The organism is Sphingopyxis terrae subsp. terrae NBRC 15098 (assembly GCF_001610975.1).
GTDB lineage: Bacteria > Pseudomonadota > Alphaproteobacteria > Sphingomonadales > Sphingomonadaceae > Sphingopyxis > Sphingopyxis terrae_A.
Genome location: NZ_CP013342.1, coordinates 837,559 through 952,901 on the forward strand (window position 1 = coordinate 837,559; position 115,343 = coordinate 952,901).

Below are 115,343 nucleotides of genomic sequence, written 5' to 3' on the forward strand. Positions count from 1 at the left end.
CGAACGGCTGGTGTCGCGTGCGTTGCTTCGCCGTCCGCTGCTCGGCTGATACATGCCGGCATCGCTCGGCGGTGCCTGCCGGTTCGCAACGGGCGGCGTCGGCCTGGCGGCCGCAGCCGAGCGGCGCTGGCTGTTGCCCAACCGCACGGCATAGACATCGGCATTGATGCAGGCGCGCGAATCGCCCCGGCCGCAGGCCTTGCGCGCCAATTCCATCGCGAACGCATTGTTCCCCGCCTCGCCCTCGAAATCGGCGGCAAGCGAACAATCCGCCGGCTTTCCGACTTGGCACAGCTTGCGATAGACGGTCGCGCGTTCCGCCGCGCCATAGGAATTGGGCTTCTTCGACATCGTGTAGGCAAGGCCGCAACTCATGCTGTCGCCGCCCATACAGCCGCGTTTCGCATAACGAGCGACCGTCGCGGTATCATTTTTCGGATAGCCCGGCTTGCTCAGCCACACCTTGCCTGCATAGCGCCCGCATTGCGCGGCATCGCCCAGATCGCACATTCGCAGATGATAGGACGCCGCCTTCACCGGATCGGCGGCAACCACGCGCCCGAAATAGTACCGCCAATACAGTTCTTCGCAGCTCGGCACCGCGCCGCCCGAACATTCGCCTTCGAGCGCTTGAACACTGCGCTTGGCGACCGGCACGCTCTCGGCCGACGTCGCTGCGGACGCCAGACCCGCCGCTGCGCACAGCGACAGAATGGATCGAAACATGATTCCCCCTTCTCGACCCACGCCAAGCATAGGGGACTCGCCAGGCAATTCAACCGCTGCGGCTTTTCGGTGCGGCGCTGCCGTTACGCAGCCTTTTTCGCCAGCCGGTATTTGTGCAGCAGCGGCTCGGTATAGCCCGACGGCTGCGTCACGCCTTCGAAGATCAGCGCCCGCGCGGCCTGATAGGCGATGCCCTCTGGCGTCAGCTTTTCGTACAGCGGATCACCCGCATTCTGCGCATCGACCTTCGCCGCCATCCGCGCGAGCGCCGCATCGACCTGTTCGGCGGTGCAGACACCGTGGAGCAGCCAGTTGGCGAGCGCCTGGCTCGAAATGCGCAAGGTCGCGCGGTCTTCCATCAGGCCGACGTCGTCGATGTCGGGCACCTTCGAACAGCCGACGCCCTGGTCGATCCAGCGCACGACATAGCCCAGAATGCCTTGGCAATTATTGTCGAGTTCGCGCGCGACCTCGGCCTCGCTCCAGTTGCGCCCGGTCGCGACCGGGATCGCCAGCAGCCGGTCGAGCGACGGCACGGCCTCGCCCGCAATGTCCTTCTGCCGCGCGAACACGTCGACCATATGATAATGCAGCGCATGCAGCGTCGCGGCGGTCGGCGACGGCACCCAGGCGGTGTTCGCGCCCGATTTCGGATGGCCGATCTTCGCGTCGAGCATGCCGCGCATCAGGTCGGGCATCGCCCACATGCCCTTGCCGATCTGCGCCTTGCCCGAAAGCCCACAGGCCAGCCCGATGCGGACGTTGCGGTCCTCATAAGCGGCGATCCAGTCCGAGGCCTTCATCTCGCCCTTCGGGATCATCGGCCCCGCGCGCATGCTGGTATGGATCTCGTCGCCGGTGCGGTCGAGGAAGCCGGTGTTGATGAAGACGATCCGGTCCTTCACCGCCGCGATGCAGGCGGCAAGGTTCGCGCTGGTGCGGCGCTCCTCGTCCATCACGCCGACCTTGATCGTGTGACGCGCGAGGCCGAGCATATCCTCGACCGCGTCGAACAGCCGGTCGGTGAAGCCGCATTCCTCTGGCCCATGCTGCTTGGGCTTGACGATATAGATGCTGCCCGCCCGGCTGTTGGTCCGGCTGCCGAGCCCCTTCAGATCGTGCAGCGAGCACAGGCTCGTGATGACCGCGTCGCACAGCCCCTCGGGCGCTTCCGATCCATCGGGGAGACGGATCATCGGCGTCGTCATCAGATGGCCGACATTGCGCACGAACATCACGCTGCGCCCGTGCAGCGTGAAGGGCGTGCCGTCGGGCGCGGTCCATTCGCGGTCGTCCGCCATGCGGCGCGTCATCGTCTTGCCGCCCTTGTCGAAGCTTTCGGTGAGGTCGCCGCGCATCAGGCCGAGCCAGTTGGTGTAGCCCAGCGTCTTGTCCTCGCCATCGACCGCCGCGACGCTGTCTTCAAGATCGATGATCGTCGTCAGCGCGGCCTCGAGCACGACGTCGGCGATGCCGGCGGGGTCGCCGCCGCCGATCGGACTCTTCGAATCGATCACGAGTTCGATGTGCAGCCCGTTGTGGCGGAGCAGCAGCCCGCCCGGCCGGCGCCCGACAAGCTGCGACGGATCGCCCAGCACCGGATCGCCGCCCTGCCAGTCGGCCCAGCTTCCCGACGCCAAGGGCGCGGCTTCGTCGAGAAACGCCTTTGCCCGCGCGATCACCGCCGCGCCGCGTTCAGGGTCGTAGCCGCCGGGCTTGGCCGGCGGCGCATCGAGCGCGTCGGTGCCGTACAGCGCATCGTAAAGGCTTCCCCAGCGCGCGTTGGCGGCGTTCAATGCGAAGCGCGCATTGAGCGCCGGCACGACGAGCTGCGGCCCCGCCATCGTCGCGATTTCGGGATCGACATTGACAGTGCCGACCGCGAACGGCGCGGGTTCGGGGACGAGATAGCCGATTTCGCGCAGAAAATCCTGATAGGCTGCGGCGTCATGCGCCTGCCCCTCGCGAGCCCGATGCCAAGCGTCGATCTGTGCCTGCAAATCCTCACGCTTCGCGAGCAGCGCGGCATTTTCGGGCGCGAAGGTGCCGAGCAACGTTGCTAAATCCGACCAGAATTTGGCGGTATCGACGCCGGTTCCCGGAATCGCCTTTTCCTCGAGGAAGGAGACGAGACGCGAATCGACGGACAGGCCGCTGCGGTCGAGGAAATCAATCATTCAAGCACCCTTTGGTCAGCGCGATTGCGCGGATGGACCCGGGGAGGAAAGGGCCGCCGCCCTATGGCGCGATTGGGGCGCGATGGCAACCGCCCTTCGCGCCCCAATCGCGCCATAGGGCCGCGTCAGGCAGCGCCTATGGCGGGCAGCGGCGGCAATTCGCCGAGCGCCACACGCACAAGGTTCCGTCCCCCGGCCTTGGCGCTGTAAAGCGCGGCGTCGGCGCGGTGGAGCAGGTCATGCAGCGTGTCGCCGCGCCCCGCCTGCGCGACGCCGAACGACGCGGTGAAACAGCGATCGACGCCGAGCACCGGAAGCCGCTGCGCCGCAAAGCGGCCGCGCACCGTTTCGGCATAGAGCCGACCGTCGGACAGCAGCGCATCGGGCAGCAGCACCGCAAATTCCTCGCCGCCGACGCGTCCGACGATAGCCCCCTCGGGCGCCGCGTCCTGCAACAGAGCGGCAAAATGGGCGATCACGCCGTCGCCCGCCGCATGGCCGTAATTGTCGTTGATCTGCTTGAAATGATCGAGGTCCGCGGCGACGAGAACGCCGCGTGTACCGCCCGCCAGCGCCGATTCCCCATGCAGTTCGAAGCCGCGCCGGTTGAGCGCGCTCGACAGTGGGTCGGTTTCGGACCGCGCGGTCATCTCGGCGGTCGCATCGCGGATCATCACGAGCAGCAGCACCATTGCCACCGCGACCAGCGTCACCGCGCCCATCGACTGCGAAATCGCGGCATAGGTTGTCGCCATATAGGCCTGCGGCGCCGCGGCGGTTCCAACCAGCATGCCGATTGCGGGTTTCACCAGGTACAGCAGCGCCGCGACGAACTGCATCCCCATCAGCAGCAGGTCGAGCGCCTGGCGCCGTCCCGACCGCAGGATGACGACCCCCGCCAGCCCCTGCATCAGGCAATAGGAAAATTGATAGATCATGCCGCGCGCGGGTGACCCGTAAGGCAGCGAAAAGGCAAAGGGCGCCAACAGCAGCGCACTCGCCCAGATCGCGATCATCGCGCCGCGCGGCGTCGGCACGCGATAGTGGCGCGAGATGCCGATGAGGCAGAAACTGAGCGCGAGCAGGAATACGACAAAGATGCTGACCGCCACCGGCGTGGGATCGGTCTGGAAGGGCAGCAGGAATTCCAGCGCGACATCGACGATGCCCAGCGCATAGCCCGCCGCCATGAAGGCGGCGCCGCGCGCCATTCGGTTGGTCGCCGCGATCACGCCGAATGCCACCGCGAAAATCCCGGCGATGCACATGTTGATGACGAGGACGAAGGCGGCTGTCATGGACCCACTCGTTGGCGCGATGCCAAGGCCCTATGCCCCGGCAGACGAAGTTTCGGTTAACGCGTTGCGATTCGGACGCTTTCGCGCGCGACATCGCCTGCCTCGTCCAGCGATGTCAGTGATTTACCGTATCGCGTGAAAGATTGTTTCGCGCCGGGGGTGCCAAAGCCGGGCGCGGGCGGCTATAGGCTGCGCATGACCATCCTGAAGCCAAGCGAAACCGCCACGCTGGAGCGTGCGGCCGATGCGCCGATGCTGGCGCAGGTCGAACGCTGGGCCGCGGTCAACAGCGGCACCGGTAATCTTGCCGGGCTGAAGACCGTCGCCGGCCTGCTCGCCGACGCCTTTTCGGCGCTCCCCGGCACCCTGTGTCTCGTCGCGCCAGATCCTGTCGAAAGCGTCGATGCCGCGGGCCGCGTCCAGACGATCGAGCGCGGCGCGCATCTCCATCTTCGCGTGCGCCCCGAGGCGCCGGTCCAGCTGCTGCTGACCGGCCATATGGACACGGTGTTCGCCGCCGATCACCCTTTCCAGTCGCTCAAATGGCTGGAGCCGGGCGTGCTCAACGGCCCCGGCACCGCCGACATGAAGGGTGGCATCGCCGTCATCCTTGCCGCGCTGTCGGCGCTCGAGGCGTCGCCGTTGGCCGAGCGCGTCGGCTATGACGTGATGATCAACAGCGACGAGGAAACGGGCAGCCACGCCTCCGCCGCGCTGATCGCCGAACTGGCGCGCGGCAAGACCGCGGCGCTTACCTACGAACCCGCACTGCCCGACGGCACGCTCGCCGGCGCGCGCCCGGGCAGTGGCAATTTCTCCGTGCTGATCCACGGCCGCTCGGCGCACGCCGGACGCAACCCGGAGGACGGCCGCAACGCGCTCGTCGCCGCCGCCGACCTCGCACTCCGCCTCAATGCGCTGAAATCTCCCGACCTCAAGGTCAATCCCGCGAAGATCGACGGGGGCGGCCCCAATAATGTTGTCCCAGATCAGGCGATCCTGCGCGTCAACATGCGGCCGATGACCCCCGACGCGATGGCCGCCGCCGAAGCGGCGCTGCGCGACGCCATCGCCGCGATCCAGCGCGACCACGACGTCCATTGCCATCTCTACGGCGGCTTCAACCGTCCGCCCAAGCCGCTCGATGCCGCGGCGACGCGTCTCTTCGAACTGGTCCGCGACTGCGGCGCGGCGCTGGGCCTGTCGATCGGCTGGAACGCGACCGGCGGCGTGTGCGACGGCAACAATATCGCCGCCTGCGGCATTCCCGTCGTCGACACGATGGGCCCGCGCGGCGGCGCCATCCATTCGTCGGACGAATTTCTGATCGTCGACAGTCTCGCTGAACGCGCGCAGCTGTCAGCGCTGACCCTAACGAAAATAGCGGAACGGGGGACTGTGTGAGCTATGTGATCCGCTCGGCGAAACCGAGCGACCTGCAAAGCATCTACGAAATGGCGAAACTGACGGGGGGCGGCTTCACCAATCTGCCGCCCGACCGCAAGGCGCTGCGCGCCAAGCTCGATCGCGCCGAGGCCAGCTTCGCCAGCGACCGCGAGTATCCGTCCGACGAGCTTTACCTGATGATGCTCGAGGACACCGAAACGGGCGAGGTGCGCGGCACCTGCCAGATTTTCGGCCAGGTCGGCCAGCGCTGGCCCTTCTACAGCTATCGCATCGGCACCGACAGCAAGCACAGCGAGCAATTGGGGCGGACCTTCCACGCGCAGGTGCTCATGCTCAGCAACGATCTCAACGGGTCGAGCGAGGTCGGCGGCCTGTTCCTCCATCCCGCGGCGCGCGCCGGCGGGCTTGGCCTGTTGCTCGCACGCTCGCGCTATCTGTTCATCGCGCGGCACCGCGCGCGCTTCGGCGACCGCATCCTGGCCGAGTTGCGCGGGGTGATCGACGAAGCGGGCGGATCGCCCTTCTGGGACGGCGTCGCCGGCAAATTCTTCGGCATGAGCTTTCAGGAAGCCGACCAGTTCAATGCCGTTCACGGCAACCAGTTCATTGCCGACCTGATGCCCAAGCATCCGGTCTATATCGCAATGCTGCCCGAAACCGCGCGCAGCGTGATCGGCGTTCCCCATCCCACTGGCCGCGCCGCCATGCGGATGCTCGAGAATGAGGGCTTCGCCTTCGAAAATTACATCGACATCTTCGACGGCGGCCCGACGATGACCGCGCGCACCGATCAGGTGTCGAGCATCCGCGACGCGCAGCATGTCGAGGTGACGCGGGTCGCCGACCGGTTGGACGATGGCGCGGACGCGCTGATCGCGACGGGCCGCCTTGCCGATTTCCGCTGCTGCTTCGGCAAGGTCGGCGAGGGCGGCAGCATCGATGCCGAGACGGCGCGGCTGCTGCAGATCGGCACCGGCGATACCATCAGTTGGATCGGGCGCTGAGCCATGATCACCGAAATCAACTTCGACGGCATCATCGGCCCGACGCATAATTATGCTGGCCTCAGCCGCGGCAACATGGCTTCCGCCAGCAATGCCGGCGACGTGTCGCAACCGCGCGCCGCGGCGCTGCAGGGCATCGACAAGATGCGCCACAACCTCGCGCTCGGGCTGCCGCAGGGCTTTTTCGCGCCGCTCGACCGCCCCGATGCGGCGTGGCTCGCGGCGCTGGCGACCGATCTCGACAGCGCCGAGGCGCATCTGCGCGCGCAGGCCTGGTCGGCCTCGTCGATGTGGGCCGCCAATGCCGCCACCGTCTCGCCCGCGCCCGACAGCGGCGACGGCAAATGCCATCTGACCGTCGCCAATCTCGTCACCATGCCGCACCGCAGCCATGAGTGGCAGGGCACGCTCGCCCAGCTCCGGCTCGCCTTCGCGCACTCGGCCTTCGCCGTCCACGGTCCGGTCCCCGTGCCGTTCGGCGACGAGGGCGCCGCCAATCACATGCGGCTGTGCGCCGGCCATGACCAGCCGGGGGTCGAGATTTTCGTCTATGGCGTCGGCGGCGGACGCTTCCCGGCGCGCCAGCATCTCGACGCCTCGAAAGCGATCGCGCGCCACCACCGGCTCGATCCCGACCGGACGCTGTTCATCCGGCAATCGGACACCGCGATCCAGGGCGGCGCCTTTCACAACGACGTGGTCGCCGTCGCCAACGAGCGCGTGCTGTTCACGCACGAAACCGCTTTCGAGGACCGCGCGGCGGCGCATGCCCAGATCCGCGCGGCCTTTCCCGAGGTCGAGATCGTCGAAGTCCCAGCGAGCGCAGTCAGCCTGCCCGATGCGATCAAATCCTATCTGTTCAACGCGCAGCTCGTCAGCCTGCCGAACGACGGCGGCATGGGGCTGATCCTCCCCACCGAAGCGCGCGAAACGCCGAGCGTGTGGACCTGGCTCGAGGCGCATGTCGCGGGCAACGGTCCGATCCGGCGGCTGTTTCCGGTCGACGTGCGCCAGTCGATGGCCAATGGCGGCGGCCCCGCCTGCCTGCGCCTGCGCGTCGTCGCCGATCCGGCGACCGTCGATCCGCGGTTCATGGCCGACGAAGCCAAGCTCGACCGGATCGCCGCCGTCGTCGCGGCGCACTGGCCCGAAGCGATCGCACCCGGCGACCTCGCTTCACCCGCGCTCACCGCCGACGTCCGCCGCGCCCGTGGCCAGCTGCTCGCGGCGCTCGACCTTACCGAACTCGAGTAGGGAGTCTCCACGCCCCTTGCCAAGCCTGCCGCATGGCGCAACAAAGGGACGACAGAAAATTCCAAAGGACATCGCCATGCGCCGTCGCACGCTTCTTGCTGCCGCCCCCGCCGTCGCCCTGTTACCGACCGCCGGGCTTGCCCAGTCCGCGAAGCCGGCGCCAAAAGGCGATCCGGCGCTGCCTCCCGCGTGGGACAAGGACAGCGAACGCTTCCTGCGACCCGACGTGCATGCCGGCGACCGGCCGGTCGGTGCGAGCTTCGCCTCGCGTACCGCCGCTTACGGCCTCAGCGGCGCGGTCGGCACCGCGCATCCCCTCGCGACGCAGGCGGGGATCGACATGCTGAAACGCGGCGGGTCGGCGGTCGACGCCGCCATCGCGACCAACGCCTGCCTCGGCTTGCTCGAACCCACCGCCAATGGCATCGGCGGCGACGCCTATGCGATGATCTGGGATCCGAAGGCAAAGAAGGTCGTCGGGCTGGCGGGGTCGGGCAAAAGCCCCCGCGCGCTTGACCTCGCCACCGTGCGGTCGCGCGCGACGGGCGGCGCGATCCCGGCTTATGGCGCGATCGCGGTGTCGGTGCCGGGGACGGTCGACGCCTGGTGGACGATGCACCAGCGCTACGGCAAGCTGCCGTGGAAGGAGCTTTTCGAACCGGTCATCGCCCATGCCGAGGCGGGCGCGCCGGTCCCCGACATGATCGCTTATTATATCCGCCGCAGCCTCGCCGGTTTTCGCCAGCCGGGGCGCGGGATCGAAGAGGTCGACAATGCGCTGCGCACCTATGGCATGGCCGACGGCAAGGGGCCGCAAGCGGGACAGGTGTTCCGCAACCCCGACCTTGCGCGCACCTTCCGCCTGATCGCCGAGGGCGGCCGCGACGTCTTTTACGATGGCGAGATTGCGCGGACGATCGACGCCTATTTCCGGCGCATCGGGGGCTGGCTGCGCCGCGAGGATCTGGCCGCGCACCGCTCCGAATGGATCGAGCCGCACCGCACATCCTACCGCGGCACCGACGTCTATGCACTCGGCGCCAACACGCAGGGCATCGCGACGCTGCAGATGCTCAACATCCTCGAAAATTTCGACCTGAAGGGCGCGGGGTTCCAGTCGGCGCTGTCGATCCATCTTCAGGCCGAGGCAAAGCGCCTCGCCTATGAGGATCGCGCGCGCTACTACGCCGACCCGCATTTTTCGAACGTGCCGGTCGAATGGCTGATCTCGAAGGACTATGCGGCCGAGCGCGCCCGGCTGATCCGCCCCGACCGCATCCTGACCCCGGTCCATCCGGGGCAGGCGCCGAGCCATGGCGACACCACCTATTTCAGCGTCGCCGACAAGGACGGCATGATGGTGTCGATGATCCAGTCGAACTTCCGCGGCATGGGGTCGGGGCTTGTCGCCGACGGGCTGGGCTTCATGTTCCAGGATCGCGGCCAGTTGTTCAGCCTGCAAGACGGCCACCCGAATATCTATGCCCCCGGCAAGCGCCCGTTCCAGACGATCATCCCCGGTTTCGCCGCGCATGGCGACACGCCGTGGATGAGCTTCGGGGTGATGGGCGGCGACATGCAACCGCAGGGGCAGACGCAGATCATGGTCAACCGCATCGACTACGGCCTTGAAATCCAGGCCGCCGGCGATTCGCCGCGCTGGCATCATGAAGGATCGTCGCAATCGATGGGCGAGGATGCGTCGGGGCTCGGCCCCAAGGGACTTCTGCGGCTCGAAAGCGGCGTTCCCGCCGCGACGCGGGCCCAGCTTGCGGCGCTCGGCTGGACGATCGGCAATCCCGACGGCGGCTTCGGCCGCTACCAGTGCGTCGAACATCGCATGGACGGCGACACGCGCGTCTATGCCGCGGCGAGCGAGATGCGCGCCGACGGCTGCGCCCTCGCCTACTGACCGCGCGGTAACGCCGGGCGCCTCACCGGTCGGCCTGAAAGGGGGCGACGATCGCGTCGGTGACGCGCAGCGGGCGGCCGCTCGCCTTGTCGAGCAGGGCCCAGACGGTGCGCGCGCGGACATGCACCGTGCCATCCGCGCCGGTGAATTCCATGAAGCGGTCGAACTTCGCGCCCTGCGGCTTGTCGGCGACCCAGGTCCGCGCGGTCACCGTCTCGCCGGGGCCGAGCGCGCGCAGATAGTCGATCTCGTGCCGCACCACGACCCAGATATAGGCATCCTTGTGGCTCTGCGGCGCCGCGGCGTCCCAATGCCCCGTCGCAACCTGCTGGATCCACTGGACCCAGACCGCATTGTTGACATGGCCCAGCTCGTCGATGGCGTCGGGCGTGGCGATAAGGGCGAGGGTGAATTCTTTCATCGCGGCACCATAGCAATCCCCTCCCGCAAGCGGGAGGGGCAGTGAGACTTGCGAACTTGTCCGCTAGTCGCAACGGGGTGGGCAAGAACGCGGTGTGGCTGGCCCACCTCGCTGCGGCTAGGCAGCAAGCTGCCAAGCCTCGCCGCCCCTCCCGCTTGCGAGAGGGGAAAAATCAGGCCAGCTCCACCGTCGTGACCATATAGCCCGCATCGCGCAGCGCCGAGACGAGGCTGTCGAGATGCTCCTTGTCGCGCGCCTCGCATTCGATGTCGGTGATCAGGCCCTTGGCGGGCAGCGTCGTGAAGATGCGCTGGTGATAGATTTCGATGATGTTCACCTGCTTTTCGTTGAACACCTCCATCACCTTGAACAGTGCGCCGGGGCGGTCCTGCAACCGGATGCGCAGCCGCGCGATCCGGCCCGATCGCGCAAGGTCGCGCAGCAGCACATTCGCGAGCAGGCGCGTGTCGATATTGCCGCCCGTCAGCACCAGGCCGACCTTGCGCCCGGCGAATTCCTCGGGATGCGCGAGCATCGCCGCGAGGCCCGCGGCGCCCGCGCCTTCGACCACCGTCTTCTCGATCTGGAGCAGCAGGCTGACCGCGCGCTCCAGATGGCGTTCGGCGACGAGCACGATATCGTCGTTGAGTGCGGCGACCAGCTTGCGCGTATAGCTTCCCGGCTCCTTGACCGCGATGCCCTCGGCGAGCGTATCGCCCTCGCACGCCATGTCGACGCCGTTCAGCTCGGCATACATCGACGGGTAAAGTTCGGCCTGCACGCCGACGAGCCGCATGTCATTCTTGATCCCGCGCGCCGCGGTGCCCATGCCGGCGAGCAGACCGCCGCCGCCGATCGGCACGATCAGCGTGTCGAGTTCGGGCACATCCTCGAGCATTTCGAGCGCGACCGTCCCCTGCCCCGCCGCGACGTGCGGATGGTCGAAGGGGTGAACGAAGGTCAGCCCGCGTTCCGCCTCGAGCTCGCGTGCATGGGCGTAGGCATCGTCGAATTTTTCGCCGAACAACACGATCTGCGCGCCGTGACTCGCGGTCTGCGACACTTTCACCTGCGGCGTCGTGCTCGGCATGACGATGGTGACGGGCACGCCGAGCCGCTTGCCATGATAGGCAAGTCCCTGTGCATGATTGCCCGCCGACGCCGCGATCACGCCGCGCGCCTTCGCCTCTTCGCTGAGCAGCAGCAGGGCGTTGAGCGCACCGCGTTCCTTGTAGGCTGCGGTGAATTGAAGATTTTCGAATTTCAGCCACACCTCGGCACCGACCAGCTCGGACAGCGTCTGCGACTTCAGCGTCGGGGTGCGGACAACCGCGCCATCAATTCGTCCCGCCGCCGCCCGCACATCGTCGAGGTTTATCGCCGGAAAATCGGCGGCGGCGGTCAGGATGGATTGATCGGTCATAGCGGCAAGCCCCTTACCCTATCTGGCGCCGCGCGCAAACCATGGTTATGGACCGCGGCATGAGCGAAGAAAAATTGCGCATCGCCTTCATCGGCACCGGCATCATGGGCGGCCCGATGGCCGGCCATCTCGTCAAGGCCGGTCATGCCGTCACCGTCTATAACCGCACCCGCGCCAAGGCGGACGCCTGGGCGGCGGATTATGGCGGTCAGGCAGCGGACAGCCCCGCCGCCGCCGCCGCGGGCGCCGATGCGGTGTTCGCCTGCGTCGGCAACGACGACGATCTCGCGGCGGTGACGCTCGGCGACGACGGGGCTTTCGGCGCGATGAAGTCCGGCGCGGTCTTCGTCGATCACACGACCGTCTCCGCCCGAATCGCCCGGCGCCTGGCCGAAGAGGCCGATGCGCGCGGCCTGCGGTGCGTCGATGCGCCGGTCTCGGGCGGTCAGGCGGGTGCGCAAAATGGGGCGCTGTCGATCATGTGCGGCGCCAGCGTCGCCGCCTTCGCCGCCGCCGAGCCCCTGATGCGCGCCTATGCCGCGCGCATCGTGCATATTGGCGGACCGGGCGCGGGCCAGACGACCAAGATGGTCAACCAGATCGCGATCGCCGGCGTTCTTCAGGGCCTCTCCGAAGCGCTGCGCTTCGCCCAGGCGTCGGACCTCGACACCGACAAGGTGTTCGAGGCAGTGTCGGGCGGAGCCGCGGCAAGCTGGCAGATGCTCAACCGCTGGGGCACGATGGCGAAGGACGAATATGATTTCGGCTTTGCGGTCGACTGGATGCGCAAGGATCTGGGCCTCGCGCTCGACGAAGCCCGCGTCAACGGGGCGACGCTTCCCGTCGCGGCGCTGGTTGATCAATTTTATGCCGAGGTGCAGGGCGCAGGCGGCGGCCGCCTGGACACCAGCTCGCTCGTGACGAGGTTGCCGAAATGAAGCGCCTAGCCCTAACCGTCATCGCCTTACTCCTCGCTGCACCCGCGCAGGCCGATACGCTCGTCGACAATGTCAACGGCATCACGCTCGACAAGGACGGCAAGGTCGTGCGATTCACCGGCATGGTGATCGGCACCGACGGCAAGGTGAAGCAGCTCCTCGACCGCAAGGACAAGCGCCCCGAACGCCCCGATTTCAAGGAAGACGGCAAGGGCCGGACGCTGATCCCCGGCATGATCGACGCGCACGGCCATCTGATGGGCCTGGGTCTGTCGCTCATGCTGCTCGACCTCTCGGACACGCGCTCGCTGGCCGAGGCGCAGGCGGCGATCAAGAAATATGCCGACGAAAACCCCGAACTGCCGTGGATTATCGGGCGCGGGTGGAATCAGGAAAAATGGGGATTGGGCCGCTTCCCGACCGCCGCCGATCTCGACGCGGTTGTCCCCGACCGGCCGGTCTGGCTCGAACGCGTCGACGGCCATGCCGGATGGGCCAACAGCGCTGCGATGACGGCAGCAAAGATCACCGCCGCGACCAAGGCGCCCGAGGGCGGCCGGATCGAGATGACGGACGGCAAGCCCGCCGGCGTCTTCGTCGATGCCGCGGTCGCACTGATCGACAGCGCCAAGCCCAAGCCGCTGGCGCGCGATCTCGACCGCGCCTTCCTCGCCGCGCAGCAGCAATTGCTCGCCCAGGGGATCACCGCGATCGCCGACATGGGCACGACGATCCAGGAATGGCAGGCCTATCGCCGCGCGGGCGACAAGCACCAGCTCGCGATCCGTATCCTCAGCTACGGCGGCGACATTGACAATATGGCGTTGATCGCGGGTCCGGGGCCGACCCCGTGGCTCTATGACGACAAGCTGCGCATGGTGGGGGTGAAGCTCTATCTCGACGGCGCGCTCGGGTCTCGCGGCGCGTGGCTTAAGGCGCCCTATGCCGACGCGCCGGGCCAGAAGGGCCTGCCGCTGCTGACCCCGGCGCAATTGCGCAACAAGATGGTCCGCGCCTCGATGGACAAGTTTCAGGTCGCGATCCACGCCATCGGCGATGCCGCAAATGCCGAGGCGCTCGACGCAATCACCGATCTCACTGCCGATCTGCCCGGCGAACGGCGCTGGCGGATCGAACATGCGCAGATCGTCGATCCCGCCGACATCCCGCGTTTCGCCAAGCTCGGCGTCATCGCGTCGATGCAGCCGATCCACCAGCCGTCGGACCGGCTGATGGCCGAAGCCCGCCTCGGGCCCGACCGGCTGAAGGGCGCTTATGCGTGGCGCAGCATGGAAAATGCCGGCGTCCGCCTCGCCTTCGGGTCGGACGTGCCGGTCGAAAGCGCCAACCCCTTCCCCGGCATCGCCGCCGCCATCTCGCGCACCGATGCACAGGGTCAGCCGTTCGGCGGCTGGCATCCCGAAGAAGCGGTATCGCGCGAGACCGCGCTCGACGGCTTCACGCGCAGCGCCGCCTATGCCGCCTTCGCCGAGGACCGGCTCGGCACGCTGATGCCCGGCATGCGCGCCGACTTCCTGATTGTCGACACCGATCTGCTGCTCGCCAGCCCCGAGGACATCCGCAAGATGGTGCCGCTCGAAACCTGGATCGGCGGCTACCGCTACTACAAAAAGGGCGGCTGATGGATCGGCGGCGTCTGCTCGGCGCGCTCGCCGCGGCGCCCGCCGCGCTGGCGCTCGGCGCGGCGACGAAAGAACCGAAGCGCAAGGATCCGCCGCAGCCGCGCGCATCGAAACGGCGCAAGGGCGTCAAATCGCCCGACAAGCATGTCGATGTCGCGGTCGTCGGCGCCGGCGCGGTCGGGGCATGGACCGCGTGGCATCTCGTCCGTCAGGGCCTCGATGTCCGGCTGTTCGATGCCTATGGCGCCGGTAACGGCCGCGCTGCTTCGAACCTCCCGACCATGCTGTACGATCCCGCACAGGGAGGCGACGCGCTCTACGCCGACCTCGCGCACGACAGCCTGCCGCTGTGGCAGCGCCTGTCTGACAGCGCCAGCCTGCCGATCGTGACGCCGTGCGCCGCGATCACCACACTGCTGACGACCGACGGCGCCGACGAGCCGCCGGGGACCGACCGCGCGACCGGGCACAAGCTGCGCAGCCGCTTCGGCGCGATCGGCTGGCGCGACGAGGAAGCGGCTCTTGTCGCCGACAAGGCCGCGCTTATCGCCGGCCGCCGCTCCATTCTCGAAACCATCCTCGACGCACAGGTCGATGTAGAAGACGTCGTCATGCCCGCGCCGCTGTTCGACAAGAAGCGCGACCTTTATATCCTGCCCGACGGCGGTACCGCCCGCAGCATCGTCTATGCGACCGGCGCGTGGCTGACCGAGCTTTTTCCGCAGATATTGACGCCCGCACGGCTGTCGGCGGTGCGCTACCAGCTTTTTCACGTCGGCCCCGGTCAGGGCGATGTCCAGTATCGCCCGCCCGCGATGCCCGCGCTGGTCGACCGCGCCTACGGCTTCACCCTGCTCCCCGACATCGAGGGGCGCGGGGTGCGCGTGTGGAAAACCGCCCCCGATGCAACGGTCGATCCCGACAGCTTCGACCGCCGCGCCGACGATGCCGCGCTGGCCGCGGTGCGCCAGTGGCTCGCGGGCCGCGTCCCGCATCTGGCCGAGGCTCCGGTCGTCGCGAGCGCCGCCGCGCACGACTGCCGCACGATCAGCGGCGAATTGCTGCTCGACCGCCTGCCCAGCCACGCACGCGCCTGGCTCGCCGGCGGCGCGACGGGGCGTGCCTTCGCGCTCGCCCCGGCCATCGGCGCGCGTATCGCGGCGCACATCGCCGACCCCGCGCGCGCGATCGAACCGCGCTGGGCGCTCGCCCGCCTGACTGGAGCGACCACGACATGAAGCTGACCGACTGCCACAATATCGACGATTTCCGCGCGCTGGCGAAGCGGCGGCTGCCCTGGCCGGTATTCGACTATATCGACGGCGCCGCGGATGATGAGGTGACGCGCCGCCGCAACCGCGCCGCCTTCGACCGGTGCGACCTCATCCCGCGCGTGCTGGCCGGCGTCGAATCGATCGACATGAAGACGACGCTCTTCGGCCGCGAGGTCGCGATGCCGCTTTTCCTGTCACCCACCGCGCTCCAGCGCCTGTTCCACTGGCAGGGCGAGCGCGCGGTGTTGCGCGCTGCCGCCGATGCGGGGACCGTCGCCGGCATATCGAGCCTCGCGACGATCGGCCTCGCCGAAGCGGGCGCGCTGACCGACGGCCCCAAGCTGTTCCAGCTCTATGTCCACAAGGACGAAGGGCTCAACCATGCGATGCTCGAGGCCGCGCGCGCGGCGAAGTTCGATGCCGTCGCGCTCACCGTCGATACGATCGTCGGCGGCAACCGCGAACGCTGCCTGCGCTCGGGCTTTACCTCGCCGCCGCGCTTCACCGCATCGAACATGCTGAGCTATGCGATCAAGCCCGGCTGGGGTCTCAACTATGTCTTGCGCGAAAAATTCAGCCTGCCCAACCTTGCGACCCACGTGTCCGAAGGGTCGAGCGTGCCCAAGTCGGTCGCCGAATATTTCACCACCATGCTCGACCAGAGCCTCGACTGGAAACGCGCCGAGGCGATCCGCAAGGCGTGGGACGGTCCCTTCTGCCTGAAGGGCATCGTCGCGGTCGAGGATGCGCGGCGCGCCGCCGACATCGGCGCGACCGCGATCATGGTGTCGAACCATGGCGGGCGGCAGCTCGACGGCAGCATCGCGCCCTTCGACGCGCTGGCGGCGATCGTCGATGCGGTCGGCGACCGGGTGGAGGTCATCTGCGACGGCGGCATCACCCGCGGGACGCATGTGCTCAAGGCGCTGTCGGTCGGGGCGAAAGCCTGCTCGGGCGGCCGGCTCTATCTCTATGCGCTCGCCGCGGCGGGCGAAGTAGGGGTGGCGCGCGCGGTGGCGCTGCTCCGCGCCGAGATGGAGCGCGGCATGAAGCTGATGGGCGCGAAAAGCCTCGCCGACCTTGGGCGCGGCAATCTGCGCCGGCATTCCGAATAGAAGAAGAAGGAGGGGGCGGCCTCCCCCCGAAGGCCGCCCCTGCCCGGCATCAGAAAGACGCGCCGAGCGAAAAGACCACCGCGCCGTCGGCGCCGATCGCATCCTTGTAACCGCCGGCCTTGGGCTCGTCGGTATTCACATAGCTGACGCCGAAGGTCAGCATCTTGTACGAAGCCGTCGCACCGACCGACCAGTCGAATACCTTGCCGTCGAAACCGCCGGGGAAGGCGTCGCTCCATGCTTGGCCCGCATGGGCGTTCAGCGCCAGGGGCGTGCCCGGAATGTCGGCGGCGAGTTCGCCGTGCAGATAGAAGGCCGACGATTTGGCACCGGGCGCGCGGCTTGGGTCCTGCAGATTGCCGAGCGCCGACTGCTTCCACGCATAGTTGACGCCGACCTTCGCATTCACCGGCCCGACATCGGTCGACAGGTTCAGATAGGGTTCGAAGAAGTCGGCGCCCGATCCGCCGTGCTGCGGACAGAGATAGTACAGCAGACCGCCGTCGACCGTCACACCGCCGACATCCTTGCTGTAACCCGCGAACAGGTCGACCTCGGTGTTACCGGCAAAGCTGACGCTCGATCCCCAGGTGCCGACGTAAAAGCCGCTTTCGTGGGTCACGGTGATGCCGCCCTGGATGGCCGGGTCTTCGCTGTTCTGGGTGAAACCGCGGAAGCGATAGTCGGATACCAGCGTCACGCTGCCCGAAATGGTGATCGGATCGGAGGGTGCTTCGTTCTGGGCGAAAGCGGTGGCGGGAAGAGCGGAAGCCGCAAGGGCAAGGCCCAGGCACGCGCGGGAGAGAGTCTTCATGGGTTGATCCCCTTAACAAGGTAAAATGGATCGTCCCTGCCTGCCGCAAGACAGCCGAAGTCTTTGCTCCGGTCGGCCGTACGTGGCGCCTCTCTCCGACAATTTGCTGCGGCGCACAAACAAAAAAGCCGCATCGGGCACAATAAGGCGCGGATTGCGACTTTTATGCAACAGGTCGTTGCGCATATCCGGTTTCAACGGAAACAATATTACGCAAACGGGCGCCAACCCTCGGTCGGCGCCCGCGCTTTATCGTCGGCTCGATCTGGCCGCGCTATCAGAAGGCGACGCCGACCTTGAAGACGACGGTCGGGTCATACAGCGTATCGACTTCCTTGATCCCGGTCTTCTTGATGTCGGTATCGACATAATGGACGCCCAGGTTGAAGATGCCCGCCGTAACCGTGGCGCCGACCGTCCAGTCGAGATAGTCGCCGCCGGGCGCCAACGCGCCGAGCGAACCGCTGGTGTAGCCGAGCGACGCGTCGACCGTGACCGGCGTATTCGGAATCCCCGACGACAGGCCGAAGTTCAGATAAATATTGTCATCGCTGCCGAGCGACTTCTGGCTGGGCGCATAGGCAACGGTCCCCGTAGCGGACACGGGTCCGATGTCGTGCGACATCTTGCCGATGATTTCGACATAGTCGACCGGACCGAAGGCATCCTTGCCATCGGGATACCAGTAATAGGTCGCGCCGATATCCACCGACGTGCCGGGCGCGACTTCGCCGCCCCAGCCCGCATAGAGGTCGACCTCGACCTTGCCATATTCATCGGTCTTCGGCAGGCCAGACCCCCAGACGCCTGCATAAAATCCGCTCTCGTGGGTCAGTGTGATCGTCGGCTGGACCTCGACCTTTTCGTTCGACAGCGAAATGCCGCGGAAACGATAGTCGGACACCAGATCGACCCCGCCCGACACGGTGATCGGACCGCTCGGCGCGTCGGTCGCGTCCTGCGCCATGGCTGGCGTCGCCATCGCCGATGTCGCGAGCAGCATGCAAAAGCACGCCTTGGTAAGAAATTTCATTGGGTGAGCCCCCCCCTCTCATCGATATTGAACCGAAACCGTCCATCCTGCGGTCCCCGCCCGATCCTCTCCCGATGCTCTTGCGGCCGGCGCGTGGTCAGGAACGCGCCGAAAATCGCGCAATATGCGGCAGCGCACAATTGAAAACTGCACAAATGTTACATTCGCCGCCACGCTGTGTCTTTCCCGCCACAAGCGCGGCCACCGCCCACAGGCTTTGCCAAGGCGGGCGCGGGCGGCTAAAGGAGGCCATCCTCCCTCTCCTCACCGGACCCGATTCATGAGCGATCACAATCCCGGCCTGCGCCCTTGGCGCGACATTGCGCGGCGCGACTGCCGTCAGATCATGGTCGGCAACGTCCCTGTCGGCGGCGGCGCCCCGATCACGGTGCAGACGATGACCAACTCGCCGACGAGCGATCCCGTCGCGACCATCGACCAGATCCGCCGCTGCGAGGATGCAGGCGCCGACCTGATCCGCGTCTCCTGCCCCGATACCGACAGCACCGCCGCGCTCGGCAAGATCGTCCGCGCCGCGCGCGTGCCCGTAATCGCCGACATTCATTTCCACTATAAGCGTGCGCTTGAGGCCGCCGACGCGGGTGCCGCCTGCCTACGCATCAACCCCGGCAATATCGGTTCGTCGGAGCGCGTCGGGGAGGTCGTCCGCGCCGCCAAGGCGAACGGCTGCGCCATCCGCATCGGCGTCAACGCAGGCAGTCTCGAAAAGGATCTGCTCGAAAAATATGGCGAACCCTGCCCCGAGGCGCTGGTCGAAAGCGCGCTCGACCATATCAAGCTGCTTCAGGACCATGACTTCCACGAATATAAGGTCGCGGTAAAGGCGAGCGACGTCTTCCTCGCCGTAGCCTCCTATATGCAGCTCGCCGAAGCGGTCGACTGTCCGCTCCACCTTGGCATCACCGAAGCCGGCGGGCTGATCGGCGGCACCGTCAAATCGGCGCTTGGCATCGGCAACCTCCTCTGGGCGGGGATCGGCGACACGATCCGCGTCAGCCTGTCGGCCGAACCCGAAGAGGAAGTGCGCGTCGGCTATGAAATCCTGAAATCGCTCGGCCTACGAACCCGCGGCGTCCGCGTCGTCTCCTGCCCCAGCTGCGCGCGCCAGGGCTTCGACGTCATCCGCACGGTGCAGGCGCTCGAAGACGCGCTCCAGCACATCAAGACCCCGATGTCGCTCTCAGTATTGGGCTGCGTCGTCAACGGCCCCGGCGAGGCGCGCGAAACCGACATCGGCATCACCGGCGGCGGCAACGGCAAGCATATGGTCTATCTCTCGGGCGTCACCGACCACCATGTCGAAGACGCCGACATGATCGCGCACATCGTCAAGCTGGTCGAAGCCAAAGCCGCCGCGATCGACGCCGGCAGCGCGGTGAGCATGGACGTGACTCACGGCAAGGCGGCGTAACCTGGGCGACAAGCACGCAGTGGTTTCAGAATGAGAGAGGACCGGCGGCCTTTTCTTCTTTCGTCATCGACCAGGGACCGCTTTGGGGTGGGAGCGGACGTTAGTTTATGAGATACAGCACGATTGAAACGGGTACGCTAATCAGGACCGAAATGCTTAAAATTGCGACGATCCAAGCTGCCGCGCGGCCATGGCAGTCGTCCACATGCTCAATGGCCGTTTGCGCAAGATCTACGATCAAGATTTCCATATCGACATTACCGGGGCCAAACATGTCTGCAATCGGTCGTCAGGCGCCGCTCCGAAGCCAAGGCCTCGTTGCAGTAATCTCCGCCATCGCGGCGCCTTCTGTGCCGAACATCCCGGATTGATATCCGGACGACCAGTAGGTCCCGGCGATCTGATCGAACGCTTCAAAACCTCTTCATACTCGAAAAAGCCATCCGTCCGTTTGTAGACGCGCACCTTCCTCTCACCGTTCGGACTGATCATTTCGTGAATTAGGTCCATGCGGACCCTCTTCGCATTGGGGTGTAAGTTCCGCAATCGGTCGTTGGCAGTCATTCGATCCACACCGGCGGTGAACGATTGCCTCATCCGTCCGCTCGTGCGACTTGCTCGCGATGAACAGTTCGCCAGCCATCAGCGCCGCCAAACACTTCTTAAGTGTCGTATGGGATGGCGATCGGCCAGGCGACAAAACGCTCCTCGCTGCGCTGGACGGCTTAGTCGCAGCTTATCACGTGACCCCAGTTGGAGATGTGTCAGATGCTGACGTGGACGCGCCGAGGCAAAACGGCGCATCTCTCTACGCCGATGTAGCGGCACGTTTTCCAACTTATGGCGCTTATCCGGTAGTGGACCCGACTGGATCTTTAGACGACGCGCTGATGGTCGCTGACGCAATCGATGACTTGGCTGACCTTACGTTAGATATGCGCGAGGTCTTATGGCTTGCTGACCATGTCAGTCTCAATGACGCGCATTTCGCCTTCCGGCTTCAATTCTTCCATTGGGGACAGCATGCTCGCGAACTGTCGCTGTATCTGTGCGGCCGGTTGTTTGGCTGAACGCCCACAATCGGTCGTTAGCTGCCAACCTCCCGTCTACCCCGACACCCTCACCGCTCGCGATACGCCGGGGGCCGCTTGCCGAGGAAGGCGGCGAACGCTTCCTTATGGTCTTCGGTTGCGGAGAGGATGACCTGCTGACGATCCTCGATTGCCATGGCGGCGTCGAGGCTCTGGGCGTCGATGTTGAGGTTGAGTGCCTGCTTCGACAGGCGCAGTCCCCAGGGGCTGGTCGCGAGCATTTCTTCGGCGAGCGCCAGGCCGCGGTCCAGCAATTCGTCCTCGGCGACGATCTCGCTCACCAGTCCCGCCGACAGCGCGCGCTCGGCTTCGATGAAGCGGCCGGTCAGGATCATCTCCGACGCCAGGCTGGCGCCGATGAGACGCGGCAGGAAATAGCTCGATGCCATGTCGCAGCCGCCGAGCCCGATGCGGATGTAGGCGGCGTTGCACCGGAAGCCGGGCGCCGCATAGCGCACGTCGGCGGCAAGCATCAGCGACAGCCCGCCTCCCGCCGCGGCGCCGTGCCCCAGCGCGATGATCGGCTGCGGACAGGCGCGCATCTTGCGATAGATATTGCCGATGCTCGTCTGGGTGCGCAGTGTGCGCAGCACCGGCGTCTCGTCGCTCGACCGGTCCTCCTGAATATCGAGCCCGGCGCAAAATCCGCGCCCCGCCCCGCGCAGGATGACGACGCGTACGTCGGGCCGCGCCGCCAGCCCGCCGAAATAATCGTTCAGCTCCTCGACGAGCCCCTCGCTCAGCGCGTTGAGCCGCGCGGGCCGGTTGAGCGTTGCGATCTCGATCTGGCCGCGCGCCTCGATCAGCAGTTCGCCGCTCACAGCGTCTGGCCGTCGTCGATGGTGATCACCGAACCGGTGATGCCGCGCGCCGCGTCGGAGCACAGCATCAGCAGCGGCGTGTGCAGGTCGCTCGGCGGACGCAGCCGCTGGCGCGGGAAGCTCGCGACGAATTTGGTACCCGCCTCGCTCGCGAACAGTTCGGCGGTCATTTCGGATTCGAAATAGCCCGGCTGGATGACATTGACGCTGATCCCGCGCCGCGCCCATTCGCGGGCAAGCGCCTTGCCCATGTGGCGAACCGCGGCCTTGGTGGCGCCATAGACCGAGGTCGCCGGAAAGATCTTTTCCGCCGTTATCGACCCGATGATGACGATGCGGCCATTTTCCTTGTCGCGACTGCCCGCCGCCTCGAGCCGGCGCGCGCCTTCGGTTGCGGTCAGGAAGACCCCGCGGACATTGGCGGCGAGGAGGAAATCGACATCCTCGACCGACAGGCCGAGCGCCACCTTCTCGGTCGCGACGCCGGCGTTGGCGACGATCGTATCGACGGTGCCGAACGCAGCCTCGGCGGCGTCATAGGCGGCCTTGGTCGATGCTTCGTCAGTAACGTCCATACTGACCGCGACCGCTTCGCCTCCCGCTGCGCGGATCGTCTCGACCTGTTCGGCAAGCTTGTCGGCGCGGCGTGCCGCGAGCACCACCTTCGCGCCTGCTGCGGCGAGCGCTTTTGCAAAGCCCGCGCCCAGCCCCGACGACGCCCCGGTCACCAGTGCGACGCGCCCGCTGAGGTCGAATTTCGGTTCGCTAGCCATATTTCTCTCCCTTGTTCTGGCCGCCGGACGGGCGATGCGCGGGCGGCGGCAGGGCCGCACCGTCAGTTAAGTTGACGCTTACGTCAACGGCGAGCGATGGCAAGCCCTTCCGCCCCTGGCTGACGGAAAAACGCCGCTCGGGGGGTTGACCGACCATATTCGTTCTCTTATTGTTCTTTTTGTGCACACACAACCTGTTCCCCCGTCGCGGCCGCCAAGCGTGGCGGACGGGGGAAAAAGGGCCTCTGCTCCCCACCCTTAATTAGCATACCAAATCCGCAACTTTACAATGAGGCGCCCCCCACCACTATCGCATCAGCTTTTGCGAATGGGGAACGGGAAATGACGCGCGCCTTGGCGGTGATGAAGGATCAGCATTGGGACGAATATCCGGATGCGGCCATACCGGCGGACTGCAAAGGCGAATTGAAGCTGAAGAACTGGGCGTTCGCAATTGCCGCGCGCTCGACCATGCGCATGGCGCGGATCGCGCTCGCCCGGCGCCTCGCCATCATCATGCACGCCATGCTCCGAAATGGCACTGAGTTCCAGCCGGCCTGACCTTCGGCCCCAATACAAAGACAGGAGGCCGCACCGAGCTCCCGAGCGGGAGCGAACGCCCGAGGGAGGGAGCAGATGATGGCGCCTATGCTGTAGCATGCGGCCGACTCGTCGACCGACTGCGGTTTCAACCAAGCCACGCTCGCACCCAGCTGACCCCATCAAGTGCCGATATTGAGCACGCAGAGAACGCAGGCACCCAAAGGCATCATCCGCTCAGGACCGAGTAGCCAGACCTTGACCCATTAGAGAACAGCATAGGATGAGCGATGGCGACCGCGCGCCTTGATGCGATCATTCGGTATCGGAAATGGTCGCGATCAAGGCGGACGGGAAGGTCAGCGTAAATGCTGCGCCCCCGTCCGGATGATTGCTCGCCGAAACGGCGATGCCGAGCGCGTCGGCAAAGCCCTTGACGATCGCAAGCCCCAGCCCGCTGCCGCCGTGCCGGTCGCCGCCCTTCCCTTGCTCGAATGTGTCGAAGATTGTGCCTTCCGATCCCGGTTCCAGACCGCCGCCATGGTCGCGCACGGTCAGGGCTACGGCATCGGGCGTTCGGCGGCCAATGATGGCGATGGGCCCGGCGCTGCCGCCATGCTGGATCGCATTGGCGAGCAGATTGAGCAGAATGTGATGGAGCAGCCGCTCATCGACCCGGACAAGCGGAAGACCCGCGGGAACCTGGAAATCGACATGATGTCCGCGCAGCAGATCTTTCAGATCGTGGACCACAGCCGCCACGGCGTCGGTCAGATCGACGGGCGCCACATCCAGGTTGAGACCGCCTGAATCGAGGCGGACCAACTCGACGAGATTGTCGAGAAAACGCCGCAATCGCGACACCTCCGCGCGCGCGAGCGGCAGCGCGGACGCGCCGGGGTGCTCGCTCGCCAGCGCCTCGATCGCGGCGGTCACGCCGGTCAGCGGGGTGCGCAGGTCGTGCCCGATCGACGAGAGCAGCGCGGCGCGGAGGCGGTCGCGTTCCTCGAGGACCGACAGGCTGCGCATCTCGTCCTCCAGATGCAAGCGTTCGTGCGCGAGCGCCGCCTGGCCCACGAGCGTGGCGAGCAGCGCGGCGCGGTCGGGCGAAATCGGGTCGCGGCCGTCCTCGCTCGCGATGCCGAGGATCGCAAGAACCCCGAGCCCGGTCTTGAGCGGATGAAACTGCCAGTCGGACGCAACGAGCGTATTCGTCCCGCGTCCCGCAGGTTCGCCGCTCGTCCAGGCCCACTCGGCCGCCGCCTGATCGATCGGCGAGATCGCCGCATCGACGGGCCGCGCGACCAGCGGTCGCAACAGCCCGCCCTGCTCGGCCAGAATGATGCTGCGTACGCCCAGCAAGCGCGCCACTTCCTCGCAGGTTACCGCAGCGGTGGTTTCGCGATCGGAGGCGCGCGCAAGCATCTGCGCGAAGGCGGCAAGCGACGCATTTTCCTGCGCGCTGCGAACCCCGATCCGCGCGCGCGTCCGCAGCCGGCCGGCAAGATTGCTGACCACCGCGGCGACGCCGGTAAGGATCAACATGGTGAGGACGCTCTGCGGATCGGCGATCGTGAAGGTATGCCGCGGCTCGAGGAAGAAGAAGTTGAACGCCAGCGCCGCAACGAGGCTCGCGAACAGCCCCGGACGCAAGCCGTAAAGCGTCGCGGCGACAATCACCGGAACGAGATACAGCAGGTCGACCGCCCCGGTCCCGATCCATGGTTCGGCCAGACGCGCGGCGCCCGTCATCAGCGCGATGAGCCCCAGTCCGACCGCATAGCTCGACGGGCGCCCCCAGCCGCGTGTCCAGTCGAGACCCCGGCGCGTGGCAGGAGATTCGCGGGGTGACGGGATGACGTGGATGGCAAGGTCGCCCGCGTCGTGGATCAGCGCCTCGACGACCGAACCGTGGCGAAGTTCGAACCACCAGCTACGCTGCGACCTGCCGATGATAAGCTGGGTCGCGCGCATCACCTCGATCTGGCCGCGCAGTCCGGCAATAACGCTCTCCGCAGGAACGGTAGCGATCGTCGCGCCGAGGGTAGCGGCCAGTGCGAGCGACGCGGCTATCCGCCGCCGGGCATCGTCGTCGAAGGCCGCGCTTCGTGCCGTCTCGATATGCACCGCCGTCCATGGGGCGTTCAGCCCGTCGGCAAGGCGCTTTGCGGTGCGCACGAGCATATCGCTGCCTGGCTGTTCGCTGATCGCGACGAGGATCCGCTCGCCGGCCGCGAAGGTGCCCGCTTCGCCCGTCGCATCGAGATCGTGCAACATTTGCCGGTCGACGCTCAAAGCAGCTCGCCGGAGCGCCATTTCGCGCAGCGCCGAAAGGTTCGCCTTCGAAAAGAAATGGCCGAGGGCACGGCTTGCCTCGTGCGGCACATAGACCTTGCCATCGCGCAGCCGGTCGATCAGTTCGTCGGGCGGTAGGTCGACGAGCTTGATTTCGGCTCCTTCGAACACGCTGTCGGGTACCGTCTCGCGAACGCGCACCCGGGTAAAGCTTGCGACGACGTCATTCAGGCTTTCGACATGCTGGACGTTGAGCGTCGTATAGACGTCGATCCCGGCGTTCAGCAGTTCCTCGACATCCTGCCAGCGTTTGGGATGCCGGCTGCCGTCCATATTGGTATGGGCATATTCGTCCACCAGCGCGAGTGTCGGGGCGCGGCGGAGCACGGCATCGATGTCCATCTCGGTCAGTTGGTGGCCGCGATAGGCGACTTCGCGGCGCGGCACGACCTCCATCCCGTCGAGCAGTGCTTCGGTCTCGGCCCGACCGTGCGTTTCCACCACGGCGACGACGACGTCCTGTCCGTCGCGCCGCAACGCGGCACCTTCGCTGAGCATCGCATAGGTTTTGCCCACGCCCGGCGCCGCACCGAGAAAAATCTTCAGCCGCCCGCGCGCCTCGCGCTTTGCCTGCCGCAACAGGGCTTCGGGTGAGGGTCTCTTGGTGGCCGATACCATGCGCCCGCTTACCCCGGTCGCGGACACAGGGCCAAGCGACAATCGGCGATCTTTATGGAATCCTTATGCGCCCGGCGAAAATCGACCGCGAAACTTTACGGCGAAGGGGCGTAGCGGCGTCGCATTCAGTCCGGCTCCCTCGGGAGTCGCCCTTTGCCGGAGACCTATGATGACCGATCTGATGTGGCTCGCCCTTACCGCGCTGCTGTTCGCAGCCACGCTCGGCTACGCGCGCATCTGCGACAAGGCCTGACCATGAGCGCTTCGTCGATGCTCGCTGGCGCCGTCGCTGCGGCGCTGTTCGTCTATCTCGTGGTGGCGCTGCTGCGCCCCGAACGTTTCTGACCGGAGGCAATCCCATGACCTTGTCCGGATGGATGCTCATTTTCACCTTCGTCGCGATCCTTGCCCGTCCTTGCCAAACCGATGGGCCTCTGGCTCTTTGCCCTTTACGAAGGGCGCACGACCCCGCTTCATCGCATCCTGGGGCCAGTCGAGCGGGGCTTCTACCGGATGGCCGGGATCGACCCGACCGAAGAGCAGGGCTGGCGGCGCTACGCGCTTCACATGCTGCTGTTCAACCTCGCGCTGCTGCTTTTCACCTATGCGGTGCTGCGATTGCAGGGGGTACTTCCCGTTAATCCGCAAGGCTTCGGCGCGGTCGGCGCCGACGGCGCTTTTAATACGGCGGTCAGCTTTACGACGAACACCAACTGGCAATGGTATTCGGGCGAGACGACGCTGTCGAACCTGTCGCAGATGCTCGGGCTTACGATCCAGAACTTCCTCTCCGCCGCCACCGGTATCGCGATTGCCTTCGCGCTGTTTCGCGGATTCGCAAGGCGCGAAACGGGAACGATCGGTAATTTCTGGGCCGATACGACGCGCATCACGCTCTATCTGCTGCTTCCCATCTGCACGGTCTACGCGCTGTTCCTGATCGCGAGCGGCGTGCCGCAGACGCTGGCGGGATCGGTCCACGCAACGACGCTCGAAGGCGTGCGACAGACGATCGCGCTCGGTCCGGTCGCAAGCCAGGAAGCGATCAAGATGCTGGGGACCAATGGCGGCGGCTTCTTCAACGCCAACAGCGCGCACCCTTTCGAAAATCCGACCGCGCTCACCAATCTGATCCAGATGGTCTCGATCTTCCTGATCGGCGCCGGGTTGACGTGGTGCTTCGGCAAGGCGGTTGGCGACACGCGCCAAGGTTGGGCAATCCTCGCGGCGATGGGACTTATTTTCATCGCCGGCGCCAGCATTGCCTATTGGCAGGAGGCTGCCGGCAACCCCGCACTTCATTACCTCGGCGTTGGCGGCGGCAATATGGAGGGGAAGGAAGTTCGCTTCGGCATCGCCGCCTCTTCGCTCTTCGCCGTTGTCACCACGGCGGCGTCCTGCGGGGCCGTCAATGCCATGCACGACAGCTTCACCGCAATCGGCGGCCTGATCCCGCTACTCAACATCCAGCTCGGCGAGGTTGTGGTCGGCGGTGTCGGCGCGGGCATCTATGGCTTTTTGCTTTTTGCCATCCTCGCGGTGTTCGTCGCGGGCCTCATGGTGGGGCGCACACCCGAATATGTCGGCAAGAAGATCGAGGCGCGCGAGGTCAAGCTCGCCGTCCTAGCCATTGCGATCCTGCCGCTGGTCATCCTCGGCTTCACCGCCATTGCCAGCGTGCTCCCCGCCGGGCTTGCCGGGCCGCTCAACAAGGGGCCGCACGGCTTCTCGGAGATTCTCTACGCGTTCAGCTCTGGGGCCGGTAACAATGGCTCGGCCTTTGCGGGCCTGAGCGCGGGCACTCCCTTCTACAATGCCATGATCGGGATCGCGATGTGGCTTGGCCGGTTCTTCGTGATCGTGCCGGTGCTCGCGATCGCCGGTAGCCTCGCCGCAAAGCGCCACACCCCCGCTACCAGCGGCTCTTTCCCCACCACCGGAGGGCTGTGGATCGGCCTGCTGATCGGGATCATCCTGATCATAGGCGGCCTCACCTTCCTTCCCAGCCTCGCGCTAGGTCCCGTCGCCGATCATCTCTCGATGATGGCTGGCCAGCGCTTCTGAGGGATCAGCGACATGACGACTCCAACCTCGATGTTCAGCCCCGCACTGGTCGTTCCGGCGATGCGTGATGCGATAAGGAAGCTCAATCCGCGCGAGCTGATGCGCAACCCCGTGATGTTCACCACCGCCTGCGTTGCCCTGCTCATGACGGTGCTGCTCGCGCTCGGCGACCCCGGCCTGTCGCTGGGTTTCGAAACCCAGCTCGTCGCCTGGCTCTGGCTCACCGTGCTTTTCGGCACCTTTGCCGAAGCCCTCGCCGAGGGACGCGGGCGCGCCCAGGCGGCCTCGCTTCGCGCGACGAAGGCCGAGTTGCGCGCCAAACTGATGCTCGGCGTCGGCGAGACTTATGAAATCGTCGCCGCAAGCCAGCTCGAAAAGGGCGAGATCGTGCTGGTCGAAACGGGCGACCTCATCCCCGCCGACGGCGAGGTGATCGAAGGCGTCGCATCGGTCAACGAAGCGGCGATCACCGGCGAAAGCGCCCCTGTGATCCGCGAGGCCGGCGGCGATCGTAGCGCCGTGACAGCCGGCACGCGCGTCATCTCCGACCGCGTCAAGGTGCGCGTCACTGCCGAGCCGGGCCAGGGTTTTCTCGACCGCATGATCGCACTCGTCGAAGGCGCCGAGCGGCGCAAGACGCCCAACGAGATTGCGTTGACGATCCTGCTCGTCGGGCTGACCATCATCTTCCTGATCGCCGTCGCGACCATTCCGGGCTTCGCGTCCTATGCCGGCGGATCGATCCCGGTCGCATTGCTCGCGGCCCTGCTCATCACGCTGATCCCGACGACCATTGCGGCGCTGCTCTCCGCCATCGGGATTGCCGGAATGGACCGCCTCGTGCGCTTCAACGTGCTGGCCAAGTCGGGCCGGGCCGTCGAGGCCGCGGGCGATGTTGATGTTCTCCTGCTCGACAAGACCGGCACGATCACGATCGGCGACCGCCAGGCCAGCGAGTTCCGCGCGCTGGCGGGCGTCGATGACGAGACTCTGGCCGAGGCCGCACTACTCGCCAGCCTGGCCGACGAAACCCCCGAGGGCCGTTCGATCGTGACACTTGCGCGCGAACGCTATGCGATCCGCGTGGCGGCGCTTCCGGCCGGGTCCGACGTCATCCCCTTCACCGCGCAAACGCGCCTTTCGGGGGTCACGGTCGCCGGGGTGACGATCCACAAGGGCGCGGTCGATTCGATCTTCAAGGCCCACCCCGACACCGTATCCTCGCCTGCCGCGCAGGAGTTGCGCCGCATAACGGACGAAGTTGCGCGCGCCGGCGGCACGCCGCTCGCGGTGGTCAGGGACGGGCGTCTGCTCGGCGCCATCCACCTGAAGGACGTCGTGAAGGCGGGCGTTCGCGAACGCTTCGGCGAATTGCGCAAGATGGGCATCCGCACCGTTATGATTACGGGCGACAACCCGCTGACGGCCGCGGCGATCGCCGCCGAAGCCGGGGTGGACGATTTCCTGGCCGAAGCGACGCCCGAGGACAAGCTTGCCCTCATTCGCCGCGAGCAGGCCGAGGGACGGCTCGTTGCCATGTGCGGCGACGGCACCAACGACGCCCCCGCGCTGGCGCAGGCCGATGTCGGCGTCGCGATGAACACCGGCACGCAGGCGGCGCGCGAGGCGGGCAATATGGTCGATCTCGACAGTGATCCGACCAAGCTGATCGAGGTTGTGGGTCTGGGCAAGCAATTGCTGATGACGCGCGGCGCGCTGACGACCTTTTCGGTCGCTAACGATGTCGCCAAATATTTTGCGATCATCCCGGCGATTTTCGTCTTTCTCTATCCTGAGCTCGGCGTTCTCAACGTCATGCGCCTTGCCACGCCCGAAAGCGCGGTGCTGTCGGCGATCATCTTCAACGCCTTGATCATTCCGTGCCTCGTCCCGCTTGCCCTCAAGGGCGTGCGCTACCGGCCGATGCCTGCCGGCCCGTTGCTCGCGCGCAATCTATCGATCTTCGGCCTCGGCGGACTGGTGGCGCCATTCGTCGGCATCAAGCTGATCGACCTCGCCGTGTCCGGCCTCCAGCTTGCGTAAGGACAATTCCATGCTTTCCGAACTCAAATCCGCCCTTCGTCCCGCGCTCGTGCTGACCGCGCTTTTCGCTCTCCTCCTCGGTCTGGTCTATCCGCTCGCGCTGACGGCTATGGGCCAGCTCGTCTTTCCGGAGCAAGCCAATGGCAGCCTCGTCCGCGACGGTTCAAAGATCGTGGGATCGAAGCTGATCGGCCAGAGGTTCCTGGCCGACGCCTATTTCCACGGGCGCCCCTCGGCCGCCGGCGCCGATGGTTATGATGCCGCCGCTTCCTCGGGGTCGAACCTCGGTCCGGCGAGCAAAGCGCTCGCCGATCGCGTCGCCGCCGACGTCAAGGCCCTCACTGCAACGGCACCGGGCCGCCCTGTCCCGCCCGACCTGGTGACGACCTCCGCCTCGGGGCTGGACCCCCACATCAGCCCCGAGGCGGCTTTTTTCCAGATTGCCCGCGTGGCGAAAGCGCGCGGCATCGACGACGCCAGCCTCCGAGCACTGGTCGAGGCATCTGTCGAACACCCGTTGGCAGGGATCCTTGGCGACAGGCGCGTCAACGTGCTGATGCTCAATCGGGCACTCGACGCGCGCTTCCCGACGAAATAGGCTGGCCGGATGGTGCCACCGGCAAAAATCCTGATCATCGAGGACGATGCCCATATCCGGCGGCTGCTGCAGGCCACGCTGCAGCGCGCCGGTCATCAGGTGATCGAAGCTGACAGCGCCAGGCAGGCGATGGCCCTGTTCGACATCGAGCGGCCCGATGTCGTGCTGCTCGATCTCGGCCTGCCCGATCGTGACGGGCTGGAATTGATCGAGCCGCTGCGGCTGCGCTCGAACGCCACGCTGATCGTCGTATCGGCGCGCGAAAACAGTGTCGAGAAGGTGACGGCGCTGGATCTGGGCGCCGACGACTATGTCACCAAGCCCTTCGATACCGAGGAATTGCTCGCCCGGATCCGCACGGCGCTGCGCCACCAGCGCGCGTTCGCGTCCGGCGAGGAACCCACCGTTGTCGAGGCGGGCGCGCTGCGAATAGACCTTGCGCACCGCCGCGTCTTTCGCGGCGCCGAGGAGGTTCATCTGACCCCGAAGGAATATGGCGTCCTGGCCGAACTTGCGCGCCGTCCCGACCGCGTCCTGAGCCACACCCAATTGCTGACCTCGGTGTGGGGTCCGGCCCAGGCCGATCGCGTGGAATATCTGCGGATCGTCGTCCGCGGACTGCGCCAGAAACTGGAAGAAGATCCGTCGCAACCGAAGCGGATCGTCAACGAACTGGCCGTGGGGTACCGGCTGCGGACCTAGTTTGGCCGATTTCGGACAGTCAGCTTTTGCCCCGGCAAATGCGATGCCGTCATGCCGGCCGCCGAGCATAGTGGCCGAAGGCAGCGATGACGGCATAGCAAGCGGCGGGAAGGAGCAGCGCGAGCCCAAGATGCCCGGTGAGGTCCGCGATTGCACCGGTCGCGAGCGGGACCACGGCACCTCCAAAGATCGCGATATTGATGATCCCTGACCCGTCGGCAGCGCGGGGACCGAGCTTTTCGGACGCGAGGCTGAAGATCGTCGGGAACATGATCGCGTTCATCAGGCCTATGGCAAGCAGGCTGTAGCCCGACAGAGCACCGGTCGTGCTGGTGGAGACAAGGATCAGCGCGATCGCGCCGACCGCGACCCAGGCGAGCAGCTTGCCCGGACTGATGACGCGCATCACTGCCGATCCGATGAAACGCCCAGCCATCGCGCCGCCCCAATAGAGTCCGATGAGCTTGCCCGCCGCCTGTTCCTGCAGGGCCAGGACGTGCCCCTGCATCAGGTAGCTGACGATCAACGACCCGATCGACACTTCAGCGCCAACATATAGGAAGATGCAGAGAGCGCCGAAGCCGAAACGCGGACGCCTTAGCAGGTCAAAACCCGCAAACGCGGCACTCGCCTCATGCCGCTCGCCCTTCAGGCGCTTGCGGAACATCCACACGGTCGCCGCCACGACCGCAAGCGCGACCGCAATGCCGAGATAGCCATGCACAATCGCGAGGCTTTCGGAAGTGCGATAGGCGTCGAGCTCGGCGCCCGATAGCTGATCGGCGCTCACTTTTGCCAGACCGCCGAGGATAAGCGTCGACCCTGCGACCGGGAACAGCGTGGTACCCAGCGAGTTGAACGCCTGTGCGAAGGTCAGGCGGCTGTGCGCTGTCTCAGGCTTACCAAGCAGCGAGATCAGCGGATTGGCAACGACCTGCACGATAACCACCCCGCTCGCGAGGACAAATAGCGCAAGCAGGAACAGGCCATAGGTCGCATTCTGCGATGCCGGAATGAACAGGAGACAGCCTACCATCATCGTAAGCAGGCCCGCGACCGCACCGCGCATATAGCCGATCTTCTTGACAAGCTTCGCCCCCGGTATCCCGATGAGCAAATAGGCGGTGAAGAAGCAGAACTGTACGAGCATTGCCTGCGTGTAGTTGAGAGTGAATAGCTCCTTCAGCTTCGGAATGATCACGTCGTTCAGAGACGTGATCCCCCCGAAGATGAAGAACAGCCCCATCACGAACAGCCGCAGCTCCGGTGCGTCGACATAAGCTTCCGTTCCTGCATCCCCGGCGCTGGTCGGGGCGGGCGTATGGGCCATCCTGCTTCTCCAAAATAGTCCTATCGACGATAGGTGATGTCGTTATCGCGATCCGTAGGGTCGGCCATAATCAGGACGCGTATCATTTACCCGCGGCAAGGCGCATGGCGGCGCCGCCGCCGGGCGCGAGCCACAGGGTATAGCTATCACCCTTTTTCACCTTGATCCTGTCGTATGCGATGCTGTGCCGCGCTTCGGTCAGATAAGTGGCGCCGTCGCCGTCCTTATAAATCGTCGCGACGTAGGTTCTGCCCGGTTCCAGAAAGTCGAAGCGCAGCGTCAACGTCCGCGCCGTCGCATCGTTGACGCCGCCAACATACCAGTCAGCACTGTTGCGGTCCTTGCGCGCGAAAATAGCATAATCCCCGACCTCGCCCGCGATCAGGTGGCTTTCCGACCAGTCGGCCGGCACTGTCGAGATGAAATCGAGCTCGCGCGGAAACTTCTCCAGCGTTTCGGGGAAATCGGCCGCCATCTGGATCGGCGAATAGATGGCGAGATAGAGGCCGAGCTGCTTCGCCAGCGTCGAAGCCAGCGGCGCATGGTTCGCACCCTCGAGACTGAGGACCCCTGGCGTGAAGTCCATCGGCCCCGACAGCATCCGCGTATAGACGAGCGTCGGTTCGTGATCGGGGCCGTTTGCGAAGGCGCCCCAGGCATTATATTCCATGCCCCGGGCGCCTTCGCGTGCGACCCAGTTGGGATAGGTGCGGCGAAGACCGGTGTCCTTCACCGGCTCGTGCGGATCGACCGCCACATGATATTTGGCGGCGGTCTGGACGACCTTCAGATGATGCTGCACTTGGCGCTGGCCGTCGTGCCACTCCATCGCAACGCTGTCGGCGGTGTCGCCCGGCGCGATGATGCCGCCCGCGTCGGCGACATAGCCGGTCTTGACCGTCCCGACGCCGAGCCGGCCGTACAGCTTCATCGCATCGTCGAGCTGCGCCTCGTAAACCTTGATATTCCCGCCGGTTTCATGGTGTCCGATCAGCTGGACATGCTTAGCGCGGGCATAGTCGGTAACCGCCTTCAGGTCGAAATCGGGAGTCGCCTCGGTAAAGCTGAACTCGTCGCCGTGGCCGAACCAGTTGCCGTTCCAGCCCTTGTTCCAGCCCTCGACCAGCACGCCGCCGAAGCCGTGCTTGGCTGCGAAATCGATCGTCGCTTTCGTGCGCTCGGTTGTCGCGCCATGCTTCGGCCCCTCGGCCCAGGTCCAATCGCCGCGGATCATGCCCCACCAGATGCCGACATATTTCATCGGCTTGAACCAGCTGACATCGCCCAGCTTGTTCGGTTCGTTGAGATTGAGCTCGAGGTCGCTTTCGACCAGCCCCGCCGCGCTGTCCGCAATGCGGATCGTGCGCCATGGCGTCGCGAACGGCAGGTCGCGCACGACGCGCGGCCCCTTCGACGAGGGTGCCAGCGTGGCGCGGAATTTCTGCCCTTCGGCGCGCTTCAGCCACATCCCCGAATAGTCGACGAGCGCTGCCTCGTGGAACGACAGATGCGTCCCGTCGTCGAGCCGCACGGTCATCGGGGTGTGCGCGGTGGCGACGGCATCGACCGGCGTCTTTTGATAGATTTGCTCGTACCGGTTCCACTCGCCGGCGGTGATCCACCACGCCTTGCCCTTGGGCACCAGGTCGAACTCGGTGATTTCCTCGGCAATCTTCGCGGTCTTGAGCCCCGCCTGCTCGGGGAGCTCGTAGCGAAAGCCGATGCCGTCGTCGAACAGGCGGAAGCGGACGTTCATCGCATGGCCGCCCCAGCTTTCGTTCTGGCGCAGGCGAACGAGCAGTTCGTTGTGGTGGTCGCGCACGAAGCGGCGTTCGCCCCAAGGCTGTTCCCAGCGGCTGTCAGCGCTCGCGCGCTCGATGCCATCGATCGCGAAGCCGCGCTGGAGGCCGATCCCGTCGGTGAGCAGGAAGCCGAGCTTCGACGGCGCGAACAGCAATTGCCCCTTGCGCGACAGCGACCAGGTCGGCCGCTGATCGTTGTCGGTCGCGACGGTCAGCACCAGGCTACCGTCGGGCGAGGTTGCGGTGACCGACGCGGGCGCCTCCTGCGCGACGGCGGGTGACGCGGCGAGAAGCGCGAGCGGGGCAAGGCGAAGCATGGACATCAATGTTCGATCCGGATCCAGAGGGCACCGCAAGGCGGCAAGGTGTCGGCGTCGGCCCCATTGATCGCCACGATCGGCGTTCCGCCGCGATGCTGCGCGGCAATGTCAATGGACTCCCCGCCGAGGTTGAAGAGGCAGCGGATCGTTTCGCCTCCGGTCACGCGGTCGAAGACCAGCAGGTCGCCTTCGGCCACCCAGCCGCCGTCGCGGCCGTGACGGAGCGCGGGATGCGCTGCCCGCAGCGCGACGAGCCGCCGCGTCAGGTTGAGCAGCGACGCGGGGTCGCTATCCTGCCGGTCCACCGCGAGGCCGGCGTGCGCGTCACCCAGCGGCAGCCACGGACTGGCGGACGAAAATCCGGCATGCGCCGCATCCCCCGCCCACGGCAACGGCGTCCGCGCGCCGTCGCGCGACAGGGTCAGCGGCCAGTTCTTCAGCGCTTCGGGATCCTTGACCATCTCGAACGGGATATCGACCTGATCGAGCCCCAGTTCCTCGCCATTATAGATGATGATGTTGCCGCGCAGCGCACACAGCAGCGCCATCTTCATGCGCGAATAGGCGGCGGCATCGACGCCGGCGGGCGTCCAGCGCGACACCGCGCGCGGCGCGTCGTGGTTTTCAAAGGCCCAGCTCGGCCAGCCGATACCCGGCGCGTCGGGCCATTGCTCGGCAGCTTCGCGAACGAGCTTCGGCGTCAGCCGGTCGGCGTAGAGGAAGTCGAAACCATAGGCGCTGTTCAGGCGCCGGTCGCCCGCGGTGAACAGCTTCATCTCGCGCACCGCATCGTCGCCGCCAACCTCGGCGACGGTGAAGCTGCCGCCATATTCGTCGGTCAGCGCGCGAATGCGTTCGAGGAACAGCGGGATGTCGGGATGCGACTGGTTGTAGATTTTCAGCTGAAAATCGAACGGCCGGGTGCGGACCTTGTTCGACGGCGGCGCCGGCGGATTGTCGCGCAATTCGGGATCGTGCATCGCAAAATTGATCGCGTCGATGCGGAACCCGTTGACGCCGCGGTCGAGCCAGAAGCGGACCACGTTCAGCAACGCATCCTGCACCGCGCGGTTGTGGACGTTGAGCTGCGGCTGGGTCCCCAGGAAATTGTGCATATAATATTGGCCGCGCCGCGCGTCCCACGTCCATGCCGGACCGCCGAACACCGACTGCCAATTAGTCGGCGGCGAGCCGTCGGGCTTCGCATCGGCCCAGACATACCAGTCGGCCATCGCATTATCCCTGCTCGCGCGGCTGGTCGCGAACCAGTCGTGCCGATCCGACGTGTGTGCAAAGACAAGGTCGGTCGTCACCTTCAGACCCAGCGCGTGCGCGCGCGCGACGAGCGCGTCGAAATCGTCGAGCGTCCCGAAGATCGGATCGACGCCGTAATAATCGGCAATGTCGTATCCGAAATCGTCCATTGGCGAGGGATAGAAGGGCGACAGCCAGATTGCATCGACACCCAGCGAGGCAACATAATCGAGCCGCGCGGTGATGCCGGCCAGATCGCCGATCCCGTCGCCGTTTGAATCGGCAAAGCTGCGCGGATAAATCTGGTAGATCGCCGCGCCCTTCCACCACGGCAGGTCGGCGTCGGCGACGGCGTGCGGTTGTTTGGCAAGGCTATGGTTCGTCGTCACGCGTCGTTTTTCCGCTTATTCGTTGGCCTGGCATATGGCGGTGCCGAAGGCGGGGAGAGTGAGGGACAGGCTGCCCGGTGCGGCGGCGTGCGCCGGGCAGTCGCCAAGGAGCGACGTAAAGGCCGCGCTTTTCATGTCGATGGCAATATTGGCCGAGACGGGCGTTGCAGACGTATTGAACGCCAGTAGCACTTCGCGGCCGGAGTCGGGATCGAACCGCGAGACCGCGAGCAAGCCCGGCTTTTCCGAAATGGCGCGCAGCTTCGTCGTCCCGTGCAGCAGCGCGGGCGTCTTGCGGCGGATAGCCGAAAGCGCCGCGATCTCGCGGTAGAGCGGATGCGCCGGGTCGAAATTGGCCGACGCCGTGGTCGCATCGGTGCCGATCAGATCGTTGTCGTTATAGACGTCGACCGTCGAGGCGAACATGTCCTCGCGCGCGAGCTGGTCGCCCCCGTCGGACACGAAGCCCTGCTCGTCGCCAAAATAGATCGTCGGGACACCGCGCAGCGTCAGCAGCATGGCATGGCCCAGCATCACGCGCTTCAGCAGGTCGTCGGCGCTCGCACCGGGGTTTGCCTGCTTCACGAACATCGCGAAGCGGCCCATGTCGTGGTTGCCGAGGAAGGTCGGGAGTTGCAGCGCCGCGGCCGGCCCGCCCTTGTACAGCACATCGCCATCGAACAGCCGTTCGAACACGGCGGTTCCGGTTGTTCCGCCGACCGCATCGATCACCGCGCGCGCAAAGCTGAAGTCGAGCACCGCTGGCAATCCGGCGACGCGCGTGTGGCGCGCCAGCGATCCGGGGTCGACCGCGTCGTTATAGACTTCCCCGAAGATGTGGAAATTCGGAATCCCCCGCGCTTTCGCCCGCGCCAGCATCGCGGGCACGAAGGCCTGCCAGAATTCGGGGTTCACATGCTTCGCGGTGTCGATGCGGAATCCGTCGATCCCGAACGCGTCGATCCAGCGGCCATAGATGTCGATGAAGCCCTGCACGACCTTCGGATCCTCGGTCGCGAGATCGTCTAGCCCTGCAAAATCGCCATAGAGCGCAGACTCGCCAACCCAGTCGCTGTTGCCGCGATTATGATAATAGATCGGGTCGTTCAGCCACGCCGGCACCTTGGCCTTTTCCTCGCCCTGCGGCACGACGGGCGTATAGGCGAACGATGGATCGGTCAGCTTTGCCCAGTTTTCGGGCGAGCGATCACCGTCGCCGACGAAACCCCGATTGATCGCCGCGCCGCCGGCACCGCCGCGCCGTGAAAAGGGATAATCGGCAAGGCTGCGATAGCGATACCCCGTCCCGTCGCCTTCGGTGTAGCGAATGACGTCGGCGGTGTGGTTGGTGATGATGTCCATATAGACCTTCATCCCGCGCGCGTGCGCCGCGTCGACGAAGGCCCGGAATTCGTCATTGGTCCCGAAGTGCGGATCGACGCGCGTGAAATCGGTCACCCAATAGCCGTGATAACCAGCGCTTTCGTCGCCCTTGGGTCCCTGCACCGGCTTGTTCTTGAAGATGGGGGCGAACCAGATCGCGGTCGCGCCCATCCCCTGGATATAGTCGAGCCGCTTCGTCAGCCCGGCAAGATCGCCACCGTGATAGAAGCCCTTGGCCGACGGATCGTAACCGGTTGCGAGCCGGTCGCCCGTCAGTCCGCCGCGATCGTTGCGCGGGTCGCCATTCTCGAACCGGTCGGGCAGGACGAAATAGATCACTTCTTCGGTCGCGGGACGCGCGCGGACGTCGGCGAGGCCGGCCTGCGCCAGCACCGGAAGCGGCGCCAACATCAGCGCAAGCGCGGCGAGCCCGCGGATCACGCCGCCACCGCCGCGCGCGAGGTCGCCGCAAGGAAATCGTCATAGCTCGCCATTTGCGCGACCTCCGCTTCGACCATCGCCGCGACGCCGGCCATATAGCGCGCGAGGTCGTCGGCGCCGATCCCATCGGCGAGCGGATGCCACGCGCGCGGCGCAATCCCCTGCCCCACCAGCACTTGCAGCCAGCCCGATTCGGTGAACAGCTCCTCATGCTCGCGGAAGATGAGCCCCTGCGCGCGGAACAGCTCGATCTTCGCCGCGAGCGTGTCGGGAACCGGCATCTCTGCCCGGTCGCGCCAATAGGCCGTGTCGCGGCGTTCGGTCGCCTTGAAATGCAGGATGATGAAGTCGCGGATACGCTCCCACTCGAAGTCGCTCTGCCGGTTGAACTCGGCGGCGACGGCGGGGTCGGCAGCGCCCGATGGCAACATCTTGAGCAGCCGCGATATGCCGGCCTGCACCAGATGGATGCTCGTCGATTCGAGCGGCTCCATGAAGCCGCTGGCCAGGCCAAGCGCGACGACATTGCGGTTCCACATCCGGCGCCGCTTGCCGCTGACGAAGCGCAGCCGGTTCGGTTCCGCCTGCGCGGGTCCGTCGAGATTGGCAAGCAGGGTCGCGACGGCCTCGTCGTCCGTTACATGGTCCGAAGAATAGACATAACCATTGCCGATCCGGTGCTGCAGCGGGATACGCCACTGCCAACCCGCGTCGCGCGTCGTCGCGCCGGTCCACGGCAGCTGCGGCGTGGCGCCGTGCGCGCACGGCACCGCCACCGCGCGATTGTTGAGAAGCCAGTGCGACCAGTCCTCATATCCGGTTTCGAGCGCGTCCTCGATCAGCAAGCCCCGGAAACCCGAACAGTCGATGAAGAAATCGCCCTCGACAGACCGCCCGTCATCGCACGCGACGCCGGTGACATCGCCGGTCTCGCCATTCAGACGGACATCGACAACTTTCCCCTCGATCCGCTCGACACCGCTCACTTCAGCGCGGCGGCGCAGAAAGGCAGCGTAGAGCGCGGCGTCGAAATGGAATGCATAGGGCATCTCGAGCAGATGCGGCGATGTGCGCGGCGCGCCGCGCTGCATTCGCCGCGCGTACGCGGCCCGCTCGTTGAGAGAATAATGGTCGAGCGTTTCGGCCACCCCGGCCGCCCGCGCGCGCAACCAATAGTGATGGAACTCAAGCAGGCCGAGCCCGCGCCCGACCGCGCCGAAGGCGTGCATGTAGCGATGACCGGGCCGCGTCCAGCCGTTGAATTCGATGCCGAGCTTGATCGTGCCCTGCGTCGCGGCAAGAAACTCATCCTCGTCGATGCCGAGTGCGTCGTTGAACAGACGGATCTGCGGGATCGTCGCCTCGCCGACGCCGACGGCGCCGATCGCGTCCGATTCGACGAGCGACACCGACCAGCCCGCCGGCAAAAAGCGGCGCAAGCAGGCGGCCGCCATCCAGCCTGCCGTGCCTCCGCCGATGATAACTAGCCGCATGGGGGACATAAGATCAGCCTCTGCCCTGTAGCGCAACAAGAGGACGGGGGCGGCGCGACCCGGCCGCCCCCGTCAGGGAGGGTTCAGAATTTGAACGAAGCGCCCGCGAGGTAGCGGCTGCCATAGACCTGATAGTCGATCACCGCCCGGCTATCGCGCGGATCGTCGGTGACGAAGGGCTCGTTCGTCAGATTCTGGCCCTGAATGAAGAGCGACAGCCCCTCGAGCGCGCTGCCCGGCTGGAAGTCATAGCCGATTTGGGCATCGACGATCGTCTCGGCGCGGGCGCGGCGACGGACACGATTGCCGCCGAAGCCCGACAGCTCGCCGATGAAGCTCGACCGGTAGCGCGCGCTGACGCGAGCGTTGAAGCCCCATTTCTCGAAATACGCTGTGCCGTTGGCGACCCATTTCGAATAGCCGGGAATATCCTGGGCCGGCGCACCCGGCGTCGGCTGGATCTTGGTCTTCGTATAGGACGCACCGCCCGTCACGCCGAAACCGTCGAGCGCCGATACCAGCTCACCAAGGGGCAAGGTACCCGCCAGTTCGACGCCGTAAAGCTTGCCGCCCTTGCCGTTGATCGGGACGTTCGCGGTGCCCAGATAGTTCACGATGATCGGATTGCCGTTCACGTCGAGGCCCGGATCCTGGATCGGATAGCCGGTGAAATCGAAAGCGACGTCCTGATTGTAGATATAGCTCTTCAGATCCTTGTAGAAGAGCTGCACCGCCAGATAACCCTTCGACCCGAAATATTTCTCGAACGTCAGGTCGGCGGCATTGGCGCGCCACGGACGCAGGTCCGGGTTGCCCGCGTCGCCGCGGACGACGGCGCACTGGCGGCCGACGGGGCAGACGCCGTTGCCGACGTCGCCGATCGTCGTGCCATATTTCAGCGACGCGCGCATGTCGTCGAGGCGCGGACGGATGATCTCGCGCGCCAGGCTGAAGCGGACCACGAAATCGCTGGCGGTGCGCAGCGACAGGTTCAGGCTGGGCAGCACATCGACATAGTCGGTGCTCGCACGCTGCGGGATGCCCTGGATGTTCGGCGAACCGTTCGCATTCTGGCCGATATAGGCGGCGCTCGCACCGTTCGAGTTCTGGTCGGTGAAAATCGCCTGCACGCCGACATTCCCGGTCAGCACCGACGAACCCATTTCCTGGTCGATGTTGGCCTGGAGATAGGTGGTCATCAACTTTTCGGACACGTCGTAGGATTTGACCACGACGTCGCCATAGGGATTGGCGACCAGCTGGTAGATGCCGGCCGCGAGCAGGTCGCGCGGGTCGTAGCTGACGACGGGGCCCAGCCCGAGGTAGGACAGGTTGGTCGTGCCGAGGCGATATTGTTCGGGGATCGGCACGCTGGTCAGGCCGTCGGTGTTGGCGACGAGACCGACAAAGGCTTCGTCGGGAACCAGGCTCTTGCTGCGATCGGTATAGTTCACGCCGAACTGCACCGATTTCAGGAAGCCGTCGAGCTCGCGTTCGACTTCGACGCGATATTGCCAGAGTTCGTCCTTGATGATGCGGTTGTTGTAATAGCCGTCCTGGCCGCCGCGGATGCGCGTACCGTCGACACCGGTCTGGTCGCCGCCCCAGCCGAGCGGGCTGGTGAGCTGGATCAGATCATAGTCGCCATAGTTCAGGCCGGGGCTGAACACGGTGCCGTTGCGGTCGCTGCTGAAGCCGATCGTATCGGTCGCGCCGACGCCCGCGCCGCGCCCGGTGCCGGCATTGCTTTCGAGGATCAGTTCGTTGCGGTCGGTCTTCGACAGGCTGATATCGGCGGTGACGTTCCAGCCGTTGTCGCCTTCCCAGCGGTTGTTCCAGCCGAAGCTGTAGAGCTTTGCCTGCCGTTCGAAGACGTCGTTGCGCACGACCCCCTCGACATTGGTGAAGGTGCCCGACCGCGCGAAGACATATTGGCCGCTGCTGTCGACGTCGGTGACATTGACCCCGGCGCCGCCGAAGGCGAGGGGCAGCTCGATGCCGCGCTTGATCTGGTCGTCCTTGAAGTCCGAATAGAAGGCATCGATCGTCGAGGTGAAATTGGGGCTCGGCCGCCACTGCACCGTGCCCTGCAGGCCAAGCCGCGTCAGCTGGGTCGAGGTCGCGTAGCTTTTCGACCCGCCGATGACGACCGGGTTCGCCGCGGTACCGTCGCCGGCATAGCCCCAAGCGTTGAATTCCTGGATCTGATAGGGTTCGTCGACATAGCTCGCCGACAATGCGATCCCCAGCGTGTCGTTCGCGAACTGGTCGACGTACACCCCGTTGACGCGGTAGCCATATTTCTTCGACCCGGCGTTCAGCTTGCCGATTTCGGCCCAGCTGCCGCGCCCGCCGACCGAGATGACGCGCTTGCCATAGTCGAGCGGACGGATCGTGCGCAGGTCGACGGTACCCGAAAGCCCCTGCCCGACGATCGACGCCATCGGGGTCTTGTAGACGAGCACCTGATTGATGACTTCGCTCGGATACTGGTCATATTCGACCGCGCGGTTGTCGCCGGTCGAGGTCTGTTCGCGGCCGTTGAGCAGCGTGGTCGAGAAGTCGGGAGCGAAACCGCGGATCGAGATCGCGTTCGAGCGCCCCGATACGCGCTGCGATGTCAGGCCCGGCAAACGAGCGATCGATTCGGCGATCGAGGCGTCGGGCAGCTTGCCGATATCCTCGGCCGAAATCGATTCGACCACCTGGTCGCGGTTCTTCTTGGCATTGACGGCGCTTTGCAGGCTGGCGCTGAAGCCGGTGACCACGATCTCGCCCTCGCCGCTCGAATCGTCCGCAGACGAAGCGCCGGCATCCTGTGCCAAGGCGACGCCCGGCGCGAAGACAATCGAGGCGAGGCCAAGTGCGAGGGCACTGCCGCCGCGGCGAAGGCTTTTGTTGTTTGTCATCTATGCTCCCCTGGCTTCGACGGGTTCGCGCGCCCAGCATCAGGGGAAGCGGCTGCCAGCCGCGACCATCCTCTCCGATGCGTGGGATGATCCCATCTTTCGCCCTCGCAATTGAGGCCAATCGGCTGCGAGGGCCATAGGGTATACGTATACGCATAATATGCGCATTCCCGACGTGTCGCCCAAATGCCACAGCGGCTGTTCGAAGCGCGATGGGACTTGCAAAATCTTGGCAGGACCGCGGTCGCCGGTTACTTTGTACGCGCTGAGCGACCAACGATAAGGGCGCCGCGACCGGGAGAACAGCATGGGCCGACCACCCTCCGTCAAGCCGACGAGTTTCGACATCGCCTATCTTGCCGGCGTCTCGCAGCCGACGGTCTCGCGCGCACTGCGCGGCAGCAAATCGGTCAGCGCTGCGACCCGGGCCAATATCGAACGCATCGCACGCGAACTGAATTACATGGTCGACAAGAATGCGTCGAGCCTGCGCTCGCAACGCACCCACACGCTCGCGCTGCTCTTCTTTGAAGATCCGACGCCTGACGAATCGATGATCAACCCCTTCTTCCTGTCGATGCTGGGATCCATCACCCGCGAATGTGCGCTGCGCGGATATGACTTGCTCATCAGTTTTCAGCAGATGCACAACGACTGGCACGTCGCCTATCAGGACAGCCACCGGTCGGACGGGATCATCCTGCTCGGCTATGGCGACTATCAGCTATATCTCAGCAAGCTCGAGCATCTGGTCGAGATGGGCACTAATTTCGTTCGCTGGGGCTCGGTGTCGAGCGATGGGATCGGGTTGACGGTCGGGTCGGACAATGTCGGCGCGGGCGAACAGGCGGGAGCACACTTGGTGGAAATAGGCCGCCGGGCGATCGCCTTCCTCGGCGATGCGTCGGACCATGCGCCCGAATTCCAGGACCGCTACACCGGTCTGTGCCGTGCGCTTCGTGCCGCCGACATCGTGCCAGATGCCGCGCTTCAACGCGACGCGATATCCTCGGAGGCATCGGGCTATGCCGCGGCGCAGTCGTTGCTCGCTGGCAGAAAGCGATTCGACGCGATCTTCGCGGCAAGCGACCTGATCGCGATCGGCGCAATGCGCGCACTCTCCGAAGCAGGGCTGAAACTCCCGCAGGATGTCGCGATCATCGGCTTCGACGACATTCCCGCCGCTGGCCTGACTTCACCGACGCTCACGACGGTCATGCAGGACATGAAGGGCGCAGGGACGCTCCTTGTCGATGCTCTTCTCGCCAGCATCGACGGGCGACCGGTCGAGCAACGCATGTTGCCCGCCCGGTTGATCAGGCGACAAAGCACAGCAGTTTAGTCAACGTATTCGTATACGTGGTTGCCGCGCGCTTGCCCCGCACGCCACCCGCTGCAACACGTCTTGCCGACAACAGCCGTCAGCGGCCATGGGAGAGAGATGATGGAAAAGCCGCGGCAGGGTTTCGCCGGCATGTGGAACGTCAGTTTCGGCTTTTTCGGCATCCAGATTGGTTTCGCGCTGCAAAATGCGAACATGAGTCGCATTTTCCAATCGTTGGGCGAGGATATCGAGAAATTGCCCGGACTGTGGGTCGCGGCACCGCTGACCGGGTTGCTCGTCCAGCCGATCATCGGCCACATGAGCGACCGTACCTGGCTCGGCCGCCTTGGTCGGCGGCGCCCCTATTTCCTTGCCGGCGCCCTGCTCGCGACGATCGCGCTGTTCCTCATGCCCGAAAGCCCGTCCATCTGGTTTGCGGCAATGATGCTGTGGGTTCTCGACGCATCGCTCAACATTTCGATGGAGCCCTTCCGGGCGTTCGTCGGCGATATGCTGCGCAAGGATCAGCACAGCATCGGTTATGCGGTGCAGACCGCCTTCATCGGTGCCGGTGCGGTCGTCGGCTCGTTGTTCCCGGCGCTGATGGAGGCGGCAGGCGTCGCCAATGTCGCGCCACCGGGGCAGATTCCCGATACGGTTCGCTATGCTTTCTGGTTTGGCGGACTGGCCCTGTTCCTCGCTGTGTTGTGGACCGTCGTTTCGACCAGCGAATATACCCCTGCGCAGATGGCTGTGTTCGAACCCGCGAATGCAGACGATGCTCCGACCGGGCCCGCGCTGGCGTCGCGCAGCCACATCGGCAACGTTGGCTGGATTGCCGCCGGGCTGGCAGTCATCCTGATTCAGCTCGAATTTGCGCTGCTGCGCGAGGTGCTGCTGCTCGGCACGCTGTTGATCGGTTATGGCCTGGCCAGCATGATTGCCATCGCGCTCGCGCGCCGCGGCTATGAAAAGAACATGCTGTCAAGCATCGTCGGCGACTTTGCAGGAATGCCGCCGCTCATGAAGCGGCTCGCGGCGGTACAGTTCTTCAGCTGGTCTGCGCTGTTCATCATGTGGATCAATACCACGCCGATCGTCGCCCAATATCATTTCGGCACGACCGACGCGGCCAGTGCGGTTTATCAGGCGGCGGGCAACTGGGTAGGCGAGCTGTTCGCGATCTATAACGGTGTCGCGGCCGTTGCCGCTCTGACGCTGCTGCCGTGGTTGTCGCGCCATCTGGGACAGGCGCGGACGCACATGGTGGGGCTGGCCTGCGGCGCGATCGGTTTTGCGAGTTTCTTTTTGCTGCGAGATCCGACGCAGCTGATCTTCAGCGAAATTTTCATCGGTATCTTCTGGGCCTCGGTCCTTGCCATGCCCTATGCGATCCTTGCGTCGAGCCTGCCACAGGCAAAGCTCGGCATCTACATGGGTCTCTTCAACATATTCGTCGTCATCCCGCAGCTTCTGGTCGCCACAGTCATGGGGTCGATCATGCAAGCGCTTTTTCCTGGCGAGCCAATCTATACGATGGCCTTTGCGGCGCTCGCCCTGATGATGGCGCTCGCCGCCATGGCGCGTGTCGACACGGCATCGATCACCCAATAACCGCCGCCCTGCTGCGGGTCGCGGCCGAATGTTCCGGCCCTCATCAGGCTTTTTGGGAAGGCAGGTGGTGGTCGTTACGTGATGACGTGGACAGCCTCTGCACTAGCGTATCCGTGCAACGATGCGGCCGTTGTCCTCTATGTTTCTCGAACTGCCCCGCGGCGACTTCCGGACAAGCCGGGCTGCCGACGAACTGCCCGATTTCAGATGCAACTGCGAGGGTCGGCCTTGATCAGCTTAGGGAGAAAACTGGGGTTTTCCGTCCCTTGGCTGAGGCACAGCACCGGCTGGCTGGGGCGGCAGGCCCAACTGGGAATTCACAAAGCATTGATAAGAAATCGTTTTCAGGTAAGCCTCTTAAAGAATACCCGCCTTTAGCCCGGAGTTTGAGTGAGCTTGTGCGAGCTCTTTTGGCACGCCGCGCGTAAAATCGATGAAGCGTTCATCTCCTGCGGCAGGATGAGTTGACAGCATTCCGCGCAATGCAGCGGGCAAGATCCTGCGCCGGACGCTGCGCGAACCCTTGGAACCGGCACGAAAGAAGAGCCGGCTGAGCCGGCAGCGCCGCGAATTGAGGAGAGAGAGATGACGATCCAGACCTATCGCCAGCCGATGGCGCGGCGGCATTTGCTGCGCCTTGCCGCGACGCTGGCGGTCGCCGCCGCGGCTTTCTCGCCTGCCGTTCGCGCGATGACGCAGCCCGGAACCGGCGATGCCGCCATGCAAGCAGCCTTCAACTATGCCTTTCCTTTGTTCGAATTTGCGCGGATGGAACAGACGCTAACCGAATCCGTCGGCGGCCCGGGAACGCTCAACCGCATCAAGCAGCGCTCGCAGCTCTCCGATTATCGCTCGCGCAACGTCACCGCCCCCAACAACGACACCATTTATTCCTCCCTGTTTCTCGAGCTTTCGGGTGGGCCGGTCGAGGCGTCGATCCCGACGATGCGCGATCGCTATTTCTCGGTCGCGTTCATGGACGCGTTCACCGACAATTTCGCCTATCTGGAAACGCGTACGACGGGCGGCGAAGGCGGGCGGGTCTGGGTCGTCAGCCCCGATTGGAATGGCAAGGTGCCCGATGGCGTTCGGCTTGTGCAATCGACCACCAACGATGCCTGGATGCTCGCGCGCATTCTCGTCGATGGACCGGACGACCTTCCTGCCGCGGAAGCGTTGCAGCAACAGATCAGCGCGACTGTTGCCGCCGACCGGCCGCCGGCGCGGGGCTTCAACGTGCGCGCGGAACGCGAAGCGAGCGATGCCGCCAATTTCCTCGCGGTGGTCAATGAAATGCTCAAACGGTCGAAAGGCGGCGCGGGACAGCTGGTGCGCGCCGAACGCTTCGCGGCGCTCGGCATCGGCGCCGAAGCGCCGCCGCCCTCGCCCGCCCTCCTCGCCGCTTGGGCAGCCTATCTGCCATCGGGTATCGCTGACCTGCGGCAGGGCTTTCTGTTCCGTGACCTGGTCGTCAACGGCTGGAGCTATCAGCCGCGGGGCGTCGGCGATTTCGGCACCAACGACCATCTGCGCGCGATGATCGCGCTCGGAGGCATCGCCGCGCTGGGCGAGCAGGAGGCGATGTATTTCCATGCGAACTTCGATGCCAGCGGCGAGCGGCTGAACGGCGCCAACAACTACCGCTGGCGCTTGCCGCCCGGCGGCGTTCCGGCCGACGCCTTCTGGTCGCTGACCATGTATGATGCGCAGGCGGACGGGCGCTATTATCTCGTCGAAAATCCCCTCGCTCGCTATTCGATCGGGGACCGGACACCAGGGCTGGTACGCGAAGCCGACGGCAGTATCGTCATCTTGATCCAACGCGATCGACCCGAAGGCGCAATGGCTGCCAACTGGCTGCCCGCCCCTGGCGGAACGATGCGCCTCGCGCTGCGCGCCTATATGCCGCGAGCCGAACTCATCGAACGCAATTGGCGCGTTCCGCCGCTGGAACAGGTCGTCGCCAAACCAGCGCCGGTTCCTGACGCGATGCGCGAGGCGCATCGTTCTGCTCAATGCTTCGGCCATGGTCACTTTCTCATCAACGCCGCACTGGAAGCAAGCGTTTCGATCACGCGGACCGAATATGCCCGCCGCAATCCTACCATCGCGGCGCCTCGCCCTTCGAACGTTGATCGGCCCATTCGCAATAATGGGGCGCGAGCTCTGCGGGCAGGCCAGCCTCGAACCGGTCATCGAGGGGATAATGCAGCATAGCCTCGGCGATGGCATCGAGAAGGAGCAACCCCTGTTTGCGGTCCTTGCCGCGCTTCAGCGGGTTGCGCTTCGCCTGTCTCGACATCCACAGCTTCTGAAGCGCGAACCAGCGCGGATCGGGAGCGACAATGCGCGCGGGGCTACCGTCGCGGCAGATAAGAACCTGGTCGACGGGTCGTCCCTCAAGCAGCCATTCCTGTTCGGGAAGTGGTATGGGTTGCGGCCTGTCGATCCGCGCCATGGTTCTCGCTCGCGAGGGCGCTGCCAATATTTCCACCTCATAGGCTTTGGCGTTGCGCGCCTGAAAGCTGCGCTCGGTATTGACCGTGAAGGTCGGGTCGACCGCTTTCAACAGGTCCCAGACGACCTGCGCATTGTGCTGTGGATCGGTCTCGGCCCACGCAAGATCGAAATCAGCGGTCTCGTCCGGAAGTTCGGGAATGAAGCCACCGGCCTCGAGCGCATAGGCGGCGACCGCATTGGTGCCGACGACGAGCAGGGCGCCGCCGAGAAGACCGCGCCGGTCGGCCTCGCGCAAAATCGGCCCGGCCTCGTTGGCGATCATTGGCACCCGCACCGCGCGGGCGATCGCGGCGCTCTCGCCAAGCGCAGTCCGGCTTGTCGCGCTGCGCGCCTTCAGCGTCTCCTTCTCATATTTATAAGCGTCAAGGCGCGCGGCCTGCTCATCGGACCAGGGACCAAGGCTCTTCGCATTGCCCCGGCGGTCGAGCAACTGGTACAGATAGGCGCGCCCTGCCACCTCCTTGCGCGCAAGATTATAGGGGAGCTTCGCGAGCCCGCGTTCGGCTTCGACCCAGACCTCGTACTTTTGACGCAAATTGACTAGTGCGCGCGCTTGCTCGTCGGAGAAGATCCTAATTGCCATCGCAAAATTATCCTGCAATTTTTGGATTGTGTCAATCGCAGGATAACTGTCCTATTTTCAACTGTTTAAATGACGTATCCAAAGTGTGAACTCGCCATTTGTCCTGCATAATACCCCCCGTATCGCAGGACAAGCAGCGCGCGAAAGATAGCCGCGCAGGTGCAGCGGGCCTTGATACCGACTAGGCACCGGCAGCTCCGCGAAGGACGCACTCACTCGCGTTCGGTGCGCTCCGGCAATATGGCAGTTTCGTCAACGGCGCGTGCAAACGCACCACCGTCCCGGGCGCGGATCTCGCGGCGTTCGTCCGGCAAAGAGCGCTCGGCGAAACGGGTGAGACGAGCGTCGTGAATCTCTCGGGCGTCGAGCGCGGCATCTCCGACGCAACACGGGCGAATAATAGTCGACAGCAATCCAGGGGGAGAAAGTAGGGCACGGCTCTTGCTGTCAGGGCCGACGTAACCAGCCCACGCGGGCCGATATGGATGGAGCTTAATTCAGGAAATGGGGGCACGGTGCTGGTCGCAGAGCATAATGCGGCCATGTTCGGCTTGCAGGCGGATGCAGAAGGGCCGCAGTCGGGAGATTTCCAAGTTACCCCAAGGCGTTGACATCCAGTCGACCATCTGTTCACCGCGGACATGATTATGGACGGTGATCTCGGAATTCTTTTTTTTCACGACTCGCTCATCCCGCTCGACTTTCGCAACGGTCACCGCCGGATCGTGCGAAATCCAGATGCCGGCCTCGCGCCGAGAGCGGCTCTGTCGACCAAGGGTTCACCATAAATCAGCATGCCAAGCTTTACGGGAGAATTTCGATGCTGGCCAGCCGCTGAATGGTCGCTTCCGTCTCGCGCATGAAGCGAACGTACAAGTGAGACTGGCAACCCCGAGCGAGCGGTCCGACAGCGTCCGACGACGATCACCGGCGCCTTGCTTTGCGCTAGGCGGGGCGGTTGGCGAGGATTGCATCCAAAAGGCCGGGAAAGCGTTGCTCGAATTCTTTGCGGCGCAGCCTGTTGATCATCTCGCGGCCGACCTGCGTCGTCTCAATCAGTCCTGCGGCGCGCAGCAACTTGAGGTGGTTTGACAGCGTGCTCTTGGGAATCGAGTCGCACGGCGCTGCGTTGGTGCAGCTCAGCTGCTCGGTGCCGGCCAGGCGCGCGACCATGGCCAGACGGTTGGGATCGGCGAGCGCATGGAGCGCCAGCTCGAGCGGCACGTCTTCCAGCCTGGGATGGGTGAAGCGGGGCATAGATGCAATATAGGCCCGCGACGCAATTTTAATAGTTCGGGAATATTGAACTATAGAATTGGCGATCCATCTTGTGCCTTGCCGGCAGCGCACGACGCCGTGATCGCGGGCAAAATTGGAGAATTCACATGTCACTTCTGGGCAAAAAAGCGCTCGTCACCGGCGGATCGCGCGGTATCGGTTCGGCGATCGCCAGGCGCCTCGCGGCCGATGGCGCGGCGGTCGCGATCACCTATTCGGGAAACAAGGCGGCGGCCGACGAGACAGTAGCGGCGATCGAGCGCGCGGGCGGCACCGCCTTTGCCGTTCAGGCCGATGCCTCCCAGCCCGAGCCGCAGCGGGCGGGCGTCGAACAAGCAGCGGCCGCGCTAGGCGGGATCGATATCCTTGTCCACAATGCCGGCGTCGCCGAATTCTCTACCATCGCCGATGACACTGACGAGAGCTATGACCGTCAATTCGGGGTCAATGTGAAGGGCCTGCACGTCGGCACGCGCGCGGCGCTGCCGCACCTGCGCGACGGGGGGCGGATCATCCTCATCGGCAGCATCTCGGGCGAGATGGCGTTCCCCGCGACCGCGATCTACAGCGCGACCAAAGCGGCAGTGGCGGCGCTGGCGCGCGGCTGGGCAAAGGATCTCGCCTCGCGCAATATCCTCGTCAACACCGTGCAGCCGGGCCCCATCGACACCGATATGAACCCCGCTGACGGCGAGTTCGCGAAGCAGATGATCGGTTCCATTCCGCTCGGTCGCTACGGCCGGGTCGAGGAGATCGCCGGCGCGGTGTCGTTTCTGGCCGGCCCAGATGCGACCTACATCACCGGAACAACGCTGAACATCGATGGCGGTGCGTCGGCCTAGTCGCGGGAGCGGCCCCTCCGCCCGGCGGAGGGGTCGTCGCCTAGCTTTACCGCACGCGGCCGCGAACCATTGCCGGTCCGCCTCCATCCGGTCCGGTACCAAGCCGGCTCCGGCACCTGTCGCTTACATGCTCAGGTGGCCGGCCATAGCTGCCCGCCCGCTTTCAGAGGCAGAAATTCGGAAACGGTCAGACTTGGCTGGAATGGTCCCGCCCGGAAGCGGAAAAGCCGCTTCTCGGGCATCGGATCAGGAAAGCGGTCGTTCGACGACTAGCGGAACTTGAAGCCGACGTTAACGCCGTAGGTGACAGGCATTCCGGTAAAGCGGATCACGGCATCGCCGCGCCGCGCCGCGGTATTCCAGTAATATTCGTTTGTGACATTCTGCGCATAGAGACTTGCCGTCCACGCGCCGTCGGCGTCGCCGATTCCGGCGCGCAGGTCGAGCAAGCCATAGTCGTCGATGAACAGCCGAGCGTCGGGTTTGAAATCGCCATAGGTCGAGCTGCGGTAGGTATAGTTGGCGCCGATGAACGCTTCCTTCGATCCGCCTACATCCCAGCGATATTCCAAGTCGGCGTTGACCTGCCACTTTGGCGTGTAGGGGAAGCGGAAGCCGTTGAAGTCGGTGACCGCGCCGAATGCGGTGTAGTTGGAGAAGGATCGCGTGACCTTGCTGTCGATATAGGTCGCGCCCAGATTGGCACGCAGGCCCTCCACCGGTGAGACGACGAGCTGCAATTCCGCCCCCTTGATCCGCGACTTTGGTACGTTGACCAGCGCCTCGAGCGGGCCGAACACCGGCACGATCGTGCGGCCCTTCAACTGCTTGTCGAGATAATCATAGTAGAAGAGGGCGCCGTTGATCTGCACGCGGCGGTCGAGCAGCGCCGATTTGAACCCAAGCTCGTAGGCCGTTACCTGCTCCTGCCGCACCGGCTTGTATTGCGAGAAGCGATTGCCCGCGAGCGTAGCGAAGGAGCCGCTCTTGTAGCCGCGGCTGACGCTGGCATAGAAGAGCTGGCCCTCTGCGGGCTTCCATTGCAACACGCCGCGCCAGGACAGATTGTCTTCCGGCAGGCTGCCGGCAAATTTGCCGGGACGCCCCGCGTCGTCGAACGTCACGCAGCCGCCGAGCGGGATCGTTCCCGACGGAAGGCCGAAGATCAGCTCGAAGCCGCGCGCATAGGTGCCGTTGCCGGCGTTGAGCGTGCACCCCGAAAAATCGACCTTGGTATCGGTGTAGCGCACGCCGCCGATCAGGGTCAGCGTGTCGGCGATCGGCACGCTCACATCGGCGAAGGCCGCGATGCTGCGATATTTTGTGTCGCCGAGCTGCGGCACCAGCTCGATCGACGGGAAGCCGAAGCGATCGAACACATGCGCCGACGATTGGTCGTTGAGCCGCTGGGTGAGCAGCTCGTGCGTCTTGCCCCATTCATAATTGCCGCCGAAGATCCATGAACCGTCACCCATCAACGAACCGGCAAGCCGCAATTCCTGACTGAAGGACTTGATGTCGCCTTCGAGGAAGACGTCGGTAAGCCGCAACGTGGTGCCGTCCGATTCCTGCCCATAGGCTTCCTTGAAGCGCGTATAGGCCGAGATCGAGGTGAGCGTGATGTCGTCGCTGACGTCGATCTCGCCGCGCAGCGCGGCCTGCACCTGCCAATTGTCCTTCTTCAGCGGGAAGCTGGTGCCCCAATCAGCCGCGCGATTATCCTCGGGAGCGACCGGATAGGTCGGCAGACGCGGATCGAAAAAGCCGGCGGATTGCTGGAAGGGCGCAGTAAACTGCGGCGCCTGCGTATCGCCATGATCCTGGTAGGCGTTGACCATCAGGTTGAGACGCACCGTGTCGACGGGCCGGAAAGCAAGCTGGACGCGCCCCTGCGTGAACGCACGCTGGCCGAGGCTGGCATCGCGCGTGTAGCTTTTCTGCCAGTCACCGCCACCTTCATGGCGCAACGAAATTCGGACTGCCAGCGTGTCAGACAGCGGTCCGCTCGCATAGCCTTCGACGCTGAACCTATTGAAGCGTCCATAGGACAGCGCCAGCCCCGCCTCCGGCGTCCAGGTTGGCTTGGCCGAAATATAGTTGATCGCGCCGCCGGTTGCGTTCGATCCGAAAAGGGTGCCCTGCGGCCCCTTGAGCACTTCGACCCGCTCGAGATCGAAGGAGGCGCCCGCCGTCATCACCGAATAGGGAATGGGCACTTCGTCTGTATAGACCGTGACCGTCGGCTTTGCGGCAAGGCTGCTGTCGAAGAAGCCGATCCCGCGCAGAAAATAGACCGGTGTGCCAAAGCCGCTGTTGATCGCGTTGAAGCCCGGGGTCACTTTCACCAGTCCCGCGACGTCAGTTACGCCCTGCGCCTGCAGATCGTCGCCCGACACCGCCGTGATCGACAGCGGCACACTGTTGATGTTCTCGCTGCGCTTTTGCGCGGTCACGATGATTTCGTTGGTACCGACCGCTTCCTCATCGCCAGCAGGCGCAGCCTCTTGCGCCGCTGCCTGATTCGCGAGCAACGCCAGCAGCAGGGCCGCGACCGACGACGAACTATGCATCTTTGAAAGCGCCATAATTTCCCTCCCGATGACCATCTGTAACGCTATGTTCCGATCAGGAAAGAGCGCTCAGATCTTTGTTACCGTCCGGTCGGTAATATTGATTGCAATCATTGTCAAATCGGCAATGAAGGCGACACCTATTGACCAGCGGGTCGTGAACGACCTATGCCTCACGCGCAGGGGCAGGCAGGATAGCCGCAGCGAGCGGGCGTCCGGCAAATGGGAAAGCAATGGCGGAAGCATCCAAGAAGACAGGGGCGGCGTCGACGCCCACCCAGAAACGACCGGGTTCGACCGCGAGGCCGGGGCGCAAGCGCGGCAGCGTCAACAAGGAAGTGATCATGGGGGTCGCCTCCACCATGTTCCGCGAGCGGGGCTATGATCGCACGAGCCTCGACGATATCGCCGCGGGTCTGTCGATCACCAAGCCCAGCCTTTATTATCATTTCGCGAGCAAGGAGGAGATCCTGCTCGAATGCATCGCACGCGGCTATATCCTGTTTCAGCAGAAAATAGCCGATCGCGACGATATCCGCCTCCCCGGCCGCGAACGCGTCCGCATCTTCATCGAATGCTATGTCGATCTGTTGCAGGATAATGTCCTGTCGATGATCGTCGCCGACGAACGCGTGATGAGCGACGCCGGCAAGGCCAAATCGCGCAACTACAAGCGGATGCTGAACCGCGACCTGCTCGATCGGCTCGAAGTCGGACGCAAGGACGGATCGCTAGCCTTCGACGACGCGCGCATCATTTCGTTCGGCATCTTCGGCATGGTCAACTGGATGACGCACTGGCAATCTGCGGCGCTGCTGATCGAGCCCCGCACGGTCTCCAACCAGTTCGTCGCCATGATTCTCGACGGCATCGGCAAGCCCTGAGCTGATCCAAAAATCTGCATTCCCGTGCACCTCGCGGCCATTCAAACCGCGAGTTGACAGCCCGTTTCGACGCGCTTATGACAATGTTACCGACTAGTAGGTAATAAAAGGATAAGCGATGGCCGACTTCCGTTATCTGAATACCAGCGTCCAGGACGGCGTCGGCATCCTCCAACTCAATCATCCCGAGGTACGCAACGCGCTCGGCTGGGAGTTGCACGAGGACATCATCGCCGCGCTGCGCGCCTGGGAAGAGGATGACGCGGTGTCGTGCGTGCTGTTTATCGGCAATGAGGAATATTTCTGTGCCGGCTGGCGCGTCGACATCCTGAACACGGCGAGCGACGACGATCGCCGCCGTTTCAACGATCTCGCGCTCGCGCTGATGAAAGCGATTTACGACTTCGGCAAACCGTCGGTCGCGGCCGTCGCCGGCGTCGCGCCCGGCTACGGTATGGACGTCGCCAATATGTGCGACATCACCGTTGCGTCCGAAAATGCCCTCTTCGGATCGACGCAGGTCAAATATGCGATGAACGGCTTTTATCACGGCATTATGGCGCGCGTCGGCAAACAGCATGCCCGCCGCCTCTATTACACCGGCGACCCGATCGACGCGCACGAAGCGCTGCGGATCGGCCTCGTCAGCGAAGTGACGCCGGTTGGTGAACTTCGGTCGCGGTCGCTGACGCTCGCCAAGCAAATCGCCGAGATGGGCCCCGAACTGGCAAAGATCTTCAAGGGCGTCGCGCTGCGCGCGTCGAACATGGATCATCTCGGCGCGCTGCAATATGAGCTGACCGTAACCCATGACCTGCTCCAGCGCGGCATTTTCCGCGAGCGCATCGCGCGCGGCTTCGACCGGCTCAAGGCCGGTAAAAGCGTCGCTATCGAACGCGCCGGAAAGCCATGACCCTCGACGTCATCGCCTCCGACATTTTTGCATCCGAGGAGTGCGAGCAGTTCGCGCGCTCGGTCGACGGTTTTCTCGCGGCGCACACCGCGCCCGAGGCGATCGACCGCTGGCGCGCCGGCAAATGCGTCGACCGCGCAACATGGACCGCCGCAGCCGAGGCCGGCCTGCTCGGCATTTCGGTCGACGAAGCCTATGGCGGCGCGGGCGCCGATTTCCGGTTCGAGGCGATCATCACCAAGGCGATCGGACATCGCGGCGCCGACGCGCTGACGATCAGCCTGCACAATGCGGTGATCCTCCCCTATTTTTCGAGCTTCGGGACCGAAGCTCAGAAGCGCCGCTGGCTACCCAAATTCTGTTCGGGCGAATGCCTGACCGCGATCGCGATGACCGAACCGGCGGCAGGGTCGGACCTGCAGGGCATGAAGATGACCGCGCGCAAATGCGATGGCGGCTGGCGGTTAAGCGGTCAAAAGACCTTCATCTCGAACGGTCAGATCGCCGACGTCATCCTTGTCGCGGTCAAGACCGACCCTGCGGGCGGAAGCCGGTCGATCTCGCTGTTCATTGTCGATGTGCGCAGTGAGCCTGAGGGGTTCCGGCGCGGACGCAACCTAGACAAGGTAGGTCAGGAGGGGCAGGATACGTCCGAACTCTTCTTCGACGATCTGTTCGTGCCCGACGACGCCCTGCTCGGCGGCGCCGAGGGGCGCGGGCTGCCGCAGCTCATGGAAAAGCTGCCGCAGGAGCGGCTGATTATCGCCTGGCAGGCAATGGCTATGATCGAGCGCGCGCTCGACGAGACGATCCGCTACACACGCGAACGACCGATGTTCGGCCAGACGCTCGCCGATTTCCAGAATACCCAGTTCAAGCTCGCCGAATATAAGACGCAGGCGGTCGTTTGCCGGGTCTTCGTCGATCATTGCACCGACCTGCACGTGCGCGGCGAACTCACCGCCGAACTCGCCTCGATGGCCAAATATTGGGCGTCAGAGGAGCTGACGAAGATCGTGGACGGCTGCCTCCAGCTCTTCGGCGGCTATGGCTATATGCTCGAATATCCGATCGCGCGCATGTTCCGCGATAGCCGCATCCACCGCATCTACGGCGGCGCGAGCGAAGTGATGAAACTGCTCATCGCCCGAAATCTCTGATCCGAAATCCCGAAATCCAGGAGTGAAGAATATGGCAAAGCACGGTACGATGCGCAGCGAGGTGAAAGGCGGGGTCGCCACCATCTTCCTCGACCGCCCCGACAAGAAGAATGCGCTCAGCACCGAATTGTTCGAGGATCTTGTCGAAACGCTTCAACAATGGCGGCGTGACGACAGCGTCGCGGCGGTCGTCATCACGGGAACCGAGGAATATTTCTCCGCCGGACTCGATCTCGATACGATGAACTGGAAGAGCGAGGAAGAGCGGCTGCGCTGGTATGACGCCACTTATTATGGCTATCTCGAACTGCTCGAATACCCCAAGCCGACGATCGCGGCGGTCGCGGGACCGACCTTCGGCGGCGGTTGCGACATCGCGGTTTTCTGCGACATCCGCATTTCCAGCCCCAACGCCAAATTCGGCTTTCCGCAGATCCGCTTCGGCCTGACCCCCTTCGTCGATCCGCTGCAGCGCATCGTCGGGCAGAGCCAGGCGAAACTGCTCGTGCTGACGGGGCGCCGCATCGACGCGCAGGAAGCGCTGCGCATCGGCCTGATCGACGAGATCGCGCCCGAAGGAAAATTGCTCGACACGGCACAGGCGATGGCCGGCGAGATCGCCTCGACGACCGTGCCGACCGTCGTGCGCACCACCGAAATGCTGCGTCGCAGCTGGGCGATGGATCCGATGGGAGCTTATGTATACGGACATGTCCAGTATCGCGATGTCCACTGGAACCCGGCGATTTCGGACCGCATGCTGGCCGCGCGCGCCAAGGTCGGGTCGGGAACGCGCTGACGGGCGAACGATGACCGGCTCTCCTCCCCTCCCCTCCGCCGCTTTAGAAGGATCGGCCATCGTGGTCGTCGGCGCGAGTCGCGGGCTCGGCCGGCAATATGCCGCCGACCTCGCGCGCGCCGGCGCCCGCCTTGTCCTCACAGGGCGCGGCAACGAAGTTGATGCTGTCGCGTCCGCCATCCGGCGAAGTCGCGGAAGCGCCATAGCGGTGCGATGCGACATCCGCGATCCTGCCCCTTTCGTCGAAGCGGCGCTCGCCGAATATGGCGCAATCGACGGGCTGGTGGTCAACGCGGGCGTGGTCCGCGACCGCAGCTTCGCAAAGATGACGGCAGATGAATGGTCGGAGGTGATCGACGTCCATCTCGGCGGCAGCTTCGCCTGCGCCAAGGCGGTGTGGGAGCCGATGACGGCCCGGGGACGGGGTTCGATCATATTCACCACCTCGGGCGCGGGCATGCACGGAGCCTTCGGGCAGGCGAATTATTCGGCAGCCAAAGCCGGTATCATCGGCCTGATGAAGACGCTGGCAATCGAAGGCGAACGGGTCGGAATTCGCGCCAACGCCATCGCGCCAATGGCTCTGACCGAAATGACTGACGGCGTCTTTTCCGACCGCATGAAGCATGGCTTGCGTCCCGAACAGATTTCGCCCTTTCTGATCGCACTGCTCGATCCCCTGTCGACGCGCACCGGCGAAATCGTCGAATGTGGCGGCGGCTGGGGCGCGCAGGTGCGTTGGCAGCGAGCAGCGGGCGATCGGGTGGCGGCGGCACCGTTCGGTCCCGAATTCGATCTGCCGGAGACGACCGCCGATTCGCTGAGCGCCGCACTTGGCGACCCGCGGACGATGTACAGGATGGCCTGAATGGAGTTTGCGAGTCCCCCTGCCCCGAGCGTGACGCTCGACCGCCGCGACGATGGCAGCATCATCCTGCGCTCGGGCCTGCCGCTCGGCCCGGTCCCCAAGTCACTCGCGCATGTCTTCGACGAACAGGCCGTACGCACGCCAGATGCGATCTTCATGCGCCAGCGCGGCGCGAACGGCGCATGGCGCAGCATATCCTACGGCGACGCGCGCCGTGCCGCCGATGGCCTCGCCCAATGGCTGATTGATCGGGGGATCGGTGTCGGCGACATTATATCCTTTCTGTCCGAGCCTTCGATCGAACATGGCATTGCCGCCATCGGCGTCCAGCGGAGCGGCGCAGCGATCGCGCCCGTCAGCGTCGCCTATTCGCTGATGTCGAAGGACCATGCCCAGCTCCGCCAATGCGTCTCGGTGGTCGGCGCGAAGGTCGTCATCGTAGACGACGCGGTACGTTACGCCGCTGCGCTGCGCGCGCTCGCGCCGCTCGGGGTGACGATTGTCGCAGCGTCGGGTACGGTCGAGGGGCTCGCCATCACACCCTGGGCCGAAGTCGTCGCGACACCGCCAAGCCCCGATGTGGCCGAGCGCATGGACGCGATTCGGCCCGACCAGATCGCGCGCATCATCTATACGTCGGGTTCGACCGGATCCCCCAAGGCGACGCCGCAGCCGCACGCCAATCTCAACATCACCATCGCGCAGAATCGCGCGCTCGGCCTGCTCGAGTTCGGCGACGAATCGCCACAGATCCTCGAAGCAATGCCGTTCAGCCACATCATGGCGGGCAACTTCAACTTCAACAACACGATCGCCGCCGGCGGCACGATATGGATCGACGATGGCAAGCCGACCCCCGAGCTGTTCGCCAGGACGCTGGCGAATCTGCGCGACGTCGCGCCATCCTATTTCATCACCGTGCCGCTGGGCTACACGATGCTGTGTCAAGCGCTCGAGGCAGATACCGACCTCAGCCGCCACTTCTTCTCGCGCCTCAAATTCCTGGGTTTCGGAGGGGCCGTGCTCGCCGAAGATGTCCGTGACCGGCTAACTGCGCTGTCGATCGCCGCGCGCGGGAAGGCGGTACCGATCTTCTCCTTCTACGGCGCGACCGAGTATCTGTTCGGGACGCTCAAATACTGGACCGAAGGCGGGACCGACGTGATCGGGCTTCCCCTTCCCGCCACGGACCTCAAGCTCGTTCCGTTCGACGGGCGGTACGAGATGCGCGTCAAGGGACCGACAATGATGCCGCAAAGCGGCTATATCGGCGCGCCCGAAGCCTCCGCATTGCTGTTCGACGAGGAGGGCTATTTCCATACCGGCGACGCCGTCCGCTTCGCCGACCCCGACGAGCCGCGGGCCGGGCTGGTCTTCGCGGGCCGGTTATCGGAAGATTTCAAGCTTGATTCGGGCACCTATGTCACGGTCGAGGCGCTCCGGGTGGCCCTGCTGGCGGCTTGCGGCCCGCATGTTGCGGAGGCCGTAATCTGCGGCCTCAACCGCCCCTATCCGTCGGCGCTGCTGTGGCTCCGGGCGGGCGAGAACGGCACCGAAACGCGTGCTGCGATCGCGTCAGCGATCGCCACCTTCAACGCGTCACAGAGCGGCGCCGCGCGCCGGATCGGCGCGGCCCTGATCCTCAACGAGCCGCCGTCGTTCGAAACCGGCGAAGTGACTGTGAAAGGGAATGTGGCGCAGCGTGTCGTACGCGAACGACGATCCGCCGATGTCGATCGGCTTTACGCAGCTCGCCCCGACGCGGACGTGATGATCTTCGCCGACAGGGCTCGCAAGCTGGTCGGGGCCGGCTGATGCTCTGGAGCCTACCCCCGTCGGTTGCGGCTTTTCAGGCCTTGTTCGAGCGGCTCGCGCCCGACGTCGACATCTGGCTGCGCGACGACGTCGAACTTCGTCCACCCACTTATGGCAAGTCGTGGACCGGCAAGGAGCTGGTTGGCCGCTTGCTCAACTTTGCATCGCGGGAATTCGGCGGGCTTGTTTACACTGATAGCTGGTGCAACGGCGACCGCTATGCGCTGCGCTTCGAGGGAGAAATCGAAGGCAGACATTTTTCGGGGGTCGACATCGTCAGCCTCGACCGCGAGGGGCTAATTGCGCGCATCGAAATTTTCGCGAGGCCGCCCGCTGCGATGCTGGCCCTACGCGACCGGATGGGAGCCCAGGTGCAGGCCGATCCGGTCGCTGCGCGCCTGATGGGTCTAGCCGCGTGACGATGGACCGCACGCAAGGCGAATGGCGTCCGCTCAATTTCGATGATCCATTTTGCGCGCATGTCGGCGGGATGCAGATGCTCCATACGGGCGACAGAGCCGAACCGGTCCGCTTCGGGCTCGAGGTGCAGCCGCATCAGTGCAACCGCTTGGGTTTCTGTCACGGCGGGCTGCTCTCGACCTTTCTCGATATCGCGCTCGGCGTTTGCGCGATCGAGATTTGCGGCCACGACTGGGGCGGACCCACAATTAATCTCAGCGTCGATTTCCTGCAAGGCGCCCCCATGGGCGACTGGATCGAGAGCCGCGTCATCCTGGAGCATACGACCCGCAGCCTGATGTTCGTGACCGGATCGGTCGTCGGATCGCCCGGCAAGATCGCCAGGGCTACCGCTTTGTTTAAGCAGCCGCGGTCGGCGCCGATCACCGCCTGACCGTAACGGAGAAGATATTATGCATGCAAGCGATACCGCAGGTGCGAACCGCGAAACCTATGTCGGATTGCCTATGGCCGATGCGGTCACCCAAGACTTCGTCCGCGATTTCGGTAGCCGCTGGGAAGCGGCATGGAATTCGCACGACACCGACGAAGTGATGGCTCTTATCCACCCGGACATCCGATGGAACGACACGATATTCTGGCCCGATGTCATCCGCGGCCAAGATGCGATGCGCGCCTATGTCGACAAGATCTGGGCCGTCATGCCCGACGTGCAATTCCGCGAAGTCCAGCTTTTCGTTGCAATCGATTCCGGGCGCGCACTTTATCTGTTCGAGCAGACGTCGAGCGCACCGCCAGCTTCGGGCAAGGATACAAGGGCCACCACTTATGGCTGCGACATTTTCCTGGGATTCCGCGACGGGCTGCTGTCCGATTATATGGCGCAATACGAGATTACCGACATGATGCGCCAATTCGGCATGCTGCCGCCGCGCGGCCAGCGCATCGGCGGCGCATACTTGCTCTCGCTATTGGGCGCCGAGTCCGCCAAGCGAAGCTGAACGACATATTGGAGGACGGCCGACATGGGTATCAAGACGCGCATTACCGAGAAATTCGGCATCGACACCCCGATCATCATGGGCGGCATGACCGGCGTGGGCTATGGCCCGCTGGTCGCCGCGGTCGCCAATTCCGGTGCTCTGGGCTTCATCACTGCGCATATGTATCCGTCCGGCCAAGCGCTGTTCGACGAGATAGAGGCGACGCGCAGGCTGACCGACAAGCCCTTTGGGGTGAACCTCACCCTGCTGCCGTCGATCAACCCCATCCCCTATGACGATTACCGCGAGGCGATCATTGCCAGCGGGATTAAGATCGTCGAGACCGCGGGCCGCGCGCCGACCGACCATCTTCCGCGCTTCAAGGACGCCGATGTCACGGTGATCCACAAATGCACATCAGTGCGCCATTCGGTTTCGGCGGTGAAGAAGGGTGTCGACATGATCAGCATCGACGGCTTCGAATGTGCGGGCCACCCCGGCGAGGACGATGTGGGGTTGGTTGTGCTGCTCCCTGCGACGGTCGATGCGTTGCCCGACACCCCGATCATCGCTTCGGGCGGGATGGCCGACGGCCGCAGCCTGATCGCCGCGCTCGCGCTTGGTGCCGATGCGGTGAATATGGGCACGCGCTTCTGCGCAACGGTCGAGGCCCAGATCCATAACAATGTGAAGCAGCGCATCGTTGACGCGAGCGAACTCGACACGGTGCTCGTCGGCCGCACCCTGCGCAACACCGCGCGCGTCGCAAGAAATGCCGTCTCGCTCGAGGTCGCCGAGATCCAGCGCGATCCGACCAAGACGTTCGACGATGTCCGCCACCTGATGGCGGGCGTACGGGGACGCGAGAATGTGCTGCGCGACGGCGACGTCGATGGCGGCATTTGGACGAGCGGTCAGAGCCAGGCGCTGATCCACGATATTCCGACCTGCGCCGAGCTGGTGCAGAATATCATGGCGCAGGCTGAAGCCGTGCGGGATCGACTTCGGTCGTCTTAGGCGCATGCAATTAGGTGGCTGCGAAGCAACTACTCGTGGCCGGACACCGCGCCGGAAGGCATCGACCGCTGCGGGATTGCCCAGCACGACGCGCAACGCGTCGAACGGCGCGTCCTCCAGCGCCCGGGCGATCAGCCCCAGCCATTATATCCCTCGGGTATTGCGATGCCATAGACGGGCTACAAGCCGCGCGATGCCGCCGGGGGGCGTCCACCCATCACTCCATTCTGGCCTTGGAAGCGTTGTCCCGCCAGCGGCCGAAAACGCCGACTCTGGCCGCCTTCTGCCTGTCCGGCAAAAAGGCGGAGGAATGTGGAAAGCCGTCATTCGGGAGAGCCAATCACTGGGGCTGCTTCCGACCAACTCACGCAGTTTCCGGAACTGGCCGCGAATGACAACTCCGGAAAAAATCGGCAGCTCATCCCTGCGCAGTCGGTCGGATGACAATGCTTCCCACATCGACATCCGGCGGTTGCTCGATTGCATAGATTATACCGCGAGCGATAGCGTCCGGGGGGATCGCTATGGGCCCGAGACGTTCCTCGATCATCCTCTTCGTAGGTTGATCGGTGATGCCGTCGCCGAAGTTCGTCGCGATCATTCCTGGTGACACCTCCGTCACGCGAAGGTTGGGACCAGCTTCTTGCCTGAGCACTTCGGTAGCTGTGCGCACCGCGTTCTTGGTGGCGGCATAGACACCCATCGTAGGGACGATCTGGACGCCCGCCGTCGAGACGACGTTGATCACATGGCCGCTATTCTGTTTCGCGAACACTGGAAGGGCGGCCGCGATGCCGTAAAGGGTGCCGCGCAGATTTACATCGATCATGGCATCCCAGCCGTCCACGTCCAACGCGTCGAAGCGGGAGATCGGACCGATCCCCGCGCAATTGACAATGACATCGAGCCTTCCAAAGTGCTCGACTGCCAGCCTAACAAGAGCTTCGAGATCAACCCGGCGCCGGACATCGGTAGCCTCGGACACGGCATTCCCGCCCGCTTCGATGATCGTGTTCACGACTTCGACAAGAGCGTCTTCACGTCGCGCGCCCAACACGACAGACGCGCCCTGTCCGGCCAGCAGCTTCGCGGTAGCTCGGCCGATGCCACTGCTCGCACCTGTGATGGCCACAACTTTACCTTCGATACCCATCGTCAATCTCCTCAACATGACGATAGGCAGGCAACGTGCGATGATCTATGCGGCTTTATCTATGGTTTTGTCGCAATCGTCCAAGACTCAATCGGATCCACTGTCCGATGTTCTCGGCGTGCTTGGCGCACAGGTGACAAGGCGCACCCGAATGGAGGCGGCAGGACGGTGGGCCTTCGCATTTCCAGCAGTCGAGCGGCTGAAGTTCGTGGCAGTGCTGCGCGGCAGCCAGTGGATATTACTTCCGGGATGTCCGCCCCAGCGCCTGAACGAGGGAGATGTGTGCCTGCTCGGGCGTACTGCCTATGCCGTGGCAAGTCACCCCAACGAGAAACCCAGAGATGGGGGTGCGCTTTACGCGATCGGATCGGACGTCGCCCACGTCGGCGGGGATGATGTGATCGGGATAGGCGGAAGCGTCACATTCGGCGCCGGCAACGCAGACTTCCTGCTCGATATGTTTCCCACATGTATGATCGTTCCTCGATCCTCACCGGGGGCCGACGCGGTTACGACGATCCTTGATCTTATTAACAGTGAGTTCGAGCGAGACAGGATGGGCAGTCAGATCGTGACCGCCCGGCTTGCCGACGTGCTGGTGGTCGAGGCTATCCGCGCCTATGCAAGCCAGATCGGAGGCGACAAGATAGGCTGGTTCCGGGCGCTGACCGACGCAAGGATTGGCCGGGCGCTTCGAGCCATGCATGGCGATGTTGCCCGCCACTGGACGGTTGCGAGCCTTGCCAAGGTGGCTGGCATGTCGCGCGCAAGCTTTTCGGCCGAATTCTCTCGTATTGTGGGGCAACCGCCGCTGACCTATCTGCGGCTATGGCGTCTCACGTTGGCTCGCGCGGCGCTGGTGGACGGCGATGTGACGGTCGCCAGCATTGCAAACAGGATCGGCTACATGTCTCAAAGCGCCTTCGGAAATGCGTTCCGCCGCAGCTTCGGGGTTTCACCCAAGGCTGGTTCGCGCTTGAAAGAACAGCATAGCTAAGAATAAAGCTAGCAAAAATGGACGGAATATTTTCCGCCAATACTTCAGTCGCCCGGCTATGCATTTGCTTTGCTTGGCACCTCCGCCCCAGGCCGCCGGCAGTCGGGCAGCTTAGGTCGTGTTGACAAAAGACTTCAGCCATAGGCGCGAGGCGGCGAGGTTGAGGAAGCTCTCGAACGAGAGAAGTGTCTTGTCGTATCGGGTGGCGATCCGTCGTTGCTGTTTGAGCTTGCCGAACATTCGCTCGACGCGGTTGCGGTCCCGGTAGCGTCGATAGTCGGGATGCTCTGGCACCTTGCGGTTCGAGCGGGGCGGGATGATCGGCAGGATGCCCCGGACGAGCAGGCTGTCGCGGAAGCGATTACCATCATAGCCCTTGTCCGCGAGCAGCGCCTTGGGTGTGGCGACGGGGATCGCCATCAGCGGTTCGGCGGCCGTGTAATCAGAGGCCTCGCCGCCGGTCAGGATGAAGCCGACAGGCAGTCCTTGATTGTCGCAGCGGGCGTGGATCTTGCTCGTAAAGCCGCCGCGTGATCGACCAAGAGCGTTCGCACAAGCCCCCCTTTTCCGCCCGCTGCCGAGACGTGGCCGCGAACGCTGGTGCTGTCGATCATGTGTTGCCAGTCGTCGGTTAGACCCAGATCGACCAGCGTTTGCAGCAAGGCATCCCAGACACCCTGTTCGGCCCAGCGGCGGAAGCGCACATAGACCGAGTTCCATTTGCCGTACCGCTCGTGCATGTCGCGCCAGGGGCAGCCGACCCGCAGCACGTGAAGCATTCCATTGAGGAAGAGCCGGTTATCGCCCGCGGGCCGCGCCCAACGGCCGCGCTCAGGCGGCAGCAGTGGCCCGATCAGTTCCCACTCCGCATCCGACAAATCCCCGCGACCCATGACTGCTCCTCAAAAAGCAGTCTTGAATCAGAAGGAGGCGGGCTTGGGAATCCCTTTTGTCAACACGGCCTAGGAAATAGCAACCTCGAAAGACGACGTCTCGCGGCGCCTGAACCGTGGCGCGGTCAGCGACGGAAGAGCGGTCACGACGACGATCGAGCAAATCTCTCTGCCACGAAATCCCGACCGAGGCGCAGGCCCACCGGATCGACGTTGTGTGCGACGCCGTATGATAGATGTGTGGTGACGTTGACACCGAGATGCTTCAGCTGGCTCTCTGACATATGGAGCGCTGCGACCGGGACCACGGGATCCGCTGTTCCATGGATCAACAGCACCGGCGGCTTCGGGAGGCCGCCATTCTCAAGCCCGGCGGACCCGGCCAGCATGCCCGAATAGCCCACAACCGCAGCAACGGCGCGCGGCCGACGCAGTCCGATCTGAAGCGCCATCATTGTACCCTGGCTGAAGCCGACCAACGCCAGATCGGCCTCGGTCAGGCCATATTGGTCAAGCTTGCGATCGATGAAGGCGTCGACCGCGGGGGCCGCCGACGCAGCGCCCGCGGCGAGGGCCGATGGCGCAAAGCCCGACAAGCCCCACCATTGATAGCCCGCACCCATCATGCCGCAGCGCTGCGGCGCGTGCGGCGCCAGAAACAGTGTGTCGGGAAGCGCCTCCTGCCACGCTGGCGCGAGCGCGATCATGTCAGACCCGCTCGATCCGAAGCCATGCAGCAGCAGGACTATGTTCTCAGGCGGTTGTCCAGAGCGCGGCTTGAGGCTGGCGCCGTTCACGATTTTGGGAAAGTTCATGCCCCCAATATGGGCATCGATCGCAATTTGTCAGCCGCGGTGGCGCTTCCCCGGACCGCGTTCCAACCGAAATCAGCGCTTCACGCCAGATTTCAGCGCCGCTGCGCGGAACTCGTCGAGTTCGGATCCGACGAACTGAGGCGTTGCGTCGAACCCGTCGAACAGGTCGTAGAGCGGCACCAGCGTGCGGTGGATGACGTCCGCGAAATCCCTCTGCAACTCGTCGATGCTGGTGGTCGTTGCAAGCTTGGCCGCGCTCGTGCGGCTGCGCTGCGTGTCGACGAGCGGCCATTGGCGGAGCGGCGCCGCCCACGAGACGAGCTGGCGCCCTTCGAGCCCGGTGTAGCTGCTTTCGTAGCGCACGGGAGTGGCAGGATCGAGGTCGAGCGCGACGGCGAGATTGAGGATGTGGACGAAGACTTCGGCGGTCCGCCAGACGGGCAGTGTGAGATCGAAGATCGTTCCCGGCTCGAGATTGCTCGACCCGTCCTCTTGATAGCCGCGCCGCAAATAGCCCTTGAGGTCGCCGGACACCTGCCAGAAGTCGCTGTGCGCCGCGTCGATGAACATGCGGTCGGCGGCCGGATTTCCGAGCCAGCATTCGATGACGCCATCGCGGATGATCGGACGAATGCTCTCTTTGGCAGGCACCCAGAAGGGGGACCATCCCGAGGTCGCCGGCAAGCGCGCCAATATGTTCCGAAGCTCGCCAAGTGTCTCGCCACGCTCGCCGTGCCCGATTTCATAGGCGTAAGTTACCGCCCCCAGCGGCTGACGCGACGGATGCGACGGGTCGAGCGGCGCCACCAGCTCTTCCCAGCGCTGACGTGCAGCGCGGATGAAGGCCGCGAAGCTTCCCGGTGCGCTGGGCAGGATCACCAGTCCCAGCGCGTCGAGGATGTTGAAGACTTTCTCGAGGCGAAGCTTGATATCGCCCTGCTCGAACGCGTTGACGGTCGGCAGGCTCACGCCGGCCAGCGCAGCGAGCGACTTTTGCGTATGCCCCTCCGCCTTGCGGCGGCGTATCGCCTCGTCGACGAGGGCGGGCCAATCGAGCGGACCGCTACTCATGCGAATATCCTCCGGCTATTTTCTTCGACGCCCTGCTTGAAGCGCGCACGGAAATCGCTTTCGGCGACAGGTGTCCCGAAGCGCAGGGTCTTGGGATCGCCAAGGCGCTTCGCGAGGTCGGCGAGCGCGAGATCCACCGCCGCCTTGGGCAGGCCAATTTCTTGTCCGAACGTCTCGAGGACGGCGCGCGAGAGCGTGTCGAACTCGCGTTTCTTCCCGCCGATCGCGAGCGCGGTCTCGCGGCTGAACGGATAGAGAAGGCTGTTCAATAGATCGTAGGCGGGGCTAAGGCGCAGGCCCTCGGGCTTTTCGAGCAGCGAGAAGTTCTTGAGATGCGCATCGGCGTTGCCGAGCGCGAAGTTGAAGACGACGAGCCGGAAATAGCGATCGAGATCGAGCCGCGGGCGCGCCGAGTAGGCTGTGATCGCGCTTGCCGCTTCCTCATAGCTCGAATCATATTTGCCGCCGAACTCGGCGCCCCGGGGCTTACCCAGGATTTGTGCAAAATCCTCGAGCCGAAGTCGTTCCTCGCCGTCGCGATCGAAGCGCTCGACGAGGAGTGCGAGCCCCTCGATCCCCGCGATGACCGCGGGCCTCGCGCGCGTGATCTCGGCCTCGCCCAATATCTCGCGCGCGAGCGTCAGGCTCAGATTCTCGTTCTGGACGAGCGTCGGTTCGTCATTGTGGTTGAACTTCGCAATGTACGTCGCCGGATCGCCGGCTTCTACCGAGGGGCGGTAACCCGACCCGTCGTGCCAGGCGAGCAGCTTGCGCTGAACACCCGACACCGTACGCGAGGCGGTGACCGCGGCCTCCTCGGTGACGCTTCCCTCGACATTATGGACAGGAGCGATCCCGTCGGCAGGAAGTACCCCGACCGCGCCGATACAGTCGGCGCCATATTGCAGCAGGATACCGAAATCATCCTGGTCGGACGCGCCGCCCGCGCGCGCCTGCAATCCGCGAAGCCAGCCTTCGGGGCCGAGGTGCTGGAAAAAGGGTATCAGTCCACCGCGATAGACATGATCGCGCCGTGTCGCCGGCAAGGCGCAGGCGATGTCGGTACTCCAGCCGCCCGCATAGGTGAACTGGCTGTCGCTGCCTATCTCGCTCAACAAGCCTGCCGGCTTGCCTTTGAATGTGATTATGGCGTGCCGATCGGGGATGGCGCGACTCCGACTTAAAATTACGTTGCAGGCCGCCTACTACAACGCACAATTTAAAGCAACCTTGATTCCTGATGCCCATTTCACATCATTGCGCCTTTAAATTTACTCACTGATAGGAATGACAGAGAAACTGGAAATGGCTATCCCGCCACGCATCAGAATCAATTTAAAGCGAAATTGACGTCGCAACCACCTCCAAACATACGCTACCTTTAAAGCATTGCGTATGTGCGGTTGAACAGAAGTAGGGGCCCGCCCGCCCATAAGGCGCGGGCACTTGCGACCAAGCGCCGCGCACGCGACTTCACCCACTCGCTCTCCCCGGGAGGAGATCGCCGGCGCGGTGTCGTTTCTGGCCGGCCTAGATGCGACCTACATCACCGGAACAACGCTGAACATCGATGGCGGTGCGTCGGCCTAGTCGCGGGAGCGGCCCCTCCGCCCGGCGGAGGGGTCGTCGCCTAGCTTTACCGCACGCGGCCGCGAACCATTGCCGGTCCGCTTCCATCCGGTCCGGGACTAGGCCGGCTCCGGCAACTGTCACTTACATGCTCAGGTGGCCGGCCATAGCTGCCCGCCCGCTTTCAGAGGCAGAAATTCGGAAACGGTCAGACTTGGCTGGAATGGTCCCGCCCGACTTCGGACAGACTGCTTCTCGGTCGGAATGTAGAGGAGCAGACATTCCAATCCGGCCAAGGAGCAAGCGGGCGCATGACTGTTTTGAGGTCAACTGGGAAATCACCGCGTGAGACAGCTTGCCGAGCGCGCGACCATTCTTAAAGCTGTGCGAGCCGTCCGGCTGCAAAGTCGCGCGCGAGCGCGATAAAGGCCTGGAAGGCGGCAGAGGAATTGCGCCGATTGGAATAATAGAGGCACAGCGGCGCAAGTGGCGGCGTCCAGTCTTCGAGAATGCGGATGAGCCGGCCCGCGGCGATGTCTTCCCGCACATCGGCTTCCATGAAATAACCGATTCCCACGCCGTTTATTACTGCGATCCGGGCAAGCGATGCTTCGTCCAAGGTGATCGGCCCCTCGACATCGAGCTGTAATTCTTCGCCGCCCTTCTCGAACCTCCATCGGAACAACGCGCTATTGGGAAGCCGGATGCGAACGCAGGGATAAGCAAGCAGCTCCTGCGGCACATTGGGGATCGCCCTGCCTTCGAAAAATGCGGGGGACGCGGCAACCGCCATGCGTCGCATCTGGCCCAGTGGAATGGCGATCGCATCGCTGGGCACCAGATCTTTGCTGCGCACGCCCAGATCGAAACCCGCTGCTACGACGTCGACAAGCCGCCCCTCGGTGACGAGGTCGATATGAACCTGCGGATAGCGTTGCAGATAGGTCAATATCAGCGGCGCCATGATTTCGCGCGCTGCGGTCGCGAAGGCATTGATGCGCAGTGTGCCGGACGGCATTTCCTGCTGGGAGCGCGCCGTATCCATCGCTTTTTGGATGCCCTCGAACGCTGGCTTGATCTGTGCAACGAAGATCCGTCCTGCATAGGTAAGCGAGACGCTGCGCGTTGTGCGATTGAACAACCGCACCGCAAGCTCCCGTTCGAGTTTGGCTACCGCATTGCTGATGGCGGTGGTCGACATGCCAAGCTCGAGCGCCGCTGCCCGAAACGAGCCGCATCGAACGATCGCGAGAACAGCTTCGAGCTCAATGAGCGAATGGCGAGTCATTATCCCGATTTCCGTAACACGATATAGCGATTTGTCTCGATTATCAGGCGGTAAGTCCATCGCTAAATTGCACTCGTAACAATCGAGGAGATGATCATGTCATTCGAACTACCCAAGCCGATCACCGACTTTATCGAGGCAAATGCGCGCCTCGATCTTGACGGCATGATGAAGCACTTCCTGCCTGACGCCGTTTTCACGGACAACGGCAAGGATTTCGTCGGGGAAGCCGAAATTCGCAGGCTGCTCAAGGACGAAGCGATCGCGGTCAAGGCGATCTTTGAGCCCGACACTTATCGGGAGGAAGGCGGCGATATCGTGCTCGAAGGTCCCGCTCATGGCGAATTCCCCGGCAGCCCGATTCGGTTCACCTATCGCTTCAAGATGGAAGGTGACGCCATCAAAGCCCTGGAGACGACGGTATGAGCTTCAAGGCAGATCCGGCCGAATTCGCCGGCAAGCGCGTCCTTGTCAGCGGCGGCACCAAGGGGCTCGGCCGTGCCACGGTCGAGCGCTTCCTTGCCGGCGGAGCCCGTGTCGTCACGGCCGCCCGCACGATCAAGGATCCCATCGACGGCGTCGAATATGTCCAAGCCGACCTGACGACCGCGGAGGGCGGCGAAGCGTTGGCCAGGACGGCACTCAAGCGGCTGGGCGGCATCGACATCCTCGCCCATGTCGTCGGCGGCTCGGCTTCGCCGGCGGGCGGGTTCGCCGCGCTGACGGACGATCACTGGCTCGCCGAGTTGAACCTCAACCTGCTGGCGACGGTCCGGCTCGACCGGCTGCTGATCCCGCAGATGCTCGAGCGGAGCAAGGGCACCGTGGTGCATGTCACCTCGATCCAGTCGGTCCTGCCGCTGCCCGAGTCCACCACCGGCTATGCCGCCGCCAAGGCGGCGCTGAGGACCTACAGCAAATCAATCTCGAAGGAGCTCGGCCCCAAGGGCGTGCGGGTCAATGTCGTCTCGCCAGGCTGGATCATGACGGAGGCCGTCGGGGATTTTCTCGAAATGCTGAGGTCAGCCAATGGCGGCACGATCGAGGACGCGCGCCAGTCGGTGCTCGATGCCCTGGACGGGATTTCGATCGGACGGGGTGCCGAGCCTGAGGAAGTGGCGGACCTTATCGCCTATCTCGCGTCCGACCGCGCTGCCGCGATCCACGGCGCGGAGTTTGTTATCGATGGCGGCACGATCAGTACGGTATAAGGACGGCCTCCCGGCGTTCGCAGGGTCGCGGATGCCGGGAGTTGGCGGACTCTCGCAGATCGAAAAGGTGTCGCCCATGACCGCCACGGACTGGCGGCGACGGCCGACGACGTTTGAAAGAAAGGCCCCCCATGCCTGATTCTTCCTCCTGCGAGCGCTGCAGTTGGGCACAAAGCGATCCGCTGATGCGGGACTATCATGATGCCGAATGGGGCGTCCCTCAGCGTGATCCACGGATGCTCTGGGAAATGCTGATGCTGGAGGGATTCCAGGCAGGCCTCGCCTGGATCATCATCCTGCGCAAGCGTGAGGCATTTCGGGCCGCCTTTGAGAATTTCGACCCGGTCAAGGTCGCTGCCTTCGGCGCGCCGGACATCAATCGGTTGATGGCGGACCCGGGTATCGTGCGGGCCCGGGCCAAAATAGAAGCCACGATAAGAGGCGCGCAAATCTACTGCGAAATGCAAGCTCGCGGCGAGGATTTCTCGGAATTCTGTTGGTCCTTTACGAATGGCGTTCCGATCCTTGGTAACGGTCGGAGCTGGCCCCCGAGCACAGCGTTGTCCGAAATAATATCCAAGGAGCTGAAGCGGCGCTGCTTCAAGTTTGTCGGTCCGACCATCACCTACGCGTGGATGCAGGCGGTTGGCATCGTCGACGATCACTCTGTTGGGTGCTTTCGCCGTCAGGTCGAGCCCCTGGCAAGACGTTAGGGTGGCTGTGCTTCATCAGGCGCCACCAGTATGCCGACGGGGCCAATTAGCTGGTTCGGGGAGGACAACCACGAAAGCCGAAACGCAGCAAGGCTAGTGAATAAGCCCAGCTGGGGAACAGGCAAACCTCCGAATGGCCGAAATCAGTCGTTAAGGTTGCTCGCGTTGCTCAACTGAATCTGCGCCTATCCGCCACAAACCTTCGCTGATCCGGGACAGGCTGCTCCTCGCTGGCGTCCACATCAAAGGCGTTTCCGCTTTCCCGAGACTTATTACACCGTCGGTCTTCGCCCTCTCGTAGTCGCAGATAACGGCGCCAACCTCGTCCTCTGGGCAGCGAACGTTGCGGATGTAATAATTTTGATGCGGCCCATAATAGCAGGCAAGCTCATCGCAACGAATTAGCTCGGGCGACTTCATAGCGAAGACGGCGGTCTCAGAATTGAAGCGGGCTGCGCCGAGTCTATCCGAATTAGGGCCTACGATAGGGGTCGTGCAACCTGATGCGATCAGAACCACCGTAAAAGCAGCAGCACTATCGCGCAAAGCGCGCCTCGCAATCAAGGTGTGTCCGCATCCCATGAACCGGCAGGATAATTGGATTTTGCTCCAGCGCAATGTCGACTTCCCAGCCCAACCCAGCCTTGGCGCGGCCCGCTATGCCGTCGATCGCCGCAACTCCTGGGTCTGGCCGGTATCGGCCTATCGGCTTTCGGGCGGTGGTTCTGAAGGAGCGGGCATACGAAACCGATGGGGCGGCGATGACAGCTCGCGACCGCTAACGGACCTGCACGGGTCCGGACGTCTCTACCCCCTGTGGACATATCGCGCGCGGCATATTATGTATGGTCTATTGCATGGCTTTATGTAGGTATTGTATATGGCTGAGGAACTCGAGGCCCGCGAGAAATGGGTGTGGATATATAAATCCGGTCTCCACGGTCTCTGCCCGCGCTGCGGACAGGGCCGGATGTTCAAGCGTTGGCTTAAGGTCACGGATCAATGCCCGACTTGCGGCTTGAACTATGATTTTGCGACGCCCGATGACGGACCCGCTTTTTTCTCCTTATGCTTTATCGCTTTTCCCCTCCTCTTTCTGGTTGTGTGGTTCGAAGTCGCTTTCAGCCCACCCTGGTGGATGCACGCGCTCGTCTCGGTGCCGCTTATGATTATTCCTTGCGTCCTCGCGCTCCATCCGATCAAGGGATGGCTCGTCGCATCCCAATATGTGAACAAGGCGCAGGAAGCGGGGACAGACGCCCTTTGGGCCAAACTCAATGCGCGCGCCAAGGAGGAGTGACCAGGCGTGGTCAAGAAGGACTGGTTTCCCGATCTCGATAGCGCTGATGGACCCAAATATCTGGCGATCGCCGAATCTATGGCCGCGGCGATCGAAGCGGGCGACCTGCGCGGCGGTGACCGCCTCCCCCCGCAGCGTGATCTCGCTGCCCGTCTCGGTGTCGATCTTACCACTGTCACCAAAGCTTATGACCAGGCCCGAAACCGCGGCTTGATTGTGGCGCGCGGACGCGCCGGAAGTTTCGTCCTGCCACAGGACGTAATGGCCGCGGGGCCGCCTCCGCGCGATACCGGCATGAACATGCCGCCCGAAGTGGAAGGCGGGTCGCTGCTTGCATTGTGGGAGCGAACGACCAGTGCGCTGCTGAGCGCGCCCGGCGCGGGAGGCCGCCTCCATTACGTCCCGGCCGGTGGAAGCGAAGCCGATCGGATCGCAGGCACGAAGATTTTCGAGCGCGTCAGCCTGGCGAGCCATCCGGACGAAGTAATCGTAACCTCGGGCTCGCAGAACGCCCTGCACGCGATTATCGGCGCGACGCTGGCGCCCGGCGATACGGTCGCCTGCGGGCCCTATGTCTATCCAGGCTTCCTTGCGCTCGCCCGAAAAGCCGGGTTGAAGCTCGCGCCCATGACCCGCATTGAGGCAGCGAATCTGGAAGCCCTTTGCCGAACGAGAAAGATCGCCGCTCTTTACCTCGTGCCGACCAACGACAATCCGACGACGACGACGCTGAACGCGGACGAGCGGGCGGCCATCGCCGAGGTCGCTCTGCGGCACGCTATCCAGATCATCGAGGATGATGCCTATGGTCTGCTGGACGAGCGGCCGCTGGCACCTCTGGCCAGCCTGGTGCCGGAACTTGGATGGTACATTGCGACCAGTTCGAAGATCATCTCGCCGGCATTGCGCGTCGCGCATGTCCGGGCGCCGTCCCTCCGACAGGCGATGGCTCTGGCCGCCGTGGTGCACGACACTAATGTGATGGCGCCTCCGCTTAACGCCGCGCTCCTGACCTGCTGGGTCGAAGACGGCCGCTATGACCGGCTGATCGCCGAAACGCGCGCGGAGGCCAAAAGGCGCCAGGCGCTTGCAGCCGAGATTTTGCCACCCGCAAGCTATGCCGCCCATCCTTGCGGCTACCATCTTTGGGTGTCGCTTGGCGACGACGACAACGCGGCGCAGATCGGCAGCGCTCTTGCCGGCGCAGGGATGACCGCAATATCGGCGGACAGCTTCTCAGCCGGCGACATGCGCGCGCCAGCCGTGCGTGTATCCCTTGGCGGAGCAATTGACACGGCGGGCCTGCGGCGCGGGCTAACGATGCTCTCGTTGTATTTGACGTCTGCCGGGCCACTGCCGCCGGTTATTTGATGCCGTGCGAAGCTGGCCGATTGCTGACGGGCAGCTTTAAACCGACTTCGTGTGTAAAGCCGACGTTGCACGACAACCGGCTTTAGCGGTCCCAGCCAGCGTCACGGGCAGCGCGTTCGGCTGCGGCATCGAACGCATCACCTGCCATCATCGCTGCCGTAGCCGCCGCGAGGTCGCCCGACGACGCCTGCCGGTACGCGCGGGCCTTCTGACCGGCCGCGGTGCGTTCGAGCGCCCAGCGACCGTCTTCGCGGCAGCCGATGCCCGACAAGTCGCGACCCGCGAAGCTGCGGCAGATACGGCCCGCCCTATCGCGAAAGCTCAGAGCGATGCGGATATCGGCGTCGGCCGGCTGATTCGATGCCAGCTGCGTGTCGAGCGCTTCGGCCAGACCTCCCGACGCGACCAGCATACCGTTGGCACTGGTCACGTCCGGCGCCGGCGCCCAAGGCCGGAGGCCGAGGGTCAGACCCAGCAGCAGCGATGCGGCGATAGCGCCCCAATTGGCGGGCGCGAACCGCGCGCGCCTTGCTTCGCGGCGCTCGGACAGGCTGGTGTCCACGCCCTCCCCGACCAACAAGGCGCGCAGGCGATCAGGCACCGGTTCATCGACCACAGGTGCGAAATGCGCGGAAATCTGGGCGCTCAGCACACGATAACGCGCAATCTCGGCAGCGAGGGCGGCGTCGCTTTCAGCGTCGCGTTCGATCCGGCGCGCGGTCAGATCGTCGAGTTCGCCGTCGACATAAGCAGCGATGGTAGCGGGGTCGAAGCTCATGCGGCCTCTCCAAGCAAATGCATCAGCGTTTCACGTCCACGCGCGAGCCGCGATGTCACGGTGCCGATCGGCACCTCCAATATGTCCGCCGCCTCGCGATAGGCATAGCCTTCCACCAGCACGAGCATCACAACCTCGCGCTGCTCATCAGGAAGCCGGGCCATCGCGCCGTCGACGTCGCCGCGCAGCGCGCCCGCCTCAACCTCGGCGATCCCGTCGCCGGCGATCTGCGTGACCGCGTCGTCAATCGGGGTATGGACGCCGCGCCGGCCAGCAACACGGCGGTGGTCGATCCAGAGGTTGCGGGTGATCCGGTACATCCAGCTGTCCAGTCTCGTTCCTTGTTGCCATTGTTCGCGCGATTTCAAGGCGCGCTCGATCGCCGCCTGACACAGGTCGTCGGCATCGCTGGCGCTCTGCGCCAGCCCGCGCGCAAAGCGACGCAGGCGCGGTAACAGCTCGACCAGTTCCTCTTCGAAGCGCATCGCTCTCTTTTCGGTTGTTTGAGGAAGAAACGATGACCTTCTATCGTTTCTTCCACATCCTGCTAAATTTTCCGGCAAGACGATGGGCGCGAGAGTAACGATGCGAATCTGGACGACAGGGCTGGTGGCAATCTGCCTCGCGATCGGCGGTGCTGGTCCGCGTGCAGCGGCGCAGGTCGCGCTGCCGTCGGCGCAGTTGCCCGAGGCCGGGCGGGTCCTGTCAACGCTGCCCGACACGGGTGTCCTTGAACGTCTGGTCGCGACGAGCGAGCGGCTGACGCAGCTTCGGCTCGACCGCATCGACGCGCTGGTGCGTAACCATCGCGACAGCATCGAGCTCGACGATCGCGGCGAGCCCGCGGTGCGCGGCGTGCTGATCGCCAGCGGCGTCGACGACGCCATGATCCGGCGTGCGGCAGAGGCAGGTTTCGCCCTGATCGAGCGCGAGCGTATCGAGGGACTCGATCTCGATCTTGCACGATTTTCTGTGCCCGAAGGGCGCCGCCTGGCCCGCGCGCGCAAACAGCTTGCGAAGCTGCTGCCCGCTGCCGCGGTCGATGCCGACAATCTCTATTTCGCGAGCGGCCCCGGCGGCGCACTGCCCAGGTCGGCGCTCGCGACGACTGCGGGCGGCGGCAAGGCCAGCCTTGGCCTGATCGACGGCGGGGTCGCGGCGCATCCGTCGCTGGCGGGGCGTGTCGAGCAGCGCGGCTTTGCAAGGGGCGCCCCGACGGCGAGCCGCCACGGCACGGCGGTTGCCTCGCTGCTCGTCGGCAGCGGCGCGATAACGGGCGCCGCCGCCGGACAGCGGCTACTGGCCGCCGATGTCTATGGCACCGATCCCGCCGGCGGGAACGCCAGCGCGATCGCCCGTGCGCTCGGCTGGCTTGCGCAAAGCCGCGTCGCGGTGACGACGATCAGCCTGGTCGGTCCCGACAACAAGCTGCTGTCGGCCGCGGTGCGGCGTGCGCAACAGCGCGGAATGTTTATCGTCGCCGCGGTCGGCAACGACGGGCCCGCAGCGCCGCCCGCCTATCCGGCCTCCTATCGGGGTGTTTTTGCGGTGACCGGCGTCGACGCGAAAGGGCGCGTTCTACCCGAGGCGGGCCGCGCGCTGCACGTCGATTTCGCCGCACCCGGCGATGCGGTGCTGGCGGCGACGGGCACCGCGGGCACCGACCGGCTGCGCGGAACCTCCTTTGCCGCACCGCTCGTTGCGGGGCGGCTGGCCCTTCGCTATCCCGCTCCATCGGTGGACCGCATCGGTCCGGCCGTCACCGGGCTGGTGATGGAAGCGCGCGACCTTGGCCATAAGGGGCGCGACAAAGTCTACGGCCATGGCCTGATTTGCGGCGCTTGCGGCGGCCGCTGACACTTTTTCGATATTTTCCGGAAGAAAGTCGAACACGCCATCGTTCTCTCCACAGGCCCCACCCCCTCGGGTCGCACATTCAGGAGTAGGACAATGGCACATCGTATTTTCATTCCGGCCATCGCGCTCGCCGCCACGGCCATGGCATTTTCGACGCCCGCTTCGGCGCAGCTGCTGGGCGGCAGCGGCGGACTGACCGGCGGCCTCGGCGGATCGCTGGGCGGTACGCTCGGCAATCCGGCCGGTCCCATCGGCGGCACGCTCGGCAGCGCGGGCGAACTTGGCGGCACCGGCCGCGGCGACGCGAATATCGACCGCCGCTCGGGCCGTGTGCAGGGCAAGGGCAATGCAGGGGCAAACGGCAAGGGCACGGCGAACGGAAACGCCAATCTTCTCGGCAACCCGATCGGCGGGACGGTCGATGGCTCCGGCAGTGCTTCGGGCAACGGCAGCCTCGACGCGCAGGCCGTCGGAACCGATTTCGTCGGCCAGACCGCACGCAGCGCCGTCGGCACGGCGCAAGGAACCGCTTCGACCGTCACCGGAACGGCGCGCGGCGCGGTCGGCAACGTCCGCGATCGAACGGGTGGCGCAGCTTCGGGCCTTTCGGGTGCCGCGAACGGCGCGGGCTCAGGAGCGGGCGGCTTCCAGGGCAGCCTTGGCCAGTTGGCCGTCGCGGGCAGCGGCGCCGCATCGGGCGCGGGCGTGTTCGCGGTCGAACCCGGCATGGCGGTGACCGACGCGCGCGGCAAGGTAATCGGCTATGTTCAGGATATCCGTCAGACCGGCCGCGGTGTTGTGCAGGCGGTGACAGTCGAGGTCGGCAACCGTGTCGCGACGATCCCCGCCGCAAGCTTTACCGGATCGGGCGATGTCCTCGTCACCGGCATGACCAAGGGCGAGCTAAAGAAAGCGGCCGAACGGCAGCAAGATGCCGGCGGCCAGCCGCAGAACGAGGCCGCTCCGCAGGCCGCACCCGCGGGCCAGCGCGCCGAGCGCGGCGCCCGCAAAGATTGAGACCCACCGGCCCCAAAGGGGAATGCGCCGGCCATCGTGCCGGCGCATTCTGACGCCTGGCGGCGTCTGAAACTCTCAACGATTCCCGACCGTCGGCTTTCAGATTGCAAACCAAAGAAAGCGGACGGGAGCTACTTCCAGGAAAAGTTTGGCCGCAGCGTATTTGTCAGTGCCGCGCCGTGCGCCTACCCGCCTTGTCTGCGCATCCGGCTCCGGCGCCGAGGAAATGCGCCTTCGGCTCCGCGGTCACCTGATCGATGGCAATGTCCTCCGTTACCGCTTCTATCGCCCTCCGGCCCCGCATGAACGGCCATGAGGCCGGCACGAGATTCTGCGGTCGGCGAACGACTCTGCCGAACTCGAATAATATCGGTATTCGTGCCGCACATTTATCGGGATGTGCTATAGACATCCCATCACCTGAAATCGAACAAGCTCGATGTGACAGAGGGACGATCCGTGCTCTCGCTTGATGCAGGAGCACACACCATGTGCCTTATTCAATTGCTCGAAGACGAGCAGATCGCGCTCGCGCGATACGCCGCCGCAACAAATCCCTCGGCGATCGACCGTTATGGGCGCCTGATCGAGGGGATCGGTCGGCGTCTGACGGCCTTTCCCTACCAGCATCGCCCCTATTTTCCGCTCAACAGATTGCCGACGCAAACGGCTCGCTAGCACGTTCGCGAACACGCGCATCCTGAAACCCAAGAAAGATATCTGACATGGCCAAATCGCAAAAACGCAGCAATCGCGAAATTCGCAAACCCAAGGCCGCCAAGGCGAAGCCGCCGACCGCGCTCGCAGCCCAAGAGGCCTCCGCGGTGCAGATGACCGTCAAGCCGAAGGGCAATCGCTGACGCGCCTTCAAAAACTGCGGTGGAAGCTGACCAGATCGGCGTCGGGATCGCCATAGCCGCAAATCAGGCCGCGCAGCATCTGCGCGGCCATCATCGAGAAGGTGATGCCATTGCCGCCATATCCCATCGCGGCGTAGCAGTTCGGCATGCCGGGAATGCGGCCGATGGTCGGTGTCCCGACCGGGCTGTCACCGAAACTGCCGGCCCAGCTATAGGCAGGCGTCGCGTCCACTCCTGGCAGCAGGGAAGCAAGCTTTCGCGACAGCGTCGCTGCTTTATCGGAGAGCTTCGCATCGCGGAGAGCTGGATCGCTTATTTCTTCATCCTCGCCGCCGCAGATGATTTCTCCGCGTGGGGTCGTCCGGATGTAGAGATAGGGATCGGCGGCTTCCCATATCATCGCGGCGGTCGGCCAGATGGCCCGCGGCTGCGGGCGCGTCGCGATCGACCAGCTCGAGATGATCTTGTTCCCCTTGCGAGGAATCCCCTTCATCATCTCATAACCCGTTGCCATGACGACATGGCGCGCGCGAATACTTGGCCCGCGGGCCGAGACCAACGCTACACCTTCACCCGTCGGCGCGATGTCGCAGATATCGACGGGCGAGTAGAGCCGGGCGCCCCGTGTCAGCGCGACGTTCAGATAGCCTGCCGTCAGGCGGCGCGGATCGGCGGAATAATTGCCAAAGCCTAGCAGCGCGTGGCGTCCCTTGATCCCGTAGCGATCCAGCACTGCGGCCGGTTTGAGCAGCTCGACCTCGAACCCCGCGCGCCGCCGGGCGTCGGCTTCATGCGCAAGACCTTCGGCGTCGAGGACGTTGCCGTCGAGATAGATCGAGGCGCGCGTCGCCCCATCGACGGCAAGGCCCAGCCGCTCGGTCCGTTCGCGTAATGCGTCAACCGACTGGCGCGATCGCCGCCAGATGCGTTCGGCCTTTTCGCGCCCGATCCGCTCGGCCATCGAGGTCAGCGGGATATCGAGCTCTTATTGCAGCAGGGCGGTCGACGCGGCGGTCGATCCTTCGGCGGGACCCCGGCGATCGACGATCACGATGTTGAGCCCCGCTTCCGACAACGTCTCCGCGATCAGCGCGCCCGACACGCCAGCCCCGACGACGACAACGTCGCACGCGATATCCCTTATCAGCGACCGCGCAGCGATCGCGGGACGACGCCGTGCCGACCAGATCGACTGGCCGGTCCTAAGATAGCGATGATGGGTCGCCGATGCGCGGCTCACCATGACGGGCGATCAGGCAAGATCGCGCACCTTGGCTTCGCGGGCCCAATGGCGCCGGGTGCCGACGCTTTCGAACTTGTCGATCGCAACGACACCGCCGTCCTTCTCGACCCCCGCCTTGTCGAGCAGCAATTGCGTCGCTTCGTCATGCGCGATCGTCTTGCAATGGCCATAAGCGTCCATGAACCACTGGACCGCCGCGCCCTGCCCCGACAGCGCCTTGGCCTGTTCTTCGGTCAGGATCGAAGCCACCGCGTCGAACAGCACCGAGGGCGAGCCCGCGAGCTGGCCGTCGGCCTTGAGCGTACCGCCCTTGACCTTGATCCCGCCGACCTTGGGCGCGACGAGGAAGACGGTGCCACCGGCGCTTTCGATGTCGCCCTTCAGCTTATCGATCACCGCCTTGTCCGATCCTTCGGCAAAGAGGATCGCGACCTTGCGGCCCTCCATCGTATCGTCGGCATTCTTCTGGATAGACAGCGCGTCGGAGGTTTTGAGATCGACCGGCGCACGCGCAGCCTTTTCCTTCGCCGGCAGATCGATCGCGAGTCCCATGGCGACACGCGTCGCGAGATCCTCGTCGATGTTGCGAAGCTGGCCAACGACCCGGGCGCGGACGTGATCGAGTGTGACCTTCGACAGTTCGAAAACCAGCGCCGAGGCGATATGCGCCTGCTCATTCTCGGTCTGCGACAAATAGAACATGCGCGCCTGGCTGAAATGATCGGCGAAAAGCGCCGCGCGAATGCGCAGCTTCTGCGCGGGATCGTTGCGTTCGTCATTGGCGGCAAAGCTCTTGAAACCCGTATCGGCGCTTGCGCGCGGACCGCCATTCTCGCCGGCCTCGGCAAGACTGTTGGGTTCGTAATTGGCGCGCCCGGTCGGCACGAGCGTCTGCATCATCCCGTCGCGCTGGAAATTGTGAAACGGACATTTGGGCGCGTTGATCGGTATCTGGTGAAAATTGGTCGTTCCCAGCCGCGACTTCTGCGTGTCGAGATAGGAAAAGAGCCGGCCCTGCAGCAGCGGATCGTTACTGAAATCGATGCCCGGAATGATATTCGACGGCAAGAAAGCGACTTGTTCGGTTTCGGCGAAGAAATTGTCGACATTGCGGTTGAGCGTCATACGGCCGACGATGTCAACCGGGATATCTTCCTCAGGGATCAGCTTGGTCGCGTCGAGCACGTCATAAGGCTGCTTCTCGGCGAAGGCTTCGTCGAACACCTGCACGCCCAGATCCCACGCCGGGAAGTCGCCCGCTTCGATCGCCTCGAACAGGTCGCGGCGAAGGAAATCGGGATCGGCACCCGCGATCTTGACCGCTTCGTCCCAAGTCGTCGACTGGATGCCGAGCACTGGCTTCCAGTGGAATTTGACGAACTTGCCCTCGCCATCGTCGTTGACGAAGCGAAAGGTGTGGACGCCGAAGCCCTCGATCATCCGAAAGCTGCGCGGGATCGCGCGGTCGGACATCGCCCACATGATCATGTGCATCGCCTCCGGCATCAGGCCGATGAAGTCCCAGAAGGTATCGTGCGCGCTTGCTGCCTGCGGATAGCCGCGATCGGCCTCCATCTTGACGCTGTGAACGAGGTCGGGGAATTTCATCGCGTCCTGGATGAAGAAGACCGGGATATTGTTGCCAACGAGATCCCAATTGCCGCTGTCGGTGTAGAGTTTGACCGCAAAGCCGCGCACGTCGCGCGGGGTATCGACAGATCCGGCGCCGCCCGCGACGGTCGAGAAGCGGGCGAAGACGGGGCAAGTCGCGCCCTCCTTTTGCAGGATCGACGCCTTTGTCAGCCCGGGGATTGCCTTGGTGCATTCGAACACGCCGTGCGCGCCCGAGCCGCGGGCGTGGACGATGCGCTCGGGGATACGCTCGTGGTCGAAATGGAAGATTTTCTCGCGAAGTACAAAGTCTTCGAGTAGCGTCGGCCCGCGTTCGCCGGCGCGCAGCGAATTCTGGTTGTCCGAGATGCGGTGGCCGAAATTGTCGGTGAGATAGGCGGACGCATCGGCGACCCCATCCGCGACGGCCTGATGCAGTTCATAGCCATTCCCCCGGCTATCGGCTTGCTCAATCTGGCGCTCTCCCGGCTGATGGTCGCGAAGGGCGTGGTCGGTCGCAGGGGACGGCGCGGACTTCTTGGCCATGGTCGGTTCCTTGAATTTTGAGGGGCTTGCCTCCTCAACCCCCCGCTCGCGCTTAGGTTTCGCCGCGTGTCGCTTTCTCTGACTGTTTCTGGTCGACCATCACATTCCCATCCTGTTCGCGCAGCCAATTGTGGAGCCGCGTCGCCGCCATCGCGCCCTGTCCCGTCGCGACGCTGATTTGATCGAGACCTTCGATGACGTCGCCCGCGGCATAGATGCCGGGAAGCAGTCCGTCCGAAAAGGCGCTGAACGGAATGCAACCCTTTGGATCGGTCAGCGGATCCAGCATCGCCGCTAGTTCGCTGCGGGGTGTCGATCCGAACGCGGGATAGACCGTATCGAACCGGCGCGGCGCGGTTTCCCCCTCGATGGCAACAAGCATCTCGTCCTCAGTAGCCTCAAGTCGCAGCACCCGGCCTTCGATAACATCGACACCGCTCGCCGCGAGTTCGCGCCGCTGCGCTTCGGTGAGCGCAACCTGCCATTTCGGGATCAGCGTGACGTCGCTCGAATATTGCCGCAGGAACATCGCCTCTGCGGCGCCATGCAGGTCGGAGCCGAGAACCGCGATCCGCTCGTTGCTATGTTCGAAGCCGTCGCAGATCGGGCAATAGCGAAGCACCCCGTTCCGAACCGCCGCGTTATGATCCCCGCCGTCGAGCTTCGCGAGATTGGTGTCGACGCCCGTCGCCAAGATCAGACCGCGCGCGTTGACGGTACCCCCGCCTTCGAGGCGCGCGTGAAACATCGTCCGGTCCTCGTGCCGGGCGATTGCGACAACCCGGCGCTCGACTATCTCGGCGCCGTAACGCGTGGCATGATCGCTCATGCGCGTGATGAGATCGCGACCCGCGATGCCGTCCGGAAATCCAGGGACATTGCGCGAACGCGGCACCCACAGGGCGCGCGAACGTCCGTCATGTACCACACGTACTTTTCTCCGGTAGCGCGCGAGATACAGTGCGGCCGTCAGACCGGCTGGCCCCGCGCCGACGATCAATACATCGATCGCCGATCCTTCGCCTGCAGAAAACGGCGTCATTGTGCGGCCCGCGCCGGATAATCCATGGCCGCGAGGATTTCCGTTATCGCGACGAACGCAAAGCAGACCGAGCTGTCCGCGACGCCATAGGGGAGGAAGATATCGTCGCCGACGCGGATCGCGCCGCAGGTGTACACGACATTGGGGACATAGCCCTCGCGATCCTCGTCGGCGGCGGAGAGGATGGGGTTGGCGGTACGTCCGATCACCTTTGACGGATCGGCCTTGTCGAGCAGCACGGCGCCGATCGAATATTTGCGCATCGCACCAACGCCGTGCGTGAGCACCAGCCAGCCCTCGTCGAGCTCGATCGGCGCGCCGCAATTGCCGATCTGGATTAGCTCCCATGGAAAGCGTGGTTCGAGCAGCAGTTCGCCGTCCTCCCACTGATCGACCGCGTCCGAGCGCAGCAAGTAGAGATTCTTGCCGTCCTGCCGACCGATCATGCAAAATTGCCCGTCGATCTTGCGCGGGAAAAGCGCCATACCCTTGTTACGCCCCGCCTTGCCTTTGATAGGGGTCAGGGTGAAATCTTTGAAATCGCGGGTCCGGAGCAGTTCCGACTGGATGTCCCGGCCGCTGTAGGCCGTGTAGGTCCCTATCCATTCGCTCTTGCCGCTGTCGCGCTCGAACTCGAGCAGCCGGAGATCCTCGAGACCGTTGCGCTGCGCCTCGGTGATCGGAAAGATCACGGTTCCGGACAGTGAGCTGTCCTTCTGACGGTAGAGCGAAACGACATCGTCGGGCTTGTCCTCGCGATGCTGACCCGGCATCGCCGCAGTGGCGAAAGCCGGCTGCGGCATCAGAGTCAGTTCGCGGTCGCCCGTGACGATCCCCTCCCGAAAGGCGATCGTCGAAATATGGCCTTCGCCGACCGCCCGCAGCGACAGCAGGATTCGGATGCAACCTTCCCCCAGGCCCGTCTGGTCGGGATGGCGCACGACGCTGGGGTTCATCACCGCCGCTGCGGCGTAGCTATATTCGTGGCAAAAATAGGCGCCGATCAAGAGACGCATCTCGTGCTTCAGCGTCAGGGCTTCGAGACCGAGCTTCGGTTCGATCTGCTTGAAACGGTCCTCGAACACCTTCTCGATCTGCCAGTGCCGATCGGCGAAATCGCGCAGGACCACGCCGAGTTCGGCGCGCACGGTGCGCGTATCGAGCGCAACGATTTCGCGTGCCAGACGCTTCACGCGCTCAAGATCGGGGCCGGAAGCTTGCCATGCGAGGTGAAAAGGCCGGACGACAACGCGCGTCGGGTCCGCGTGGAGCCGCAATTCGTCGTGGACCAGATGCACCATAATCCCCTCAGTCGACTTTGCGGATGAAATCCCGAATGGAATAGGTCGCATGCTGATAGGCGAGAACCGACTCCGCACCCTCATTGAGATTGAGCCCGCGCGGATTTATGCCGTCCTTGCTGGTGCCCGTGAGCACATCGCCGACAATCACACCGCGATCATTGGCTCCGGTAAACCATTCATAAGCACGCCGCGCATGCGCCAGCCAGATATCGTCGCCGGTCACGTCATAGGCGGCTGAAGCCGCGTCGATCGCCGCCCAAACTTCAAGCGGCTGCTGGTCGAACGGCCGCGGTAGCGCGTAGGCCTGACCGAAGCAGTCGGACCCGATCGGGCGATAATGACCATGGGGCGCAATCTGAAGGTCGTTGATCCACCGAAGCGTCGCGACCCCGCACGCGGTGACGTCCGCGCGCTCCAGCCGCACTCCCGCGCGAAGCATCGCTTCGGGCAGGCGGCAATTATCGTAGGCGAGCACCGGTTCGAACCATTGCCAATCCGGCCGCGCTGCGGCTCCGTATAGCGCGTTCAGCCGCTCAGCGCCGCTGCGCAATAGCCGGTTCGCCAGATCATGTTCGGGATGCCCGGCAAGCACGAAGTCGGCGCCGAGCAACGCGAAAGCGATTGCGCGCGGCGACCCGAAATCCAGCGCGGACGCCGCAGTGCGCTCGAACAGCTCAAGCGCCCACTGCCGCAGCCCCGGATCGCGGGCATCGCGCGCCGTTGCGCCGAGTGCCCAGAGGGTTCGTCCACAGCTATCCTCGGACCCAACATCCTCGAGCCAGTTGCCTCCGAAGCCCATGAAGTTGCGAAATTCGCCCCGGTCCGGGTTCCACGCATGCTGCACAAAGGCCGCAAAGACCGTGGCTAGCTGGCCGCACCTGCCGAGCGCGTCTTCGCCGAGCCGATGCATCAGCATCAGAGCGCGTGCATTGTCATCGACGCAATAGCCATGCGCACGGTCGGGGATCATGTGAACGCTATGCTGGAGGATGCCGGTGTCGTCGCAAATCCGAAGGAACCCCTCGATGCCGATCCGGTCGGGAATGGGCGCGGCTTTCGGCACCACGCGGCTTTCGGCGATCAGGGCGCAGCTTCGCTCGGCAAATGCAGGCCAGATCATGTCACGGCCGCGGTCATAGGCGCGCCCCTGCAGCGTGCGCAGCCGATCGGCATCGCCAAGCAGAAAGCGGACCTCGTTCGCGATCGCTTCGCTATCGTTGAAGGGTACCAGCACGCCATGATTATCAGCGAGCAGCTCGACCGCGTGGACATAGGGCGTCGAAATCACGGCCTTGCCCAGTGCCACCGCATAGGCGAGCGTGCCCGACGTCGATTGCTGCGCACCGGTATAGGGCGTTATATAGATATCGGCGGCCTCGAGCAGATCGAGCAGATCATCGGTTTCCATGAATGCATCAATCCAGCGGACATGCGCATCGACCCCGAGCGAGACGGCGAGCGCCTCGAGCCGGTCGCGATAAGCCTCGCCTTCATGCGCCAGCAGGTTGGGATGCGTGGCACCCGCGATACAATAGAGGAAGTCGGGGTGATCTTCGACGATCGCAGGCAATGCCTCGATAACCGCCTCGATCCCTTTGCCCGGAGACAGGAGCCCGAAGGTCAGTGCAACCTGTTTGCCCGCAAACCCGAACCGCGGCTTGAACTGCGACGCGCGCCCAAATGGGCGGTCGGGAACGCCGTGCGCGATCAGTGCAATTTGATCTTCATCAGCCCGATAGACGCTGCGCAGCAGATCGCCCGAGCGTTCGGACATGACGAAGATCCGCGCCGCGCGTGCAATCAGCCGATCCATAACGCGGCGCTGATCAGCATCCGGCTCGGCCAGCACCGTGTGCAGCGTTACCACCAGCGGCGCAGCAACGCGATCGACCAGTTCAAGGATCATGTCACCCGCGGATCCTCCGAACAGTCCAAACTCGTGCTGCAGCCAGACAATGTCAGCGCAACTCGCCTCGATCTGCCGGGCCGCGTCGATGAAGCTGCTAACATCCCCTTCGGTTATGATTCCGCGAACCACTGGATCGAACAGGATGGGGGCCGCAGCCGGCGCCATCGCATAGACATCGACCACAAGATCAGGCGCGGCTTCGGCAAGCGATGCACGGACGTCCGCGGTGAAGGTCGCGATACCGCAGCGTCGGGGGATAAATCCGCCGACCAATGCCATCCGTCCTCCAGACCAGCGTCCGGGAAGAATCCTCTGGCCCGTCTCCAGACTGTCAGCGATAAAGCTGCGGTCAAGCGTTTCATACACAGGCATAGCCTTCCGGAGATGAAGCCCCGAAGGCCTCACGCGCAATTTTTCAGAGTAATGGAGTTCGGCAGGGTCCTGCGGTTATCGGCAGAAACAACGGTTCATCTCGGAACTTGTTCCACTCGAAACGCTCGACACTCCTGCTCGACAGGCAAGCCAAGGTCGGCGGTACGTCATCGCCGCGAGGTCGATTCCACTTGCTGTCGGCAAGCCTGCCATCAAGATCGGAGCCAAACAGCTGTTTCATGGAAGCTTCGCTTGCTGATCGCCACGGGTCGCCCCACGCAGCCGCCGCGCAGCAGCTTTGGCATCATCAAGGTTGGAATAGCGATAACCCCCGACTGCATATCGTTCGGCATAGGTCCGAACGATGCCCTCCTCCTCCTCATCCTCGTCGGCCGGCGGGCGCAGGCCTCCGCCCTCGCCTTCCCATGCCGAGCGTGCCGAAGCGGCGTCGATCGCCGCCGCAAGTTGGCCGTTCTCCAGCCCCAACGCACCATAGAAGTCGCGCCCGACCGCGAGAAGGGTCGCGCGAATATCGAAAGGCCGCGGATCAGAGCCGCCCGCAGCGGGATTGTCATGATTTGCTCGCTCGAAGGCCTTCGCCATGAGCAATTCGGCGATAAGCACGTCACTCACGAGATCGTCCATCGCGTCAACCGGGTCCACGGGCGGCGCGACGAGAGCGGCAATGGCTTCGGCGTTGCCGTCCAATCCACGTCGCTCGCGATATTCGTTGATCCGTTTGGCATAATAGCGCGGCAGGTCGAAATTGGGCACCGACTGCCCCTCGCGGCGCGCCCGACCAACCGCCATCAAAGCCATCTGGTGGTGGTGCAGCAGTTCATTGAGGTCCACAAATCGGCTCCTTCGGCGGGAGCACAATGGTCTCTCAGTCGCCAACACGCGGTGGAAGCAGGCGATGCAGGAAAGATGGGGTCCCTGGCAAAGGATTGCAATGAGCAGAGCCAGAGGCGGAGACGGTCGAAGCGCAAATGCGCCGCCATCCGCCGCAGCTTCACGTCTATCGCGCCCCAGCAGGCGGAAACATATCCAGCCCCGGCAAGTCGATGCGCTGTTTCTTTTGTCGCAACCGCAAAAATGACCCGATTGCATCGGCGACGTGCATCTGCCGGGCGGTCGGGCCCCTACCCGGGACGCCGGCCCGCATTGTAGCCCGGCACAAACTCGTAAGCGAAGCGTCCAAAGCCGACGCGCGATCGTCTGGCCCTTACAACCGGGATTTGAAGTCCCATATGGGCAAGATCGCGGCTTGGATTCTGTAGGCAGCCGCGGCTGAGAGACAGCGCGCTCCCGCTTACGAAGGAGCCGCACGATGAAGTCCGACATGGATAAGGAAAAGTCGGCGGAATTGACCGAGCCGAGGGTGCTCAAGCGAAGGTCGTACCGCAGCTTCCGGAAGAGCCAAGAACCCTTCCCGCTCGATGATGCGCGCCGGCAAGGCAATATCAGCCAGCTCGCATTCCTGCTTATGGGCGGCCGCGATCCCGCGGTGGCGTTTCTCAACACCGAAAATACCAAGCTCGGCGGTCGTCCGCTGGTCATAGCAACCGCAAGTGCCGACGGTTACGCGCAGGTGGAGGCCGCCATTCGGGCGTCGGTGCCCGGAGCACCGTCATGAGCCGGGCGATGAACCTGTCGCTGTCCGAAGCCGAAGTACGGCGCCTGTGCCTTGCACAGGGCGTAAGCATCAGCGCGATCGAACCGCTACTGTCGGGAGGCACCCGCCTCGTTTGCACCGCGAGTACGGGCGCCGAGGAAATGCGGTTGCGCCTTCGCGGCCATCTAATCGAGGGCGAGGTCAAACGGTTCCGCTTCTATCGCCCGCCTTCCTAGCGCCGAACGGCCATGTTCTTCGGTGATGGCGTCCCGCTCGCGGCAACTTGCTCGGCGCAGGCGGCGGCACGAATGTGCCGATCGCAAGGCGGCGTGATTCTACTCCGATATCCGAGCCGCGATAGCTTTCGCTCAGATCGTCGCGACAATTGCTTGATGATCACCCGCACGCGGACTGTCAGGAGGCAGTACCGGGAGGTCGCTGCTCCGGAATCGTTGCATAGGGCATGGTCGATATTATCACCCCGCCCTAGCATTGAGCATGGCTCGTCCCCACATCAAGCCTATCGCATTCCATGCCTCGGGCGCAGGTGCGACTGAGAGATTTCCCATGCTCCCGCTCGCGGCTGGAGTCGGGTTCATGGCATATGTTTCGAATAGCCACACGCAAAGGCTTGGGTTGGCACCGGCCAGGGCGCAGCTAACAGGATCTTCCGCGCTGCCAAAGCCGGCCGGGGGATCTGCAGTCGAGAGTTGGGAAAATGAAGGCGGCCGCCTGTCGCGGTTTACGCTTTCCCGAAGGCCTATTCCCTCGGCTCCCGAACCTTCGGTCACCGAATCGGATAGGCAAAAGGCCGAAATTGACTGGCTGACGCATAAACTCGCCGACGACTTTGCCCATGGACGCGTGGGAAAGCGATATAGCACCTATCAGCATCGCTCGCGCGTCATTCGCCAACTCGCGGCTATATGGAAAGCTGACCTGCCCTGCCCCGCCAGGCCAGCTTGACACGGCGCAAGGCCGGCCCAGACGCGAACCTTCTTCCCATAAACATGCACAGATTTCTTCTCGCGGGGACGATTGCCGCGATCGCCCTTGGCCCGCCCGCTGCGGATTCGCGAACGGCGGGAAGCCGCGTCGATTTCGGCGAGATGACCGGGGGCGACCAGCGCCGCGTTTTTCTTCAGGTCCGCGCCAATATCATTGCGCGGCTTACGATCGATTCGATCAACCGCGGATTGCTCAAGCTCGCAAAAGATGACGCCGCTGAAAACGCAATCCGCTACACCGCAACCTTGAACGGCACCGCCATTGATCTGCGCCAGCATTTCGAAACGCGGCTGAATTTGCCTCGAACCATCGCCGGATCGTCGCTGCCCTTCGATTTGCGCCTTGGTGATGTTGGCGCACGTGTCGCCGGGACTTACACCGATTTGCTCACCATCGAATTCAGTCCCCTTTAGCGGTAAATTATGTCCCTCGAGCGAGGCGTAAACCTTGCAAAATCATGCTTTCCTCATCATATTCCTTCAATCGCGGATCCTATTTTGCATGGCTGCGACCGAGAGACGATCGTGCTCCCGCCCACGGGAAACGGACATGGATCTCAAACAGCCCCTTCATCATCACCCTATATCCCTTACGGCGATCGCCCGCGCGGGGCGTGAGAGCCGAAGCATGCCCGCCGTTGGTCTTCCCGGCTGTCGCGTGAAATGGATTACCAAATTTCGCGACATTTGTGATTTCGCCGATCCATGCTCCAATCCAGCCCGCGACTGGGACCTCCTTCTCTTGGCCGACCGGCCTAGACCCCAAACGCAGGGCATCATCTCCCCGTCCCTTCCGTGAACGGTTCGGCGAGAGCCCGACACGGTGCGGCGCGTTCAGACCTGAAAGCGACCGTAACGCCCTTCAACCCCGATGCTGCGCGCCTATATTGCGCCGATGACCGACCAGCCCCTTCGACTGGGCCGGCGAACCTTGATGATATCCGGTGCAGCTGCCGCGGCCAGCGTGCTCGCGCGCTCTTCGGCGGGACCGCTTGCAGGTCCGATGCCAGGCCGCGAGATCGCCGCGGCCCCGCTACCGAGACCGGACACGCAGACTATCAGGGACGCCGCGCTCGATCCGCAGCTGCTGCGCAAGGCGCTCGCAGCGATCGACCGCCATGCCAAATCGATCCGGCATCGCGATCGCATCGCAATCGTCGACTTTTCGGCGCCGTCTTCGGAACCCCGGCTTCATTTCCTCGACGTTGAAAGCGGCCGGGCGTCACGCCTACTTGTCGCGCATGGCAGCGGGTCCGATCCGCACCACACCGGCTATGCCGAACGCTTCTCGAACGCGCCTGGCTCGAATGCGTCGAGCGAGGGCGCATTCGTGACCGGCGATTATTATGTCGGCAAGCATGGCCGATCGCAACGCCTCGCCGGTCTTGACCCGACCAACGATCACGCGATGGAGCGTGCGATCGTCATCCATGGCGCCTGGTATGCGAACGAGGACATGATCGCGGTGCATGGCAAATTGGGCCGCAGCCAAGGTTGCTTCGCGGTCGGTGAGACATGTCTGAAGGCGACGTTCGATCATCTCGGCACGGGCCGCCTGCTGTACGCGGCCCGCGCGTAGGATATGCGCCGAAGAAATAGCTGCGCATTCCTTCCGTAACCGGAACGCTCCCGTGCACTCCAGGGTTAGCTGTCTAAGCCCCCTTGAGGAGAATTATGTGCGTTACGGTATGATTGCCTGTTCGTTGCTTGCCCTTTCCTTCTCGCTTTCCGGATGTAATTCCTCCTCCAACTCCTCCCAATCGGGCGTAACCGCCGAAAATGCCCGCTGGACCGACGCGACGGCCAAACAGCTGCGCAAGGCGATCGATCGCCGCGCCGCGCACGGGCTCGACCGGATGCGCTTCGAGGTGCCCTCGAATACCGAGGATCAGGCCGCGCTCACTCAGAGCGCGCTCGGCTACGCCGCCGCACTCGCCCGCGGCGCGTCCGATCCTGCGAAGCTCAGCGACATCTACACCATCCCGCGGCCGGACCCCAATCTCAAGACTGGCCTCGCCGAGGCGCTCGCCAAGGGCAAGGTCGACGACTGGCTCTCGGGCCTCGTGCCGCAGGATGACACCTATCGCGCGCTCTCGAAGGCCTATCTCGCGCTCCGCAAACCGGGCGACGCCCCGGCGGCGGCCATCCCCGACGCCCCCAAGCCGCTCAATCCCGGCGCGAACGATCCGCGCATCCCCGCGATCGCGCGGCAGCTCGTCGCGTCCGATTATCTCGAGCGACCGCCGGCACAAAGCGAGACCTATGGCCCGGACATGGTGAACGCCGTGCGCCGCATGCAGGCCGATTATGGGATCAAGCCCGATGGCGTGATCGGGAAAGAGGCGCTTGAGATCCTCAACCTCTCCGACAGCGACCGGGCACGGACGCTAGCGGTCGCGATGGAGCGGATGCGCTGGCTCGATCGCAATCCGCCCGCCAATCGCATCGACGTCAATCTCGCCTCGGCGCGGCTTGCCTATTGGCGGGACGGCAAGCTCGCGGACACGCGCAAGGTCGTCGTCGGCAAACCCGAGACCGAAACGCCGCAGCTCGGATCGCCGATCTACCGGCTTGTCGCCAATCCGACCTGGACCGTCCCGCGCTCGATCCAGAGCAAAGAGATCGCAGGAAAGGGGTCCGCCTATCTTCGCCGCAACAATATGATGTGGGAGGACGGCTGGATCGTCCAGAAGCCTGGACCAAAGAATTCGCTCGGGCTCGTCAAGTTCGACATGCAGAACGAGCATCAGATCTACCTTCACGACACGCCAGCGAAGCAGCTGTTCAGCGAGGTGCAGCGCCAGCGCAGTCATGGCTGCGTCCGCGTCGAGGATGCGCTGGGCTTCGCCGCGATGCTTGCGAGGGATGAGGGCATATCGACCGAGTGGGAGAAAGCGCGCGCCATGGGGAAGGAAAGCTTCGTTCCGCTGCCCAAGGCGATACCGGTGCGCCTGACCTATCAGACCGTCCTGTTCGACGAAGCGGGCGAGCCCGTGATCCGCGCCGATCCCTATGGGTGGAACGACCGTGTGTCCGCCGCGCTCGGCTTCCCCGCCAGCGAAGGCCATCGCCTTCGTCCATCGGGGTCAGATGTCGGGCCCTGACCCGGTCAAGACATCGCGGGCAAACAGCGAACACCGGATCCCGCAGCCGTGCTTCCACCCAAAAAAATAGCGCCCGCCCGTGAACCGGCGGGCGCTAGATGAAGATATCTGTCCTCGCAGGAGGAAGAGCTCTTCAGGGTCGCCCGGTGCGATTAGACCGACCAGCGGCGCCGTGTTTGTATCGAAGCGACAAAAAAGACGGATGGTCTCGTCTCGAGCCGCCTCGCACCCGCCTCTACAATTCGAGACGGTCCCAGAACTCCTTCCCGGTCAGCCGCCGCGGCTTTTCTCGCTCGGCAGGCAGCTCGTGCCGCCACGACGGGTGCGGCAGCGGCGGCGCAACGCGGTCATATTTTCCTTCGGGCTTCCGGTCACGGCTCATCGTCGACTCCTCGCCATGGTGAACCTTCTGACAATGCTCAAGTTCCCTTCCCAAAAGGATTTTTCGGGAGCGAGACGAGCTGTCGAAACGGCGGACATGTGGCGCGAATGCGCGTCTTCGCCCGCATGCGCACACACGACCGATCGCCGTCAGAGACCCGCTTTTTCGAGAGCCGCGACAAGCTCGCTATCGACCTCGGCAATGGCGCCTTTCGGCGACAGGCGATTGAGCAGCGTCTGCACGCGCCTCTGCGCGACCTGCAATGCCTTGTGCCGCACTTCGCGGGTCCGGTTGGTCCGCCACGAGCGGCTTTCGCCGAGCAGCGCCGCCCATTTCGCCTCTTCGGCCTCCAGCACAGCGAGCGCGAGACGGACGCCGTCGCGCTGTCCGCGAGCATAATCTTCACCCACAGCCATACTCCGGGACCATCGCATGCCGCAGCGAAGCGCTCACTTGCCTATCGCGCGGCAGACTTGAGGCGCGCCACCACATCCTCGTCGCGGATCCGGCGCCAGCGCGCCTCGACGAAGCTGTGCACGCCGAACAGGAACAAGCCCGCGGCGACGAGCGGATAGAGCCATTTGTTCTCGGTGAGCGAGGACAAGGCATCGCCGAGGCCCTTGACCTCGCCCGCCGATCCGAACCACCCCGCCTTGACGAGCGAGATACCGATCACTGCGAACACCACCGCGCGAGCCGCGAGACCGGCGCGTCCAACGGGTACGACCCATGACGGCGCTCCCGGCGCGAGGTCGCGCATGAACTCGGTGGTCCAGGCCTTGGTCGCCTGCTGAGCCGCGGCCGCGACAAAGGCGAGACCGATCAAGCCGAGCAGGGTGCCGCCCAGCGGCATATCGAGCAGCATTCCCGCCGCTTCCTTCTCACGGCCGCCGCTGGATGCCTCGCCCGAGGCGAGGCGGGCCGCCGCCCAGGCCAACACAAAATGGGCAAGCCCGCTTGCGGCATAGCCGACGCGGATCGCGATGCCCTTGGCATCGCTGCCCCTGCCTTCGCTGTCGAGCGCGGCGCCGTAGAGCCGGTAGGCGCCGTAGAGTGCAAGCCCCGCAGCGAGCAGCAGGAGCAGCAGCATGCCCGCCGGCATGTCGCGAACCGAGCGGAACACGCCTTGCGGACTGGCGTCCGAAGCACCCGCGCCGGTCAGGGCAAAAGCGGCAAGAAGACAATAGACGACGCCCCGCGCGCACCACCCGGCGCGGGCGAAGGTCTCGAGGTGCCTCAGTCTGTTCATCGCGCCTGCTCCCATGATGGTGATGCAGGTCGAACGTCCCGCGCGTGCCGTTGTTCCGGCGCGCGCTGCGGGCACGCAAGCGACATGCAAGCGCTGCAGAAGGATCTCGCGCAAAAAGAAAAGGGCGCCGGAGACCGGCGCCCTTGATCCTGCCCTTTAGGGGAGGCAGGCTTATTTTTTCTGCGTGTCGCCAACGCCGCTTTCGGACGGAGCGATCTCGCCATTATGGTCCATGGCGTTCGCCTTTTCCTCGCCCTTCTCTTCGACGATATCGGCCTTCTGTTCCATGGCCTCCTTCGCGGGACCCTCGGGCATTGCGTCGGCCTGGTCGTCGATGGCTTCAGCCTTGGCTTCGGCCTGGTCTTCCACCTTGTCGGCAGCTGGGCTCTGGCAAGCGCCCAGCGCGAGAGCGGAGGTGGCGGCAAGACCGATCAAAAGCTTCTTCATAATGTCACTCCCTGTTTGAACCAGATCGCAAACGCAGGGCGCGGGATTGCGTTGCACGCGGCGCAGGCGGAGGGAGCGAGCCAGACGAAGGCGGGCGCCAATGGGCGGCGCCGCGTAAAGCTTTGCGTCCAGAGGACCGGGCTCCGTCAGGACGAGTGAGCGAAGGCGTCCGCAACAAAATCTCGCCCAAGGCGCAGGCCCACGGGATCGACGCTATGCGCGACACCATAAGAGATGTGCGTCGTCACATCGATCCCGAGACGTTTGAGCTCGCTCTCGGACATATGGAGCGCGGCAATCGGCACCACCGGATCCGCGGTTCCGTGCACCAGAAGGACCGGGGGTTTGGGGAGAGCGTCATGCCCCAGCCCCAGCGTGCCGGCGAGCATCCCAGAATAACCCACGATGGCTGCGACTGCGCGCGGCCGGCGCAGCCCGACGTGGAGCGCCATCATCGTCCCCTGGCTGAAGCCGACCAGCGCAAGATCGGCATTTTGCCAGTTCCAGGAGCCCCCAAATGTACAGGTTTATTCTCGCGGCGAATATCGCCGCCATCGCCCTTGTTCCGTCCGTCGCCGGCGCACGAACGCAGTCGCAGGCGACCTGCGAAGAACAGCGCTCGACGCGCGTCGTCGCCACCATCGGTGGCGCGGCAGCCGGCGGGGTGCTCGGTAACGTCGTCGCGGGACGCGGCGACAAGGCGGTCGGCACCGTGGTCGGCGCTGCCGCCGGAGCTGTTATCGCCAACCAGATCGCCAAGCCGACGCGCGATTGCCGCGACGCCTTCGGCTATTACGACGATCAGAATCGCTGGCACGCCACGGGCGTGAACTCCTCAGATGCCCGCGGCTATTACAATCGCGAGGGCATATGGGTCGATGGCCCGCCCAACGGCCGATATGGCAGCGATGGTCGCTGGGTCACTTATGCGGCGTCCAGTCGCGGCGAAGGCGACTATCGATCGGGCGGCGAATGGGTGCCGGCATCGGCGAATGGCTACTACGACCGTAACGACACCTGGGTGCCGGGTTCGGCCGGTGGCCGGTATGATGATCGCGGACGCTGGGTCGGAACGGCTGCCTCCGCACCGCAAAATCGCCGCGACGATGCCTATGGCTATTACGACACCACCGGCGCCTGGCATGCGACCTCAACCGCGCGCGGCCGGGCCACCGGCTATTATGACCGCGACAACAACTGGGTCACCGGAACCCCGAACGGCTATTACGACGAGCGGCGCAACTGGATCCCCCAGCGCGAGGACGGCACCGCGAGCGGCAGCTATGACGGCCAGAACCGGTGGATACCGGCTTCCTCGGCGGGCTATTATGATGACAATGATCGCTGGATATCCGGTGCGGCGAGCGGCCATTACGATCCGCGCGGTCGCTGGGTAGCGGGCGTGACCGTCGGCCATTATGACATGAACGGTCGCTGGATTGCCGGTGCTGCGAACGGACGCCGCGATGCAAACGGCAATTGGGTCGCCGATCCGCATCCGGGCTATTATGATCGCAACGGCCGATGGAACGCCGGCACGACGACCGGTTATTATGACGCCCGTGGGCGCTGGGTTCCTACCGGGCGCGAGGGCAAGGGCAGCGACTATGGGACGAACCGTCCCGCTATTCTCTCGCAGCTCGCCAACCTCGACCAATATGTCCGCACCGCCCGGTCGGAGCGCACGATCGACAACCGGACGGCCATCAGTGCCACCCGCGAGCTGCGATCCATTCGAACCAGCGAGCGAGCCATGCGGCATGACCGGATGGATCAGTTGTCGGCACGCAACGAAGCCGCGCTGCAATCGAGGATTGATCGCCTGAATCTTCGCCTGCGGCTCAACCCGCAGTAAAACGAACGCCCATTAAAGGGGATCTGCCGCTTCCGCTCGGTGCGGGGGCGGCAGCCTATCGTCCCTCGGCGACGAAATGTTCGAGGCGGCATTCGGGGGTCTCGAGCCGGGAGCCCCGCTCCGCTCGAACTATTTCATGCAGATTAGGTAAAGCTCAACAAAGCAGCGGCTGGCCGATGCACGAACCGCTCCGCGGATGGGTGCTAGCCTCGATGTAAAGAGCCCCAGCGAGCGCCGCGCCTGATTGAACGCGGGCGGCCCCAGAGGCAGACCCTTTCGACTCCTTTACGTGAGGAGTCGAACGATGAACGAGCTTATCCAGATTGGCCCGATCAGCCCGCTGCGCCAGCGGCTGATCGACGACATGACCATGCGCCGCTTCTCGAAGGAGACGCAGCGTAACTATCTGCGCGACGTCGGGCGGTTCGCGACCTGGCTGGGGCGCTCGCCCCACACCGCCAGCGCCGAGGATATCCGGCAGTTCCAGATCGAGCAGCGACAGGCGGGCGTCCCGGCGCCGACCATGAACAGCATTGTCGGCGCGCTGCGGTTCTTCTTCACGCACACGCTCGACCGCCCCGATCTCGCGCGCAAGCTCGTCCGCACCAGGCAGGTTCGCAAGATCCCGGTCGTGCTGACCATGGCCGAGGTGAAGCGCCTGCTCGATGCAACGCGCTCGCTCAAGCACCAGGCCGCGCTCTCGGTCGCCTATGGCGCGGGCCTGCGCGTCGCCGAGGTGTCGGCGCTGAAGGTCAGCGATATCGACAGCAAGCGGATGCTGCTCAGGATCGAGCGCGGTAAAGGCGGCCGCTACCGCAACGACATGCTGCCCGAAGGCCTGCTCCTGCTCCTGCGCGACTGGTGGCGCGCCGGACGACAGCAAGGCATCCTCGTTCCCGATGGCTGGCTCTTCCCCGGACAGAGCGCCGCGGCTCCGATCAGCACCCGCCAGCTCTACCGCGTCATCGTCGAGGCCGCCGAGGCCGCGGACATCGACAAGCGCGTTGGGCCGCACATCCTTGCCAAGCGCCACCAGCTCGGGCGATGCCTTGACCGCCGACATCACCGCATCGAACTGTTCTTTGCCGTCGCTGTGCCGATGGACTAGAACGAACAGCCCACCGCCATCTGCCTTCTTGTAAGGTTTGGGGCCGGGTTTGAGCGCCTTGAGCGCGACGTTGGTAAGCATGTTGGTACCTTCCCCCGTGGCTGCAACTTCGAATCCTGCGCACGGAAAATTTGTTGGTAAGCGCGAAATGCGTACCAACAAATTGACCAAAAACGGGTCGAGCTGCAAGGGGACGACCTGAGCGGAAATACGATTCCGTCTCAAGATAACTCATTGTTTCTATTGATTTAGCTGAGACGCCCTGCGGCCTAGTGAGCGCTTCTGAAAACACCGGCTGGCTGGGGCGGCAGGACACTCAGCCAGTTCAGGCATAACTATTTGAAATAAAGGAATTTCTGCCCTCACCTTCTCCGGTGTCGCCACGCCGGGGTGCTTCCAAGGGGGCCACGGCCAATGACGCGCATCCAAAACAGCATCCGCAAGGACGGAACCTATTATTTCCGCCGCATCATCCGTTTAGGCAACGATAAGCCTTTCCGGATACGCTTGTCGCTTCGGACAACGGACCACTGCCGGGCGCGGATCATGACGCCCACGCTGGTCGTGAAGAGCGAAGCGCTACGCATGAGCATGATGCAGACGATGAACCGCGATGGATTGACCGCCGATCAACGGGCCGAGATTTTTCGGCGTCAGATGCTCCGCGAGCGCGATCGCCTCGAAGCCGGACACGCGCAATTGCAACTCGCCGATCTTGGCGACCAGCTCCCGGAAGAGGCGCTCGAAACCCACCTCGACTTAAGCGAAGCTGTCAGCGGCGACCTTGCGCGCAACGGCGAGACGGGTCCGCTTCTTGTGATCCGTATCCCGCCGGAGGATCCGGAAACGGGCGAAGAACCGCCCATCGAGATATTGACTTGGGAAGACTATATCGGCGCGCTCGCCGGTGAGGACGCCAACGCTTTAGCGCCGCTCCATCTCAGCGACCTGCAAATCCCGCTGTCGCCGCTCAATCTTCAAATGGCCAAGCGCATCATCCACCAGGCCAGCGTTCAGGCGATCAGGGAATATCGCGAGATCGTCGCTAATCCCGGTGCGGTTTACCTGCCAGCCCTCATGGCCCCGCCCGCGCCCTATGTCGCGCCCGCACCGGCGCCGGCCCTGTCGGCGCCACGACCTCCGGCCGCCGATGCGCTTATCAACGCTACCGACGGATCCCCGTCGCCGTGGCGCACAATGACACCGTCCGAAGCCGCAGCTGCCTTTATCGAGGCCAATCCGCGCACCGGCGGTCTTGACGGCAACGCGCGCAAGAAGGGACCGAGTTGGACCGAGAAAACCCGCGAGCAGTTCAAGCTGCCGGCGCTCCTGCTCGAGCAAATCATGGAAGGACGGCCACTCGCCAGTGTGACGGACATCGATCTCGGCAAGCTGAACGCGCACTTTAACCGGCTGCATGGTCCGAGTTTCCGCAAGTCCCCGAAGCATCGAACCATGACGATCCAGGAGATTGCGGACCAGACCGACGCGCTCGTGCGGGCGAAGAAAATCTCTGAGGAGGAAATCGGCCTCGGCATCGGCACGACGAACCGGCATTGGGGCTTTCTGCGCCAGCTCACCGACTGGTTCGCGCGGCATCACAATATCGTGAACCTCGATTATTCCGCCTTTATCATTGCCGATGACCGCGACCCCCGCACGCTCCGCGATACCTATTCCATCGAAGAGGGCAGACAGCTGTTCGGCTTGGCGCCATGGTCGGGGAGCGCGTCGATCAGCCGCAGGTTCGCGCCGGGCAAGACAATCGTCCACGACGCCTGTTACTTTGTGCCATTGATCGCTTGGTATACCGGCCTCAGACGTGAGGAAATTTGCGGGCTGGAGCTGGCCGATATTGAGCAGGAAGATGGCATTTGGCATTTCAATATCCGCGACAACACGGTTCGGAAGCTCAAGACCAAGACATCGAACCGACTCGTTCCTTTCGCGGATGAGCTCGTGCGACTGGGCCTGCCGGACTATGTGAGGGCAATGCGCGATGCCGGGGAGACATTGCTTTTTCCCGAGCTGACCGCCGAGAGTGGCAAGGGAACGCTGGGCGATGCTTTTTACAAGCTGCACTGGGTCAAAATTGCATCGCGCCTACCTTTCATAGAGCGCGGGCAGGCCATGCATTCATTCCGCCACACGCTGGCCGACGAACTCAAAGCCAACATGGTCGATCAAGAGGTGCGCGCTGACCTTGTCGGCCATAAGATCAGCTCCGAAACGGGCGGCCGCTATTCCAAGGCCACGCGCCTCGCACATTTGCGCGATGCGGTGGCAAAGGTGCCGGTGGTTACGGAGCACCTTGAAGCTGCACCGATTTCGCTGCTACCGCCAGCAAAGCGGAGACCTCGCCGAGCGCGCCAGCATAACGATTTGCTCAGTAATTGAAACTTCACGAGGGCACCGGGAACCGCCAAGGCCCGGTGCCACGCCAGGCAAACGGGGGACTTTTCGCCGAGAGGCCTCAATTATCTTCGGAATCCTCTTCGATGATCGTCCAAAACTCCTTGTAGCTACGATGTATTTCAACGCGGCCGATAAGCGCCCGGTTCGCGTTCGCATATTCGAGCTTCGAGGGAGTATCGAACCCTTTACGGATGGCTGCCGAGAGGCCCTGCAATATGCCCGGGCTCATTGTCAGCTGCTGCTCCGGCAATTTAAGTTCTTCGGTGAGGCGAGCAACAACGCCCGCGATGAATGAAAGGCTACGCGGCACGATGGTGCCAGCAAACTCCCTGGCGCGGCCGAGCTGCCATTCCGCCGTTTTCGTTCCATCGGGATTGCCACCAAGCTTCCGTTCGATCGCGTTGAGCGGTTCACCGGCGATCCAGGCTTGCGCAGCCGGACGCAGGCGCTCGATCGCTTCGAGATCGACGGCCCGCTCGCTATGGCGCCCGATGGCCGCATTGATCGCACGCTGTGTATCGACAAAGAGATCGTGACGCGCGTCGGTGTCCGCCTTCAGCCAATCAAGCATCCAGTCGAGCCAGCCGGCTATGGTTTCGGGAAGTGCTCCTGAATCGGCAAGCAGCCGCAGGCGCAGCCTGTCGAGCAGATCGATCGCGAGACCACTCTGTGAAGCCAGCAACACCGCTTTCTCGTCGGGCACCTTCTCAACGACGGCGCGGGCCGCGCTCCACAGAAGGCCTACCTTGGCCATATATGTTGCTTCTTCGTCCTGCTTACGGGCGCGACTGGCTGCAAAAGATCGCACGAGGAGATTGGTTGGCGCGATAGCGTCGCCGTCGGCTGCGCTGAGCGCCGCGACGCGGTTGATGGTGTATCGAACATCCCGATCTTCCAAATGGCCCGCCATCACACGATCGAGAACGGTTTCTAGCGGATCGACGATCGTGATGCACCGATCGTCTTCGGGCAGCACCGATCGAAGCTTGTTGCGGAGTTTCTTGCTGAGATCGCTCCCCGGACTGAATTTAATGAGCGGCTCGGGAATGAGAAGGACAACCCCGTTTGCAAGATGCCCGGCGCGTCCGGCTCGTGCTGCGGCATTGAGAAGCTCGTGCGCTTCGAGATCCTCACGCTCGCCGTCATCACCGCTGCGCTTGTCGCCGGCAAGGATCGCAAGCTCGGCTGGAAGATTGAGGCCTTGTGCTAAGGTTGGCGTCGCCACAATGACTTGCGCACCGCTTCGCCGCTTGAACAATTGTTCAGCCAGCATCCGCTCGAGACGAAGCATCGCTGCATTATGTGGGACCGCGCCATACCCCTCGTTCCCGAAAATCGCGTGTCGCGCGTCCCCCAGCTCCAAGCCGATTGCATCGAGGAGCCGCCGATCGTCCGCATTGAGTCGCACTGCCTCCAAATGCTCGGCAATATCGGCGGCCGTGCGAACCGCGTCGGCTTTCGTGTTGACGAAAATGATCGTCTTCAGTCCCGCGTCGCAGGCACCGCGCGCGATTGCAGCCGCGGTCTTGTTCGAATTCGGCGTCGCCCAAATCCGGTTGCCATCTGTATTCCCGGCCAATTCCAATGCGCCGTCGGTCACCCGCGTCAGACTAACCGCAGGTTTTCCCCGCATCCAATTATGCTGCAGGCCCCACAGCACCCAAGGCTTTGCGACAAGCTTGCGCCTCGCCGCCGCGCGAAGCCCTAAGGACTTTTTGCCCTTGGCCACGTCGAGCGCGACCTGAGTCGAAACAGCTGCGCTTTCGACCGCATCGATATCGTCCGCGTCATAGACTACCACCCCACGCGCCTGCCGGCTCGGTTTCCATAAAAGATCGACCGCCTCGCACGGTCGCTCGGTGAGTTCCGCGATCCACTCTGCAAGCTCGTCGCCGTTCTTGAGCATTGCCGAAAGGAGAAGAAGGTCCGCATCGGGGGCCGCGGCTTGGAAAGCTAGCAGGCACAGCATTGAATCGAGCGCGCGGCCTATCTTCCGCGACGGGCTAAGAAGATGGCACTCGTCGAACACGAGCAGCCCGACCTGTGCGAACGCCTTGGGCGCAAACGACAGCATCGCGAGACAGCGTTCGGGCGTCATGACCTCGATATTCTGGAGCTGCGCGTCGTCAAGAAGAAGGGCGTCGAAATCACTGGAAATCTCGAGCTGGAATTCGTCGGCAGGGAATAGAGCCTGAAGGTCGGTCGTGAGTTGATCGACAAGCGCGTGCGTCGGCGCGAGAAAGATGACCTTCTTTCCGCGCGCTAGAGTTCCGGCGATCTTTAGAACGCTGACAGTCGTTTTGCCTGCCCCGGTTGGCAGGACGAGCACCGCCGACTTTCCCGTTTGCTCGAAGCCTCGCCCGATTGCCTCCCGATGATTGCGCCAGACATAGGGCGTGCTCTTCGCTCGAAACCCCAGCCAACGCTTCCAGAAGCCCGTATCGGCACCGGCAGGCGCCGGAAGTCGGGTAAGAGAGGCTTCGGCAATACCACGCGATGCTGAGAGGAGGAGCGATGCGAGGTGCGCGGGACCTGCGTAATGAACCGTAAGGCCGATCGATCGGAAATCGGCGGGCTCGCCAAGGCCGGAGCCGGAAACGCTGCGTTCATTAGCGGAAGAGCAATAGGCCTGAACCTTCCGGAACAGGGTCTGCGCTGCTTCAAGTTCGTCATCTTCGGTCTCGATCGCCAACATGTGACGCGCGAGGTGTTCGATACCCCGAGACAGGGTTGCAAGTAGGACGGTGAATGCCCTGCTTTCGAGCCGCCGCGGGGGTGGCCGCGTAGGCTCTCTTTTCTGGTCGCGCGCCGCCCGCTCGGTGATCGCATGCAAGTCCCCGCGCGCCAGCTGTCGCACAAGACGCGTGATCTCGCCCACCTCGGGCAAGACCCTCGACTCGGCGAGCTCGACGATCGCCGTGCCCGCTTCGTGCGCGTCGGCATATTGCTCGGCTGACAAAAAGAGCAATGCCGCGGCCACCGAAGCATCGACCCCGTCGCGATCCACCGGCATGGCCGGGGCCAGCATCTTGTTCTGCGGCGAAAGCTGCTGAGGCCGTCTCCGCGCCAATATCTGCTGGGCGGTTCCCGCCACAAACGCCGCCGCGCGGCGCATCTCTTCATCCTCCTCAATCGACGCGACGATCTCATACACGTCAGCGATACGCTCGACCGGCCAAGCCTCATCGCGCGCGACGTCGACCGTTTCCTCTCCCTCGAGGCGCTGCGACACCAATGCCGCATAATGCCGCGTCAGCATCGCAGGCAGATCGCTGGCGTCGAGCCCGGGCAAATCAGGGGCCGCGGCGAGCAGCGCGGCCGTGCGACTATCAAACATCGTCGTCCTCGTCGTCTGCCGCAAACTGCTGTTCGAAATCGTCGAGCGCGGAGATCACATGCCGGGCAAGCCCGTCGAACCATCGTCTTACATGGCTGTCGATCACAAAGGTCACGCCGATACGCTGGCGTTGCTCGATACCATCCAGTTTTGAATAGCCTTTGAACAATGCCGCGCGCGCAGGCGCATCGTCGACACCCACCGTCGTGAGCGCAGCGCGATAGCTGCGATATTTCGGATCGAGCACGCGTGCCGCGGCCTTGGTCGCCCGCGTCCCGTCCAGCCCGCTTTCGCGGATCAGCGCAGCGGCATTAGCCACCAGATCGCGCCCGCGCTTGTTCGCGTGATGCTCACCAAATGCGCGGAGAACGTCCCGTCGAAACAGGGTTCTTGCCATTGCCGTGCATTTGTCCTCGCAGATCGTCGCATTGACGACCTCTGGCTTTTCAGCATGCAGCGTGACGATCAAGCCATCGAGGCCATGCGAGGTTGCATCGAGATGGGGGTCCTTCAGAAAGGATCGCGCGTCGAGATTCTGGCGCGCCGCAATCCACGAAATGCATTCGAAGAGAAAGCCGTCGCGATGAGCTCGCGACGCGAGGCGCTGGCGGAAAGTGGTGCCCCGAATGCCCATCTGCGCCCTTGCCGCGGCAACCAGCTCCGCGTGGGAATAAGCCGCACTGTCAGGTTCGAGATCTTCGATGATCCGCGCTGCATGATGGACCTGCCCCAGCGCGATAACCGCGATGACGCGCGCAAGCTTCTTTTTCTTCGGCACCGTCCAGCGGATGCCGGTCACATCGTCGTCGATCTCGACATGTGCAGCATCAATAACGTTCAGCTTCTATCCCCGGATCGATCTTTCAGCATTCGCTTCTGCGGGGCGATGACTTTCACGCTTCGCATATAGTATCGCCTCCGCCAACTCCATCCCGCCAGCCACACGCCGAAAAATCCCTGCGCAGGTTCAAGTATAAAATTCGTAAAAATCTGCAATCTATCTTCCATTGCATTGTGTATTATTTGGTTTGTCAATGGCGACAATCTTTTCGCCATAAGATAGCCAAGGCGCTCTATGAAGTTACAGGGCTCGCAAAACTCGGAAAATTTCGACCATCGCGAGGCTATCGAGCTTGCAATAATTTTTGAGTTCGGTGGCTAGGCGGGTCCGCTCTGCTGGATCGGACGTCTCGACCATATGGATCCACGCTTCCATCGCCCCGGCTCCATCATGCACCGCGCTCGGATCATACTGTAGATGTGGGCAGAGGATGGGCAGCACTTTCTTAATCGATGTCGAACCCCCAAATCCGGGGTGGACATAATGCGCCTTGAATGGATCCATGAGATCGACTGTTCGCTCGTTTATCCCGGCAAGAAACGCCGCGGCGTCGGGCAGGAGATCTGCCATGCGGTCGTTGCATCCCTTCTCAAAGCTTTTGTTCCATACAATCGCGCTTCCCTCGTCCATGAAGGCCGCGCGCATGGCCGCTACGAGATCGGCCTGCTGGCCTGGTCCGTCTGCCAGAAACTCGGCGTGTTCAAGCCTGCCGTCGGCCGCCAGCCGATGGAGCGAGAATTGGACCGGCATGGCTTGCTGCGGCTGGTGTCCGTCGGCGATCGGAACGGCGGCGGCGAAGGTCTCATAATCGTAAAAATGGAGCGGCCACTGCAGGGGCTCAAGAAAGGCGCCGATCGCCTCGTGGTCGATCAGCGGCTCCCCTGACGCGAGCGCACGCCAGATCGGCAGCTGCGCCGGGGTCACATCCTTTTCCGTGACATGGTCGATGGCAAGGCGCTGCTCGCTGTCGAGCGTCTCAAGTCGCTTTCGCGAGATACGAGGCAGCAAATAGGCCGAGTTTTCGGGGATATCGGGATTGAAATAAGCAAAGGATGCACAGTGGCCCGCCTTACCGATGTGTCGACAGGTGCATCCCTGCTCGTCGATCAGATCGACTCTGATGAGGGCAATCGCCGCTTCGATCTCCTCATTGATCCCGGCTGATCGTGCTCGCACCTCGGACGTGACGTCGACGATCACGAGCAGCGCTGCAGGATCGATGGCGCCGTCGCGCGCATATTCTCCGTTCACATGCATGATATAAACCGAGCGCACACTAACCCCCGAGCGCTCGGCCACCAAGGTTTGGAAGCAAGCGTCGTCGACATGGTCCTGCCCGCTGCTGCTCTTCAAAGACGTCGACCCCTTAATTTCGTAAAGGTCGATCACGCCTCCGCCAAGATCGTGGACGAGATCCGCGCGTGCATAGAGCGAGCCTGCGTCAAAGACCCGCTGGAAGGTGCAGTCGTCATGATGGGGCCATGTTGCGACGAGCTTTTTCGCTTGGGCTTCGACCAAATATCCGTCCGCCATGAGCATGCGATCGAAGGCGCTGGGCGCCGGCCAGTTCACGGCGTCGCGCTTGCGGTGTTTCAACCACCACCCCTTGGCGCAGCTTCGATACTCAAGAAAATCCGATTTGCTGATCTGAATCATCGCCCCGTCCCCTTGCGATCGCCCCTCCCCCCGATTTGTCGATCACGGCTGATCAACAGTCTAGCTTGATCCGGATGGATCGAGCACATTCCACCACAAATCGCCGGGTCATCCTATGGGAAATGCAGCTTATGTTCATTTCGGACCAAACGGCTAGCGGCCGAACGCGCCCAGCATTACCGCAGTTAAGCGGCAAGGACCGAAGTCTGCTTTGAGGCGCGTAGGACGAAATCAAGCAGCCATCGCCCGACGACCTGCTTCGACAAGAAATCGTCGTCGTCGCGCTTGCAGTTCTGCAACATAGCCGCGTCCCTCGCGCAGCTCGATGATCCGGCGGAGGAGGCGGTCTGTGGCGACATTGATATTGGCGCGACCATCATGGCACCGCCGCCACCGTGCGAGTAGCAACGCAACGCCAATGGTGTCGCATTCGCAGGCTTCCTGCACGGCATCCCACGCGCCCGCGTAAATGAGCCCCGTGACCGCAAACGCCGGTGCGGTCATCTTGGCCGGAATATCCAGCGCAGCTAACACCTCGGCCAGATGAATCGGCTTCATCTTGAACCCGCCGGTCACGATGCGAGCGAAATCGAGATGGCGAGCAGGATCATTGCCACCGAACGACAGCCAGCGCCAGCTGCGGGGAAGAGTCAGGCCGTGCTTGTAGGCGGCCATCATGATCAGCGGAATGTCGTGCACCATGCCCGCCCACGTCACGAGCTCGGCGTCTGGCCAGGTCTGCAGCAACTGGAACAGACCGGCCACGATCGCCCGCTCGTCATGGTCCGGCTGGCTCAGCGTCACGAACTGCGCGATATCCAGGTTACCGTCGGCATGCTCGGTGAGCACCATGATAGAGGCGGTGACGATGGTCTGGAACACCCAGCGCGGGCAGGTCAGTGGATCTTCGCTGCGCGTATAACCGCGGCGCGCGGGCCGGTTGTTGTCGTTACCGGGGCTATACCTCTCCGTGGCCTGGTAACGGCGATGGCCGCTTTCATCGATGACGGCGGACTCGACGTCCAGCACGATATAGCTGCGCGGTCGGCGTTCAACGCCGATACGGGGTTCGTATTTCATGGATATTTCCTTGGAATGCGCGGCAGGCTCGGCCTGCCGCGATGTTCAATGGTTTGGAGAATGATGGGTGCCAAAACCGACCCAGACTAATCGTCGCTGGAGCGCGGCTGGAACATGGCCGCCTTGATCCGAGAGCGCGTCTTGGCGGCGACGCGTTCTATGCGGGCCAAGGCTCGCCGATGTCCGCCCGCGATGTCGGAGGGCGCACCCGCCAGACACTCGAACGCGCCGTCGTTGCCGAGCCGGATCGCAACTTTTCCGCACTCCGACACCAGTATGACCGGCGCATTGTTGTCGCCGGACCAGGGTCGGCAGCGAAAGATGTGGATCAAATGCTGGTTGCGCATGACTGCCAGATATTCTCGCGGCTGGGACATGCCGACATGGGCCTGACCCGCATAAATGATGTCTTGGCCCAGCAGCATCGCGCGGAGAACCAGTTCGCGCACGATCCCGCCGTCGATCGCGCCACCGGTGCCGAACTCGATTGATGGAGTTAGCTTGTGGTCCGCCGGAAAGCCCATTTCGTGGCGCAGAGCCCAAGCGTGCTTCTCGTGCTGCAGCGCCTGCATCATGGTGTCGTTCATGCAATATTCCTTACTTTTGGGTGACGGCCGCTTTGGCCGGAGCCTTTTTCCGCTCTCTCACGGTGCTCAATCCCGCCGCATCGGCGGTGGCTTGCGCCTGTCGGCGCCATGCAATGGCCTGAGGCCGTCGATTTACCGGATGTTCAAAATTTGAGGCTAAGCCGCTCGCTGAAGGAAGAGATTGCGACCTCCCCTTCATGCGAAGCGTTTTGGGATATGGACGCTCGCTGGCCTCGCTGCTGAGGGGGACCGGAGCAGCGAGGCCCTCCCATCTATCGATAACGGGTATGCCAGCTGAGCTGGGTCACGCGCGGTGTGGCGCGAAGCTCGGCATCGCGCGAGAGCCATAGAGCCTCCGCCTCATGCGCCGCTTCAGCAATCTCGCGCCACCACACCTTTTCACGCGCATCCCAGCGATAACCGCGCGCCTTGAGAAGATGGCGTTTGTCGAACGGCGCGCCCGTCGCCTCGATCCGCAGCGACGACTGCGCGGCCCGCGCAAGCAATTCCGCGATCAGCGCGCGCGCGCCGTCCGGACGATAGGTCAGCAGATGCGCGAGACTGATCACATCGGCGTCCGCCCGGTGCCCGGTGCTGAAGTAACCCATCTGCATGAGGAGGTGACCGAGTTTTGCGCCATCGAACCCATGCGCCGCCCAATCGATTTCGCGCATCGAACAGGCCCAGGCATGCCCCTTGATCCCGGGCAACAGGCGTTCAACAATGGGAGCATCATAGGCCGCGTTGTGCGCGACAATCAGGTCAGAGCCACCGAGCAGTGCTTCCCAGCGCGGCACGTTCAGGCCCCTCCCTGCCACGTCGTCTTTCGATATTCCGGTCAGCCGCAGCACCTCGGCCGGGATCGGAATACCGGGATCGCGGAGGCCGCGAAGCGCTGTATCGATGGCGCGGATTTCTCCGGCTTCGTCGACCAGCACGACCGCGGCGGCGATTTCGATGACCTTGGCGGTCTGGACATCGACCGAGGTTGTTTCGGTATCGACGATCGCTATGCGCCGCGTCCGTCCAATTGGCGGTCCGTCGTTCACAAGTTCGGCAATCGGCCGCACGCGCCGAAGGATGCGGACATCCGCGCACGACGCGCAGAGCCGCAGCGCCGCCTCGAACGAGGCGACGTCGTTATGGATGGTCATGGATTTTCTCCTGTTTGCTAACCGCCGAGCGGAGGCGAAGCTTTTTCCTCCCCTCTTCACCCGGCTGCAGGAGACGCGGTCGCGGCAGCTTTTCCATCCCGAGCACACCCATGAAGCGTTCGCACTTTCTTCAGCGTCAATGCCTAAACCGGTAGCACGGCAGGTGGCACAAGTAAGGGAAGCCAGCTGGCCTTCGAACCAAGCAAGATGGAGTTTCAGGCGTGTTTATGTTCAGCGAACAATGGAAGGACTTCGAACGTCCTGCAAAGCGCGGTGCGAAGGGCTGGAACAAGGACTTTGCCGATGGCGTCTCAATCTTCCAGCGCGTCGATGATGGGGCGCGCTTCAGTCTCACTTCCAACATCATCCGGGCATGGCAGTTCGAGCTTCCACTGAACCGGGCGATGGCCAGCGGCGCACTACGGCAGGCTTGGGAAAGCGAACCATACTTGGGTGGGATGAGACGCGGGTCCTTCGTGAGCAAGTTCATGCACGGCGAGGGCGACGACATGGACGAGTTTGCCGAAGACTGGGGACCGAGCCTGATGACCCCCGAAGAGGAGGAGAAGTTCGAGGCAATGGAATTCCCCCTCACCGCATACCGGGGAGGGACCGGCAGCATCGACGAGGTTGCGCAGGGTATCAGCTGGACGTTGGACCTCGAGATTGCCAAATTTTATGCATTAGACTGGCCTAAACGATGGGGCATCGAGCGGGAGCCGATGATTGTCTCCATGCAAGTGGAGTGCGAGGACGTCGCTGCCTTTCTTGTTGGACGCAATGAGTCGGAACTGCTCGTGCCATACGCCTCGCTACTTCGCGACGCGATGACCGAGGTAACGGATCGTGTGGACGTCAGATTGGCTGGAGCCGATCCTTCAGGCGGCGCAGATTTTCCAGGGGGAGATTGTCGGCATTTGCCTGCGGCCTTATAGCCATCCTCCGCCTGCTGAAAAAAGCGCGTCGCCATACGCGCATTTTTGCCGCGCGCTGCAATTACGCCTTTGGCCTGAGCGTGGCCAGAGGTGAACGGCTCGACAGCGAAGGACCGCACGAGATGTGGTTGCGGCAGCTTTTCCATCCCGGTCACATTCGTAGGCCGTCAGATAGGGAAACGGACTTTTTAGGTTCGATTGCCGATAAGCGCGCAGGCATTGGGAGTTGGACGACAAATAATGGCCAGTGGGCACCGAGCGCTCGGCCGGCGACGGACTGCTCGATGCAGATTCCTTTTCCCATCTCCAGGAGTCTTCGCTCCAGAGCGCTGAAGCGATCGATCTGCATGCAAAGCGCCGACCGTCAGGTCTGGCGCAACCCGAGGGGCGTGCCGCCCCGATCCGAGCCTCCGCATGGAGGTGATAGTTAGGACCCTTCGCTCGCGCAGAGTGCAACCTCTGCCCGACGGGCTAAAGCAAACACTACGTGCGCAGCGCGTAACGTTTGCGGTATTGCGCCTGACGGTGAAGATGTGGCTCCGCCACAAATTTACGGTATTGCGCCTAAAGATCAATGTTGGAGGCTTGCCACAACATTGAGGTATTGCGCCTAAAAAATTGTGTTCGAAAGGCATCAGATTGGTAGAATGCGGGTTTCCTGCTTCGACGATAAAAAAAATACGCTCAAAAAATTGGGTAAATATGGGGCACATGTTGATGAAGGTGATTTATGGGGGGAACGCCAATCGAGTTTCCCCCTTAAATCTTGATCCTGTTACTCCCAAAATTCGCTTTCATACATCGGACGAAATCATATCATTGGTATTAATGCATAATATCCATATGCAACCTGTCCCCCGAAAATTCTGCAACATGGCTGCAATGTCGCGATTCGCGCTTCCCCGGCCAACACGTGATTAAAAATTCCCCGAAAATTCCCCAAGAGGGAATTTATTGCGCGTCAGACTAGATTCTCGGGTGATTTGGCGGCGGCAACACAAACTGTCTAGAATCGGCGAATAACTATGAAGCCGATTTATCGGGGATTTCGCTGAATTGCCAAACGGCGATGAAAGTGAGTTACGGGGGAAAGCAAATGCACGCTCGCTTACTCAGAAACAGGTTGAACCCGATTTACCGGGGAAAGCCTCGATTAACGTTGAACGGCCTTAGAATCGTCCTAACACTCCAACAGCGCCTTCGTTTTGGCGCCTCAAACCTGCGCCAATATCCCATCCAGGTTCGTCGCGGTCACAAACGGAATTTCCAGTGCCTCGAAATGCGCCTTGCCGCAGGCAATCTGGGCTTTCTCGGCTTCGCGCAGTGTGTTCAGGTCACCCTTGCTTTCGCTGACCAGATAGACGTCCTCACGCCCGTCATGGCGCCGGACGATGGCCCAGTCCGGATTATAGGTGCCGAGCGGCGTCGTGATCTTGAAGCCTGACGGAAGCTTGGCGAACAGCTTGATTGCGCCGCTGATGTCGAGCGCCTTCGCCAGCGCGGCTTCGATATTCGAGTCCGTAACGATATGGTCGAGCGGTGCGTGCGCAACGGGCACCAGCCGGTCCAGCGGCACGTCGTCCTCTGCGGCAAACAGATCCTGTGCCCACCATTCGTCCAGTGGCTTGTAAACGATCCCGTTTGTCATCATCAGACGTTTCCCCGCCTGTACGATCGCCGTGACGGCATCAACAAAGGCGGACGGGTTCACAGTAGCGTCTTCGAGCCGTCCCGACTGGACGAGAATATCGGCCAGCACCTTGCGGGGCAGTTCGGTGCGGTTCTGGAGTTCGCCCAACAGATCCGGCACGTCGAGCCGCGCTGCCACAAGGCGCTGGGGGTTTGATGTGCTGCGCTTCAGCACCTATTTGATTCGGTCTATCAGAATAGCTAACCTCGATCTCGGAGAACAACGGTGGCGAAAAGCGCCCTACTGGTCGATTTCGACAATATCTTCAGTGCTCTTTGGTCGTTAGACCAGCGCATCGCGCTAAAGTTCGCTTCGGAGCCAGGGGATTGGCTTCAAATTCTCGCTAACAGCTATTTGAGCGAGGACACACGGCGATGGTTGTTCGCGCGCTGCTATCTGAATCCCGCGGGCTTTGTCAGTGCGCCGGGGGACGCGGGCGAACGTCTATATTTTTCCAGATTCCGGCCCGGATTTGTTCGCGCTGGCTTTGAGGTCGTCGATTGCCCTGCCGTGACGCGAGGCGGAAAAAATGCTGCCGACATCCGGATCGTAATCGACGCACTGGATTTGCTCTCCCACCGCACGCGCTTTGACGAATTCGTAATCGCATCCGGCGATTCGGACTTCACGCCGCTGCTTCAGCGCTTGCGGGCCGAAGACCGACGCATAGCCGTTCTTTCACCGGGCTATCTCGCGGCGGCCTATTCTGCCGTGGCAGATCGGATCATAGGGTTCGAAGCGCTTGAAACCATTTTGAACGCTGACATAGAGAACGACGCCCCCTCGTCGCAGACTGCCGCAGAGCCGGCCGGAATGGGTCAGGAAAATGTTGTCAGTGATGAGGCGAGCGACTTTGCCGCCTTCATCAGGACGCGATATGACCAAGCGACGGAGCCGCTAAACCTCGCTGCACTGGCATTCGAGACTGCGCGGATTTGCCCAGCCGCAAAGCAATCTGCATGGTTCGGCAAGGGTTTCAAAGGCGCCGTTTCGGATTTGCACCTCCCCAATGTGCGGACATCCCAGCATCATATTTGGGACGACGAACGGCATCAGCCTCCGTCCGCCGCGCCCACTTCGGAAAGCTCCATTCCTAATTCCGTTGCCGAATTGAGCAGGCAGCTCGAGCTGCCTCGGCTCGAAACCGGTGGTTGGCAGGCGCTCTTTGCGACGTTGGAACTCTATTCCGACAGCCATGAATTTCGTCTTTCCGAGGCCACCCGTTGGACTCGCGACAAACTTGCTGAGCAGGGTGTGCAAATCGCGCGCGCATCGATCGGTCAAGTGGTTCGCGGCGCGCAAATCGGCGGAGCCCCGCTAAACGAAAGCGCAATTCCGAGCGCGAAGGCGATAGGGGAAGCGTATCTTGCATCATTAATGGGGCGCGCTGAGACTTTAGGCGTATCGATTGATAAACCCACCGAAGAGACCCTCGCGGCCCTGTTCGGCATATCCGACGGTCACAGCCAAGAAGGATAGACCCCCGCGCTCCCAAGCGGCTGCGAGCAGTCCAATATCGTTGCAAACGCCCTGATCAAATCTGCCCTTGCAATCTCGCTCGCGTAGATTCATCCTAGATCTACAGGGGTCACGTCACTCGGATAACCGGACGGCAGAATTCTTGTGATCAGCCTGTTCGCGACAGCCTCTGATCTTCCGGCCAGTGAGGGGCTCGGCGCCCTTTAGAACTAAGGAAATAGGCCGCGGCGCTGCTTCGCATGCGACACAGTTTCGATCCCGATTGTCAGCGCCGCCATTCGATTCGAAATGCCAGCGACCGCCGCACGCGCCATCATTTTTTCGAAACTCCGTTCCAAAATCTGGTTGAGGCGACTGCGTATTTCTCGTTCGTCCCAAAAAAGCCGCTGAATATCCTGCACCCATTCGAAATAGCTGACGATCACGCCACCAGAGTTACACAAAATGTCCGGAAGCACAAAAATGTCGCCCCGATCGGTCAGAATTTGATCGGCCTCCGGGGTGGTCGGACCATTAGCCCCTTCGGCCAAGATTCGGCAGCGGAGTTTGCCTGCGTTTTCGCCATTTATGACTTGTTCGATTGCTGCGGGAACAAGAATGTCGCATGGCATCAATAGAAGCGATTGAGGATCGATTGCTGCTTCGAAAGCGAAACCCATCAAGCTTCCATTTATATAAACGTGGCGCAAAAGTGCCTCTACATCGAAGCCGCGGCGATCATAAATCGCCCCGCTATGATCGCTTACGCCGACGACTTTAATGCCGCGATTTCGTAGCTCCAGTGCGGAAATTGATCCGACGTTGCCGAAGCCTTGAATGATTGCGGTGGCACCGATTGGCGCCAAGCCGATCCGATCCATTGCTTTGTCCACCAGGAATGCAACACCACGCCCCGTCGCCTCTCTACGACCCGCGGTGCCGCCAGATTCCAAAGGCTTTCCGGTAACGATCTCGGTGACAGTGCTGCCATGATGCATAGAGTATGTGTCCATGAACCAAGCCATGACCTGTTCGTCGGTGCCCATATCCGGCGCCATTACATCAATGCTGGGTCCGACGAAGGGGATCATTTCCTGCATATAGCGCCGCGAAAGTGCCTCCAGTTCGGCATAGGAAAGCAATTTGGGATCGACGGTGATGCCGCCCTTTGCTCCGCCGTAAGGGAGGCCGGCCAATGCGCATTTCCAGCTCATCCAGATTGCGAGTGCAGCCACTTCACTCACATCGACCGCAGGTGAGAAGCGGGTGCCCCCTTTGGTGGGGCCAAGGGTCAAGTGGTGCTGCACACGATAACCGGGAAACACCGCGATCGATCCGTTATCCAAGTGAATCGGACATGAAACGGCTATGGCCCGCTTGGGCAGAAAAACTCTGTCGCGGACGTCCAGGTCAAGCCCGATTATATCGGCGGCACCCTCAAATTGGCGGCGCGCCATTTCGAATATCGGACCGCTAAACATAGTTTGCATTGAGGTATTGCCTTCGAATTCTAGAGAGTCGTCGAACTGACGGCTGCGCGCCGTTGGCGACCAGGAGAAGGGAGGAACGCCGCGGCGTCCGGTCACTCAGCAGGCCGAGAGGCCCATGGATCCGCGACCGAAGGTGATGATGGCGAGTGCCTCTAAAAAGGGGGTGACGAGGCACTCGCCATCGAGTCAGGTCGCGACCGAGACCCGACTACTTGCGTTGCAATGCTACTTTGGAACCGGTCTGCTCTGTTGGCGCAGATAAGCGATGACATCATTGCGGCGAGACGGGTCTGTCAGTCGAAAGCCCATCTTCGTTCCCGGTATCATCTTCTGTGGATCTTGGAGAAAGCGATCGATCGTTCGGGCATCCCATATGATACGCGACGCGCGTAGGGCCGCCGAGTAATTATACCCCGTCATCGTTCCGGCGCGACGGCCGACAACACCGCGATGGGCGGGGCCGACTCGGTTCGCGTTTATCGAATGACAGCTGCCGCAGCTCGCTTGGTAGATTTGCGCGCCCCGCGCAGCGTCGCCCGTCGCGCCGCTTTGCGCGGCGACTGACGAACTGAAGCCGGCGACCAACATAATTGCGGTTGCGGTGACACGCATGCCCAATCCCTTTC

95 protein-coding genes and 5 pseudogenes (1 of these 100 running past the window's edge) are annotated in these 115,343 nt (G+C 63.6%); 52 read left to right on the top strand and 48 right to left on the bottom strand.

Translation table 11 applies throughout. From position 1 onward, the window contains the following. From AOA14_RS04145 to AOA14_RS04155, 3 genes are all read right to left on the bottom strand, one after another. Positions 1-726: the 5' portion of a hypothetical protein gene (locus AOA14_RS04145; protein ID WP_062900881.1), read on the bottom strand. It extends 96 nt beyond the left edge of the window; the window shows 726 of its 822 coding nt (coding positions 1-726); it begins with the start codon at positions 724-726; its stop codon lies off the left edge, out of view. A gap of 83 nt (positions 727-809) precedes the next feature. After that, positions 810-2,903: a malate synthase G gene (locus tag AOA14_RS04150; protein ID WP_062900882.1), complete on the bottom strand. Its 2,094-nt coding sequence runs from the start codon at positions 2,901-2,903 to the stop codon at positions 810-812. A gap of 125 nt (positions 2,904-3,028) precedes the next feature. Continuing rightward, positions 3,029-4,201 (bottom strand): GGDEF domain-containing protein, encoded by a 1,173-nt coding sequence (locus AOA14_RS04155; RefSeq protein WP_062900883.1) that lies wholly within the window; start codon positions 4,199-4,201, stop codon positions 3,029-3,031. A gap of 195 nt (positions 4,202-4,396) precedes the next feature. On the opposite strand from AOA14_RS04155, the gene AOA14_RS04160 reads away from it, so the two are divergent. The 4 genes from AOA14_RS04160 (at position 4,397) to AOA14_RS04175 (ending at position 9,778) form a co-directional block, all read left to right on the top strand. Further along, a complete protein-coding gene (locus tag AOA14_RS04160; protein WP_062902993.1) occupies positions 4,397-5,605 on the top strand; it encodes a hydrolase in 1,209 nt (402 codons plus the stop codon). Continuing rightward, complete coding sequence (locus tag AOA14_RS04165; RefSeq protein ID WP_062900884.1) at positions 5,602-6,612, top strand: arginine N-succinyltransferase; 1,011 nt, start codon at positions 5,602-5,604, stop codon at positions 6,610-6,612. The genes AOA14_RS04160 and AOA14_RS04165 overlap by 4 nt, the downstream gene beginning before the upstream one ends. A 3-nt stretch (positions 6,613-6,615) precedes the next feature. Beyond that, positions 6,616-7,866, top strand: coding sequence for an N-succinylarginine dihydrolase (locus AOA14_RS04170; protein WP_062900885.1), 1,251 nt, complete (start codon positions 6,616-6,618; stop codon positions 7,864-7,866). 76 nt (positions 7,867-7,942) lie between these two features. After that, a complete protein-coding gene (locus AOA14_RS04175; protein ID WP_062900886.1) occupies positions 7,943-9,778 on the top strand; it encodes a gamma-glutamyltransferase family protein in 1,836 nt (611 codons plus the stop codon). 22 nt (positions 9,779-9,800) lie between these two features. Here AOA14_RS04175 and AOA14_RS04180 read toward each other — a convergent pair whose 3' ends face one another. Then, entirely contained in the window at positions 9,801-10,199 is a 399-nt protein-coding gene (locus AOA14_RS04180) for an acyl-CoA thioesterase (RefSeq protein WP_062900887.1), read from the bottom strand. Between the two features lie 172 nt (positions 10,200-10,371). Next, on the bottom strand, positions 10,372-11,622 hold the full coding sequence (locus AOA14_RS04185; protein ID WP_062900888.1) for a threonine ammonia-lyase: 1,251 nt from the start codon (positions 11,620-11,622) through the stop codon (positions 10,372-10,374). A gap of 59 nt (positions 11,623-11,681) precedes the next feature. Here AOA14_RS04185 and AOA14_RS04190 point away from each other — a divergent pair, with 59 nt between their 5' ends. Genes AOA14_RS04190 through AOA14_RS04205 form a run of 4 tightly spaced genes read left to right on the top strand, consistent with a single transcriptional unit; the run spans position 11,682 to position 16,592 of the window. Further along, on the top strand, positions 11,682-12,560 hold the full coding sequence (locus tag AOA14_RS04190; protein WP_238929724.1) for an NAD(P)-dependent oxidoreductase: 879 nt from the start codon (positions 11,682-11,684) through the stop codon (positions 12,558-12,560). Beyond that, a complete protein-coding gene (locus tag AOA14_RS04195; RefSeq protein ID WP_062900890.1) occupies positions 12,557-14,203 on the top strand; it encodes an amidohydrolase in 1,647 nt (548 codons plus the stop codon). The genes AOA14_RS04190 and AOA14_RS04195 overlap by 4 nt, the downstream gene beginning before the upstream one ends. Next, positions 14,203-15,441, top strand: a complete 1,239-nt coding sequence (locus tag AOA14_RS04200) for an NAD(P)/FAD-dependent oxidoreductase (RefSeq protein ID WP_062900891.1) — start codon at positions 14,203-14,205, stop codon at positions 15,439-15,441. The genes AOA14_RS04195 and AOA14_RS04200 overlap by 1 nt, the downstream gene beginning before the upstream one ends. After that, positions 15,438-16,592 carry an alpha-hydroxy acid oxidase gene (locus AOA14_RS04205; protein ID WP_062900892.1) on the top strand — a complete coding sequence of 385 codons (1,155 nt, stop codon included), beginning with the start codon at positions 15,438-15,440 and terminating at the stop codon, positions 16,590-16,592. Before AOA14_RS04200 ends, AOA14_RS04205 begins: the two co-directional genes overlap by 4 nt. A gap of 49 nt (positions 16,593-16,641) precedes the next feature. Here the strand turns inward: AOA14_RS04205 and AOA14_RS04210 are convergent, their stop codons facing one another. Continuing rightward, positions 16,642-17,406 (bottom strand): TorF family putative porin, encoded by a 765-nt coding sequence (locus tag AOA14_RS04210; RefSeq protein WP_062900893.1) that lies wholly within the window; start codon positions 17,404-17,406, stop codon positions 16,642-16,644. Between the two features lie 277 nt (positions 17,407-17,683). Beyond that, positions 17,684-18,439, bottom strand: a complete 756-nt coding sequence (locus AOA14_RS04215) for a TorF family putative porin (RefSeq protein ID WP_062900894.1) — start codon at positions 18,437-18,439, stop codon at positions 17,684-17,686. A 280-nt stretch (positions 18,440-18,719) separates the two neighbouring features. Between AOA14_RS04215 and ispG the strand changes: the two genes are divergently transcribed. Together ispG and AOA14_RS04225 are read left to right on the top strand one after the other, a co-directional pair. Then, positions 18,720-19,871 (top strand): flavodoxin-dependent (E)-4-hydroxy-3-methylbut-2-enyl-diphosphate synthase, encoded by a 1,152-nt coding sequence (gene ispG, locus AOA14_RS04220; protein WP_062900895.1) that lies wholly within the window; start codon positions 18,720-18,722, stop codon positions 19,869-19,871. Positions 19,872-20,494: 623 nt separating this feature from the next. Further along, the gene (locus tag AOA14_RS04225; protein ID WP_062900896.1) at positions 20,495-20,941 is read left to right on the top strand and encodes a hypothetical protein; all 447 of its coding nucleotides are present in this window, start codon (positions 20,495-20,497) and stop codon (positions 20,939-20,941) included. Positions 20,942-20,991: 50 nt separating this feature from the next. Here the strand turns inward: AOA14_RS04225 and AOA14_RS04230 are convergent, their stop codons facing one another. Together AOA14_RS04230 and AOA14_RS04235 are read right to left on the bottom strand one after the other, a co-directional pair. Continuing rightward, complete coding sequence (locus tag AOA14_RS04230; protein WP_062900897.1) at positions 20,992-21,783, bottom strand: enoyl-CoA hydratase/isomerase family protein; 792 nt, start codon at positions 21,781-21,783, stop codon at positions 20,992-20,994. Next, entirely contained in the window at positions 21,780-22,556 is a 777-nt protein-coding gene (locus AOA14_RS04235) for an SDR family NAD(P)-dependent oxidoreductase (protein WP_062900898.1), read from the bottom strand. Before AOA14_RS04235 ends, AOA14_RS04230 begins: the two co-directional genes overlap by 4 nt. A 414-nt stretch (positions 22,557-22,970) precedes the next feature. Here AOA14_RS04235 and AOA14_RS04240 point away from each other — a divergent pair. Then, a pseudogene (locus AOA14_RS04240) lies at positions 22,971-23,117 on the top strand (IS110 family transposase); the annotation flags it as partial. 294 nt (positions 23,118-23,411) lie between these two features. Here the strand turns inward: AOA14_RS04240 and AOA14_RS04245 are convergent. Then, positions 23,412-26,069 carry a DUF4118 domain-containing protein gene (locus AOA14_RS04245; RefSeq protein ID WP_062900900.1) on the bottom strand — a complete coding sequence of 886 codons (2,658 nt, stop codon included), beginning with the start codon at positions 26,067-26,069 and terminating at the stop codon, positions 23,412-23,414. Positions 26,070-26,324: 255 nt separating this feature from the next. Here AOA14_RS04245 and kdpF point away from each other — a divergent pair, with 255 nt between their 5' ends. From kdpF to AOA14_RS04270, 5 genes and pseudogenes are all read left to right on the top strand, one after another. Beyond that, a complete protein-coding gene (gene kdpF, locus AOA14_RS04250) occupies positions 26,325-26,414 on the top strand; it encodes a K(+)-transporting ATPase subunit F (protein WP_040590286.1) in 90 nt (29 codons plus the stop codon). Between the two features lie 14 nt (positions 26,415-26,428). After that, positions 26,429-28,133, top strand: a pseudogene (gene kdpA / locus AOA14_RS04255) (potassium-transporting ATPase subunit KdpA). A gap of 12 nt (positions 28,134-28,145) precedes the next feature. Then, a complete protein-coding gene (gene kdpB, locus AOA14_RS04260; protein ID WP_062900901.1) occupies positions 28,146-30,176 on the top strand; it encodes a potassium-transporting ATPase subunit KdpB in 2,031 nt (676 codons plus the stop codon). Between the two features lie 10 nt (positions 30,177-30,186). Next, positions 30,187-30,774: a potassium-transporting ATPase subunit KdpC gene (gene kdpC / locus AOA14_RS04265; RefSeq protein WP_062900902.1), complete on the top strand. Its 588-nt coding sequence runs from the start codon at positions 30,187-30,189 to the stop codon at positions 30,772-30,774. A gap of 9 nt (positions 30,775-30,783) precedes the next feature. Beyond that, positions 30,784-31,476 (top strand): response regulator, encoded by a 693-nt coding sequence (locus AOA14_RS04270; protein ID WP_062900903.1) that lies wholly within the window; start codon positions 30,784-30,786, stop codon positions 31,474-31,476. A gap of 49 nt (positions 31,477-31,525) precedes the next feature. Here the strand turns inward: AOA14_RS04270 and AOA14_RS04275 are convergent, their stop codons facing one another. The 6 genes from AOA14_RS04275 to AOA14_RS04300 all read right to left on the bottom strand — a co-directional run bounded on the left by AOA14_RS04275 (position 31,526) and on the right by AOA14_RS04300 (position 42,797). Continuing rightward, on the bottom strand, positions 31,526-32,806 hold the full coding sequence (locus AOA14_RS04275) for a sugar MFS transporter (RefSeq protein WP_062900904.1): 1,281 nt from the start codon (positions 32,804-32,806) through the stop codon (positions 31,526-31,528). Between the two features lie 82 nt (positions 32,807-32,888). Continuing rightward, on the bottom strand, positions 32,889-34,931 hold the full coding sequence (locus AOA14_RS04280) for a glycoside hydrolase family 97 protein (protein ID WP_062900905.1): 2,043 nt from the start codon (positions 34,929-34,931) through the stop codon (positions 32,889-32,891). After that, positions 34,931-36,571, bottom strand: a complete 1,641-nt coding sequence (locus tag AOA14_RS04285) for an alpha-amylase family glycosyl hydrolase (RefSeq protein ID WP_062900906.1) — start codon at positions 36,569-36,571, stop codon at positions 34,931-34,933. The genes AOA14_RS04280 and AOA14_RS04285 overlap by 1 nt, the downstream gene beginning before the upstream one ends. A 15-nt stretch (positions 36,572-36,586) precedes the next feature. Further along, positions 36,587-38,365, bottom strand: coding sequence for an alpha-amylase family glycosyl hydrolase (locus AOA14_RS04290; RefSeq protein WP_202988466.1), 1,779 nt, complete (start codon positions 38,363-38,365; stop codon positions 36,587-36,589). A gap of 26 nt (positions 38,366-38,391) precedes the next feature. Continuing rightward, positions 38,392-39,897 carry a tryptophan halogenase family protein gene (locus AOA14_RS04295; RefSeq protein WP_062900907.1) on the bottom strand — a complete coding sequence of 502 codons (1,506 nt, stop codon included), beginning with the start codon at positions 39,895-39,897 and terminating at the stop codon, positions 38,392-38,394. Between the two features lie 74 nt (positions 39,898-39,971). Continuing rightward, positions 39,972-42,797, bottom strand: coding sequence for a TonB-dependent receptor (locus tag AOA14_RS04300; RefSeq protein ID WP_062900908.1), 2,826 nt, complete (start codon positions 42,795-42,797; stop codon positions 39,972-39,974). Between the two features lie 307 nt (positions 42,798-43,104). Between AOA14_RS04300 and AOA14_RS04305 the strand changes: the two genes are divergently transcribed. The 3 genes from AOA14_RS04305 (at position 43,105) to AOA14_RS04315 (ending at position 47,952) form a co-directional block, all read left to right on the top strand. Continuing rightward, positions 43,105-44,139: a LacI family DNA-binding transcriptional regulator gene (locus AOA14_RS04305; RefSeq protein WP_062900909.1), complete on the top strand. Its 1,035-nt coding sequence runs from the start codon at positions 43,105-43,107 to the stop codon at positions 44,137-44,139. Between the two features lie 102 nt (positions 44,140-44,241). Beyond that, a complete protein-coding gene (locus AOA14_RS04310) occupies positions 44,242-45,735 on the top strand; it encodes an MFS transporter (RefSeq protein WP_062900910.1) in 1,494 nt (497 codons plus the stop codon). A 585-nt stretch (positions 45,736-46,320) separates the two neighbouring features. Next, complete coding sequence (locus tag AOA14_RS04315; protein ID WP_062900911.1) at positions 46,321-47,952, top strand: DUF1254 domain-containing protein; 1,632 nt, start codon at positions 46,321-46,323, stop codon at positions 47,950-47,952. Here the strand turns inward: AOA14_RS04315 and AOA14_RS19155 are convergent. From AOA14_RS19155 to AOA14_RS04330, 3 genes are all read right to left on the bottom strand, one after another. Then, positions 47,837-48,838, bottom strand: a complete 1,002-nt coding sequence (locus AOA14_RS19155) for a GSU2403 family nucleotidyltransferase fold protein (protein WP_202988377.1) — start codon at positions 48,836-48,838, stop codon at positions 47,837-47,839. The genes AOA14_RS04315 and AOA14_RS19155 overlap by 116 nt on opposite strands. Positions 48,839-49,335: 497 nt before the next feature. Continuing rightward, a complete protein-coding gene (locus AOA14_RS04325; protein ID WP_062900913.1) occupies positions 49,336-49,554 on the bottom strand; it encodes a hypothetical protein in 219 nt (72 codons plus the stop codon). A 229-nt stretch (positions 49,555-49,783) separates the two neighbouring features. After that, positions 49,784-50,095, bottom strand: a complete 312-nt coding sequence (locus tag AOA14_RS04330; RefSeq protein WP_062900914.1) for an ArsR/SmtB family transcription factor — start codon at positions 50,093-50,095, stop codon at positions 49,784-49,786. A 128-nt stretch (positions 50,096-50,223) separates the two neighbouring features. Here AOA14_RS04330 and AOA14_RS04335 point away from each other — a divergent pair, with 128 nt between their 5' ends. Then, positions 50,224-50,958 (top strand): SDR family oxidoreductase, encoded by a 735-nt coding sequence (locus tag AOA14_RS04335; protein ID WP_062900915.1) that lies wholly within the window; start codon positions 50,224-50,226, stop codon positions 50,956-50,958. Between the two features lie 269 nt (positions 50,959-51,227). Here the strand turns inward: AOA14_RS04335 and AOA14_RS04340 are convergent, their stop codons facing one another. Beyond that, positions 51,228-53,543 (bottom strand): TonB-dependent receptor, encoded by a 2,316-nt coding sequence (locus tag AOA14_RS04340; protein WP_062900916.1) that lies wholly within the window; start codon positions 53,541-53,543, stop codon positions 51,228-51,230. Between the two features lie 218 nt (positions 53,544-53,761). Here AOA14_RS04340 and AOA14_RS04345 point away from each other — a divergent pair, with 218 nt between their 5' ends. The 10 genes from AOA14_RS04345 to AOA14_RS04390 all read left to right on the top strand — a co-directional run bounded on the left by AOA14_RS04345 (position 53,762) and on the right by AOA14_RS04390 (position 62,387). Then, positions 53,762-54,412 (top strand): TetR/AcrR family transcriptional regulator, encoded by a 651-nt coding sequence (locus AOA14_RS04345; protein WP_062900917.1) that lies wholly within the window; start codon positions 53,762-53,764, stop codon positions 54,410-54,412. A 118-nt stretch (positions 54,413-54,530) separates the two neighbouring features. Then, positions 54,531-55,325, top strand: a complete 795-nt coding sequence (locus tag AOA14_RS04350) for an enoyl-CoA hydratase/isomerase family protein (RefSeq protein ID WP_062900918.1) — start codon at positions 54,531-54,533, stop codon at positions 55,323-55,325. After that, the gene (locus AOA14_RS04355) at positions 55,322-56,485 is read left to right on the top strand and encodes an acyl-CoA dehydrogenase family protein (RefSeq protein ID WP_062900919.1); all 1,164 of its coding nucleotides are present in this window, start codon (positions 55,322-55,324) and stop codon (positions 56,483-56,485) included. Before AOA14_RS04350 ends, AOA14_RS04355 begins: the two co-directional genes overlap by 4 nt. A 31-nt stretch (positions 56,486-56,516) precedes the next feature. Then, positions 56,517-57,284: an enoyl-CoA hydratase/isomerase family protein gene (locus AOA14_RS04360; RefSeq protein WP_062900920.1), complete on the top strand. Its 768-nt coding sequence runs from the start codon at positions 56,517-56,519 to the stop codon at positions 57,282-57,284. Positions 57,285-57,345: 61 nt separating this feature from the next. Further along, positions 57,346-58,152 (top strand): SDR family NAD(P)-dependent oxidoreductase, encoded by an 807-nt coding sequence (locus AOA14_RS04365; protein ID WP_062900921.1) that lies wholly within the window; start codon positions 57,346-57,348, stop codon positions 58,150-58,152. Next, positions 58,153-59,967: an AMP-binding protein gene (locus tag AOA14_RS04370; RefSeq protein WP_082819818.1), complete on the top strand. Its 1,815-nt coding sequence runs from the start codon at positions 58,153-58,155 to the stop codon at positions 59,965-59,967. Then, positions 59,967-60,386 (top strand): nuclear transport factor 2-like protein, encoded by a 420-nt coding sequence (locus AOA14_RS04375; protein ID WP_202988378.1) that lies wholly within the window; start codon positions 59,967-59,969, stop codon positions 60,384-60,386. Before AOA14_RS04370 ends, AOA14_RS04375 begins: the two co-directional genes overlap by 1 nt. Before the next feature lie 2 nt (positions 60,387-60,388). Next, positions 60,389-60,820, top strand: coding sequence for a PaaI family thioesterase (locus tag AOA14_RS04380; RefSeq protein WP_062900924.1), 432 nt, complete (start codon positions 60,389-60,391; stop codon positions 60,818-60,820). A 19-nt stretch (positions 60,821-60,839) separates the two neighbouring features. Further along, entirely contained in the window at positions 60,840-61,388 is a 549-nt protein-coding gene (locus AOA14_RS04385) for a nuclear transport factor 2 family protein (RefSeq protein WP_202988379.1), read from the top strand. 24 nt (positions 61,389-61,412) lie between these two features. Continuing rightward, entirely contained in the window at positions 61,413-62,387 is a 975-nt protein-coding gene (locus tag AOA14_RS04390; protein WP_202988380.1) for an NAD(P)H-dependent flavin oxidoreductase, read from the top strand. Between the two features lie 418 nt (positions 62,388-62,805). On the opposite strand, the gene AOA14_RS04395 is transcribed toward AOA14_RS04390, so the two are convergent. Next, on the bottom strand, positions 62,806-63,540 hold the full coding sequence (locus tag AOA14_RS04395; protein WP_062902997.1) for an SDR family oxidoreductase: 735 nt from the start codon (positions 63,538-63,540) through the stop codon (positions 62,806-62,808). Between the two features lie 16 nt (positions 63,541-63,556). On the opposite strand from AOA14_RS04395, the gene AOA14_RS04400 reads away from it, so the two are divergent. Beyond that, complete coding sequence (locus tag AOA14_RS04400; protein WP_238929725.1) at positions 63,557-64,537, top strand: AraC family transcriptional regulator; 981 nt, start codon at positions 63,557-63,559, stop codon at positions 64,535-64,537. A gap of 111 nt (positions 64,538-64,648) precedes the next feature. On the opposite strand, the pseudogene AOA14_RS19630 reads toward AOA14_RS04400, so the two are convergent. The 4 genes and pseudogenes from AOA14_RS19630 to AOA14_RS04425 form a co-directional block, all read right to left on the bottom strand. Then, positions 64,649-65,430: pseudogene (locus tag AOA14_RS19630) on the bottom strand (IS5 family transposase). A 143-nt stretch (positions 65,431-65,573) separates the two neighbouring features. After that, positions 65,574-66,245, bottom strand: a complete 672-nt coding sequence (locus AOA14_RS04415) for an alpha/beta hydrolase (RefSeq protein WP_062900925.1) — start codon at positions 66,243-66,245, stop codon at positions 65,574-65,576. A gap of 72 nt (positions 66,246-66,317) precedes the next feature. Further along, on the bottom strand, positions 66,318-67,316 hold the full coding sequence (locus AOA14_RS04420) for a helix-turn-helix domain-containing protein (protein WP_062900926.1): 999 nt from the start codon (positions 67,314-67,316) through the stop codon (positions 66,318-66,320). Then, a complete protein-coding gene (locus AOA14_RS04425) occupies positions 67,313-68,434 on the bottom strand; it encodes a type II toxin-antitoxin system HipA family toxin (protein WP_082819819.1) in 1,122 nt (373 codons plus the stop codon). The genes AOA14_RS04420 and AOA14_RS04425 overlap by 4 nt, the downstream gene beginning before the upstream one ends. Positions 68,435-68,810: 376 nt before the next feature. On the opposite strand from AOA14_RS04425, the pseudogene AOA14_RS20075 reads away from it, so the two are divergent. After that, a pseudogene (locus AOA14_RS20075) lies at positions 68,811-68,906 on the top strand (oxidoreductase); the annotation flags it as partial. A 355-nt stretch (positions 68,907-69,261) separates the two neighbouring features. Here the strand turns inward: AOA14_RS20075 and AOA14_RS04430 are convergent. Continuing rightward, on the bottom strand, positions 69,262-70,173 hold the full coding sequence (locus AOA14_RS04430) for a LysR family transcriptional regulator (protein ID WP_062900928.1): 912 nt from the start codon (positions 70,171-70,173) through the stop codon (positions 69,262-69,264). Positions 70,174-70,269: 96 nt separating this feature from the next. Between AOA14_RS04430 and AOA14_RS04435 the strand changes: the two genes are divergently transcribed. The 5 genes from AOA14_RS04435 to AOA14_RS04455 all read left to right on the top strand — a co-directional run bounded on the left by AOA14_RS04435 (position 70,270) and on the right by AOA14_RS04455 (position 74,768). After that, positions 70,270-70,599 (top strand): nuclear transport factor 2 family protein, encoded by a 330-nt coding sequence (locus tag AOA14_RS04435; protein WP_062902999.1) that lies wholly within the window; start codon positions 70,270-70,272, stop codon positions 70,597-70,599. Then, the gene (locus AOA14_RS04440; RefSeq protein WP_062900929.1) at positions 70,596-71,384 is read left to right on the top strand and encodes an SDR family oxidoreductase; all 789 of its coding nucleotides are present in this window, start codon (positions 70,596-70,598) and stop codon (positions 71,382-71,384) included. Before AOA14_RS04435 ends, AOA14_RS04440 begins: the two co-directional genes overlap by 4 nt. A gap of 131 nt (positions 71,385-71,515) precedes the next feature. Beyond that, positions 71,516-72,097: a DNA-3-methyladenine glycosylase I gene (locus AOA14_RS04445; protein WP_062900930.1), complete on the top strand. Its 582-nt coding sequence runs from the start codon at positions 71,516-71,518 to the stop codon at positions 72,095-72,097. A gap of 880 nt (positions 72,098-72,977) precedes the next feature. Beyond that, complete coding sequence (locus tag AOA14_RS04450; RefSeq protein WP_062900931.1) at positions 72,978-73,397, top strand: DUF983 domain-containing protein; 420 nt, start codon at positions 72,978-72,980, stop codon at positions 73,395-73,397. A 6-nt stretch (positions 73,398-73,403) separates the two neighbouring features. Beyond that, positions 73,404-74,768, top strand: a complete 1,365-nt coding sequence (locus AOA14_RS04455) for an aminotransferase-like domain-containing protein (RefSeq protein WP_062900932.1) — start codon at positions 73,404-73,406, stop codon at positions 74,766-74,768. An 82-nt stretch (positions 74,769-74,850) separates the two neighbouring features. Here AOA14_RS04455 and AOA14_RS04460 read toward each other — a convergent pair whose 3' ends face one another. Continuing rightward, entirely contained in the window at positions 74,851-75,546 is a 696-nt protein-coding gene (locus tag AOA14_RS04460) for an anti-sigma factor family protein (protein WP_062900933.1), read from the bottom strand. Continuing rightward, on the bottom strand, positions 75,543-76,031 hold the full coding sequence (locus AOA14_RS04465; RefSeq protein WP_062900934.1) for an RNA polymerase sigma factor: 489 nt from the start codon (positions 76,029-76,031) through the stop codon (positions 75,543-75,545). Before AOA14_RS04465 ends, AOA14_RS04460 begins: the two co-directional genes overlap by 4 nt. 100 nt (positions 76,032-76,131) lie before the next feature. Between AOA14_RS04465 and AOA14_RS04470 the strand changes: the two genes are divergently transcribed. The 4 genes from AOA14_RS04470 (at position 76,132) to AOA14_RS20250 (ending at position 79,280) form a co-directional block, all read left to right on the top strand. Beyond that, a complete protein-coding gene (locus AOA14_RS04470; protein WP_062900935.1) occupies positions 76,132-77,403 on the top strand; it encodes a S8 family serine peptidase in 1,272 nt (423 codons plus the stop codon). 93 nt (positions 77,404-77,496) lie between these two features. Beyond that, entirely contained in the window at positions 77,497-78,420 is a 924-nt protein-coding gene (locus AOA14_RS04475; RefSeq protein ID WP_062900936.1) for a hypothetical protein, read from the top strand. 504 nt (positions 78,421-78,924) lie between these two features. Next, complete coding sequence (locus AOA14_RS19635; protein ID WP_202988381.1) at positions 78,925-79,098, top strand: hypothetical protein; 174 nt, start codon at positions 78,925-78,927, stop codon at positions 79,096-79,098. A 47-nt stretch (positions 79,099-79,145) separates the two neighbouring features. Next, positions 79,146-79,280: a hypothetical protein gene (locus tag AOA14_RS20250; RefSeq protein ID WP_275261239.1), complete on the top strand. Its 135-nt coding sequence runs from the start codon at positions 79,146-79,148 to the stop codon at positions 79,278-79,280. A 7-nt stretch (positions 79,281-79,287) separates the two neighbouring features. Here AOA14_RS20250 and AOA14_RS04480 read toward each other — a convergent pair. From AOA14_RS04480 to AOA14_RS04505, 6 genes and pseudogenes are all read right to left on the bottom strand, one after another. Continuing rightward, a pseudogene (locus tag AOA14_RS04480) lies at positions 79,288-80,523 on the bottom strand (NAD(P)/FAD-dependent oxidoreductase). A gap of 9 nt (positions 80,524-80,532) precedes the next feature. Next, complete coding sequence (locus AOA14_RS04485; protein ID WP_202988382.1) at positions 80,533-82,680, bottom strand: catalase; 2,148 nt, start codon at positions 82,678-82,680, stop codon at positions 80,533-80,535. Positions 82,681-82,732: 52 nt separating this feature from the next. Next, positions 82,733-83,722 (bottom strand): NAD(P)/FAD-dependent oxidoreductase, encoded by a 990-nt coding sequence (locus AOA14_RS04490; protein ID WP_062900937.1) that lies wholly within the window; start codon positions 83,720-83,722, stop codon positions 82,733-82,735. Continuing rightward, complete coding sequence (locus tag AOA14_RS04495; RefSeq protein WP_202988383.1) at positions 83,719-85,023, bottom strand: glycoside hydrolase family 130 protein; 1,305 nt, start codon at positions 85,021-85,023, stop codon at positions 83,719-83,721. Before AOA14_RS04495 ends, AOA14_RS04490 begins: the two co-directional genes overlap by 4 nt. 7 nt (positions 85,024-85,030) lie before the next feature. Next, a complete protein-coding gene (locus tag AOA14_RS04500; protein WP_062900938.1) occupies positions 85,031-87,214 on the bottom strand; it encodes a glycosyltransferase family 4 protein in 2,184 nt (727 codons plus the stop codon). 330 nt (positions 87,215-87,544) lie between these two features. Beyond that, positions 87,545-88,159: a hypothetical protein gene (locus AOA14_RS04505; RefSeq protein ID WP_202988384.1), complete on the bottom strand. Its 615-nt coding sequence runs from the start codon at positions 88,157-88,159 to the stop codon at positions 87,545-87,547. A 478-nt stretch (positions 88,160-88,637) separates the two neighbouring features. On the opposite strand from AOA14_RS04505, the gene AOA14_RS04510 reads away from it, so the two are divergent. The 5 genes from AOA14_RS04510 (at position 88,638) to AOA14_RS04530 (ending at position 93,033) form a co-directional block, all read left to right on the top strand. Then, complete coding sequence (locus AOA14_RS04510) at positions 88,638-88,943, top strand: hypothetical protein (RefSeq protein WP_202988385.1); 306 nt, start codon at positions 88,638-88,640, stop codon at positions 88,941-88,943. Beyond that, on the top strand, positions 88,940-89,158 hold the full coding sequence (locus AOA14_RS04515) for a hypothetical protein (RefSeq protein ID WP_062900941.1): 219 nt from the start codon (positions 88,940-88,942) through the stop codon (positions 89,156-89,158). The genes AOA14_RS04510 and AOA14_RS04515 overlap by 4 nt, the downstream gene beginning before the upstream one ends. Before the next feature lie 774 nt (positions 89,159-89,932). After that, positions 89,933-90,343, top strand: a complete 411-nt coding sequence (locus AOA14_RS04520) for a hypothetical protein (RefSeq protein ID WP_062900942.1) — start codon at positions 89,933-89,935, stop codon at positions 90,341-90,343. A gap of 520 nt (positions 90,344-90,863) precedes the next feature. Beyond that, the gene (locus AOA14_RS04525) at positions 90,864-91,508 is read left to right on the top strand and encodes a murein L,D-transpeptidase catalytic domain family protein (protein WP_082820031.1); all 645 of its coding nucleotides are present in this window, start codon (positions 90,864-90,866) and stop codon (positions 91,506-91,508) included. A gap of 97 nt (positions 91,509-91,605) precedes the next feature. Then, positions 91,606-93,033 carry a L,D-transpeptidase family protein gene (locus AOA14_RS04530; RefSeq protein WP_238929726.1) on the top strand — a complete coding sequence of 476 codons (1,428 nt, stop codon included), beginning with the start codon at positions 91,606-91,608 and terminating at the stop codon, positions 93,031-93,033. 235 nt (positions 93,034-93,268) lie between these two features. Here AOA14_RS04530 and AOA14_RS19640 read toward each other — a convergent pair whose 3' ends face one another. The 5 genes from AOA14_RS19640 to AOA14_RS04550 all read right to left on the bottom strand — a co-directional run bounded on the left by AOA14_RS19640 (position 93,269) and on the right by AOA14_RS04550 (position 95,566). Next, positions 93,269-93,415, bottom strand: a complete 147-nt coding sequence (locus AOA14_RS19640) for a hypothetical protein (protein WP_202988386.1) — start codon at positions 93,413-93,415, stop codon at positions 93,269-93,271. 149 nt (positions 93,416-93,564) lie between these two features. Next, positions 93,565-93,831 (bottom strand): hypothetical protein, encoded by a 267-nt coding sequence (locus AOA14_RS04535; protein ID WP_238929727.1) that lies wholly within the window; start codon positions 93,829-93,831, stop codon positions 93,565-93,567. 41 nt (positions 93,832-93,872) lie between these two features. Continuing rightward, positions 93,873-94,664, bottom strand: coding sequence for a DUF1206 domain-containing protein (locus AOA14_RS04540; RefSeq protein ID WP_202988387.1), 792 nt, complete (start codon positions 94,662-94,664; stop codon positions 93,873-93,875). A gap of 171 nt (positions 94,665-94,835) precedes the next feature. After that, on the bottom strand, positions 94,836-95,111 hold the full coding sequence (locus AOA14_RS04545) for a hypothetical protein (protein ID WP_062900945.1): 276 nt from the start codon (positions 95,109-95,111) through the stop codon (positions 94,836-94,838). A gap of 146 nt (positions 95,112-95,257) precedes the next feature. Beyond that, positions 95,258-95,566: an alpha/beta hydrolase gene (locus tag AOA14_RS04550; RefSeq protein ID WP_062900946.1), complete on the bottom strand. Its 309-nt coding sequence runs from the start codon at positions 95,564-95,566 to the stop codon at positions 95,258-95,260. Positions 95,567-95,628: 62 nt separating this feature from the next. Here AOA14_RS04550 and AOA14_RS04555 point away from each other — a divergent pair, with 62 nt between their 5' ends. The 3 genes from AOA14_RS04555 (at position 95,629) to AOA14_RS04565 (ending at position 100,471) form a co-directional block, all read left to right on the top strand. Beyond that, entirely contained in the window at positions 95,629-96,966 is a 1,338-nt protein-coding gene (locus AOA14_RS04555; protein WP_062900947.1) for a glycine zipper 2TM domain-containing protein, read from the top strand. 304 nt (positions 96,967-97,270) lie between these two features. Continuing rightward, positions 97,271-98,074 (top strand): tyrosine-type recombinase/integrase, encoded by an 804-nt coding sequence (locus AOA14_RS04560; RefSeq protein WP_238929728.1) that lies wholly within the window; start codon positions 97,271-97,273, stop codon positions 98,072-98,074. A gap of 414 nt (positions 98,075-98,488) precedes the next feature. Continuing rightward, positions 98,489-100,471: a site-specific integrase gene (locus AOA14_RS04565; RefSeq protein WP_062900948.1), complete on the top strand. Its 1,983-nt coding sequence runs from the start codon at positions 98,489-98,491 to the stop codon at positions 100,469-100,471. A 76-nt stretch (positions 100,472-100,547) separates the two neighbouring features. Here the strand turns inward: AOA14_RS04565 and AOA14_RS04570 are convergent, their stop codons facing one another. Continuing rightward, the gene (locus AOA14_RS04570) at positions 100,548-103,826 is read right to left on the bottom strand and encodes a DEAD/DEAH box helicase (RefSeq protein WP_062900949.1); all 3,279 of its coding nucleotides are present in this window, start codon (positions 103,824-103,826) and stop codon (positions 100,548-100,550) included. Beyond that, positions 103,819-104,295 (bottom strand): hypothetical protein, encoded by a 477-nt coding sequence (locus tag AOA14_RS19645; protein ID WP_202988388.1) that lies wholly within the window; start codon positions 104,293-104,295, stop codon positions 103,819-103,821. The genes AOA14_RS04570 and AOA14_RS19645 overlap by 8 nt, the downstream gene beginning before the upstream one ends. Here AOA14_RS19645 and AOA14_RS19650 point away from each other — a divergent pair. Next, complete coding sequence (locus AOA14_RS19650) at positions 104,278-104,736, top strand: hypothetical protein (RefSeq protein ID WP_202988389.1); 459 nt, start codon at positions 104,278-104,280, stop codon at positions 104,734-104,736. The genes AOA14_RS19645 and AOA14_RS19650 overlap by 18 nt on opposite strands. Positions 104,737-104,907: 171 nt before the next feature. Here the strand turns inward: AOA14_RS19650 and AOA14_RS04580 are convergent, their stop codons facing one another. From AOA14_RS04580 to AOA14_RS04595, 4 genes are all read right to left on the bottom strand, one after another. Next, entirely contained in the window at positions 104,908-106,323 is a 1,416-nt protein-coding gene (locus tag AOA14_RS04580; RefSeq protein WP_062900951.1) for a DUF2779 domain-containing protein, read from the bottom strand. Between the two features lie 231 nt (positions 106,324-106,554). Beyond that, a complete protein-coding gene (locus AOA14_RS04585) occupies positions 106,555-107,403 on the bottom strand; it encodes a 3'-5' exonuclease family protein (protein ID WP_062900952.1) in 849 nt (282 codons plus the stop codon). Positions 107,404-107,489: 86 nt separating this feature from the next. Beyond that, positions 107,490-107,990 (bottom strand): hypothetical protein, encoded by a 501-nt coding sequence (locus AOA14_RS04590; protein WP_062900953.1) that lies wholly within the window; start codon positions 107,988-107,990, stop codon positions 107,490-107,492. 272 nt (positions 107,991-108,262) lie between these two features. Beyond that, a complete protein-coding gene (locus tag AOA14_RS04595; RefSeq protein WP_062900954.1) occupies positions 108,263-109,144 on the bottom strand; it encodes a 3'-5' exonuclease in 882 nt (293 codons plus the stop codon). A 221-nt stretch (positions 109,145-109,365) separates the two neighbouring features. Between AOA14_RS04595 and AOA14_RS19655 the strand changes: the two genes are divergently transcribed. Then, the gene (locus AOA14_RS19655) at positions 109,366-110,079 is read left to right on the top strand and encodes a hypothetical protein (protein WP_202988390.1); all 714 of its coding nucleotides are present in this window, start codon (positions 109,366-109,368) and stop codon (positions 110,077-110,079) included. A 1,213-nt stretch (positions 110,080-111,292) separates the two neighbouring features. On the opposite strand, the gene AOA14_RS04605 is transcribed toward AOA14_RS19655, so the two are convergent. Beyond that, positions 111,293-111,943, bottom strand: coding sequence for a restriction endonuclease (locus tag AOA14_RS04605; RefSeq protein WP_062900955.1), 651 nt, complete (start codon positions 111,941-111,943; stop codon positions 111,293-111,295). A gap of 51 nt (positions 111,944-111,994) precedes the next feature. Here AOA14_RS04605 and AOA14_RS04610 point away from each other — a divergent pair, with 51 nt between their 5' ends. Further along, on the top strand, positions 111,995-113,248 hold the full coding sequence (locus AOA14_RS04610; protein WP_062900956.1) for an NYN domain-containing protein: 1,254 nt from the start codon (positions 111,995-111,997) through the stop codon (positions 113,246-113,248). Between the two features lie 209 nt (positions 113,249-113,457). On the opposite strand, the gene AOA14_RS04615 is transcribed toward AOA14_RS04610, so the two are convergent. Further along, positions 113,458-114,813 carry a Glu/Leu/Phe/Val family dehydrogenase gene (locus AOA14_RS04615; protein WP_202988391.1) on the bottom strand — a complete coding sequence of 452 codons (1,356 nt, stop codon included), beginning with the start codon at positions 114,811-114,813 and terminating at the stop codon, positions 113,458-113,460. Between the two features lie 129 nt (positions 114,814-114,942). After that, on the bottom strand, positions 114,943-115,329 hold the full coding sequence (locus AOA14_RS19165; protein WP_082819821.1) for a c-type cytochrome: 387 nt from the start codon (positions 115,327-115,329) through the stop codon (positions 114,943-114,945). Positions 115,330-115,343 lie beyond the last annotated feature (14 nt).

Excerpts from the sequence above, each read along its gene's own strand:
- AOA14_RS04150 (WP_062900882.1), bottom strand. The coding sequence starts at position 2,903 with ATGATTGATTTCCTCGACCGCAGCGGCCTGTCCGTCGATTCGCGTCTC.
- AOA14_RS04155 (WP_062900883.1), bottom strand. The coding sequence starts at position 4,201 with ATGACAGCCGCCTTCGTCCTCGTCATCAACATGTGCATCGCCGGGATT.
- AOA14_RS04160 (WP_062902993.1), top strand. The coding sequence starts at position 4,397 with ATGACCATCCTGAAGCCAAGCGAAACCGCCACGCTGGAGCGTGCGGCC.
- AOA14_RS04170 (WP_062900885.1), top strand. The coding sequence starts at position 6,616 with ATGATCACCGAAATCAACTTCGACGGCATCATCGGCCCGACGCATAAT.
- AOA14_RS04175 (WP_062900886.1), top strand. The coding sequence starts at position 7,943 with ATGCGCCGTCGCACGCTTCTTGCTGCCGCCCCCGCCGTCGCCCTGTTA.
- AOA14_RS04180 (WP_062900887.1), bottom strand. The coding sequence starts at position 10,199 with ATGAAAGAATTCACCCTCGCCCTTATCGCCACGCCCGACGCCATCGAC.
- AOA14_RS04185 (WP_062900888.1), bottom strand. The coding sequence starts at position 11,622 with ATGACCGATCAATCCATCCTGACCGCCGCCGCCGATTTTCCGGCGATA.
- AOA14_RS04190 (WP_238929724.1), top strand. The coding sequence starts at position 11,682 with ATGAGCGAAGAAAAATTGCGCATCGCCTTCATCGGCACCGGCATCATG.
- AOA14_RS04195 (WP_062900890.1), top strand. The coding sequence starts at position 12,557 with ATGAAGCGCCTAGCCCTAACCGTCATCGCCTTACTCCTCGCTGCACCC.
- AOA14_RS04200 (WP_062900891.1), top strand. The coding sequence starts at position 14,203 with ATGGATCGGCGGCGTCTGCTCGGCGCGCTCGCCGCGGCGCCCGCCGCG.
- AOA14_RS04205 (WP_062900892.1), top strand. The coding sequence starts at position 15,438 with ATGAAGCTGACCGACTGCCACAATATCGACGATTTCCGCGCGCTGGCG.
- AOA14_RS04210 (WP_062900893.1), bottom strand. The coding sequence starts at position 17,406 with ATGAAGACTCTCTCCCGCGCGTGCCTGGGCCTTGCCCTTGCGGCTTCC.
- AOA14_RS04215 (WP_062900894.1), bottom strand. The coding sequence starts at position 18,439 with ATGAAATTTCTTACCAAGGCGTGCTTTTGCATGCTGCTCGCGACATCG.
- ispG (WP_062900895.1), top strand. The coding sequence starts at position 18,720 with ATGAGCGATCACAATCCCGGCCTGCGCCCTTGGCGCGACATTGCGCGG.
- AOA14_RS04225 (WP_062900896.1), top strand. The coding sequence starts at position 20,495 with ATGAACAGTTCGCCAGCCATCAGCGCCGCCAAACACTTCTTAAGTGTC.
- AOA14_RS04235 (WP_062900898.1), bottom strand. The coding sequence starts at position 22,556 with ATGGCTAGCGAACCGAAATTCGACCTCAGCGGGCGCGTCGCACTGGTG.
- AOA14_RS04245 (WP_062900900.1), bottom strand. The coding sequence starts at position 26,069 with ATGGTATCGGCCACCAAGAGACCCTCACCCGAAGCCCTGTTGCGGCAG.
- kdpF (WP_040590286.1), top strand. The coding sequence starts at position 26,325 with ATGAGCGCTTCGTCGATGCTCGCTGGCGCCGTCGCTGCGGCGCTGTTC.
- kdpB (WP_062900901.1), top strand. The coding sequence starts at position 28,146 with ATGACGACTCCAACCTCGATGTTCAGCCCCGCACTGGTCGTTCCGGCG.
- kdpC (WP_062900902.1), top strand. The coding sequence starts at position 30,187 with ATGCTTTCCGAACTCAAATCCGCCCTTCGTCCCGCGCTCGTGCTGACC.
- AOA14_RS04270 (WP_062900903.1), top strand. The coding sequence starts at position 30,784 with ATGGTGCCACCGGCAAAAATCCTGATCATCGAGGACGATGCCCATATC.
- AOA14_RS04275 (WP_062900904.1), bottom strand. The coding sequence starts at position 32,806 with ATGGCCCATACGCCCGCCCCGACCAGCGCCGGGGATGCAGGAACGGAA.
- AOA14_RS04280 (WP_062900905.1), bottom strand. The coding sequence starts at position 34,931 with ATGTCCATGCTTCGCCTTGCCCCGCTCGCGCTTCTCGCCGCGTCACCC.
- AOA14_RS04290 (WP_202988466.1), bottom strand. The coding sequence starts at position 38,365 with ATGTTGGCGCCGCTTCCGGTGCTGGCGCAGGCCGGCCTCGCCGACGTC.
- AOA14_RS04295 (WP_062900907.1), bottom strand. The coding sequence starts at position 39,897 with ATGTCCCCCATGCGGCTAGTTATCATCGGCGGAGGCACGGCAGGCTGG.
- AOA14_RS04300 (WP_062900908.1), bottom strand. The coding sequence starts at position 42,797 with ATGACAAACAACAAAAGCCTTCGCCGCGGCGGCAGTGCCCTCGCACTT.
- AOA14_RS04305 (WP_062900909.1), top strand. The coding sequence starts at position 43,105 with ATGGGCCGACCACCCTCCGTCAAGCCGACGAGTTTCGACATCGCCTAT.
- AOA14_RS04310 (WP_062900910.1), top strand. The coding sequence starts at position 44,242 with ATGGAAAAGCCGCGGCAGGGTTTCGCCGGCATGTGGAACGTCAGTTTC.
- AOA14_RS04315 (WP_062900911.1), top strand. The coding sequence starts at position 46,321 with ATGACGATCCAGACCTATCGCCAGCCGATGGCGCGGCGGCATTTGCTG.
- AOA14_RS19155 (WP_202988377.1), bottom strand. The coding sequence starts at position 48,838 with ATGGCAATTAGGATCTTCTCCGACGAGCAAGCGCGCGCACTAGTCAAT.
- AOA14_RS04330 (WP_062900914.1), bottom strand. The coding sequence starts at position 50,095 with ATGCCCCGCTTCACCCATCCCAGGCTGGAAGACGTGCCGCTCGAGCTG.
- AOA14_RS04335 (WP_062900915.1), top strand. The coding sequence starts at position 50,224 with ATGTCACTTCTGGGCAAAAAAGCGCTCGTCACCGGCGGATCGCGCGGT.
- AOA14_RS04340 (WP_062900916.1), bottom strand. The coding sequence starts at position 53,543 with ATGGCGCTTTCAAAGATGCATAGTTCGTCGTCGGTCGCGGCCCTGCTG.
- AOA14_RS04345 (WP_062900917.1), top strand. The coding sequence starts at position 53,762 with ATGGCGGAAGCATCCAAGAAGACAGGGGCGGCGTCGACGCCCACCCAG.
- AOA14_RS04350 (WP_062900918.1), top strand. The coding sequence starts at position 54,531 with ATGGCCGACTTCCGTTATCTGAATACCAGCGTCCAGGACGGCGTCGGC.
- AOA14_RS04355 (WP_062900919.1), top strand. The coding sequence starts at position 55,322 with ATGACCCTCGACGTCATCGCCTCCGACATTTTTGCATCCGAGGAGTGC.
- AOA14_RS04360 (WP_062900920.1), top strand. The coding sequence starts at position 56,517 with ATGGCAAAGCACGGTACGATGCGCAGCGAGGTGAAAGGCGGGGTCGCC.
- AOA14_RS04370 (WP_082819818.1), top strand. The coding sequence starts at position 58,153 with ATGGAGTTTGCGAGTCCCCCTGCCCCGAGCGTGACGCTCGACCGCCGC.
- AOA14_RS04375 (WP_202988378.1), top strand. The coding sequence starts at position 59,967 with ATGCTCTGGAGCCTACCCCCGTCGGTTGCGGCTTTTCAGGCCTTGTTC.
- AOA14_RS04380 (WP_062900924.1), top strand. The coding sequence starts at position 60,389 with ATGGACCGCACGCAAGGCGAATGGCGTCCGCTCAATTTCGATGATCCA.
- AOA14_RS04385 (WP_202988379.1), top strand. The coding sequence starts at position 60,840 with ATGCATGCAAGCGATACCGCAGGTGCGAACCGCGAAACCTATGTCGGA.
- AOA14_RS04390 (WP_202988380.1), top strand. The coding sequence starts at position 61,413 with ATGGGTATCAAGACGCGCATTACCGAGAAATTCGGCATCGACACCCCG.
- AOA14_RS04395 (WP_062902997.1), bottom strand. The coding sequence starts at position 63,540 with ATGGGTATCGAAGGTAAAGTTGTGGCCATCACAGGTGCGAGCAGTGGC.
- AOA14_RS04400 (WP_238929725.1), top strand. The coding sequence starts at position 63,557 with ATGACGATAGGCAGGCAACGTGCGATGATCTATGCGGCTTTATCTATG.
- AOA14_RS04415 (WP_062900925.1), bottom strand. The coding sequence starts at position 66,245 with ATGAACTTTCCCAAAATCGTGAACGGCGCCAGCCTCAAGCCGCGCTCT.
- AOA14_RS04420 (WP_062900926.1), bottom strand. The coding sequence starts at position 67,316 with ATGAGTAGCGGTCCGCTCGATTGGCCCGCCCTCGTCGACGAGGCGATA.
- AOA14_RS04430 (WP_062900928.1), bottom strand. The coding sequence starts at position 70,173 with ATGACTCGCCATTCGCTCATTGAGCTCGAAGCTGTTCTCGCGATCGTT.
- AOA14_RS04435 (WP_062902999.1), top strand. The coding sequence starts at position 70,270 with ATGTCATTCGAACTACCCAAGCCGATCACCGACTTTATCGAGGCAAAT.
- AOA14_RS04440 (WP_062900929.1), top strand. The coding sequence starts at position 70,596 with ATGAGCTTCAAGGCAGATCCGGCCGAATTCGCCGGCAAGCGCGTCCTT.
- AOA14_RS04445 (WP_062900930.1), top strand. The coding sequence starts at position 71,516 with ATGCCTGATTCTTCCTCCTGCGAGCGCTGCAGTTGGGCACAAAGCGAT.
- AOA14_RS04450 (WP_062900931.1), top strand. The coding sequence starts at position 72,978 with ATGGCTGAGGAACTCGAGGCCCGCGAGAAATGGGTGTGGATATATAAA.
- AOA14_RS04460 (WP_062900933.1), bottom strand. The coding sequence starts at position 75,546 with ATGAGCTTCGACCCCGCTACCATCGCTGCTTATGTCGACGGCGAACTC.
- AOA14_RS04465 (WP_062900934.1), bottom strand. The coding sequence starts at position 76,031 with ATGCGCTTCGAAGAGGAACTGGTCGAGCTGTTACCGCGCCTGCGTCGC.
- AOA14_RS04470 (WP_062900935.1), top strand. The coding sequence starts at position 76,132 with ATGCGAATCTGGACGACAGGGCTGGTGGCAATCTGCCTCGCGATCGGC.
- AOA14_RS04475 (WP_062900936.1), top strand. The coding sequence starts at position 77,497 with ATGGCACATCGTATTTTCATTCCGGCCATCGCGCTCGCCGCCACGGCC.
- AOA14_RS20250 (WP_275261239.1), top strand. The coding sequence starts at position 79,146 with ATGGCCAAATCGCAAAAACGCAGCAATCGCGAAATTCGCAAACCCAAG.
- AOA14_RS04485 (WP_202988382.1), bottom strand. The coding sequence starts at position 82,680 with ATGGCCAAGAAGTCCGCGCCGTCCCCTGCGACCGACCACGCCCTTCGC.
- AOA14_RS04490 (WP_062900937.1), bottom strand. The coding sequence starts at position 83,722 with ATGACGCCGTTTTCTGCAGGCGAAGGATCGGCGATCGATGTATTGATC.
- AOA14_RS04495 (WP_202988383.1), bottom strand. The coding sequence starts at position 85,023 with ATGGTGCATCTGGTCCACGACGAATTGCGGCTCCACGCGGACCCGACG.
- AOA14_RS04500 (WP_062900938.1), bottom strand. The coding sequence starts at position 87,214 with ATGGCATTGGTCGGCGGATTTATCCCCCGACGCTGCGGTATCGCGACC.
- AOA14_RS04510 (WP_202988385.1), top strand. The coding sequence starts at position 88,638 with ATGAAGTCCGACATGGATAAGGAAAAGTCGGCGGAATTGACCGAGCCG.
- AOA14_RS04515 (WP_062900941.1), top strand. The coding sequence starts at position 88,940 with ATGAGCCGGGCGATGAACCTGTCGCTGTCCGAAGCCGAAGTACGGCGC.
- AOA14_RS04520 (WP_062900942.1), top strand. The coding sequence starts at position 89,933 with ATGCACAGATTTCTTCTCGCGGGGACGATTGCCGCGATCGCCCTTGGC.
- AOA14_RS04525 (WP_082820031.1), top strand. The coding sequence starts at position 90,864 with ATGATATCCGGTGCAGCTGCCGCGGCCAGCGTGCTCGCGCGCTCTTCG.
- AOA14_RS19640 (WP_202988386.1), bottom strand. The coding sequence starts at position 93,415 with ATGAGCCGTGACCGGAAGCCCGAAGGAAAATATGACCGCGTTGCGCCG.
- AOA14_RS04535 (WP_238929727.1), bottom strand. The coding sequence starts at position 93,831 with ATGGCTGTGGGTGAAGATTATGCTCGCGGACAGCGCGACGGCGTCCGT.
- AOA14_RS04540 (WP_202988387.1), bottom strand. The coding sequence starts at position 94,664 with ATGAACAGACTGAGGCACCTCGAGACCTTCGCCCGCGCCGGGTGGTGC.
- AOA14_RS04545 (WP_062900945.1), bottom strand. The coding sequence starts at position 95,111 with ATGAAGAAGCTTTTGATCGGTCTTGCCGCCACCTCCGCTCTCGCGCTG.
- AOA14_RS04550 (WP_062900946.1), bottom strand. The coding sequence starts at position 95,566 with ATGATGGCGCTCCACGTCGGGCTGCGCCGGCCGCGCGCAGTCGCAGCC.
- AOA14_RS04555 (WP_062900947.1), top strand. The coding sequence starts at position 95,629 with ATGTACAGGTTTATTCTCGCGGCGAATATCGCCGCCATCGCCCTTGTT.
- AOA14_RS04560 (WP_238929728.1), top strand. The coding sequence starts at position 97,271 with ATGAACGAGCTTATCCAGATTGGCCCGATCAGCCCGCTGCGCCAGCGG.
- AOA14_RS04565 (WP_062900948.1), top strand. The coding sequence starts at position 98,489 with ATGACGCGCATCCAAAACAGCATCCGCAAGGACGGAACCTATTATTTC.
- AOA14_RS04570 (WP_062900949.1), bottom strand. The coding sequence starts at position 103,826 with ATGTTTGATAGTCGCACGGCCGCGCTGCTCGCCGCGGCCCCTGATTTG.
- AOA14_RS19650 (WP_202988389.1), top strand. The coding sequence starts at position 104,278 with ATGCAGCGTGACGATCAAGCCATCGAGGCCATGCGAGGTTGCATCGAG.
- AOA14_RS04580 (WP_062900951.1), bottom strand. The coding sequence starts at position 106,323 with ATGATTCAGATCAGCAAATCGGATTTTCTTGAGTATCGAAGCTGCGCC.
- AOA14_RS04585 (WP_062900952.1), bottom strand. The coding sequence starts at position 107,403 with ATGAAATACGAACCCCGTATCGGCGTTGAACGCCGACCGCGCAGCTAT.
- AOA14_RS04590 (WP_062900953.1), bottom strand. The coding sequence starts at position 107,990 with ATGAACGACACCATGATGCAGGCGCTGCAGCACGAGAAGCACGCTTGG.
- AOA14_RS04595 (WP_062900954.1), bottom strand. The coding sequence starts at position 109,144 with ATGACCATCCATAACGACGTCGCCTCGTTCGAGGCGGCGCTGCGGCTC.
- AOA14_RS19165 (WP_082819821.1), bottom strand. The coding sequence starts at position 115,329 with ATGCGTGTCACCGCAACCGCAATTATGTTGGTCGCCGGCTTCAGTTCG.